The 113,112-nt window shown below is 62.1% G+C and carries 103 protein-coding genes, 2 tRNA genes and 3 pseudogenes (1 of these 108 cut by a window edge); 42 read left to right on the forward strand and 66 right to left on the reverse strand.

What is annotated here, in order from left to right:
- On the forward strand, window positions 1-966 hold the 3' portion of the coding sequence (locus tag ACW9IN_RS01915) for an arabinose transporter (protein WP_457364294.1). The gene continues 234 nt to the left of window position 1, outside the view; only the last 966 of its 1,200 coding nucleotides appear in the window; its start codon lies off the left edge, out of view; it ends in the stop codon at window positions 964-966.
- Here the strand turns inward: ACW9IN_RS01915 and ACW9IN_RS01920 are convergent.
- A complete protein-coding gene (locus tag ACW9IN_RS01920) occupies window positions 963-1,583 on the reverse strand; it encodes a LysE family translocator (protein ID WP_457364295.1) in 621 nt (206 codons plus the stop codon). The genes ACW9IN_RS01915 and ACW9IN_RS01920 overlap by 4 nt on opposite strands.
- 134 nt (window positions 1,584-1,717) lie before the next feature.
- Between ACW9IN_RS01920 and ACW9IN_RS01925 the strand changes: the two genes are divergently transcribed.
- Window positions 1,718-3,916, forward strand: coding sequence for an OsmC domain/YcaO domain-containing protein (locus ACW9IN_RS01925; RefSeq protein WP_457364296.1), 2,199 nt, complete (start codon window positions 1,718-1,720; stop codon window positions 3,914-3,916).
- A gap of 177 nt (window positions 3,917-4,093) precedes the next feature.
- Here ACW9IN_RS01925 and ACW9IN_RS01930 read toward each other — a convergent pair whose 3' ends face one another.
- Together ACW9IN_RS01930 and ACW9IN_RS01935 are read right to left on the reverse strand one after the other, a co-directional pair.
- On the reverse strand, window positions 4,094-5,260 hold the full coding sequence (locus ACW9IN_RS01930) for a cystathionine gamma-synthase (protein ID WP_457364297.1): 1,167 nt from the start codon (window positions 5,258-5,260) through the stop codon (window positions 4,094-4,096).
- Window positions 5,257-6,633 (reverse strand): pyridoxal-phosphate dependent enzyme, encoded by a 1,377-nt coding sequence (locus ACW9IN_RS01935; RefSeq protein WP_457364298.1) that lies wholly within the window; start codon window positions 6,631-6,633, stop codon window positions 5,257-5,259. The genes ACW9IN_RS01930 and ACW9IN_RS01935 overlap by 4 nt, the downstream gene beginning before the upstream one ends.
- A gap of 263 nt (window positions 6,634-6,896) precedes the next feature.
- Here ACW9IN_RS01935 and atzF point away from each other — a divergent pair, with 263 nt between their 5' ends.
- Complete coding sequence (gene atzF / locus ACW9IN_RS01940; RefSeq protein ID WP_457364299.1) at window positions 6,897-8,693, forward strand: allophanate hydrolase; 1,797 nt, start codon at window positions 6,897-6,899, stop codon at window positions 8,691-8,693.
- Between the two features lie 2 nt (window positions 8,694-8,695).
- The gene (locus ACW9IN_RS01945; RefSeq protein WP_457364300.1) at window positions 8,696-9,403 is read left to right on the forward strand and encodes a GntR family transcriptional regulator; all 708 of its coding nucleotides are present in this window, start codon (window positions 8,696-8,698) and stop codon (window positions 9,401-9,403) included.
- On the opposite strand, the gene dapA is transcribed toward ACW9IN_RS01945, so the two are convergent.
- The 8 genes from dapA to ACW9IN_RS01985 form a co-directional block, all read right to left on the reverse strand.
- Window positions 9,386-10,249, reverse strand: coding sequence for a 4-hydroxy-tetrahydrodipicolinate synthase (gene dapA, locus ACW9IN_RS01950; protein WP_457364301.1), 864 nt, complete (start codon window positions 10,247-10,249; stop codon window positions 9,386-9,388). The two genes, ACW9IN_RS01945 and dapA, sit on opposite strands and share 18 nt — an antisense overlap.
- 284 nt (window positions 10,250-10,533) lie before the next feature.
- Complete coding sequence (locus ACW9IN_RS01955; protein ID WP_457364302.1) at window positions 10,534-11,517, reverse strand: alpha/beta hydrolase; 984 nt, start codon at window positions 11,515-11,517, stop codon at window positions 10,534-10,536.
- Between the two features lie 6 nt (window positions 11,518-11,523).
- Entirely contained in the window at window positions 11,524-12,915 is a 1,392-nt protein-coding gene (locus ACW9IN_RS01960) for a hypothetical protein (RefSeq protein WP_457364303.1), read from the reverse strand.
- 120 nt (window positions 12,916-13,035) lie between these two features.
- The gene (locus ACW9IN_RS01965) at window positions 13,036-13,515 is read right to left on the reverse strand and encodes a VOC family protein (protein ID WP_457364304.1); all 480 of its coding nucleotides are present in this window, start codon (window positions 13,513-13,515) and stop codon (window positions 13,036-13,038) included.
- Between the two features lie 79 nt (window positions 13,516-13,594).
- Entirely contained in the window at window positions 13,595-14,077 is a 483-nt protein-coding gene (locus tag ACW9IN_RS01970) for a hypothetical protein (RefSeq protein WP_457364305.1), read from the reverse strand.
- Window positions 14,078-14,187: 110 nt separating this feature from the next.
- Entirely contained in the window at window positions 14,188-15,225 is a 1,038-nt protein-coding gene (locus tag ACW9IN_RS01975; RefSeq protein WP_457364306.1) for a helix-turn-helix domain-containing protein, read from the reverse strand.
- A 309-nt stretch (window positions 15,226-15,534) separates the two neighbouring features.
- Window positions 15,535-16,221, reverse strand: coding sequence for a hypothetical protein (locus ACW9IN_RS01980; protein WP_457364307.1), 687 nt, complete (start codon window positions 16,219-16,221; stop codon window positions 15,535-15,537).
- A gap of 145 nt (window positions 16,222-16,366) precedes the next feature.
- Entirely contained in the window at window positions 16,367-17,272 is a 906-nt protein-coding gene (locus tag ACW9IN_RS01985) for an AraC family transcriptional regulator (RefSeq protein WP_457364308.1), read from the reverse strand.
- A 99-nt stretch (window positions 17,273-17,371) separates the two neighbouring features.
- On the opposite strand from ACW9IN_RS01985, the gene ACW9IN_RS01990 reads away from it, so the two are divergent.
- Both ACW9IN_RS01990 and ACW9IN_RS01995 read left to right on the forward strand, forming a co-directional pair.
- A complete protein-coding gene (locus ACW9IN_RS01990) occupies window positions 17,372-18,112 on the forward strand; it encodes an SDR family oxidoreductase (protein WP_457364309.1) in 741 nt (246 codons plus the stop codon).
- 100 nt (window positions 18,113-18,212) lie between these two features.
- Window positions 18,213-18,926: an alpha/beta fold hydrolase gene (locus tag ACW9IN_RS01995; protein WP_457364310.1), complete on the forward strand. Its 714-nt coding sequence runs from the start codon at window positions 18,213-18,215 to the stop codon at window positions 18,924-18,926.
- On the opposite strand, the gene ACW9IN_RS02000 is transcribed toward ACW9IN_RS01995, so the two are convergent.
- Together ACW9IN_RS02000 and ACW9IN_RS02005 are read right to left on the reverse strand one after the other, a co-directional pair.
- A complete protein-coding gene (locus ACW9IN_RS02000) occupies window positions 18,913-19,794 on the reverse strand; it encodes an SDR family NAD(P)-dependent oxidoreductase (protein ID WP_457364311.1) in 882 nt (293 codons plus the stop codon). The two genes, ACW9IN_RS01995 and ACW9IN_RS02000, sit on opposite strands and share 14 nt — an antisense overlap.
- Window positions 19,795-19,828: 34 nt before the next feature.
- Window positions 19,829-20,890: an aldo/keto reductase gene (locus ACW9IN_RS02005; protein ID WP_457364312.1), complete on the reverse strand. Its 1,062-nt coding sequence runs from the start codon at window positions 20,888-20,890 to the stop codon at window positions 19,829-19,831.
- Between the two features lie 204 nt (window positions 20,891-21,094).
- Between ACW9IN_RS02005 and ACW9IN_RS02010 the strand changes: the two genes are divergently transcribed.
- Both ACW9IN_RS02010 and ACW9IN_RS02015 read left to right on the forward strand, forming a co-directional pair.
- A complete protein-coding gene (locus ACW9IN_RS02010) occupies window positions 21,095-22,003 on the forward strand; it encodes an AraC family transcriptional regulator (protein ID WP_457364313.1) in 909 nt (302 codons plus the stop codon).
- A 145-nt stretch (window positions 22,004-22,148) separates the two neighbouring features.
- Window positions 22,149-23,408, forward strand: a complete 1,260-nt coding sequence (locus tag ACW9IN_RS02015; RefSeq protein WP_457364314.1) for a serine hydrolase domain-containing protein — start codon at window positions 22,149-22,151, stop codon at window positions 23,406-23,408.
- Between the two features lie 68 nt (window positions 23,409-23,476).
- Here ACW9IN_RS02015 and gstA read toward each other — a convergent pair whose 3' ends face one another.
- The 7 genes from gstA to ACW9IN_RS02050 all read right to left on the reverse strand — a co-directional run bounded on the left by gstA (window position 23,477) and on the right by ACW9IN_RS02050 (window position 29,282).
- Window positions 23,477-24,088 (reverse strand): glutathione transferase GstA, encoded by a 612-nt coding sequence (gstA, locus tag ACW9IN_RS02020; protein WP_457364315.1) that lies wholly within the window; start codon window positions 24,086-24,088, stop codon window positions 23,477-23,479.
- 15 nt (window positions 24,089-24,103) lie between these two features.
- A complete protein-coding gene (gene yghU, locus ACW9IN_RS02025) occupies window positions 24,104-24,970 on the reverse strand; it encodes a glutathione-dependent disulfide-bond oxidoreductase (RefSeq protein ID WP_457364316.1) in 867 nt (288 codons plus the stop codon).
- A 19-nt stretch (window positions 24,971-24,989) separates the two neighbouring features.
- Window positions 24,990-25,910 carry a LysR family transcriptional regulator gene (locus ACW9IN_RS02030; RefSeq protein ID WP_457364317.1) on the reverse strand — a complete coding sequence of 307 codons (921 nt, stop codon included), beginning with the start codon at window positions 25,908-25,910 and terminating at the stop codon, window positions 24,990-24,992.
- Between the two features lie 219 nt (window positions 25,911-26,129).
- A complete protein-coding gene (locus ACW9IN_RS02035) occupies window positions 26,130-26,753 on the reverse strand; it encodes a DJ-1/PfpI family protein (protein ID WP_457364318.1) in 624 nt (207 codons plus the stop codon).
- A gap of 81 nt (window positions 26,754-26,834) precedes the next feature.
- Window positions 26,835-27,404, reverse strand: a complete 570-nt coding sequence (locus ACW9IN_RS02040) for a TetR/AcrR family transcriptional regulator (protein ID WP_457364319.1) — start codon at window positions 27,402-27,404, stop codon at window positions 26,835-26,837.
- Window positions 27,405-27,479: 75 nt separating this feature from the next.
- On the reverse strand, window positions 27,480-28,067 hold the full coding sequence (locus tag ACW9IN_RS02045) for a carboxymuconolactone decarboxylase family protein (RefSeq protein WP_457364320.1): 588 nt from the start codon (window positions 28,065-28,067) through the stop codon (window positions 27,480-27,482).
- A 300-nt stretch (window positions 28,068-28,367) separates the two neighbouring features.
- The gene (locus ACW9IN_RS02050) at window positions 28,368-29,282 is read right to left on the reverse strand and encodes a LysR family transcriptional regulator (RefSeq protein ID WP_457364321.1); all 915 of its coding nucleotides are present in this window, start codon (window positions 29,280-29,282) and stop codon (window positions 28,368-28,370) included.
- A 249-nt stretch (window positions 29,283-29,531) separates the two neighbouring features.
- Between ACW9IN_RS02050 and ACW9IN_RS02055 the strand changes: the two genes are divergently transcribed.
- Together ACW9IN_RS02055 and ACW9IN_RS02060 are read left to right on the forward strand one after the other, a co-directional pair.
- Window positions 29,532-30,518 carry an alpha/beta fold hydrolase gene (locus ACW9IN_RS02055; RefSeq protein WP_457364322.1) on the forward strand — a complete coding sequence of 329 codons (987 nt, stop codon included), beginning with the start codon at window positions 29,532-29,534 and terminating at the stop codon, window positions 30,516-30,518.
- A gap of 132 nt (window positions 30,519-30,650) precedes the next feature.
- Window positions 30,651-31,421: an alpha/beta fold hydrolase gene (locus ACW9IN_RS02060; protein ID WP_457364323.1), complete on the forward strand. Its 771-nt coding sequence runs from the start codon at window positions 30,651-30,653 to the stop codon at window positions 31,419-31,421.
- A gap of 52 nt (window positions 31,422-31,473) precedes the next feature.
- On the opposite strand, the gene ACW9IN_RS02065 is transcribed toward ACW9IN_RS02060, so the two are convergent.
- The 27 genes and pseudogenes from ACW9IN_RS02065 to ACW9IN_RS02195 all read right to left on the reverse strand — a co-directional run bounded on the left by ACW9IN_RS02065 (window position 31,474) and on the right by ACW9IN_RS02195 (window position 65,374).
- Window positions 31,474-31,947, reverse strand: a complete 474-nt coding sequence (locus ACW9IN_RS02065) for a cupin domain-containing protein (RefSeq protein WP_457364324.1) — start codon at window positions 31,945-31,947, stop codon at window positions 31,474-31,476.
- 94 nt (window positions 31,948-32,041) lie between these two features.
- On the reverse strand, window positions 32,042-32,920 hold the full coding sequence (locus tag ACW9IN_RS02070; protein ID WP_457364325.1) for a helix-turn-helix domain-containing protein: 879 nt from the start codon (window positions 32,918-32,920) through the stop codon (window positions 32,042-32,044).
- Between the two features lie 120 nt (window positions 32,921-33,040).
- Window positions 33,041-33,571: pseudogene (locus tag ACW9IN_RS02075) on the reverse strand (methyl-accepting chemotaxis protein); the annotation flags it as partial.
- Between the two features lie 1,145 nt (window positions 33,572-34,716).
- Window positions 34,717-36,882, reverse strand: a complete 2,166-nt coding sequence (locus ACW9IN_RS02080; RefSeq protein WP_457364326.1) for a TonB-dependent siderophore receptor — start codon at window positions 36,880-36,882, stop codon at window positions 34,717-34,719.
- A 354-nt stretch (window positions 36,883-37,236) separates the two neighbouring features.
- Complete coding sequence (locus ACW9IN_RS02085) at window positions 37,237-37,716, reverse strand: cytochrome P460 family protein (protein ID WP_457364327.1); 480 nt, start codon at window positions 37,714-37,716, stop codon at window positions 37,237-37,239.
- The gene (locus ACW9IN_RS02090) at window positions 37,716-38,750 is read right to left on the reverse strand and encodes an alpha/beta fold hydrolase (protein WP_457364328.1); all 1,035 of its coding nucleotides are present in this window, start codon (window positions 38,748-38,750) and stop codon (window positions 37,716-37,718) included. The genes ACW9IN_RS02085 and ACW9IN_RS02090 overlap by 1 nt, the downstream gene beginning before the upstream one ends.
- 132 nt (window positions 38,751-38,882) lie before the next feature.
- Window positions 38,883-41,417: an autotransporter family protein gene (locus tag ACW9IN_RS02095; protein ID WP_457364329.1), complete on the reverse strand. Its 2,535-nt coding sequence runs from the start codon at window positions 41,415-41,417 to the stop codon at window positions 38,883-38,885.
- Window positions 41,418-41,664: 247 nt separating this feature from the next.
- Entirely contained in the window at window positions 41,665-42,426 is a 762-nt protein-coding gene (locus ACW9IN_RS02100) for a PIG-L deacetylase family protein (protein WP_457364330.1), read from the reverse strand.
- Window positions 42,427-42,605: 179 nt separating this feature from the next.
- Window positions 42,606-43,265: a glycosyltransferase gene (locus ACW9IN_RS02105; RefSeq protein ID WP_457364331.1), complete on the reverse strand. Its 660-nt coding sequence runs from the start codon at window positions 43,263-43,265 to the stop codon at window positions 42,606-42,608.
- Window positions 43,262-43,861 carry an SAM-dependent methyltransferase gene (locus tag ACW9IN_RS02110; protein WP_457364332.1) on the reverse strand — a complete coding sequence of 200 codons (600 nt, stop codon included), beginning with the start codon at window positions 43,859-43,861 and terminating at the stop codon, window positions 43,262-43,264. Before ACW9IN_RS02110 ends, ACW9IN_RS02105 begins: the two co-directional genes overlap by 4 nt.
- Window positions 43,858-44,616: a PIG-L deacetylase family protein gene (locus ACW9IN_RS02115; protein WP_457364333.1), complete on the reverse strand. Its 759-nt coding sequence runs from the start codon at window positions 44,614-44,616 to the stop codon at window positions 43,858-43,860. The genes ACW9IN_RS02110 and ACW9IN_RS02115 overlap by 4 nt, the downstream gene beginning before the upstream one ends.
- Entirely contained in the window at window positions 44,613-45,611 is a 999-nt protein-coding gene (locus ACW9IN_RS02120; protein ID WP_457364334.1) for an acyl-CoA dehydrogenase, read from the reverse strand. Before ACW9IN_RS02120 ends, ACW9IN_RS02115 begins: the two co-directional genes overlap by 4 nt.
- A 1-nt stretch (window position 45,612) precedes the next feature.
- Window positions 45,613-47,772: a glycogen debranching protein GlgX gene (glgX, locus tag ACW9IN_RS02125; RefSeq protein WP_457364335.1), complete on the reverse strand. Its 2,160-nt coding sequence runs from the start codon at window positions 47,770-47,772 to the stop codon at window positions 45,613-45,615.
- Window positions 47,773-47,895: 123 nt separating this feature from the next.
- Window positions 47,896-48,150 carry a DUF2934 domain-containing protein gene (locus tag ACW9IN_RS02130; protein ID WP_457364336.1) on the reverse strand — a complete coding sequence of 85 codons (255 nt, stop codon included), beginning with the start codon at window positions 48,148-48,150 and terminating at the stop codon, window positions 47,896-47,898.
- 23 nt (window positions 48,151-48,173) lie between these two features.
- The gene (locus tag ACW9IN_RS02135; RefSeq protein ID WP_457364337.1) at window positions 48,174-50,936 is read right to left on the reverse strand and encodes a malto-oligosyltrehalose synthase; all 2,763 of its coding nucleotides are present in this window, start codon (window positions 50,934-50,936) and stop codon (window positions 48,174-48,176) included.
- A complete protein-coding gene (gene malQ, locus ACW9IN_RS02140) occupies window positions 50,933-53,017 on the reverse strand; it encodes a 4-alpha-glucanotransferase (protein WP_457364338.1) in 2,085 nt (694 codons plus the stop codon). Before malQ ends, ACW9IN_RS02135 begins: the two co-directional genes overlap by 4 nt.
- The gene (gene treZ / locus ACW9IN_RS02145) at window positions 53,014-54,759 is read right to left on the reverse strand and encodes a malto-oligosyltrehalose trehalohydrolase (RefSeq protein WP_457364339.1); all 1,746 of its coding nucleotides are present in this window, start codon (window positions 54,757-54,759) and stop codon (window positions 53,014-53,016) included. Before treZ ends, malQ begins: the two co-directional genes overlap by 4 nt.
- A 19-nt stretch (window positions 54,760-54,778) precedes the next feature.
- A complete protein-coding gene (gene glgA, locus ACW9IN_RS02150; protein WP_457364340.1) occupies window positions 54,779-56,335 on the reverse strand; it encodes a glycogen synthase GlgA in 1,557 nt (518 codons plus the stop codon).
- A 566-nt stretch (window positions 56,336-56,901) separates the two neighbouring features.
- Window positions 56,902-57,855 carry a D-2-hydroxyacid dehydrogenase family protein gene (locus ACW9IN_RS02155; RefSeq protein ID WP_457364341.1) on the reverse strand — a complete coding sequence of 318 codons (954 nt, stop codon included), beginning with the start codon at window positions 57,853-57,855 and terminating at the stop codon, window positions 56,902-56,904.
- A 26-nt stretch (window positions 57,856-57,881) separates the two neighbouring features.
- Window positions 57,882-58,886, reverse strand: coding sequence for an alpha/beta fold hydrolase (locus ACW9IN_RS02160; RefSeq protein WP_457364342.1), 1,005 nt, complete (start codon window positions 58,884-58,886; stop codon window positions 57,882-57,884).
- A gap of 56 nt (window positions 58,887-58,942) precedes the next feature.
- A complete protein-coding gene (locus ACW9IN_RS02165; protein WP_457364343.1) occupies window positions 58,943-59,380 on the reverse strand; it encodes a YqaA family protein in 438 nt (145 codons plus the stop codon).
- A gap of 3 nt (window positions 59,381-59,383) precedes the next feature.
- Window positions 59,384-59,830: a DUF411 domain-containing protein gene (locus ACW9IN_RS02170; RefSeq protein ID WP_457364344.1), complete on the reverse strand. Its 447-nt coding sequence runs from the start codon at window positions 59,828-59,830 to the stop codon at window positions 59,384-59,386.
- Between the two features lie 98 nt (window positions 59,831-59,928).
- The gene (locus ACW9IN_RS02175) at window positions 59,929-60,387 is read right to left on the reverse strand and encodes an SRPBCC family protein (RefSeq protein ID WP_457364345.1); all 459 of its coding nucleotides are present in this window, start codon (window positions 60,385-60,387) and stop codon (window positions 59,929-59,931) included.
- An 81-nt stretch (window positions 60,388-60,468) separates the two neighbouring features.
- Complete coding sequence (locus ACW9IN_RS02180; protein WP_457364482.1) at window positions 60,469-61,314, reverse strand: methyl-accepting chemotaxis protein; 846 nt, start codon at window positions 61,312-61,314, stop codon at window positions 60,469-60,471.
- 15 nt (window positions 61,315-61,329) lie between these two features.
- Window positions 61,330-62,463 (reverse strand): annotated as a pseudogene (locus tag ACW9IN_RS02185) (cache domain-containing protein); the annotation flags it as partial.
- Window positions 62,464-62,637: 174 nt separating this feature from the next.
- Entirely contained in the window at window positions 62,638-64,194 is a 1,557-nt protein-coding gene (locus tag ACW9IN_RS02190; RefSeq protein ID WP_457364346.1) for a M91 family zinc metallopeptidase, read from the reverse strand.
- Window positions 64,195-64,378: 184 nt separating this feature from the next.
- Window positions 64,379-65,374: an aldo/keto reductase gene (locus ACW9IN_RS02195; RefSeq protein WP_457364347.1), complete on the reverse strand. Its 996-nt coding sequence runs from the start codon at window positions 65,372-65,374 to the stop codon at window positions 64,379-64,381.
- Between the two features lie 119 nt (window positions 65,375-65,493).
- Here ACW9IN_RS02195 and ACW9IN_RS02200 point away from each other — a divergent pair, with 119 nt between their 5' ends.
- Window positions 65,494-66,405 carry a LysR family transcriptional regulator gene (locus ACW9IN_RS02200; protein WP_457364348.1) on the forward strand — a complete coding sequence of 304 codons (912 nt, stop codon included), beginning with the start codon at window positions 65,494-65,496 and terminating at the stop codon, window positions 66,403-66,405.
- Here ACW9IN_RS02200 and ACW9IN_RS02205 read toward each other — a convergent pair.
- On the reverse strand, window positions 66,402-67,307 hold the full coding sequence (locus tag ACW9IN_RS02205; RefSeq protein WP_457364349.1) for an AraC family transcriptional regulator: 906 nt from the start codon (window positions 67,305-67,307) through the stop codon (window positions 66,402-66,404). The genes ACW9IN_RS02200 and ACW9IN_RS02205 overlap by 4 nt on opposite strands.
- Window positions 67,308-67,409: 102 nt before the next feature.
- On the opposite strand from ACW9IN_RS02205, the gene ACW9IN_RS02210 reads away from it, so the two are divergent.
- From ACW9IN_RS02210 to ACW9IN_RS02235, 6 genes are all read left to right on the forward strand, one after another.
- Entirely contained in the window at window positions 67,410-67,970 is a 561-nt protein-coding gene (locus ACW9IN_RS02210) for a carboxymuconolactone decarboxylase family protein (RefSeq protein ID WP_457364350.1), read from the forward strand.
- Window positions 67,971-68,021: 51 nt separating this feature from the next.
- A complete protein-coding gene (locus ACW9IN_RS02215; RefSeq protein WP_457364351.1) occupies window positions 68,022-69,083 on the forward strand; it encodes an acyl-CoA dehydrogenase family protein in 1,062 nt (353 codons plus the stop codon).
- Window positions 69,080-69,883 carry an ABC transporter ATP-binding protein gene (locus ACW9IN_RS02220; RefSeq protein ID WP_457364352.1) on the forward strand — a complete coding sequence of 268 codons (804 nt, stop codon included), beginning with the start codon at window positions 69,080-69,082 and terminating at the stop codon, window positions 69,881-69,883. The genes ACW9IN_RS02215 and ACW9IN_RS02220 overlap by 4 nt, the downstream gene beginning before the upstream one ends.
- Complete coding sequence (locus ACW9IN_RS02225) at window positions 69,870-71,069, forward strand: ABC transporter substrate-binding protein (protein WP_457364353.1); 1,200 nt, start codon at window positions 69,870-69,872, stop codon at window positions 71,067-71,069. Before ACW9IN_RS02220 ends, ACW9IN_RS02225 begins: the two co-directional genes overlap by 14 nt.
- An 11-nt stretch (window positions 71,070-71,080) precedes the next feature.
- The gene (locus ACW9IN_RS02230; RefSeq protein WP_457364483.1) at window positions 71,081-71,827 is read left to right on the forward strand and encodes an ABC transporter permease; all 747 of its coding nucleotides are present in this window, start codon (window positions 71,081-71,083) and stop codon (window positions 71,825-71,827) included.
- A gap of 115 nt (window positions 71,828-71,942) precedes the next feature.
- A complete protein-coding gene (locus ACW9IN_RS02235) occupies window positions 71,943-72,131 on the forward strand; it encodes a hypothetical protein (RefSeq protein ID WP_105521727.1) in 189 nt (62 codons plus the stop codon).
- 25 nt (window positions 72,132-72,156) lie between these two features.
- On the opposite strand, the gene ACW9IN_RS02240 is transcribed toward ACW9IN_RS02235, so the two are convergent.
- On the reverse strand, window positions 72,157-72,540 hold the full coding sequence (locus ACW9IN_RS02240) for a fe2+ zn2+ uptake regulation protein (RefSeq protein WP_457364354.1): 384 nt from the start codon (window positions 72,538-72,540) through the stop codon (window positions 72,157-72,159).
- A 235-nt stretch (window positions 72,541-72,775) separates the two neighbouring features.
- On the opposite strand from ACW9IN_RS02240, the gene pvdQ reads away from it, so the two are divergent.
- Both pvdQ and ACW9IN_RS02250 read left to right on the forward strand, forming a co-directional pair.
- A complete protein-coding gene (pvdQ, locus tag ACW9IN_RS02245; protein WP_457364355.1) occupies window positions 72,776-75,064 on the forward strand; it encodes a bifunctional acylase PvdQ in 2,289 nt (762 codons plus the stop codon).
- Between the two features lie 211 nt (window positions 75,065-75,275).
- Window positions 75,276-75,349 (forward strand) — tRNA-Cys (locus ACW9IN_RS02250).
- 120 nt (window positions 75,350-75,469) lie between these two features.
- Here ACW9IN_RS02250 and ACW9IN_RS02255 read toward each other — a convergent pair.
- The 4 genes from ACW9IN_RS02255 to ACW9IN_RS02270 all read right to left on the reverse strand — a co-directional run bounded on the left by ACW9IN_RS02255 (window position 75,470) and on the right by ACW9IN_RS02270 (window position 81,142).
- The gene (locus tag ACW9IN_RS02255; protein WP_457364356.1) at window positions 75,470-76,723 is read right to left on the reverse strand and encodes an O-antigen ligase family protein; all 1,254 of its coding nucleotides are present in this window, start codon (window positions 76,721-76,723) and stop codon (window positions 75,470-75,472) included.
- Between the two features lie 333 nt (window positions 76,724-77,056).
- Window positions 77,057-78,475 carry an efflux transporter outer membrane subunit gene (locus tag ACW9IN_RS02260; RefSeq protein WP_457364357.1) on the reverse strand — a complete coding sequence of 473 codons (1,419 nt, stop codon included), beginning with the start codon at window positions 78,473-78,475 and terminating at the stop codon, window positions 77,057-77,059.
- Window positions 78,472-80,040, reverse strand: coding sequence for a DHA2 family efflux MFS transporter permease subunit (locus ACW9IN_RS02265; protein ID WP_457364358.1), 1,569 nt, complete (start codon window positions 80,038-80,040; stop codon window positions 78,472-78,474). Before ACW9IN_RS02265 ends, ACW9IN_RS02260 begins: the two co-directional genes overlap by 4 nt.
- Window positions 80,033-81,142 carry an HlyD family secretion protein gene (locus ACW9IN_RS02270; protein ID WP_457364359.1) on the reverse strand — a complete coding sequence of 370 codons (1,110 nt, stop codon included), beginning with the start codon at window positions 81,140-81,142 and terminating at the stop codon, window positions 80,033-80,035. The genes ACW9IN_RS02265 and ACW9IN_RS02270 overlap by 8 nt, the downstream gene beginning before the upstream one ends.
- A gap of 98 nt (window positions 81,143-81,240) precedes the next feature.
- Between ACW9IN_RS02270 and ACW9IN_RS02275 the strand changes: the two genes are divergently transcribed.
- The 7 genes from ACW9IN_RS02275 (at window position 81,241) to ACW9IN_RS02305 (ending at window position 87,317) form a co-directional block, all read left to right on the forward strand.
- Window positions 81,241-81,948, forward strand: a complete 708-nt coding sequence (locus ACW9IN_RS02275) for a CerR family C-terminal domain-containing protein (RefSeq protein WP_457364360.1) — start codon at window positions 81,241-81,243, stop codon at window positions 81,946-81,948.
- A gap of 174 nt (window positions 81,949-82,122) precedes the next feature.
- Complete coding sequence (locus ACW9IN_RS02280; protein ID WP_457364487.1) at window positions 82,123-82,587, forward strand: hypothetical protein; 465 nt, start codon at window positions 82,123-82,125, stop codon at window positions 82,585-82,587.
- A gap of 273 nt (window positions 82,588-82,860) precedes the next feature.
- Window positions 82,861-83,340 carry a hypothetical protein gene (locus ACW9IN_RS02285; RefSeq protein WP_457364361.1) on the forward strand — a complete coding sequence of 160 codons (480 nt, stop codon included), beginning with the start codon at window positions 82,861-82,863 and terminating at the stop codon, window positions 83,338-83,340.
- Window positions 83,341-83,435: 95 nt separating this feature from the next.
- The gene (locus ACW9IN_RS02290) at window positions 83,436-84,044 is read left to right on the forward strand and encodes a LysE family translocator (protein ID WP_457364362.1); all 609 of its coding nucleotides are present in this window, start codon (window positions 83,436-83,438) and stop codon (window positions 84,042-84,044) included.
- A 161-nt stretch (window positions 84,045-84,205) separates the two neighbouring features.
- On the forward strand, window positions 84,206-85,225 hold the full coding sequence (locus ACW9IN_RS02295) for a hypothetical protein (protein ID WP_457364363.1): 1,020 nt from the start codon (window positions 84,206-84,208) through the stop codon (window positions 85,223-85,225).
- A gap of 393 nt (window positions 85,226-85,618) precedes the next feature.
- Window positions 85,619-86,239: a LysE family transporter gene (locus ACW9IN_RS02300; protein WP_457364364.1), complete on the forward strand. Its 621-nt coding sequence runs from the start codon at window positions 85,619-85,621 to the stop codon at window positions 86,237-86,239.
- A 94-nt stretch (window positions 86,240-86,333) separates the two neighbouring features.
- Window positions 86,334-87,317, forward strand: a complete 984-nt coding sequence (locus ACW9IN_RS02305) for a GlxA family transcriptional regulator (protein WP_457364484.1) — start codon at window positions 86,334-86,336, stop codon at window positions 87,315-87,317.
- A gap of 217 nt (window positions 87,318-87,534) precedes the next feature.
- Here the strand turns inward: ACW9IN_RS02305 and ACW9IN_RS02310 are convergent, their stop codons facing one another.
- A complete protein-coding gene (locus tag ACW9IN_RS02310) occupies window positions 87,535-88,287 on the reverse strand; it encodes an SDR family NAD(P)-dependent oxidoreductase (protein ID WP_457364365.1) in 753 nt (250 codons plus the stop codon).
- A gap of 165 nt (window positions 88,288-88,452) precedes the next feature.
- On the opposite strand from ACW9IN_RS02310, the gene ACW9IN_RS02315 reads away from it, so the two are divergent.
- From ACW9IN_RS02315 to ACW9IN_RS02325, 3 genes are all read left to right on the forward strand, one after another.
- Window positions 88,453-89,352 carry a helix-turn-helix transcriptional regulator gene (locus ACW9IN_RS02315; RefSeq protein ID WP_457364366.1) on the forward strand — a complete coding sequence of 300 codons (900 nt, stop codon included), beginning with the start codon at window positions 88,453-88,455 and terminating at the stop codon, window positions 89,350-89,352.
- A 118-nt stretch (window positions 89,353-89,470) separates the two neighbouring features.
- Entirely contained in the window at window positions 89,471-91,537 is a 2,067-nt protein-coding gene (gene treS, locus ACW9IN_RS02320) for a maltose alpha-D-glucosyltransferase (protein ID WP_457364367.1), read from the forward strand.
- A gap of 102 nt (window positions 91,538-91,639) precedes the next feature.
- Window positions 91,640-92,512 carry a dioxygenase family protein gene (locus tag ACW9IN_RS02325; RefSeq protein WP_457364368.1) on the forward strand — a complete coding sequence of 291 codons (873 nt, stop codon included), beginning with the start codon at window positions 91,640-91,642 and terminating at the stop codon, window positions 92,510-92,512.
- A gap of 1 nt (window position 92,513) precedes the next feature.
- Here the strand turns inward: ACW9IN_RS02325 and ACW9IN_RS02330 are convergent, their stop codons facing one another.
- Window positions 92,514-93,407 carry a LysR family transcriptional regulator gene (locus tag ACW9IN_RS02330; RefSeq protein WP_457364369.1) on the reverse strand — a complete coding sequence of 298 codons (894 nt, stop codon included), beginning with the start codon at window positions 93,405-93,407 and terminating at the stop codon, window positions 92,514-92,516.
- 117 nt (window positions 93,408-93,524) lie between these two features.
- Between ACW9IN_RS02330 and ACW9IN_RS02335 the strand changes: the two genes are divergently transcribed.
- The gene (locus tag ACW9IN_RS02335) at window positions 93,525-93,917 is read left to right on the forward strand and encodes a tautomerase family protein (protein WP_457364370.1); all 393 of its coding nucleotides are present in this window, start codon (window positions 93,525-93,527) and stop codon (window positions 93,915-93,917) included.
- A gap of 145 nt (window positions 93,918-94,062) precedes the next feature.
- Window positions 94,063-94,278, forward strand: coding sequence for a hypothetical protein (locus tag ACW9IN_RS02340; RefSeq protein ID WP_457364371.1), 216 nt, complete (start codon window positions 94,063-94,065; stop codon window positions 94,276-94,278).
- 176 nt (window positions 94,279-94,454) lie between these two features.
- On the opposite strand, the gene ACW9IN_RS02345 is transcribed toward ACW9IN_RS02340, so the two are convergent.
- The 4 genes from ACW9IN_RS02345 to ACW9IN_RS02360 form a co-directional block, all read right to left on the reverse strand.
- Complete coding sequence (locus ACW9IN_RS02345) at window positions 94,455-94,784, reverse strand: antibiotic biosynthesis monooxygenase family protein (RefSeq protein WP_457364372.1); 330 nt, start codon at window positions 94,782-94,784, stop codon at window positions 94,455-94,457.
- Window positions 94,785-94,825: 41 nt separating this feature from the next.
- Entirely contained in the window at window positions 94,826-95,800 is a 975-nt protein-coding gene (locus tag ACW9IN_RS02350) for a zinc-dependent alcohol dehydrogenase family protein (protein ID WP_457364373.1), read from the reverse strand.
- Window positions 95,801-95,862: 62 nt separating this feature from the next.
- The gene (locus ACW9IN_RS02355; RefSeq protein WP_457364374.1) at window positions 95,863-96,165 is read right to left on the reverse strand and encodes an ArsR/SmtB family transcription factor; all 303 of its coding nucleotides are present in this window, start codon (window positions 96,163-96,165) and stop codon (window positions 95,863-95,865) included.
- A gap of 303 nt (window positions 96,166-96,468) precedes the next feature.
- A tRNA-Leu gene (locus ACW9IN_RS02360) sits at window positions 96,469-96,555 on the reverse strand.
- A gap of 224 nt (window positions 96,556-96,779) precedes the next feature.
- Between ACW9IN_RS02360 and ACW9IN_RS02365 the strand changes: the two genes are divergently transcribed.
- Window positions 96,780-97,256, forward strand: coding sequence for a hypothetical protein (locus ACW9IN_RS02365; RefSeq protein WP_457364375.1), 477 nt, complete (start codon window positions 96,780-96,782; stop codon window positions 97,254-97,256).
- A gap of 38 nt (window positions 97,257-97,294) precedes the next feature.
- On the opposite strand, the gene deoC is transcribed toward ACW9IN_RS02365, so the two are convergent.
- Window positions 97,295-97,975 (reverse strand): deoxyribose-phosphate aldolase, encoded by a 681-nt coding sequence (gene deoC / locus ACW9IN_RS02370; RefSeq protein ID WP_457364376.1) that lies wholly within the window; start codon window positions 97,973-97,975, stop codon window positions 97,295-97,297.
- A gap of 144 nt (window positions 97,976-98,119) precedes the next feature.
- Here deoC and deoR point away from each other — a divergent pair, with 144 nt between their 5' ends.
- The 8 genes from deoR (at window position 98,120) to ACW9IN_RS02410 (ending at window position 106,867) form a co-directional block, all read left to right on the forward strand.
- Entirely contained in the window at window positions 98,120-98,878 is a 759-nt protein-coding gene (gene deoR / locus ACW9IN_RS02375) for a DNA-binding transcriptional repressor DeoR (RefSeq protein ID WP_457364377.1), read from the forward strand.
- Between the two features lie 154 nt (window positions 98,879-99,032).
- Window positions 99,033-100,007 carry a substrate-binding domain-containing protein gene (locus ACW9IN_RS02380; protein WP_457364378.1) on the forward strand — a complete coding sequence of 325 codons (975 nt, stop codon included), beginning with the start codon at window positions 99,033-99,035 and terminating at the stop codon, window positions 100,005-100,007.
- 42 nt (window positions 100,008-100,049) lie between these two features.
- Window positions 100,050-101,066, forward strand: coding sequence for a galactitol-1-phosphate 5-dehydrogenase (locus ACW9IN_RS02385; protein WP_457364379.1), 1,017 nt, complete (start codon window positions 100,050-100,052; stop codon window positions 101,064-101,066).
- A 100-nt stretch (window positions 101,067-101,166) separates the two neighbouring features.
- Entirely contained in the window at window positions 101,167-102,687 is a 1,521-nt protein-coding gene (locus tag ACW9IN_RS02390; protein WP_457364380.1) for an FGGY-family carbohydrate kinase, read from the forward strand.
- Window positions 102,684-103,658, forward strand: coding sequence for a sugar-binding transcriptional regulator (locus ACW9IN_RS02395; RefSeq protein WP_457364381.1), 975 nt, complete (start codon window positions 102,684-102,686; stop codon window positions 103,656-103,658). The genes ACW9IN_RS02390 and ACW9IN_RS02395 overlap by 4 nt, the downstream gene beginning before the upstream one ends.
- Complete coding sequence (locus ACW9IN_RS02400; protein WP_457364382.1) at window positions 103,651-105,138, forward strand: sugar ABC transporter ATP-binding protein; 1,488 nt, start codon at window positions 103,651-103,653, stop codon at window positions 105,136-105,138. The genes ACW9IN_RS02395 and ACW9IN_RS02400 overlap by 8 nt, the downstream gene beginning before the upstream one ends.
- Before the next feature lie 19 nt (window positions 105,139-105,157).
- Entirely contained in the window at window positions 105,158-106,186 is a 1,029-nt protein-coding gene (locus ACW9IN_RS02405; protein ID WP_457364383.1) for an ABC transporter permease, read from the forward strand.
- A gap of 12 nt (window positions 106,187-106,198) precedes the next feature.
- Window positions 106,199-106,867 (forward strand): HAD-IA family hydrolase, encoded by a 669-nt coding sequence (locus tag ACW9IN_RS02410; RefSeq protein WP_457364384.1) that lies wholly within the window; start codon window positions 106,199-106,201, stop codon window positions 106,865-106,867.
- On the opposite strand, the gene ACW9IN_RS02415 is transcribed toward ACW9IN_RS02410, so the two are convergent.
- Window positions 106,864-107,145 carry a hypothetical protein gene (locus ACW9IN_RS02415; RefSeq protein ID WP_457364385.1) on the reverse strand — a complete coding sequence of 94 codons (282 nt, stop codon included), beginning with the start codon at window positions 107,143-107,145 and terminating at the stop codon, window positions 106,864-106,866. The genes ACW9IN_RS02410 and ACW9IN_RS02415 overlap by 4 nt on opposite strands.
- 196 nt (window positions 107,146-107,341) lie before the next feature.
- Between ACW9IN_RS02415 and ACW9IN_RS02420 the strand changes: the two genes are divergently transcribed.
- Entirely contained in the window at window positions 107,342-107,800 is a 459-nt protein-coding gene (locus ACW9IN_RS02420) for a GFA family protein (protein WP_457364386.1), read from the forward strand.
- A gap of 2 nt (window positions 107,801-107,802) precedes the next feature.
- On the opposite strand, the gene ACW9IN_RS02425 is transcribed toward ACW9IN_RS02420, so the two are convergent.
- Window positions 107,803-108,330, reverse strand: a complete 528-nt coding sequence (locus ACW9IN_RS02425; RefSeq protein ID WP_457364387.1) for a DinB family protein — start codon at window positions 108,328-108,330, stop codon at window positions 107,803-107,805.
- A gap of 126 nt (window positions 108,331-108,456) precedes the next feature.
- Between ACW9IN_RS02425 and ACW9IN_RS02430 the strand changes: the two genes are divergently transcribed.
- Complete coding sequence (locus tag ACW9IN_RS02430) at window positions 108,457-109,155, forward strand: tellurite resistance TerB family protein (RefSeq protein ID WP_457364388.1); 699 nt, start codon at window positions 108,457-108,459, stop codon at window positions 109,153-109,155.
- Here the strand turns inward: ACW9IN_RS02430 and ACW9IN_RS02435 are convergent.
- From ACW9IN_RS02435 to ACW9IN_RS02450, 4 genes and pseudogenes are all read right to left on the reverse strand, one after another.
- Window positions 109,149-109,340, reverse strand: a pseudogene (locus tag ACW9IN_RS02435) (hypothetical protein); the annotation flags it as partial. The gene ACW9IN_RS02430 and the pseudogene ACW9IN_RS02435 overlap by 7 nt on opposite strands.
- Before the next feature lie 18 nt (window positions 109,341-109,358).
- Window positions 109,359-109,706 carry an SLOG family protein gene (locus ACW9IN_RS02440; RefSeq protein ID WP_457364389.1) on the reverse strand — a complete coding sequence of 116 codons (348 nt, stop codon included), beginning with the start codon at window positions 109,704-109,706 and terminating at the stop codon, window positions 109,359-109,361.
- A 64-nt stretch (window positions 109,707-109,770) separates the two neighbouring features.
- Window positions 109,771-112,485: a magnesium-translocating P-type ATPase gene (gene mgtA / locus ACW9IN_RS02445; protein ID WP_457364390.1), complete on the reverse strand. Its 2,715-nt coding sequence runs from the start codon at window positions 112,483-112,485 to the stop codon at window positions 109,771-109,773.
- Between the two features lie 222 nt (window positions 112,486-112,707).
- Entirely contained in the window at window positions 112,708-113,001 is a 294-nt protein-coding gene (locus ACW9IN_RS02450) for a hypothetical protein (RefSeq protein WP_457364391.1), read from the reverse strand.
- Window positions 113,002-113,112 lie beyond the last annotated feature (111 nt).

Here is a 113,112-nt window from a genome sequence, read left to right on the forward strand (position 1 = left end):
CGCGGGCCCAAGCGCGCCATGTTGATCGGCCTGCTGGTGGCGGCCAGCTCGGGCTTTCTGTACTTGGCATCGCTGGCGTTCGTCAGCTCGCCGGTGCTGTCGGTGTGGATCCTGCTCGCCGGGCGCGTGGTGCTGGCGCTGGGTGAAAGCCTGATCATCACCGGCTCCATGGGTTGGGGCATGGGTCTGGTGGGACCGCAGAACGCCGGTAAGGTGATGGCCTGGATCGGCATCGCGATCTACGCCGCATTCGCCCTGGGCGCGCCCTTGGGTGTGCTGTTCAATCGGGAGTGGGGCTTCAGCGGGATCGCACTCGGTACCTTGGGCATTCCACTGTTGGCCCTGGCGATCGTAGCCGGTGCCAAGGGTGTTGCGCCGACCAGTCAGCGGCGCATGTCGTTCTATCGGGTGCTCGGCGCGGTCTGGTTGCCGGGCCTGGGGCTGGCGTTTTCCAGCATTGGCTTTGGGGTGATCACAGCGTTCATGGCGTTGTTGTTCGCGGCCAAGGACTGGGACAACGCATCGTTTGCCTTCACGGCCTTTGGCCTGGCGTTTATCGGGGCGCGGATTTTCTTTGGGCATCTGCCGGACAAAATGGGCGGGGCGATTGTCGCGCTGGTCTGTGTGCTGATCGAGGCGGCGGGGCAGTTATTGATCTGGGGCGCGGGTTCGCCATTGATGGCGTACGTGGGCGCGGCCTTGACCGGCTTCGGCTATTCGCTGGCGTTTCCCGGTTTTGGCGTGGAGGCGATCAAACGCGCGCCGCCGCAAACCCGTGGGTTGGCGATGGGCGCCTATGTGGCGTTCCTCGATATCGCGCTGGGCATCAGCAGCCCGCTGGCCGGTGCCTTGGCCGGCGCGGCGGGGGTGGAGTCGGTCTACCTGGCGGGTGCGGTGGCAGTGTTGCTGTCGGTGGGGGTGGCCTGGGTACTGCTGACCCGGGCGCCCCGGTTGCAGAGCGCCTAGCGTTTGCTCAGGGCCAGTCGTGCGGCGAACAGCACGAAGATCAGGCCGGTGGTGCGGTCCATCCACTGGATGACCTTCTCCTGGCGCAGGAACCCGGACAATGGCTGGGTCGCGCCGATCAGCGCCAGCGACCACACCAGGCCAAGCACCACGTGAATGCTCACCAGGCCGAAGGTCCAGGCGATCAGCGAATACCCCTGGGGAATGAACTGCGGCAGGAACGACACGTAGAAAATCCCCACCTTGGGGTTGAGCACGTTGCCGAGCATGCCCTTGAGGAACCAGTTGCCGCTGGGTTTTTCATCCGCTTGCAACGGTGACAACGAACGGCGCGGACGCAGCAGCATGTTCAGGCCGAGCCAGGCCAGATAGGCCGCGCCGCAGTACTTCAAGAGGTTGTAGGCCAGCTCCGACACCGCAAGCAACGCGCCCAGGCCAAAGGCCACCGCCGCACCCCAGACCAGGCAACCCGCGTTGATCCCCAAGGTGGCCTGCAACGCCTGGCGCTTGCCCTCCACAGTGGCGGTCCGCAGGACCAGCGCGGTATCCAGCCCGGGAGTGAGGGTGAGCAGGGTGGCGGCGAAGGTGAAGGCGAGGAGGTTGTCGGTGATGGACATGGGGCGTTGTCTGCAAGGAAAGGTAGGTGAAACTTAGCACCGATCGGCAGCCCGGTCGCAAAACCCTGAGACTTCCCGGCGAAAATCTTCATAATGGCGGCCATTTCGTTTAGCCCGTTATTCTGGTGTACCCCATGGAAATCAAGGTCAACTTTCTCGATAACCTGCGACTTGAAGCCAAGTTCGACGACTTCACGGTGATTGCCGACCAGCCTATCCGCTACAAGGGCGATGGCTCGGCGCCGGGGCCGTTCGACTATTTCCTGGCGTCGTCGGCATTGTGCGCGGCGTATTTCGTGAAGTTGTACTGCCAGACCCGCAACATTCCCACGGACAATATCCGGTTGTCGCAGAACAACATCGTCGACCCGGAGAACCGTTACAACCAGATTTTCAAGATCCAGGTGGAGTTGCCGGCGGACATTTCCGATAAGGACCGTCAAGGCATCCTGCGCTCCATCGACCGTTGCACCGTGAAGAAAGTGGTGCAGGCCGGTCCTGAATTCGTGATCGAAGAGGTGGAAAACCTCGACGCCGACGCCCAGGCGTTGCTGATGCCGAGCAGCACTTGCGAGGGCGGTACCTACATCGCCGGCAAGGACCTGCCGCTGGAGCAGACCATCGCCAATATGTCGGGCATCCTCGCCGGGCTGGGCATGAAGATCGAAATCGCCTCGTGGCGCAACATCGTGCCCAACGTCTGGTCGCTGCATATCCGCGATGCGCAGTCGCCGATGTGTTTCACCAACGGCAAGGGCGCGACCAAGGAAGGAGCACTGGCCTCGGCCTTGGGCGAGTTCATCGAGCGCCTCAACTGCAACTTCTTCTACAACGATCAATTCTGGGGCGAGGAACTGGCCAATGCGCCGTTCGTGCATTACCCGGACGAGCGCTGGTTCCAGCCGGGCCCCAACGACGAGCTGCCCGCTGAAATTCTCGATGCCTACTGCCGCAAGGTCTACGACCGCGAAGGCGAATTGCGCGGTTCGCACCTGTACGACACCAACTCGGGCAATGAAGCGCGCGGCATCGTTTCGCTGCCGTTCGTGCGCCAGTCGGACGGTGAGGTGGTGTATTTCCCGTCGAACCTGATCGAAAACCTCTACCTCAGCAACGGCATGAGTGCCGGCAACACCCTGGCCGAAGCCCAGGTGCAGTGCCTGTCGGAGATTTTCGAGCGGGCGGTCAAGCGTGAAATCATCGAAGGCGAATTCGCGTTGCCGGACGTGCCGGCCGAGGTACTGGCCAAGTACCCGGGCATCGTCGCCGGTATCGAGGGCCTGGAAGCCCAGGGTTTCCCGGTACTGGTCAAGGACGCCTCCCTGGGCGGCGAATTCCCGGTGATGTGCGTGACCTTGATGAACCCGCGCACCGGCGGGGTGTTTGCCTCGTTCGGTGCCCACCCGAGCTTCGAAGTGGCGCTGGAGCGCAGCCTCACCGAACTGCTGCAAGGTCGCAGCTTCGAAGGGCTCAACGACTTGCCGCAGCCGACGTTCGAAGCCCAGGCGGTGACCGAGCCGAACAACTTCGTCGAGCACTTCATCGACTCCAGCGGCGTGGTGTCGTGGCGCTTCTTCAGCGCCCAGTCGGACTATGAGTTCGTGGAGTGGGATTTCTCGGGGCAGGGTGAAGACTCCAATGCCGAAGAGGCCGCGACGCTGTTCGGCATTCTCGAAGGCATGGGCAAGGAGTCCTACATGGCGGTGTACGAGCATCTCGGCGCAACCGCTTGCCGCATCCTGGTGCCGGACTACTCGGAAATCTACCCGGTGGATGACCTGATCTGGGACAACACCAACAAAGCGCTGTTCTTCCGCGCCGATATCCTCAACCTGCACGCGCTCGATGAACAGGCCCTGCAAGCCTTGCTCGAGCGCCTGATCGAAAGCGAGCTGGACGACTACACCGACATCACTACGTTGATCGGCATCGAGTTTGACGACAACACCGTGTGGGGTCAGTTGACCATTCTGGAGCTGAAACTGCTGATCTTTCTGGCTTTGCAACAATATGAAGAAGCCAAGGAATGCGTGGAGATGTTCTTGCAGTACAACGACAACACCGTTGAGCGCGGGCTGTTCTACCAGGCGCTGAACGCGGTGTTGGAGATGGAGTTGGACGACGACCTGGAACTGGCGGATTACGAAGCCAACTTCCGCCGGATGTTCGGCAATGAGCGGATGGACGCCGTGATCGGCTCGGTTGACGGCAGCGTGCGTTTCTACGGCCTGACCCCGACCAGCCTGAAACTGGAAGGCCTGGATCGCCATCAGCGCCTGATCGAGAGCTACAAGAAACTGCATGCGGCTCGCGCCAACATAACTCCAGCCTGACTCCAGCGAGAACGCAGTGGCAGGTTTTGATGATTGTTCCCACGCTCCGCGTGGGAATGCCGCCCTAGACGCTCCGCGTCCGCCTTTGAATTCGTGACGCGGAGCGTCACAGGATGCTTTCCCACGCAGAGCGTGGGAACGATCGGTCACCACTGTGTTTCTCCAGAGAGACAGCCGCTAGATCCGTGCCAACGCCTGGGCCAAATCCGCGCGTAAATCTTCCACGTCTTCAACCCCCACCGACAGCCGTACCAGCCCGTCGCCGATGCCCAATTGCGCCCGCGTGGCCGGCGGGATGCTGGCGTGGGTCATGATGGCCGGGTGTTCGATCAGGCTTTCGACGCCCCCCAGGCTTTCGGCCAGGGCGAAGATCTTCACGTTTTCCAGGAAGCGCGTGGCGCCGGCAAGGTCGCTGTTGAGGTCGACCGAAATCATCCCGCCAAACCCACGCATCTGCCGACGCGCCAGTTCATGCTGCGGGTGCGAAGCCAGGCCCGGATAGTAGACGCGCGACACTTGCGGTTGTTTCTCCAGCCAGGTGGCCAGGTCCAGGGCGTTGCTGCAATGACGCTCCATGCGCAGGGCCAGGGTTTTTACCCCGCGCAACGTCAGGAAGGCGTCGAACGGCCCGGCGATGGCGCCCACCGAGTTCTGCAGAAACCCCAGGCGTTCCGCCAGTTCCGGGTTGTGGCCGACGATGGCGATACCGCCGATCACATCGGAGTGGCCGTTAAGGTATTTGGTGGTCGAATGCACCACCACATCAAAACCCAGTTCCAAGGGGCGCTGGATCCACGGGCTGGCGAAAGTGTTGTCGGCCACGCAAATGATGCCGCGATCACGGCAGATGCGGGCGATGGCGCCGAGGTCGGTGAGGCTCAGCAGCGGGTTGCTGGGGGTCTCGACCCAGACCATGCGCGTGTCGTCTTGCAGCGACGCTTCAAAGGCTTGCAGGTCGCTCAGGTCGACGAAGCTGAAGCGGTGCCCGGCGCTGCGCTGCCGCACCTTGTCGAACAGGCGGAAGGTGCCGCCATACAGGTCATTGCCGGACACGATATGGGCGCCCGCGTCCAGCAGCTCCAACACCGTGGAAATCGCCGCCAGCCCGGACGCAAAGGCGAACGCCTGGCTGCCGCCTTCCAGGTCGGCCACGCAGCGTTCCAGGGCGAAACGCGTCGGGTTGTGGGAGCGGCCGTAGTCAAAGCCCTTGTGCACGCCGGGGCTGTCTTGCAGGTAGGTGGAGTTGGCGTAGATCGGCGGCATCAGCGCGCCCGTGGTCGGGTCGGGGGATTGCCCGGCATGGATCACACGGGTGGCAAACGCGCTGTTATCGGACTGACTCATGCAAGGGATCTCCGTAGGTGGTTGAGCAGGTCGACGCGGGTGATCAGGCCATGGAAGCCCGACGCGTCGGCAATGATGGCGACCAGGCCGCGATCCAGTTCTGCCTGGAGTTCAGCCAGGCTGGCGCCGGGGGCCAGGGTGTGCAGGGTGTCGGTCATGGCACTGGCGACAATCATGGCGAAGTCCGCCGCATCGTGGTGCAGGCCGAGGAGGATGTCGGATTCATCGATCACCCCGACCAGCTCCTTGCCGTCCACCAGCACTGGTAATTGCGACACATCGGCCAGGCGCATGCGCTGGAAGGCGGTGAGCAACGTATCGTCGGGGCTCACGCTGATCACGCGGCCATCTTCGAAGCGCCGCGCGATCACGTCGCGCAGGTCGCCGTAGTGCTTGTACTGCAACAGCCCGGCTTCTTTCATCCATTGGTCGTTGTAGACCTTGGACAGGTAGCGCGTACCGGTGTCGCACACGAACGTGACCACACGCTTGGGCTCGGTCTGTTCGCGGCAGTAACGCAGCGCGGCGGCGAGCAGGGTGCCGGTGGACGAGCCGCCCAGGATGCCTTCGGCGCGCAGCAATTGGCGGGCGTGGTCGAAGCTTTCTTCATCGCTGATGGAGTAGGCATGGCGCACGCTGGAAAGGTCGGCAATGGAGGGGATGAAGTCTTCGCCGATGCCTTCCACCGCCCAGGAGCCGGGGGTTTCCAGCTGGCCGCTGCGGCTGTATTCGGCCATCACCGAACCGACCGGATCGGCCAGGACCATCTCCAACTCAGGCTGTACGCGCTTGAAGAAGCGGGTGAGGCCGGTGAGGGTGCCGGCAGAGCCGACGCCCACCACGATGGCGTCCACATCATGCTGTGTCTGCGCCCAGATTTCCGGAGCGGTGCTGGTTTCGTGGGCCAACGGGTTGGCCGGATTGTTGAACTGGTCGGCGAAGAATGAACCGGGAATGTCCTTGGCCAGGCGCGCGGCCACGTCCTGGTAATACTCGGGGTGGCCCTTGCCCACGTCGGAGCGGGTGATATGCACCTCGGCGCCCATGGCCTTCAGGTGCAACACTTTTTCCGTGGACATCTTGTCGGGCACCACCAGCACCACGCGGTAGCCCTTGGCCCGGCCGACCAGCGCCAGGCCCAGGCCGGTGTTGCCGGCGGTGGCTTCGATAATGGTGCCGCCGGGACGCAGGCGGCCATCCCGTTCGGCGGCATCGATCATGGCCAGGCCGATGCGGTCCTTGATGGAGCCGCCGGGGTTCTGGGATTCAAGCTTGAGAAACAAGGTGCAGGGGCCGGTATCGAAACGGCTGACACGAACCAGCGGCGTATTGCCGATCAGTTCGAGTACGGCGGGGCGGGAAAGCGTGGGCATGTCGTCACCTGGTTACGGAATGGGCACAGGGCGGGGCAGCGAATTTCACAGCATGGCTTGGAACATAGGCCGGTATCGCGCACCTCGCAACCGGTGGGTCCGATGAATGTCTTTTTTTGGCGCATGGGGCCGTCGCGGTGCGCCATCAGCGCGCAGGCTGTCGCCAGAAAGGGGGGCACAACCGCTCTGAGTCGGGGGTTCTGGAGGTTGGCCCGTGGTTTGCTAATGGTTATTCAAACTTGGATACAAGACAGGATTTCACGATGCACAACACAATCGGCTGGACCCTGGGTGAGTGGCAGGCGGCGTACCGCAGCGGCACGCTCACACCCGATAGTCTGTTGACTTTGGCCGTGGGCTATCCCGCCGACGACAGCGCCTGGATCAGCCGCGCGCAGCCCAGGCAGTTGGCTGAACAACTGACACGCCTGGCCGAACGACTGGCGGCGGTGGGCGGCGATTTCACCCGGCTGCCGCTGTATGGCGTGCCCTTTGCCATCAAGGACAATATCGATGCCGCCGGTTGGGAAACCACGGCAGCTTGTCCCGAATTTGCCTACGTGCCCGCGTCGGATGCCACCGTGTTGGCCAAGCTGTGCGACGCGGGGGCCATTCTGATGGGCAAGACCAACCTCGACCAGTTCGCCACGGGTCTGGTGGGCACACGCTCGCCCTACGGTGCGGTGGGCAACAGCTTCGACGCGGATTACGTCAGTGGCGGTTCCAGTTCCGGCTCGGCCTCGGTGGTGGCGCGCGGGCTGGTGGCGTTTGCCCTGGGCACCGACACCGCAGGCTCTGGACGGGTGCCGGCCGGGTTCAACAATATCGTGGGCCTGAAGCCGACCAAGGGGCGTTTCTCCAACACCGGCCTGGTGCCGGCGTGTCGCACGGTGGATTGTGTGTCGATTTTTGCCCTCACGGTGGACGATGCCGCGACCGTGGCGCAGGTGGTGGAGGGCTACGACGCCACGGATGCCTATTCGCGTGCCAACCCCTACACCGCGCCGGTGGCGGTGGGTGCCGCCTTTACGCTGGCGATCCCGTCGGTGCTGGAGTTCTTTGGCGACACGCAGACCCAGGCGGTGTTCGAACAGGCGGTCGAGCGCTTCAAGGCGTTGGGCGCGCAGATCACTCCGGTGGATTTCAGCCCGTTCAAGGCACTGGCCGACCAGTTGTACTTCGGGCCTTGGGTGGCCGAACGCACCGTGGCACTGGAACACATGCTGGAACACCAGCCCGGGGCGATCAACAAGGTGGTGCGCGGCATCGTTGACAGCGGCCGCCAGTACAGTGCCTGCGATGCCTACAAGGCCGAGTACCTGCGGGCCGAGTTGAGTCGACAGATCAACGACACGCTGAACGGTTTCGACGCGTTGCTGGTACCCACCTCGCCGACGATTCGCAGCCAGGCAGAGATGGCGCAGGAACCGGTGCGCTACAACTCGCAGTTCGGTTACTACACCAACTTCACCAACCTGGCGGACCTTTCGGCCCTGGCGCTACCCGCCGGGCTGCGCGCTGATGGCTTGCCCAGCGGCATCACCTTGCTCGCGCCGGCCTGGCACGACACGGCCCTGGCCCACTTGGGCAAGCGCTGGCAAGCCGGCCTCGACCTGCCCTTGGGCGCCACCGGACGAGCATTGCCGGCGCCGCAGGCTGCCCCGCAAGCCAGCGGCAGCGTGCGCGTGGCTGTGGTGGGCGCGCACCTTACCGGCATGCCGCTGAACTTCCAGCTGACCCAACGCAACGCGGTATGGGTGGAACAAACCCGCACCGCCGACACCTATCGCCTGTACGCCTTGCCGGGCACGGTGCCGCCCAAACCGGGGCTGGCCCGGGCGGAAAGCGGCGGCTCGATCATCGTCGAGCTATGGGACATGCCCATCGCCCGCCTCGGTGAGTTCGTCGCCGAAATTCCCGCACCATTGGGCATCGGTACGCTCACGCTGGCGGACGGGCGCAGCGTCAAAGGTTTCATCTGTGAGCCCTGGGCCCTGGCCGATGCCTTGGATATCACCGAGTTCGGCGGCTGGCGCGCCTATATCGCGAGCCGGAGTTGAGCATGCAACTGGTGTCTACACGCAAACAGCGGGAGCGCCCCGATAGCTTGGCGGAGCGGATCTACGCGCAACTCAAGGCGGATATCTTCGAGTTTCGCCTGCTGCCCGGTGACCGTTTCAGCGAAGGTGATGTGGCCGCACAAGTGAACGCCAGTCGCACGCCCGTGCGTCAGGCGTTGTACCGACTGGAGCGGGAAGGCTACCTGGAGGTGCATTTCCGCAGTGGCTGGCAGGTCAAACCCTTCGACTTCGACTATTTCGAGGAGCTGTATGACGTGCGCATCGTGCTCGAACTGGCCGCCGTCAGCTGCTTGTGCGAAGGCGGGGCGGTGGACCCTTCGTTGCTGGAGGAACTGAAGGCAATCTGGCTGGTGGAGACGGGCGAGCGCCTGAGCGATACCCAGGCGGTGTCGGCACTGGACGAGCGCTTTCACTGCGCCCTGGTGGAAGCCACCGGCAACCGTGAAATGGCGCGCATGCATCACGAGATCACCGAGAAAATCCGCATCATTCGCAGCCTCGACTTCACTCGGCCCGAGCGCATCGCTGCCACCTACGACGAGCACGGGCAGATCCTCACGGCAATCCTGCAACAGCGCAATGACCTGGCGCAGCCCCTGCTCAAGCGCCATATCGAACTCAGCAAACAGGCCGTGCGCCAGATCACCCTGCACCGGTTGCACCTGGCCCGATCAGTGGCCGGGGTTTGACACCGCCTGCAAGTGCGCCCGCAGGGTTGCGCTGGCCGGCTGCATCGGTGCGCGCAACGCGCTGCCGATCAAGCCTTGCTGGGCCAGCGCCGCTTTGACCGGCGCGGGGTTGGGCTCGATGAACATCGCGTGGATCAACGGCAACAAATCAAAAAACGTCGCCCGCGCCTCGGCGAGCTGGTTGTCGCGCACCTGTTGCCACAGCGTCACGAACCGTTCGGTGTGCACATGGGCCGATGCCGCGATGGCACCGCTGGCGCCCAGACACAGGGCGTTGAAGATCTGTATATCTTCGCCGCACAGCACCTGAACCTGGCCGCTGGCCAGCAGCGCGAGGGTGTTATTCAGGTTGCCACCGCAGTCCTTGATCGCAACGATACGTTCGTGGGCGACGATGTTCAGCAAGGTGGCCTGTTCGAAGGTCGCACCGGTGCGGTAGGGAATGTCGTAGAGAATGATCGGCACGCTGGAGGCGTCGGCCACCGCGCGGAAGAACGCTTCAAGGCCGGCCTGGGAGGGGCGAATGTAGCTCGGCGCGGGCACCAGCAGGCCGGCCACCGGGCGTTTGAGGACTTCGCTCTGGAACTGCAGCAGTTCGAGCTGGTTGTTGCCGGCCAGCCCCATCACCACGCGGTGGGCGGGCACCCATTGCAACACCGCATCAAGCACGGCCAGTTGCTCCTGGCGGTTGAGCGACGCGGCTTCGCCGGTGGTGGTGCACACCATGATGCCCGCGACGTGTTTTTCCAGCAGATGGCTGACCAGCCGGTGCAGGCCGATGAAGTCGATGGCGCCGTCGTGAAACGGTGTGACCACGGGAACCCAGATACCTTGAAACGATGACATGCGCTTTCTCCTGAAGGTAGACCGATCAAGTCACCGTCAGAAGGGCAGAGGGAATTGTGCAAAGGGGGAGAGGTCCGTCGCGCTCAATGTCCTGTCAGCTCATCTGACGGGACAGCGCGCCCCGGTCACATGAGCGACTGTTTCTTCGATTTGAGGGTGCGCGCCACGCAGCCTTGCGCCTTGGCAATCAAGCCAATGGCGCGAAGGTTAGCGAATGACGTTGCAGACATGAGCTGACACACCCTGAAGAAGACCTGCATCTTTATGGATTGTCAGCGGATGTGTCAACCCGCCAGCAGGTGTTCCCGTACAAAACTCACCACCTCGGCTTCCAGCTCCGCGTCTTCCGGCGCGCCCATGAAACCGCCATGGGGCATCGCTTCGAAGATGTGCAGCAGCGCCGGCACCCGTGCCTGGCGCAAGGCCCGGTGCAGGCGCACGGTGTTGGACAGGAACAGGTCTCGCGTGCCGCTTTGCAGGAAAGTCGGCACAAAGCCCTGGGTGAAATCACCGAACAGCGGCGACAGGTACGGGTGGGTCAGGTCGGCACCATTGGCATACAGCAGGTTGGCTGCCATCAGCGGGTTGGGCAGCATCACATCGACCGTACGGTTGACGTGGAAACTGTCGCCCGATTCGGTCAGGTCCACTTCCGGCGACAACAGCACCAGCGCCGCCGGCAGCGGCAAGCCTTCATCACGGGCACGCAGCACCATGGCCACCGCCAGATTGCCACCGGCCGAGCGGCCACCAATCACGATCTGCTGCGGGCGGTGATGTGCGAGCACATGCCGGTAGGTGGCCATGCAGTCGTCCAGCGCCGCCGGGTAAGGGTGTTCCGGCGGCATGCGATAGTCCACGCCGTAGCAACGCAGGCCATGCAGGTCGGCTTGCTTGCCGGCGGCGATGCGGCAGTTGTCACCGCCGCCGAACACCAGCGCACCACCGTGCAGGTCGATGTAGGCCAGGTTGTCGCCCACGGTTTCAGCGGGGGTGGCCACGTGCACGGTGGCGTTCTCCACCACGATGGTCGCCAGCGTCGCGCGCAGCGTGGCCGCCTGGGCGGCGCTGGCGGCTGCGTAATGCTGGGCGACAAGGGCTTGCAGGCGGCGCCAGCCGTCGTGGTCCTCGGGCGCGGGCAGGGGCTGCATCGCGTTCAAGGGCACGCCGTCGGCGCCGACCAGGCGCTTGAGCAGCGCCTGGGCCTGGGGGCTGATCGAGGACGGGACCGGCAGGGTCCGCGCTTCCAGGTGTACGCCGTCGATCATGGGCCGTTACTCGAAGCGATCGATGCGGGTGGTGGAGTAGAAGAACTCGTTCTTGTCCGTGCTCGACTCGTAGAAGTACGCGTAGTCAGTCAGGTAGTACAGGTGGCTGACGCGCTTGTACTCGTCGTTGTCATAGGTGCACGACAAGGCCTTGGCGCTGCCCAGCAATTGCGGGTTGAGCTCGCTGGCCTGCAGTTCGCGCTCGACGACGCAGCGGGTGGTCTGCGGTTTGCCGTAGCTGCCGACGATGCTGTTGAGGGTCGAACGGGTGCTCGAGTAGACCACGGTGTCACCCACCGGCAGGGCCTTCCAGTTGCCGCTGAAGCTCAATTGGGTGAGCGTCGAGCTTTCGGCCATGCCACCGGCACCAAAGGCGGATTTCGATACCAACTGCACCAGGTTGCGCCAGCTGATCGACTGCGACTCATAGCCCTGGCCACGGTTGGCCACGTTCAGTTGACCGCTTGGGGCATCCTGGGTGATGAAGTATTCGTTGCTCGAATCGCTGGTCTTGCCCTTGTAGGTCGAGGTGCCGCTGGTGCGCACGTATTTGAACGTGCGGGTCGGCTTGTCCAGGTTCAGTTGCTGAATGGCCGCCAGTATCTGCGGCTGCACCGAGTTCAATGCGATGGACACGGGGGCCTTCAGGCGCGGCTTGAAGGCCGGCAGCGCGGCGATCTTGTCAGGCGTGGCGCAGACGCTGTTGAACAGCAGCGTATAGTCGGCATTGGCGCCGGCCACCGGCTGCGGGGTCGGGAAGCTGTCGACGCGACCGTCGCTCACGCGGTTGGCCGCATCCATGTCATAACCGGCCAGGGCCTTGTAGGTACCGCCGTTGCAAGCCACGGCGAAGTACTCGCGTTTTTGCGCGTAGGGGGCGTTGTACGGCAGGTCGTTTAGCACCGACGGGTTATCGAAGGCCGCCCAGAAACGGGTTTCGCCATTCACGGTCTTGACGCTGTTGGCGTCGATCAGTACCCAGTTGTCACGCTCGTTGGTCTGGACCAGACGCCAGTCGGGTTTCGGCGTGTCGGCACAGGCGCGGACGAAGGTCTGGTTGGCGGCCAGGGTCGCGCGTAATTCATCGGACAGTTTGCGCGGTGCGCTGTAGCGTCCGGCACTCAGCGGGTATACGCGCTGGGCGCCATCCAGGTAGAGCAAATGCAGCGACGGTGATGAGCAGGCGGCTTCGAACTGCATGGTGCGGCGCACACCGGCGGTGGACTCCGGCATCAGCAATTCGAAACTCAGCGCGTCGCCTTCGCGCACGATGCTGTTCTCGACCAGGGGTTGGGAAAGGGTGCCGGCGAGCATGCGATCGACACTGGATTTCTGGGTGGCGCAGCCGGCCAGGGTGGCGATGCCACCGATGAGCAACAGGGAAGAAATAAAACGCACAGGGGCCTCGTTGAGTCCATTCAGGGATGTAAGGGTGACGGCAGCAGGGTGTGAATCTTTAAGGGTAACTGAATGAAATCGTCAGGGGGCATTCGGATTGAATGCCCCGGCGGGTGATTGTCAGCCCTTGACCGCCGCTTCGATGGCCGCGATATCGATTTTGCCCATGGTCATCATGGCGTCGAAGGCGCGTTTGGCGATGGCCGGGTCGGGATGGGTCACAGCTTCGGTGAGCACGCGCGGGGTGATCTGCCATGACAGCCCCCACTTGTCCTTGCACCAGCCGCAGGCACTGGCCTGGCCGCCATTGCTGACGATGGCGTTCCACAGACGGTCGGTCTCGGCCTGATCCTCGGTGGCCACCTGGAAGGAAAACGCTTCGGTGTGGGGGAACGCCGGGCCGCCGTTCAGCCCCAGGCAGGGAATGCCCATTACGCTGAATTCCACGGTGAGCACGTCGCCGAGTTTGCCCGAGGGATAGTCGCCGGGAGCCAGGTGCACGGCCTTTACGGCGCTGTCAGGGAAGGTCATGGCGTAGAAGGTCGCCGCCTCCAGGGCGGTGCCGTTGTACCAGAGGCACAGGGTGGTTTTGTCGGTCATTTTCGTGCTCCACGGGCGATGGGTGTGTGGAGTCTAGACGAAGCAGAAGGTGCGCCCGGCTTGCCCGCCGGGCGGTGGCTTACATGATGGTGTAGTCCCTGACCACGCCCTTGTTGAGGTGGATATTCAGGCGGCGGTTCTTTTGCTCGGGGGCGATGTTGTCGATGGCGGTGCGCCGTGTATCCAGGGCGTTGTCGTAGGTGTTGCCGGGAATATGGTTGGACACCAGCCCGAGCAAATGGCGCATCGACGCGTTCTGGGTGGTGGAGGGGGAGTAGTTCCAGGTCTCGGTGCCGTCCGCCGAAATCGACTGGTCTTGGGGCTCGCCGTAAAGCGCCTTGAGTTGCTCGGCGGTGGTCTTGCCGGAAATGATATGGGTGCGCACGTAAGTGGTGTCGAACAGTGAAATGTCCGGCCCGGCCTTGCCCTGGATCCCGGGCAGTGACAGGTTGTTGAGGCTGCTGAGCCCGTTGACGCCATTGACGCCGTTGGCACATCCCGACAGCAGGATGGCAGCCACAAGGGGTCCGATGACGTTGCGATTGAGTGCGCGCCTGGCCATGATTTTCTCCGTTTATTCAGGGCTGGATAACAGGGGCCAATCATAAAACGGCGAAAAAAACGCGGAAAAAATCTTCCTGTCCCAGCGTCTCAATGACTTGCCTGGGTGTCTCAGGCGGGCTGCATCTGCTCCAGAATGTTGCGCAGTGAAAACCCGGTATGCCGACCTGCCTGCGCGTGGGAGGGGGCCACCACCAAGGCTTCCCGGGCTTCCCGAGGCGAGTAGCCGAAGGCCTGTTTGAAGGCGCGGCTGAAGTGCGCATCGCTCTTGAATCCGAACTGAAAGGCCAGCCCGGACACCCGATGCCGCACCCCGGAATCCCCCTGAATCATCAACCGCGCCCGGTTCAGGCGGCGCTGCTGGATGTAGGCGGATACGCCGGTTTCCTGGCTGAACACCCGATACAGTTGCGCCCGCGAAATGCCCAGGTGTTTGCACAGGAACGTGGGTGACAAATCCGGATTGCGCAGATGCTGTTCGATCAAGTGGCGGGCGCGGTTGAACAGGGTGAAGTCGATCTCGTCGGCGGCGTTGTGCAGGTTGGCCACCGAGGGCGCAAGGGCCGCCGAGACCATGGCCAGCGTGGCCTGCTGGGCATGGGGGATTTCCTCGGCGCTCAGCCTGGGCAAACGGTATTGCAGGGCGCGCATGTGATCGGCCAGCAATTCGCTCAAGCCGCCTTGCAGCACTTGGCCGTGCAGGTCCTTGTGACCCAGGCTGGGGCTGAGCAGGTCGCGGGGGATGGTCAGGATGATCGTGTCGCCGGCGGTGATCAGGCAGTCCAGTTCACGGGCGAGGTCCAGCAGGTAAATCTGCGAATTGCCCGCCGCCAGCGTCGTGCGCCCGGCGGTGCCGTTGATGGTATGGGACAGGCCCAGGCACAGGTAGTAATGGTCCAGGCTGTCGCGGCGGATCATCTGGGTCGCACGCTTGACCCGGTACGGCACCGGCTCGCCGGCGCCGTCCCAGGCCCCGCAGCCCATCAACAGCGCACCCAGGTAGCCGGTGGCAAGGCGGTAGTTGAAGGCCGTGGACTCCAGCTCGCTGATCGTGATGTCGAAGATGGCGTTGACTTCTTCGCGCCACACTTCAAAGCGTTGTCGGGGCGGATAAGGCTGGGTGGTGAAGGTGTAAAGCGGGTTCTCCACGTGCGGCTCCCTGCGTGACAGCGATGGGTCGATTCAGCGCCGGTTGGAAATAGGCATTGACATTATTCGTAACATCTCTGCAACTTCATTGGCAACGGTCGCTTTTTCTCAACGGAAATCGCAGGCCCTCAGCAATAGTGCTGAGCACATATCGGCTATAGAAGCCCCTGAGTGGCCGAAGTGTCCGGCATGACCATCGAGGCCCACGAGGCGATGGAGAAACTGGGGCTCAAGCTTTAGCACCCGACAGCTGAACAGACTCGGCCCGGCACACGTCGATGCGTTGCCGGGCCGAGTCTGTACAGTCGCTTATTTCAGGGGCGCATTAAGAAAGGTGTCTGCACTTGAACCGTACTCCAGGATTTCATCGCGGCTCAATTTGATCCAGCCGGGCAGCGGGTAGTTTTGGAGGTTCAAGTCCTTCAGCCGGATGATGAAACCACCCTGGTAGTTTCTTCTGTCCAGAATGGTCGGGAAGGCAAAGGTTTGCACTTTGACCGACAGCCATTCCAATGCCTCTGCGGAAATCGACTCATCCGAAAGCGCCGCCAGGGCGTCCTGGTTGCGAATCTCGTCGCGACTGCCGCCATGCAGCCAGACCCGGGTACGGTCAAACGCGTCCATGCGATTCGGGTGGTACGGACCGGGGTCGGGGCGGAAAGGCACAAAGTAGAATTGCTCGGCAAGCGCCGCGTCATAGGCGTTTGCTGCCGCCTTGGCAATCAGGTCACAAGTGGCCTCGGGGTATTCGAACTCGGCTAACCGCTGCTTTGTGCGCGACGTGGAGAACTTGGCGATTTTGCCAGCACCCGATACAGCTTCTGCCAGGCGATCGAAATGGGCCTTGTGAGCTGCACAGGTGTTGAAGTTCAGCCCGTAGGCCAGTGACTCTTTGAGGTGGTTCAGGTTGACCGAGTGGTCTTTGCGTGCGGACTGCACAGCGGTATCGAAGGGAATTTCAGCGACGATCGTTTGGTTAAACATATTCATCTCCATGCTGACTCGAAAGATGAGCAATTACGAAGTCAGCATCGACGAACATGCTGGTTGGACTCAGGCCGGATGCAAGCGCTCATTTACTTGATGGTTGGCTGCCGTGGCACAAAAGTATGAGCAAGCATTACCAAAGTCAAGCAGGCATTCACGCCAAAGCGGCTTGCCGGGAATAGCGCCCAGGCGCCAGTCCGGTGTAGCGCGTAAAGGCCACGCTGAAGGCACTTACTGAGCTGTAGCCGATCCGTTGGGCAATATCGGTGAGGGACTCGGTGCCTTCGCGCAGCAGTTTTTTTGCCTGGGCCATTCGCCACGCCAGCAAGTACTCCATGGGCGCCATGCCGAGGGCTTGCCTGAAGCGCTCGAAGAAGGTCGAGCGCGAGAGGGCGGCCTCTTTGGCCAGGTGGGCCACGGTCCAGGCCTGGTTTGGTCGCTCGTGCATGCAGCGCAGCGCGACGGCCAGGCGTTCGTCGCCGAGCCCGCGCAGCAGGCCGGGTGGGGCGCCGGCGGTCGGGGTCGCGCGCAGGGCTTCGATGAACATCACTTCCAGCAGGTGCGCCAGGATCACGTCCCGCGCCGGGCGTTTGCCGCGTGCCTCTTCGGTGAGCAAATCCACCAGCATCGCCAGGCGGCGCTCGCCGCGCACATGGATCAACCGGGGCAGCAGCGAGACCAACAGTGCCGCATCCGGGGAGCCGAAGGTGCAATGGCCGATCAGCAGATGCACATCGACGGCGGCGTCCTGCGGACCGATGCGAATGTCCCGCGGGCGCACTTCGACCGGCACGGTGTCCGGGGCTTCGGCGGGCAGGGGCTGGACGCTCATCATTGCAAAGTCATAGGCCGCCGGGATCAGCACGAAGTCGCCGGCCTGCAAACCGACAGGCGGCTGCCCGGCGATGGAAAGCCGACACGCGCCGTCGAGAATCGCGTAATAAAACGGCTGGCCCTGCACCGAGCGACTGACCCGCCAGGCCCCGGCACCACTGACCACTTTGGCCAGCGAGGCACGGGGTTGCAGCAGCGTGACCACTTCGGCGAGCGGATCGAGCATGTCGGACTCCTGCGCATAATTGACGGACTGGCGATGATATTCAGTCCGGCTACGACAGCCTATCGTGGTGTTCCTGTCAATCATCGAGGCAAACGCCCCATGAACACTGTACTGATCACTGGCTGCTCTTCGGGTTTTGGTCTGGAGACGGCGCGGTATTTTCTCGAGCGCGACTGGAATGTCATCGCCACCATGCGCACCCCGAACGCAGGGTTGTTTGCTCTCTCCGAACGCCTGCGGGTGTTGCCTCTGGACGTGACGGATCCGCAGAGTATCCAAACCGTGATGAACGCTGCCGGACCGATCGATGTGCTGGTCAACAATGCCGGGATCGGCTTGCTCGGTGCCCTGGAAGGCATTTCCATGGACGCGGCCCGTGGCCTCTTCGAAACCAACACCTTCGGCACGATGGCCATGACGCAGGCCGTATTGCCGCAGTTTCGCGAGCGCCGCAAGGGCGTGGTCATCAACGTGACCTCCAGCGTGACGCTCAAGTCGCTGCCCCTGCTCAGCGTGTACACCGCGAGCAAGGCGGCGGTGAACGCGTTCACCGAGTCGGTGGCCCTGGAACTGGCGGCGTTCAATGTGCGCGTGAGGTTGGTATTGCCCGGTCGTGCGCCTGGCACCGACTTCGGCAAGAACGCCCAGCCGCGCATGCAAGGCTGCATTCCCGAGGCCTACGGCGACCTGGCCCAGCGCATCTTTGCCGAGTGGTCGCAGGACACGCTGGTCACCGAAGCACGGGATGTCGCTGAGGCGGTATGGCGCGCGGCGAATGACCTGGCCGCACCGATGCGCCTGGCGGCGGGGGCGGATGCGCTGGCGTTGGTGAAGGTGTAGGCGGGCAGAACACGTCGGGTGGTTCCACTGAGTTTGTCACGGAAGAGCGCGCGCGTTCATGCTAACGTGCTTGTGCGCGCTTCCCGGAACCCTGACACCCATGCATCCATTCCAACCCCCCACCGAATTCACCGTCCCCTTCGACGGCCACCTGCTTCGCGCCGACACGCTGACGGGGCGGCTCGATCCGCACCTGTTTTGCATCCACGGCGGCGGTACCCGTTGCCGTTCGGTGTTCGCCGAGCTGCGTCAGATGTTGCACGCGCAAGGGGTGGGGTCCACGGCCCTGGATTGCATCGGTCACGGGCAAACCGGGGGTGTGTTTGCCGATTCGTCCCTTTACCGCCGCGAGCAACAGGCGTTGTCGGTGATCCGCCACCGCGAGGTGCGGCCCAGTGCGCTGGTGGGGATCAGTATGGGCGCGTACAACGCCATCCGTCTGAGCGAAACGCTGAATGCTGGAACATTGATTTTGATCGTCCCCGGCATCTACACACCGGAGGCGTACCAAGTGCCGTTCGGTGGGCAATTTTCGGCAATCATTCGTCGCCACCGCAGCTGGAGCGACAGCGATGTGTGGGACATTCTCGGACGTTTCACCGGCAGGTTGCTGGTGATCGCCGGAGAACAGGATGCGGTCATTCCGCTGGAAATTCCCGAGCGGTTGGTCGAGGCCGCGACGTGCGCCCGCGACCGGGAACTGGTGATCGTCCCCGGGGCGGGTCACAGCGGTTTGTTGCCATTGGTCCTGCGGAACCCCGAGTGGCGTGCGGCGATCACCACCCGGGTGCTGTCCAGCGTTACGACACGTTGAGCAGGTGCTTGTAGCCCATGATCTCGAAGACCCGCGCGGTCTGGGCTTCGGTCACCGCGTTCACGGCCTCGGTGCCGTAGTCGGCGTAATCGACGACCGTGCGCATCGGTTTTTGCCCCTTCGGTAATGCGAGCACACGGGCAATTTCGTCCGCCACGCCCTGGACCGGCGCATCGGCGCCGCGCAGCAGGTCGCGCAGGCCGTCGCCAATGTGGTCGTAGTCATCCTTGAAGCGCTCGTAGTCCTTGGCGGTCGCCGCGTCTGCCGGATAGACCGCCGACTGGAAGTGAGCCGTGCCGTCGGGAAAGATGCCGGGCATGACGATCACGGTTTCGATGCCGAAACGGTTGACCTCGTAGGCCGTCACTTCGGCCAGGGAATCGAACGCATATTTGCCGGTGATGTAGGGGCCGACGAAGGGCGTCACGATGCGGGTGATCGTGCTGCCCACATACAGCAGCACGCCGCTGCCTTGCTGGCGCATCCGGGGCAGGGCGGCGCGGTTCAGGCGATGGGCGCCGACCACATTGGTGTTGAGGCTGCTGGCCAGTTGATCGGGGGTGAACGCTTCGTACACGCCGATAAACAGGTGCGCGGCGTTGTGAACCACGATGTCGAGCGTTGCGTGCTCGGCGAGCACGCGCCCGACAGCGGCCTGGCACGAGGCCTCGCTGTGAATGTCCAGGTCCACCACCCGGACATGGCCGCCCTGGGCCTTGGCATAACCTTCCAATGCGGCGCGACGGTCGGCGTTGCGCCCGTTCGGGTCACGTACGCCGGCGAACACCGCGTAGCCCTGGCGAATCAGCGTTTGGGCGGTCAGCAAGCCCATGCCTGAACCGGCGCCGGATATCAGTACAGTCTGCATCGTTATCGTCCTTTCAACGGTTGCCGGGCAAGGTTCAGGAGGTGTGGGCCGTCGCGGCGTCCCACAGGTCCACTGCGCCTAAACGGTCGGCGCCCTGGGTGTCGACCATCCAGCCTGGGTATTCGGCGGGCAGCTGGCTGACGGCGTCGAGCTGGCGCATGTCTTGCGGCGTGAGCTCCAGGTCAACGGCGGCGATATTGTCCGCAAGCTGGTCCAGGCGCTTGGCGCCGATCAGCACCGAGGTCACGGCAGGCTTGGCGAGCAGCCAGGCCAGGGCGACACGGGCCGGGCTGCACCCGTGCGCCTCGGCGATGGGGCGCAGTACGTCGATGACCTTCCAGCCGCGCTCCTTGTCGACGATGGGGAAGTCGAACCCGGAACGACGCGCACCTTCGGGTGACTGGTTTTCACGGCTGTATTTGCCGGAGAGCAGGCCGCCGGCCAATGGGCTCCAGATCAGCAAGCCCATTTTTTCAGCCTCCAGCAACGGCACCAGTTCACGTTCCAGGTCACGCCCGACCACCGAGTAATAGGCCTGGAGGCTTTCGAAGCGCGCGAGCCCCTGGCGAGCCGCAATGCCTTGCGCTGTCGCCAGGCGCCAGGCATGCCAGTTGGACACACCGATGTAACGCACCTTGCCCTGACGCACCAAGTCATCCAGGGCGCGCAGGGTTTCTTCGAGCGGGGTGAGGGTGTCGGTGGCGTGAATCTGATAAAGGTCGATATGGTCGGTGCCCAGGCGCTTCAGGCTGGCTTCGACGGCATCCATGATGTGTCCGCGGGACGCACCGACGTGGTTTTTGCCGGGGCCCATGCGGCCGGCAACCTTGGTCGCCAGCACATAATCTTCGCGGGCGACGCCCAGGTTGCGGAACGACTGGCCCAGGGTCTGTTCGCTTTCGCCCTGGGTGTAGATGTCGGCGGTGTCGAAGAAGTTGATCCCGGCTTCGAGGGACGCCTTGACCTGTTCGTCGGCGCCTTTCTGATCCACGGCGCCGATGTGCGCATAGATGCCGGCGCCACTGCTGAACGTCATCGTACCCAGGCACAGTTGCGAGACGATCAGGCCGGTATTACCCAGTTGCTTGTACTTCATCACGATCTCCTTCGGTCAATCAGACAAGGCAGTGACGACCGCTGGCCGCCGCTGTTTCGAGACCTATCGTCGACCTGGCGCGGCGGCGGTCGGTAGCATGCATGTCCCGGATGCTTGCACGATCCTCCAGAGACGCGGACAAGTGACTTCCCCAATGGGCCTAACCGTGAGAAAACGGACCCCTGCGCAGAACGGGAAACTTCCATGACCACACTGACGAGCCTTGCCCAGCTTATTTCACGCCAGACCGCCACTGACGGTACGTTCGAGACGGCGGTGCCCGGGGTGAAACTGATCCGCTGGTCGTCCCCCAGCGAGCCGATGCCGGTGGTGTTCGAACCGACGGTGTGCCTGGTGGCGCAGGGACGCAAGCAGGCGAGCGTCGGCAGCACCACCTATGTGTATGACCGTGCGCGGCACCTGATCGCCTCGGTGGCGCAGCCGGTCATGGGTTCGGTGATCCAGGCGACTGAGGCCGAGCCTTATCTGTGCCTGCAGATCGACCTGGATATACGCGAGATCGCCGAACTGGCCATGCGTCATCCCGTCGTTGGGGAGCTCGCCGGGCCTGCTTCCGGGTTGTTGCTCAACGACACCTCGCCGGCGCTGCTGGAGGCCGCTGCACGCCTGGTGGCGCTGTTGGAAACACCGGAGGATGTGCCGACGCTGGCACCCTTGATGCTGCGCGAAATCCATTACCGCCTGCTCAAGGGCCCCGGTGGCGGCATCCTGCGGCAAATGGTGCACGCCAATAGCCGACTCAATCAGATCGCGCGTTCGATTGTGTGGATTCGCCAGCACTTTCGCGAAGCCTGTCGAATCGAACAGGCCGCCGATGTCGCCGGGATGAGTCGCTCCAATTTCCACCTGCATTTTCGTTCGGTCACGTCCCTGAGCCCCCTGGAGTTTCGCACGCAGTTGCGTATGCAGGAGGCGCGCCGGCTGATGCTGGCGGAGGGGATCGACGCGGCCAGCGCCGGGTTCGAGGTGGGTTACAACAGCCCGTCCCAGTTCAACCGGGACTATGGCCGCCTGTTCGGTGTGCCGCCCGCCCGGGACGTGGGGCAACTGCGCGCTAACGGCCAATATGCCTGCGCGCAAGACCCCGACTGATCCACCCCATGGCCCGATCCCGCGCGAGATCGGGCCCGATCCCGTGCGCTCTAAAACACCCCACCGTGCATGCTGACCTCGGCACGTCAGCCGTGCTGATGTGCCGATGCGTTCAAGACCTGCAAACAATAATAATGAGGTGTTTATGCCGGTGTTTCTGCGTCATTCATTGCGCGGTGGGCGCAATGCCGTTCACCTGTGGGTGGGGGCTTCCACCCTCGCACTGTCGTTGAGCGCGTGTGCGGTCAACCCTGATGGCCCAAAGCCGTATCCCCATGCGCAGGAGCCGATTGGCGATGTGCAGGCCATCTACGACGGCAGGCTCAGCCAGGAACTGGCGATCACTACGTTCCGCAATACGGACCGCCTGTTCCCCGTGCGCACGATCAAGGCGGGCGGCCATCCGTTCCCGTTGCCGCGCAGCAGTCAACCGCTGGCTCCGGTGAGCTTCGACTACAAGGGCACGCGTTACAGCCTGGATGACTATGTGGCGACCAACCACGTGACCGGCCTGCTGGTGCTCAAGAACGGCCAAGTAGTCAATGAGCGTTTCGAAAAGGGCAACACCGCCCAGACCCGCTGGATGTCGATGTCGGTGGCCAAGTCGATCACATCCACCCTGGTGGGTGCGGCGTTGCAGGACGGCGCGATCAAGAGCCTCGACGACAAGGTCACCCGTTACCTGCCGGCGCTGACCGGCAGCGGTTATGACCAAGTCACCGTGCGCCAGATTTTGGCGATGCGCTCCGGGGTCAAGTGGAACGAGAAGTACACCGACCCGTCCTCGGACGAACGCCAGTTGATCAAGCTGCGCAGCGAGCAGGTGCCCGGTTCGTTGCTCAAGTTCATGGCCACGCTGTCGACCGCCGCGCCACCCGGCACGCGGACCAACTACAGCACCGGTGAAACCCAGGTGCTGGGACAACTGGTCAGCGCGGCGGTGGGCAAGCCCCTGACGCAATACCTGAGCGAGAAAATCTGGGCGCCCTATGGCATGCAGAGCGATGCCAAATGGTGGCTCGACGGTCTTGATGGCAATGAAGTCGGGGGCAGCGGCATCAGTGCGACCCTTGAGGATTACGCGCGCTTCGGCCAGTTCCTGCTCGGTGGCGGCAAGGCCGGTGGGCGGCAGGTGTTGCCGGAGGGCTGGATGCGCTTCGCCAGCGCCACCACCGGCACGGACGCGGCCTACGGTGACTTCGCGTCCATGTGGTGGCCAGGCTGGACCGAGGCGTCCAAAGCCGATAAAGCCTTTACTGCGGCGGGCACCTTTGGCCAGTACCTGTACATCAACCCGACCCGAAATATCGTGATCGTGGTGTGGCAGGCCCAGACCAAACCCACCGGTGGCGAGGTGATCGACGACATGGTCGCCTTCGATGCCATCGCCAAGGCCCTGCCTTAAGTAACGGCAAGGGGCGGGTGGCTCCAGGAGTGACCCGCCCCGCATCGTTTCTCATTGCATCGCCAGAGCTACTTGAGCAGCAGGCCTTCTGCGTCCAGGGCGGCACGCACGCTCGGGCGTTGCTCCATGGTGGCCATGAACCGCTGGATCGCCTGATAACGGGAAATATCAATGTTCACCCGGGGTGGCCAGCACAGCACGTTGTACAGATAGGCATCGGCTACCGAAAACTGCGTGCCCAGCACATATTCGTGACTGGCGAGGTGTTCGTCCACGTACTGGAAGCGTTCGTGCAGGTTGCCGGCGGCGAAGTTGGCCTTCGAGCGGGCATCGACGAAGGACGAAAACATCACGGCCATGCCCTTGTGCAGGTCGGTCGCCACGAAGTTAAGCCACTCCAGTGCGGTGTAGCGATCCCGCGAACCGAAAGGTGGCAACAACTGGAGTTGCGGGTGTTTGTCGGCGACCCATTGAAGGATGACGGCACCCTCGGTAATGACGTTGCCATCGGCCAGTTTCAGCGCCGGGACGAAACCCTTGGGGGTCACCTCAAAATAGTCACCTTCCACGGTTTGCTTGGTACTGAAGTCGACCTTGATCAGCTCGAAAGTCTGCTGGGCTTCGCGCAAGGCGATTTGTGGCGCCAGCCCGCAGGAGCCAGGTGCAAAATACAGTTTCATTGAAGCCTCTTGCTATCAGGACAGGGAGTCGAAGTCGGTGGCGGCGTGGCGTTCGAGCAGGAACTCGCCCGGGGTGTCGGACCGGCGATTGACCCTGCGGCCACGGGCCAGGGCAGGGCGTGCGCTGAGGGCGGCGTACCAGCGCAGCAAGTGCGGGTACTGTTCGACGTCGAGAAATTCGTGAGTTTTATAGACCCCGTACAGACTGCCGGGGTACCACGGCAGCACTGCCATGTCGGCAATGGTGTACTCATCGCCAGCGAGGAATTCATGGGTCGCCAGGTGCGTGTCCAGTACATGCAGTTGACGCTTGGTTTCCATGGCGTAACGGTCGATGGCGTACTCGATCTTGATCGGCGCGTAGGCGTAGAAATGCCCCAGGCCACCGCCCACGAACGGCGCCGACCCCATCTGCCACATCAACCAGTTGAACGTCTCGGTGCGCGCCCGGCGGGTGGTCGGCAGGAAGGCGCCAAAACGCTCCGCCAGGTACACCAGGATAGAGCCGCTTTCGAACACCGGGATGGACGGTGTGACGGAATAGTCGACCAGTGCAGGGATCTTGGAATTGGGGTTGATGCCCACAAACCCGCTGCCGAATTGATCACCCTTGAAAATGTCGACCAGCCAGGCGTCGTATTCGGCCTCCGAGTAGCCGGCGGCCAGCAACTCTTCCAGCAAAATGGTGATCTTCTGCCCGTTGGGCGTGCCCTGGGAGTAGAGCTGCAAAGGGTGCTTGCCCACCGGCAGTTTCTGTTCGAAGCGGGCGCCCGAAACCGGCTGGTTGATGCTGCCGAACTGGCCGCCGTAGGTGTTTTTCGGGGTCCAGACCTTGTCGGGCACATAGCCGGGAGGCTGGCTGTCGAGCGGGGTGTCTGTCATGGGAGGCTCCTTGGCGATGCTACGGTTGGACTGCTGGGCAGGGCGTGCAGAGTTCGGAACGCAAGAGCGGGTCGTCTTTAAGATGGTGGACCAGAAAGTCGACAAATGTGCGGATCTTGATCGAGGCGCTGTTGTTCTTGCGGATGATGATGTTGATCGCCAGCGGCGCGGGCTCATAGGCGTCCAGCACGCTTTCCAGGGTGCCTTGGGCGATGTCGTCCAGCACCTGATAGGACAGCGCTCGGGTGATACCGAACCCTTGCCGGGCAATCTCGATGGCGCTCTGGGTGGTACTCACGGAGATTCGCGGGTTGATGCGTTGCGTCAAGGCAATGCCTTTGTGCATCAGCTTCCATTCCTGCGCGCGCTGGCTGGAGAACGAGCAGATGGTATCGGCCTTGAGCAGGTGTTCGGGGCGTTCAGGGCGCCCGTGGGTGTCCAGGTAAGCGGGCGAGGCGCAGAGGATCTGCCTGGCCTTGCCGACGGTGATCGCGTGCTCGCTGTCACTGATGCGGTTGCCGATGCGAATGGCGACGTCGATGCCATCCTCCAGCATGTTGACGGGCCGGTCATGGAAAATGCTGGACAGGTTGACGTCCTTGAAGCGGGCCGTGTAGTGCCCCAGCAGTGGCGCGATGTAACGCTCACCGAACTGCACGGGCACCGTCAGCGTCAACAGGCCGGAGGGGGCGGCGGCGTAGATGCCCTCCAGGCCCTCGTCGGCTTCGCGCAGCCGTTCGAGGATATGACGGCAGTCTTTGAGGAAGTATTCGCCCACTTCGCTGAGGCTCATGCTGCGGGTGTTGCGCAGGATAAGGTGCACCCCGATTCTTTTTTCCAGGGAGGCCACCGCGCGGGTGACACTGGCCGGTGATATCTCCAGGCGGCGAGCGGCCGCCGAGAATCCGCCTTCCTCGACCACGGTTAAAAAAGTCTGCATTTCTTGAAAGCGATCCATGGTTAACCCCGGTTATGTTTCGTAACTTCCCTGTCCTCTAGGCTCTGTATGAACAGCCTTGATACTGCGTTGAAGCATTTTCTTTGATGTAAGGCGGGGCTTGAATAGGCCGGGTTGACAACACTGTATTTCGTTTTATGGAACGTTCGGATGGAATAAAAAAACACGATGCCTCTAAAGAGAACATCGTGTTTTAACCGGCTACATAACTTGAGGTGTCTCAAACCAGTGCTGGCTGGGCGTGTCGAAACGCATTCTTTTACGCACGTGCAGGCTGTTGTCCGCACTGCTCAGACGATCCAGCAACAGGAAGGCAACTTCCGAGGCGGTGCCGGGGCCACTGGAGGTAATGAACGGGCCATCTTCGACGACTGGCCGGTCGAAGAATTCGACGCCGGTGTCCACCAGTTGCTGCTTCCGCTTGCCACCAACCTGGTGGTAGACCGTGGCTTTCCTGCCTTCCAGCACGCCCGCCGTTCCCAGCGCAATCGATGACACGCACACGCTGGCAACGGGTTTGCCGGCATGGGCGAAGTGCCTGATTGCCGCGAGGTAAGGCTCGCTCAACGCCTCTTCATAGAACCCTGCGGGCTCGGAACCGCCGGGCAGTGCCAGTGCGTCGTAGTCGTCGAGGTTCAGTTCACCCAGCAGATTTGAAATACGCAGGTGCAAGCCAAACGTGGTGTGGATTTCCGGCCGCAGGCCGGCATGTACCAGGGTGAAGGGCGTGTCGCCCACCAGGTCCGCCCAACCGAAGACATCGGTAAACGCGGCAATTTCAAGCGGCTCTACGCCATTGGCCAACAGCATCAGGATACGTTTCATGGGAACTTCCTTAGTTGTCAAAAAGGTTATGTGACAGGCATACAACACCGTGCGGCCTTAGACGCCGCGGTGAATAACGCGTTATTGCGGTTGCAGAATGATCGTGGGCAGCCTGTCCAACATCCGGCTGAACACCGACAGGTCGGAAATACCCCGCGCCAGCACCAAGGCACCTTGTAATTCGATCAGGACTTGTTCGGCCCGATTGCGCGCTGCGGTCTCTGTCGCGCCCGAGGCTTTTGCCACGTGCATCAAACCTTCCAGCAACTGATGAAAGGTCTCGGCAATGGCCTGCCCGCAGGCTTTTGCCTGGTTGCGCGGTGGCGACAGCGTGTTCAGCAGGCACGATTCGGCGCCTTCCAGATAGACCTTGCGCATGGCCGAGGTGAACAATTCCATTTTGGTCGCCGCCGGCAGATCACCTTGCAGGACCGGGAACACCTGGCTCTCCAGGAACAGCCGGGTGTGTTTTAAAACGGCTTCGGCAATCTGTTCCTTGCCGAGGGGGAAACGGTGGTAAAGGCTGGATTTCGTCAGCCCCGTGGCAGACGACAGCATAGACATCGAGGCCCCTTCGAAACCGACGTCCTTGAACGCCTGACCGAGGCGTTCGATCAGCACGTCGTCTTCTACTTTGCGTGGTTTAGTCATGGCGCACGGGGTTCTCGCTCAACGGAACAGCAGCCGTGGCTTCGGGCGCAAGGCCCGAAACCACGGTGACTTCATTCAAACCACTTGTTTGAACGCGTGGCTGCCGCCGCGCGAGATTTTGCTTTGGTCGAACAGACGCAGGATCGGGAAGTCGACGTCGGTGCGTGCGACTTTCCAGAAGTAGTTGGTCATGAAGTTGAGTGTCAGGTGGCCGAACACTTCGGTGATGTCCTCGTCGTTCCAACCGGCGTCCTTCACTGCCTGGACTTCTTCGTCGGTGAGGTCACCCTTGTGGTTGACCAGTTGCAGCACGAATTGCAGCAGCGCGGTTTCCTTGGCGTTTACCGACTGGCCTTTGCGCGCCAGTTCAATGTCGTTCTCGGTGAGCTTTTGCAGCTTGGCGATGTAGGCCAGCAGTGAAATGCAGTATTCGCAACCGTTGGCTTCGCCAATGGCCAGGCCGATCTTGCGTGCCAGTTGTTTATCGAAACGCCCGTCGGTCAAGTTCTGGAACAGCGTGAGGTAGCTGTTCATGGTGGCCGGCGAGTTGGTCAGGGCACTCATGATCAGCGGGTTTTTACCAAACTTGCTTTCGGTCTTGGCAAAAATCTGTTGTTGTTCTTCAGTTGCAGTGGCGGGAGTCAATACGTTGATACGTGCCATTGGGAATGCCCTTTAAGTTGAAAGTTTGAATGTACCGAACGTTCGGTCCAATTAAAGTTATAGGGGCGGTTAATACAGCGTCAAGCGCACGGATTTTGAAATTGTCAGGCAAAATTATTATGGGTTTTGAAAGTATGGTTTTACTTTTTCATGCGTTGAAAGTGTTTGTGTTGCTGTGCAGTTAGTTGCTGTCTGGCGTAGCGTTGTTTTGGGGTGATTGTTTCGTGCAGCGTTTCAGTTGGGTTTGAAAAAAATAATGCGCGAAGCACGATTATTTTTTTATGACAGTTCGCCAAGTGTTCAACGATTCGTCGAAAACCGTGACAACGATTGCCGCAGGCGTGGCGTCGCGAACTCCAGGAAACGCCGCATCTTGAGCGGCATGTGAGGGTGTGCCGCGTACAGCAGATGCACCGGGAAGGGTTCCAGCTCGTAGTCTTCCAGCACCCGGCACAAGGTGCCCGAGTCGATCGCCTCAAGCGCCTGGTAATGGAGCAGCCGCGCCACACCGGTGCCGCGGATCGCCGCGTCGACCAGGGCCACTGCCGATGTCAGCAATCGCGGCGTCACCGCCAGCTCGATTGGCGAACCCTTGTGCGGGTCGATAAAGCGCCAGGCCGTGGTGATAGTGGGGCCGTAGGTCGAGATGCAGGACATGTTTTTCAGCGCCTCGGGTGTTTGTGGCACACCGTGTACCTCCAGCAGCCGCGGGCTTGCACACACCACGCCGCGCAGCGAACCGATCTGGCTGGCGATCATGCCGCTGTCCGGCAGGTGGCCGATGCGCACCACCAGATCGATCTGGTCGTCGAACAGGTCCACATTGCGGTCGCCCAGTACCAGCTTGATGTTGATGTCTGCAAAACGCTCCAGAAAATCGGACACGATGGGCAGCACGTGGAGCCGGCCAAACAGTTCCGGGGCGGAGATCACCAGGTCGCCACGGGGTGCGACGAACTCGCCGGCGGCGATGCGCTCGGCTTCGGCGAGCTGTTCCAGGATCGAACGCGCCGCCTGCGCGTAGCCGGCCCCGGCATCGGTCAGACCGATTTTGCGGGTGGTGCGCGTCAGTAACTGGGTGCCGATGCAGCGTTCAAGGTCCGCGATTTTGCGACTGACTGTTTGAACCGGAATCCGTAGTGCGCGCCCGGCGGCGGAAAAACTGCCGGTTTCGAGGGTGGTCAAGAACAATGTCATGGCTTCGATACGGTCCATCGGAAATAACCTGAAAGTTGAGGAGGAAAGTTGATGGGTTTGTTAGATGAAAAGATACGGTAGTTCAGCGGTCGATTGTTTCGTTATAGGAAAATAACCTTGAGTTGTATCTTCCCATTTTTGTTGAAGGTACTTCGCAAGATTACCCGATTATCACCTTGGGCGTGAGTGCGCATACTTGTTCGGCAGACCATGGGTAGTGCGCGAGCAATACTCCGAACTTTTATGCAGAACAGTCAGGTAAACCGTATGAGTCTTAACAAGTTGCTCGCCGCGATGTGTGCGTGCGCTGTAATTAACACTGGGTTTGGCATGATGACCGCGAACGCGGCGCCGGAGAAAAGCATGAGTGCGAAGATCGCTGGGTTTAACCAGGTGCATTACCGTTATGCCCAGGTCAAGGACGTCAAGGTCTTTTACCGTGAGGCGGGTGACCCCGCGAATCCCACCGTGCTGTTGCTGCATGGGTTTCCCACGTCGTCGTTCATGTACCGCAACCTGATCCCCATCCTCTCCCAGCGCTATCACGTAATTGCGCCGGACCTGCCGGGGTTCGGCCTGACCGAGAGCCCGCCGCAGGGTCAGTACACCTATTCGTTCGAGAACCTGTCGAACACTATCGACCAGTTCACCCAGGTGCTGGGCCTCAAGACTTACGCGTTGCAGGTCTTCGATTACGGCGCTCCGGTGGGCTGGCGCCTGGCGGTCAAGCATCCGGAGCGAATCACCGCGATCGTTTCCCAGAACGGCAACGCCTACGTCGAAGGGTTGAGTGACGGATGGGCGCCAGTGAAGAAGTATTGGCAAGAGCCGTCCCAGGCCAACCGCGATGCCTTGCGTGCAGTGTTGGATGTAGCCGCGATCAAGGATCAGTACCAGCACGGCACGCCGGATCCGAGTGTGATTGCCCCGGAAACCTACCTGATGGACGCGGCGCATGTCGGCCAGCCAGCCAACGCGGAAATCCAGCTGGACCTGTTCCGCGACTACAAGTCCAACGTCGATATGTACCCGCAGCTGCAACAGTACTTTCGCGATTACCAGCCGCGTTTGCTGGCGGTGTGGGGCAAGAACGACCCGATCTTCATTCCGCCGGGGGCCGAGGCGTTCAAGCGTGATCTGAAACACGCGGACGTGCGTTTCTTCGACACCGGGCACTTCGCACTGGAGACTCACCTGGACCAGATCGGCGCGGACATCGTGGAATTCCTCGACCACAACGTTAAACGCAAGTAACGCACCGTTCCACGCAGTGGAATAGTCAATTGCGAACCATGGATGTTCTGGCGTCCCAGGGAAGGGACGAGACTGCCCCGGCGACAATCTGCGATTTTCCTATTGATCAGTGTTTCTATTTACAGGACTTATATGAAAACGTTTTTTCCCGGTCTCGCCCTTGCCCTTGCCATCTGTTCCGGCGCTTTCGCTGCCACGTCTGATACCAAACCCACGATTGTCCTGATCCACGGCGCGTTTGCCGACTCGTCGAGTTGGAACGGCGTCACCCAAATCCTGCACAAGGACGGCTACGACGTGATCGCCGCCGCCAACCCGTTGCGTGGGCTGGCCAACGATTCACGCTCGGTGGTCGAGCTGATTCGCACCATCAAGCACCCGGTGGTGCTGGTGGGGCATTCCTACGGCGGCCCGGTGATCACCGAAGCGGCCAAAGGCAACTCGAATGTCAAAGGCCTGGTGTTCGTCGCCGCCGTCGCCCCGGAGAAGGGCGAAAGCGTGCACGACATCCTGGCCAGGTTCCCGGGCAGCACGCTGCCGACCTCGCTGGAGAAACCGGTCGAACTGTCTGACGGCAACAAAGACCTGTACATCCAGCAGGACAAGTTCCGCGACCAGGTCGCCGCCGACCTGCCAGAGGCCGCCACCCGTCTGGCCGCCATCGCCCAGCGGCCGATTACCGCCGCCGCCCTGAGCGACGCCGCCACCGAAGCGACCTGGAAAAAACTGCCGTCCTGGTTCGTGTTCGGCGACGCCGACAAGGCCATTCCACCCACCGCACTGGCATTCGTGGCCGAGCGCGCGCACTCGAAACAAACGGTGGTGGTCAAGGGCGCGTCCCACGCGGTCATGATCTCCAACCCGCAGGTTGTGGCTGACCTGATCGAAAAAGCCGCGCAGTAAAACGTTGAAAGCGGTCTTGTCGCTCAGGGTTTCAGGCTGAGTGGCAAGGCCGTTACCCCCTCAAAATCCGAATCCCATGCCGCTCCGCCAACGCCACCACGGCCTCCAACTGCGCCTCGGTCGGCGGCGCCACCTCTGGCACCACGCCATCAATGATCGGAATACCCGCTGCTGTGACGAATTCGTCAAACCCTCCAGGTGTGCCCATGACCACGGCGCGCACGGTGGTGTTGCCGAGGTTACGCAGGCGTTGCGGGACGTTGCGCGGTGCGAAGTAGCTTTCGCCGGCCCGCAGGGTGAACACTTCTTCGCCGATGGTGACTTCCAGTTCGCCTTCGTACAGGTGCATCGATTCGTCTTCGTGGATGTGCATGTGCAGGCCGGCATCGCAGCCGGGCGGCATCAAGCCTTCGACCATGCAGAATTGGCCGGCGGTTTCCTGGCTCGAGAGCAGGATTCTCAGTTGCACTCCGAAGAGCAGATAAGTGTCGGGATGGCGTTTGTGAACGGCCGGCTTGGTCAACATGGCGCTACCTTCAGCGTCGGGAAAGGAGCCGGGATTTGAGCATGGGCGGCCTGGCGTCTGCGTGTCTGTACGTGCGACGAGGGGCCTGATCCTGCTATTCGCAAGCGTGTCGGAAGGTACTCGGGGTGACGCCGGTCTGACGTTGAAAGGTGCGGGCGAAGTGTTGCGGGGTCTGGAAGCCACAGGCCAGGGCGACCTCCAGGATGGACAGCCGAGGCTTACGCAGCAAGGTCCTGGCTCTGTCGATACGGGCCTTGAGCACGTACTGGTGGGGCGGCAGGCCGAAGGTGGCCTGGAACAGCCGGGAAAAATGCGCGCGGCTGAAGCCGGCACACAGGGCGAGGTCGTGCAGGGAAAGACGCTGGTCCAGGTGCGTCTGAATGTAATCCTCGACCCGTTTGGCGCTGTAAGGCGGCAAGCCGCTGACCGGTTTGATGCCGGATGGGGCAAAGGCGTTGTAGCGGTTGACCAGGGTCGCGGCGATCGCATGCTCCATGGCGTCGACGAACAAGCGCCCCGAGGGGAAGCCTTCGCTTTGTTCCAGGTGCAGCGCCTGGAACAGCGCGCTCAGACGCTCATCGCGCACCCCGGGTGCCGGCAGCAGTTCGAATTGGCTCTTGCCGGCCTCGTCGGCGACGGCGCTCAGCGTTGCATCGCTCAAGCTGACGCTGATCAGATGGGCCGGTGCCAGCCAACGAATGTTTTCGTCTTGCCCGCGCAGGGAAAACGCCAGGGAGCGCGCCGCCACCGGAATCTGCCGTGTGGCGGAGTGATCGGTGTTGTGCAGCAGGCTGCTGGTGCGCAAGAACATCGTCAGCATTTGCGTGTCGAGCCGATGGGAGTGCCAGTGACCGGGCTCGATGCGGTGGGTTTCAACCGGCATGGCCGCAGGTGACGGCGTGCCGGTGGTGCTGGATCCAAACAGCGGTATGGAAGTGCCGTTGTGAATGGCCTGGATTTTTGCGTGAGCCATGGCCTGTGCCTTGTCGTGCATACCTGAGGATGGGCTGCTCGCGGGTGAGCAGCGGCATCAAAATCCACTATTGCAGAGCACAGTGCAATGGCCGGTCAGCGGATAATCAGCGCATGTCGCTCACGAGTTCGAGCCCTGGGGATGAAAGCGGCGCCCCAGCGCGTCCAGCCGTGTGGCGATCGGCGGCAGGCGTTCGCTGCTGCGGGCCAGGGTTTCCACGTCTTCGGCGGTGCCTTGCGCGATGCTCTGTACGGACTGCAAGCGGCCAACGATGTCCAGGTTGGCGGCGGACTGTTCGCGGGTGGTGGTGACGATGCGTCCGTTGAGTTGATCGATATGGGCGATGTCGTTGCCGACGGCCTTGAGCATTTCCACGGCCAGATGGCTGTCTTCCACACAACGTTCCACGCCCTGGCGGCTGTCGTGCATGGCGTCGACGGCCTTGCGGCTGCCTTGCTGGAGGCCCTCGATGATCTGGCGAATTTCCTGGGTGGAGAGGGCGGTACGCTGGGCCAGGTTGCGCACTTCGTCGGCCACCACGGCGAAGCCGCGACCTTGTTCGCCGGCGCGGGCGGCCTCGATGGCGGCGTTGAGGGCCAGCAGGTTGGTCTGTTCGGCAATGCTGCTGATGACTTCCAGCACCGAGCCGATTTGTTCGGCCTGTACCGCCAGCGATTGTACGGTCTCGTTGGTACCATTGAGGCGCGAGGCCAATTGGGTGATTTCGTGCTGGGCGCGGCCGACGCTTTCCTGGCCGCGCTGAATCTGCCGGCTGGCTTGCCCTGCGTGTTCGACCGCCTGTTCGACGTGCACGGTGATGTGGCCCATGGCGTCTTCCATGCGCTGCATCGAGCCGGTCATCTGGGTGATTTCTGCCAATTGATGCCGTGCGCCTTTTTCCAGGGTGCCGCTGGCGTGTGCCAGCTCGTGGCCCAGTTGGCCGAGGCCGTGGGAGTCGCGGGTGACGCCGTCGATCAGTTGGGTGAGTTGCGACAGGAAGTGGTCGAAACGTTGGGCCAACGACACATGCACCTTGCCTTCAGCCTGGGTGGTCTGCGCAGTGAACTGAGAAGTGACGGCGAGCATCTTTTCGAGCATTTCCTGGCTTTCCACCGCTTCGGCCTGGCTGTGCACGGCCAGGTAGAGCAGGGCGACGGTTTCCATCACCACGTAGAACGCATGAACGAAGATCATGCCCCAGCCGCCGTGATGCTCCATCACGAACACCGGGAAACCCTGATGCTGCAACGCATGGAACACCACGTGGTGCACGGCGATGGTCACGGCCGCCACCAGGATCGGCAGCCAGTCGCGGTAAAACGTGAGCACCGCGAGCAGGGCGAAAATGCCGAAGTGGGATTCGATCACGCCCTGTGCCTGGTTGATGTGCAGCGCCGCCATGACCATCAGCCCGGCACCGAGGGCGCAGCGCATCACGCGGGTACCGCCGATGGCACGGTAGAGCGCGGTCAGCACCAGGCTGGTGCCGCCGCCCACGAACACGGCCTGCAACAGGCTGTCGTGCCAGAACGCCAGGCCCAGGGAAAACGCGAACATCAGCCAGACCAGCGCCAGCATGATGCGGTCGGCTTTGCGGTAGTGCTCGAAGAAACGCGTAGAGGTGGGCATGCACACTGACTCCATGTGGTGTAGTCGACGCAGGACGAGGGCAGGGTGGAGCGAATCGGCGGTGTTCGATTTTTTATGGGATTCAGTGATGCTTGTTATCTATCGGCATCAGGGGGAGGGACTTGAGGAGCGGCTGCCCGGGCAGGCAGCCGTTGATCGGATCGCGGTCAGAAGCTGTATTTGGCCGTGAGCATCATGTTGCGCGGGTTGCCATAGGCGTCGCCGCCGTAGCTGACCGAGTTGGCGATGGAAGAGTAGTAGCGACGGTCGAAAATGTTGTTGGCGTTGAGCTGCAGGTCGAGGTGGTCGCTGACCTTGTAGCCAGCCATCAGGTCGGTGACGGCGTACGCGCCTTGTTTGAGGCGATAGCTGCTGCCATCCGCCAGCGTGAGGTCGTTGTACATGCGGCTCTGCCAGGAGATGTTGCCGCCGACCCGGAGTTTTTCCAGAGGACCCTGGAAGTTGTAGCGGGTGGTCAGCTTGAACAGGCGCTCGGGGGTGTCGGTGTCGAACTGTTTGTTGACGTTCTGCGGGTTGGCCTCGTCCTTGATGGTGTGGGTACGCGCATAGGTGTAGCCGCCGCCGACCTGCCAGTTTTCGGTCAGCGCGCCTTGCAGTTCGAAGTCGATGCCCTGGCTGCGAATCTCGCCCGAGCCTTCATAGCAGGAGGCCTGCGGGCAGTTTTGCACGAACACCTGCACGGCGCGGTTTTCCTGGTCGACGCGGAACAGGGCCAGACTCGCATTCAGCGCGCCACCCAGGTATTCGCCCTTGACGCCGACCTCGTAGTTTTTGCCGACGATGGGCTTGACCGGCGTACCGGCAGTGTCCTTTTCGCTTTGCGGCGTGAAGATATCGCTGTAGCTGAAGTAGACGGAGTGATGGTCGTCCAGCTCGTAGATCAGGCCGGCGTAGCGGGTAAGGTTGCGCGTGACTTTGTAGTCGGCCCCATTGTCGTCGCCGTGGGCGTCGTAGTCATACCAGTCCAGGCGCGCGCCGAGAATCAGCTTCAGCGGGTCGGCCAGGCTCAGGCGGGTAGTGAGGTACACACCATCCTGGGTGGTGACGGCGCGGTCGTTGCTGTTATGCACGAAATCCGGTTTGCCTGCGGTGAGCGGCCAGTTGGTGTCGTAGGGAGTGTAGTTGTGGGTGGTCATGTCATAGATGCGCCGGCTGGCGCCTACCACCAACTCATGGGTGCGTCCGAACGCCTCGAACGGGCCGCTGGCGAACGCGTCGATGCCGGCTTGCTTCTCATCGTAGGCGGCCTGGTAGACCGTGCGCGCCAGCGTGTTATTGACCCAGCGCGACTGGTAGGAGCCGGAGAACAGCGCGTTCTGTTCGGCGTAATTGGCGTTGACTTGCAGGCTCCAGTCGTTGGCCAGGCGTTGGCGCAGTTCGGCGAAGACCGTGTTGATCTCCTGGTCCTTGTTTTCCCAGTCGGTGCCCGGGTTGTAGGAACGTGACAGGTTCAGGTGGTGACCATCCTGGCCGACCATCGAGGAGCCCCAGAAGTAGTTGGTCTTGTCCTTCTGGTTCGAGAAACCGAGGGTCAGGGTAGTGTCCTCGCCCAGATCGGCTTCGGTGACGGCGTAGAACAGGCCGTGATAGTCCTCGGCGTGGTCGATGAAGCTGTTGGCATCGCGATAAGACGTGACCACACGGCCGCGCCAGGTGCCGCTGTCGTTGAGCGGGCTGGAGGCGTCGAGTTCGCCACGGTAGTCGTCCCAGCTGCCGGCGGCGCCGGTGAGGGTGACTTTCTGCTCGTCCAGCGGGCGCTTGCGGATCAGGTTGATGGCGGCCGACGGGTTGCCTGCGCCAGTGACCAGGCCGGTGGCGCCGCGCACCACTTCGACGCGGTCGAACATCGCCAGGTTCGGCTGGGCGCCGACCGACACGCCGTTGTAGCCGCTGGGAATGCCGTCGTACATGAGGTTGTCGATGTCGAAACCCCGTGATGTGTACGACTGCCGGCCAGGGCCGCTGGAGAAGTTCAGGAACAGACCCGGCGTGGCGTTGACGACGTCGTTGATACTGGTCATGGCCTGGTCGTCCATGCGTTGGCGTGTGATAACGGTCACGGCCTGCGGGGTTTCACGCATCGTCAGTGGCAGCTTGGTCGCGGTCTTCATCGCGCCGGTGGTGTAGGACTGCGTGCCTTCGGTGGTTTCGCCCAGTTGGCCTTCGCCCGAGATTTGCGTAGCGCCCAACTCCAGTGTGGCGGGTGGTGTTTCAGTGTCGGCGGCGAAGGCCGCTGTCGAGCTTGCCAGGCAGACCGCCAAAGCCATCAGACTGGGTGAAAAACCTTTGCCATTGCGTTGTTGCACAGACATGAAACTGACTCTCCCCGATACACCGTCCCTGGCGAATAATAAAGATGTTGATAATTATTCGCATCAGTGTGACGGATTGGATCCGGGAAAAAAAGCCTTTGCCAAGAATTGGTTAACGAATTTTTCACATTAAGAGAGCAGGCGTTTTGCCACTTTCAAAGACGAAACGCCGTCAATCCGGGGTCGCTACCCGTGATTGATCAATCCGGGAATCGTCAGGCGGCTGGTCGTTCTGACCTCGCGTCTTCCTGTAGCAGGGCAAGGATGGCGCGATCGGCCGGACACACGCCTGGCGCTGTGCGTGATGCCGGCCTGGTTTATCTGGTTGGGGATTGCCCACCAGCTGTCGCGCTTTCAGGGCGCTAGCTTGGTAAAGACGTAATCCCGGTCTTTCACCAGCGCCTGGTGGCAGGCGAAGCAGGTCTGATGCTGTGCCTCATCCGCCGGCTTGCCGTTGATGAAACGACCAAAGCCCCAGCCCCCGGTGGACGCGTATTTCTTCGAGTCCTTGACCATGAACTGCACCGTGGTGGCCGCGCCGGGGATCGACGCGGTCTTGAACTCCGGCGACTGTTCGTGTTTCCACGCCAGCTTGGCCAATACGGTGCCATCGGGGAAGGGCAGCTTGCCCTCCCGGTAGGCTTTGAGTGCAGCGCTGTTGCCCAGCACCACACGCAGCTCGTTCAGCGGGTCGGCCTCCTGGGCCGGCGCCACCAATTCCCATTGGCGGTAGCCGTCGGGGATGGTCACGCCATAGATCGGTGACGGGGCGCTGTCGGCGAAGGCACTGGCTGAACCCGCCAGGGCCAGTGCGGCTATGTAGAGGCGCTTCATCACAGATGGTCCGCGTCGATGACGGCTTTGGCAAACGCTTCGGGCGCTTCCTGCGGCAGGTTATGGCCAATGCCACCGTTGATCAGGCGGAATTCGTATTTGCCGGTAAACCGCTTGGCGTAGTCTTCGGGGGCCGGGTGGGGGGCGCCGTTGGCGTCGCCTTCCAGGGTAATGGTGGGCACGCCGATGGACGGGGCCTGGGCGAGCTTTTGCTCCAGCGGATCGTATTGGGTTTCGCCCTGTACCAGGCCGAGACGCCAGCGGTAGTTGAACACCGTGATAGCCACATGGTCGGGGTTGTCCAGGCCTTTGGCGCTGCGGTCGAAGGTAGCGTCGTCGAAGGCCCATTTGGGCGAGGCGAGTTGCCAGATCAGCTTGGCGAAATCATGGGTGTTTTTCTGGTAGCCCGCCGCACCACGCTCGGTCGCGAAGTAGAACTGGTACCACCATTGCAACTCGGCCTTGGGTGGCAACGGGTTTTTACCGGCGGCCTGGTTGCCGATCAGGTAACCGCTGACCGACACCAGCGCCTTGACCCGCTCCGGCCACAGTGCCGAGACGATATCCGCCGAACGTGCGCCCCAGTCGTAGCCGCCCAGCACGGCTTGCTTGATCTTCAGCGCGTCCATGAAGTCGATCACGTCGCTGGCCAGTGCCGCCGGTTGACCGTTGCGCAGGGTTTTATCCGACAGGAAACGTGTGTCGCCGTAGCCCCGGGCGTAAGGGATCAACACGCGATAGCCCTTGGCGGCCAGCAACGGCGCGACTTGCGCGTAACTGTCGATATCGTAGGGCCAGCCGTGCAGCAGAATCACCGCCGGACCGGTGGCCGGGCCGACTTCGGCGTAGGCCACGTCCAGCAAGCCGGCCTTGACGTGCTTGAGCGCACCGAAACCCGTCTGCGGGGCCGCGACGGCACGGGTTGGCGCTTCGGGCATTTCCGCGTGGGCCATGCCCATCACACCGAATTGCGACAGGGCCAGGGCCAGGAAAAGGGAGTGGCGGTTGAAGCGGCGATTCTTCTGAGTGTGCATGGCGAGCCTCCCGGGGCTTGATGTTTGCCTGGTGCTCAGTTGAACGCCCGGCTGTATCTGGCCTGTTTCAGGAAACCCGCCGAGTTAAAGACTGTGTATCGCAGGGCTCTCCGTACACACTGCGATACAAACCTAGAATTCGATTCTCACCCCCAGCGTTCCTTCGCGACCGCTGGAGCGGTTGCTGTCCAGATTGCGCTGGTAGCCCACTTCGCCATACAGGCTCACGCCTTCAGCGACCTGCACCCTGGCGCCGGTGCCGAGTTCAAGGGTGGTGGATTGCTGCTCGGTGTCGATCCGCGTGACATCGTTGTAGATCACGCTGTTTTCCCCGGCGCGGGTGTGCCATACGTTTGTCCGCACGTAGGGTTGCCACGGCATGCCGTAGAACGTGTAGTCACCGCGCAGGCGTACGCCCAGGCGCGTGGTGACGCGGGTGTCGGCGCTGTACTTGACGTCGGAAATTCCGTCGTTTTGGCTGTCCAGGCGGGTCTTGCCCACGATCAGTTGCGCCTGGGGCTCCACGATCCAGTTCGATGTGATCGGCAGTGGCCAGCCCACTTCGGCAGAGGCAGTGAGGTCACGCCCACGGGTCTTCATCTTCACGCCCCGGTCCGACTCGTTGTTGCCCGTGAAGCGGGTGCCCATCAGCACCAGGTCCACATACGCCTGGTTCGCACCGATCAGCGTCCAGTAAACCCCCAGGCTGTCGCCGCGCAGGGTGGTCTTGCCTGCGTCCATGTCCTGCCAGCCGCCGGTAAAGCCCTTGATGTTGCCTTTGAGCGTGCCATGGCCGACAAACACGCCGGCGCGCTGCGTGCCGCCGCTGTCGTGGGTATGGGCATACACATCGCTGCCCACCTGAAATCCCGTGAGCCTACTGTCCAGCGTCGGATTGACCGTCCCCGCAAAACGCTGCCGGCTGCTGTTGCCATAGACCCGGCCCCAGCCCGCCGGAATATTGCCTGCCTGTTGCCGGCTCTGGTCACCCATGCGTTCGTGATAGGTGCCCAGCAGGGCGCGCACCATCTGGTCGGCCGCGGGAAAGATCGCTGCGTAGATCGGCACTTCCTGGCGGTACAGAGGAATCGGTGTCAGCCCCGGGTTGAAGGGCAGCGGCGCCGCGCCGGGAGCTGGCAAGGGCACGGTCACTACGGGGCCGGGTGGTTGCACGGGCACCGTGGAGCGCAGGTAATAATTGTTTTCGGTACCCGCCGTCACGCCGCCCCTGAACAGGCGATAGTCAAATGCGCCGGCAGACACCGGCCCCGCGAGACTGAAGGCGCCGGCACTGCCGGTGGCACCGTTGAGTGCCTGAACTACCTGAATGCCATCTTGCAGTGTCGCCGCGCCCGCGCCGCCCAGGTTGGTCACGCTGATGGCCGTGGTGCCGCCGTAGGTGCCCTGGTTGATCACCAACTTGTCGCTGGGCGAGCCGTCGCCCCCCAGCGCACTTTGCAGTGAAAGGCGCCCGCCGTTGCCAGTGTAGTTGCCGTTGATGGTCAGGGTGTCGCCGGCACTGGAACTGCCAGTGAGCATATCGATCAAGCCGCTGTTGTTGACGGTCACCTGCTGGCCGGCGGCAAAGGCGCCGATGACCCCGGTGCTGACCAACAGTTTGCTGGTGCCATCCAACCCCAGCGTGCCAGTGCCGGTCGCGCTGTCACCCAGGGTGAGCGTGCCACCCAATGTCAGCTCTGACTGGTTGTCGAGCTGCAGGTTTTCCCAATTGGTCAGCAAGCCCGGATTGTCGACTTTGGTGTTGTCCAGCGTAAGTCGGTCGTTGTCCAGGCCGCCGTCCAGCAGTTGGGTGGCGTTCACTTGCGCAGCGCTCAGGCTCTGCAGCAGCGCCGTGTCGTCGCCTGCACCCATCAGCACGAAGGAATGCAGGTTGCCGCCGCTCCAGATGAACTGGTCATTGCCGAAGCTGAGCAGGATCTGCCCGTTGACCTCGCCGCCGGACACCGTCACTTGGTCGTCACCGCCGCTGACACTGATATTGCCGCCGACGAACGCTGTGCCCGAGATCAGAATGGTGTCGTTGCCAAAACCGGTCACCAGGTTGCCGATGATCCTGCCACCTGACATATCGAACAGGTTGTTGTCGAGCTTCATGTCAACGCGGCCGATGGTGCCGCCGGTCATGGTGGCCTGGTCGCCGTCTTCGAATGCCCCGGGGATGGTGCCGCCACTCATGTTGAAGGTGTCCAGGCCATCGCCCTGTGCCAGTGAGGCGACGGTGCCGCCACTCTGGGCATAGCTGTCGATGCCGCCGCCCTGGCTGATGGCGCCCACCTGGCCACCGGCGATCTGCACCACATCGGCGCCGGCGCCCTGGGTCACGGAACCGGTGACGCTGCCTTCGTTGATACGAAAGATATTCGCCCCGTCGCCCTGGCTGAGCGAGCCGTCGATGCCCGCACTCGGCCCGTTGATGTCCACCAGATCGTTACCCGCACCAAGCACCACATTGCCGGTAATCCGCCCGGTGGCGGTGATATTCAGGGTGTTGTTGCCAGCGGTGTCGGTAAAGCCCGGCGCCGTGGCGCTGTCGCAGGAGGAGGTGTCATCTGCGGCAGTGATGACGGGCGTGCAGGCTCCGTAGGAAGTCGTCGGCGAAACTGCCACGACCATCAGGTACAACCACGAAAGTGTCCGTATGCGCATGATCCGTCCTCGCTTGGGGGGAACGTTGTCCCGGCACCTGCAAAGGCAAGTGCGGGCCAGACCATGACAACGTGACGCGCGATACGGATCAGGGAGTGCGGGTTACCTGTTCGAAAACACCGGCCAATGCAAGGCGTTGGCATGGCTTTCTCGACTGCACCTCAACAGGCACAGCACTTTTTGCACCCTAGTCGTCCCTCGAGCAGAGCGCTACTGTCAGAACTAACAGGTAGGCACGAATAAAACCCTACGAAAAAACGATTTCGTAGGGTTCGCGCATGCGTTCGAGCAACACTTGCGCGAGCATCGGCGCCAGGCCGATGGCGGGATCGCCGACCAACTGGCTGGCGTAGGCGTGAGCCGCGTGCAGCTTGCGCGCAACGCTCCAGGTGTCGAGCCGCACCTTGCGCGCCCGCTGCCACGGAATCACCGAGGCTTCGCGCGCCGGCCAGTGCCAGGCCCAGATCGGCAGTTCGTAGAGGTGCGCACCGATCAGGGTGCAGGCATTCGCGCTGGCACGGCCCACCGCTTCGTGGTCGTCGTTGCCGTCCTTGCGCCAGGTGGTGAAGACCACGTCGCCCGGTTGCAGGTAGCGCGCGATGAACTGGCTCAACTGCGGTTCGCGCGCCGACAGGGCGTTGTCGCAGAAGCCGCCGCGAATCCACTTCAGGCTGTGCAGCGGCATGCCGAGGCGGCGCAGGGCTTCCACGCTTTCCTGGGGGCGTACCACGCTCAGGCGACTGGCCGGCCAGACATTCGAGCCCGGGTGGCTGGCGCTGCCGTCGGTGATGGAGATCAGTTGCAAGGGGTGTTCAAGGGTGCACAGCAGTTGCAGCAGACCGCCACAGGCCAGGACTTCGTCGCCGGGGTGGGGGGCGATGATCACGACCCGCGCGCCAGGAGGCACCAGCGAGGTAATGGGGATGGGGGGAATCTGCGCCAATTGCGGGGCCGTGTTCCAGATTTGCACCGGGCCGCGGCGGCCTTCCTTCAGGGAGGCAGGTTTCATGGGGGTCACATCCTTGTCGAGTGAGGCGGGGTCGTACGCCATGGCGGGGACGACTCTCTTTTACCCACGACAGACTCCGCCGTCGTGGCTGCATGACACTCCAACCCTTGGACTGCCAGCAAGGCGTCCTCAGCATAGACAAGGATTCGATTCTTTTACATCGTGAAACATCGATTTTTTTACGTAGCGCACACCAGGCCCTTCAAATAATCGCCAAACCCGCCCTGCGCGCGAGCGTCGAGCCGGGCGCTGGTGATCACTTGCGGGGCATGACTCCAGGCGATATTCGCGCCTGAGCGCTCCAGGTCCCGCACCAGTTGCACATCTTCATGGCACGCCAGTGGTTCGAAACCACCCGAGCGTACATAGGCACTGGCGCTGACCCCCAGATTGGCTCCATGCACATGCCGATGGCCATCCCGCGCCTCATAACCTTGGTGATAGCGAATCTGCGCCGCCGCATCGAACCCTTCGCTCCAGGTATCGACGGTGACCGTGCCGCACACCGCATCCACCTCCAGGGCCAGCTGTGCCACCAACCAGTCGGGTGCGACGCGGCTGTCGGCATCGGTGCAGGAGATCCAGCGTGCCCCCAGGTTTAACAGATGCCGCGCACCAACCCCACGCACGTGCCCGACGTTGCGTGCCTGCACTTCCAGGCACTGCACTTGATAGCCTTGGGCAATACGGGCGCTGCCATCGCTGCAACTGTCCAGCACCACCAGGATCTGCACGGCCTCACCCTTCAGGGCCGGATGCCCGGCGGCGACCATCGCCGCGTCCAGGCACGCCTCCAGCAGCAGCTCTTCGTTATGGGCCGGGATCAGCACACCGATCATCGCAATTCCTCGAGGGTGGCAACCGAGGTGCCGTCGCGGCTCCACAGGTCGAGCAGAAAGTCGCTTTCATGGTGGCGAACCAGCGAATGCAGGGGCAGGCGCTCTTCCAGGAGGGCATGCACCTGTTCGCCCGTTTGCGGACAACCCTCGATAGGCGGGCGCCAATGGCAGGCGAGCAACTGGCCGCCGTCAGTCAGGGACGCGACGGCCTGCTCGATCAGGCGGCAGAGGTCCTGCGTGTCGAGGTAGTAGCACAGCTCACTCAAGACGATCAGTTCGAAGCGTTCGGTGGGCCATTGTTCGGGCAGGCGGGATTGGCGTACCTGCGCATGGGGAAATCCCCCTAAACGACTGCGCGCCAGGTCGACTGCCGCCGCTGCGGTGTCGCAGCACAGCAGACTGTCGCAACGCGGCGCCAGTTCAGCGCTCAATTCACCATTGGCGCAGCCAGGTTCGAAAATCGAGGCGTAGCGCGGGCGAGTCAAGGCAGCCAGGGTCAGTGCACGCTTACGACGCTCGTACCAGCGCTGGCGAAAAGCCCAGGGATCGTCGTTACCGGCAAACATCCGATCAAAGTAAGGCGTTGCCACACTCATACGAAAACCACCTCAAAGGGTTGCAGCAAGCGCTCCACCACATAGGGCGCCAATACCGGCGGCAAACCGATCTGCGGGTCGCCCTCCAGTTGGCTGGCAAACGCGTGAATCGCGTGACGCTTGCGGGCCACGGACTCGCACGTCAGCGGAATTTTACGGGCGCGGTGCCAAGGTACCTGGGCGTCTTCAGGCGTGGCCCAATGCCAGGTCCACACCGGCAGTTCATACAAGGCGGCACCCGTGTTCGAGGCCGCCTGGGCGCTGGCGCGACCGACCGCTTCATGGTCGCAATGACCGTCTTCACGCCAGGTGGTGAACACCACGTCATTGGGTTTGAGATAACGCTGAATGAACCCGCTCAGTTGCGCCTCACGGGCGGCGACCTTGCCGTCGGTGAAACCGGCGCGCAGCCATTTCAGGCTGTGCAACGGCACACCCAGTCGGTGCAGGGCCTGCGCCGACTCCTGGGGGCGGACCACGCTCAGGCGTTCCACCGGCCAGCGCCGCGAGCCCGGATGGCTGGCGCTGCCGTCCGTCACAGAGATCAACTGGATCGGCCGATCCAGCGCCGCCAGGCCTTGCAGCAAGCCACCGCAGCCCAGCACTTCATCGTCCGGGTGCGGGGCGATGATCACCGCGCGATGGCCTTCGGGCACCAATTGCTCGACGCTGACCTCGGGCAGCTCGGCCAACCGCGTCGAACCTTGCCAGTGATGCAGCGGCGTGCCCTGACCAACGATCGGGTTGGGTCTCATAGTTGCCACCTCCCTGTGGGGTCGCCGGCCACCTGTTCGCCCAGGGCGGCCAGGTCGCGTTCGGCGTGACTTTGACGCATGTACACCGGCAGGTCCGCCATCAACTGTGCGAAGTGCGGGTCCTTGCAATAAGGCCCGGCACCGACGGCGCGGCCCACATGGCGCATCACCTGTTCCACGGTGTCCTCAATGGATGCCCGGGCCTGTTGCGCCAGTTGCCTGGCATCGGCGCGGGGGTCGCGGTCGATCTGCTCCGCGCAGGCCCGCAGCACACAAGCGGCGCTGTTGAGGGCACTGTCGACCGCACCCAAGTGGGCGAGGGCGTGAGGTTCCGGGCGTTTGCCGCACTGCTCGCGCAGCGCTTCGCCCAGGCGTTGCGCGGCGCCGTACCAGCACGCGGCGATGCCCACACCGCCGTGCCAGAAGCCGGCGCGGCTGAGGTAGTCGCCCGGGCCGCCCACTGCGATGGCGTAGGCCCCGCTGAACACGATTTCGACACTGCCGGTGGCCGCCATGCCGACCGCATTCCAGCCCTCATCGGTGACGCTGACGCCCGGTTGCTGCATCTGCACGGCAACCAGCTGTTGGCGGTCCTGTTCATCCCAGGCGGTCAACAGCCCATGGCTGACCACTGCAGCGCCGGAGCACCAGGCCTTGCGCCCCTCCAGCGTCAATCGCGGGCCGTCACTGTGCACGCGCACCTTGGCGTTCGGCGGTTCGGCGGCCCACATCCCCCAGGTGCTGCCCAGAGGCGGCAGCGGGCTGTGCAGTTCGGCGATGATCGCTAGGGCATCGGTATGCCCTTCGAACAACTTGCACAGCCGCAGGTCGTGCCCGGCCACTTGCGCCAGCCGGCTGAAGCGTTCCAATGTCTGGCCGCCGCCGGGCAGCGGCAGTTGGTCCAGGCCTTCTTCCTGAAGCGCCCTCAGCGCGGCCCCCAGGGCCTGCGTGTCCGCATACCCCCGGAAGCCCTGAAGGAATCCATGAAGTGCCATGTCACACCTCTTCCTCGTATTGCAGCTCGAACAACAATAGCGAACGGCCGGTCACGGCGTACTCGTGATCGAACTCGAAGCGTTCCTGGCCGCGCACCGAAGGCTGGTTGGTGTCGACCATACAGGTCCAGAAGCCGCCTTCCGGTACCGGTGGCAGGCGGAAGTTGACCAGGTCGTGATGGGCATTCACCACCAGCAGCAGGGTCGCGTCCGCACCGGGGCGACGGATGCCGGTTTCCTGGGCCCGGCCATCCATCAGCATGCCCAGGCAGCGGCCATGGCTGTCCTGCCATTGCTCGGTGCTCATTTCATTGCCGTCCGGCGCCAGCCAGGTGACGTCCTTCACGCCGATGTCTTCGTTATAGTCGCCCACCAGGAAACGACCACGGCGCAGGATCGGGTAGGTCAGGCGCAACTTGATCAGGCGCTTGACGAACTTGAGCAGCGACTTGCCATCATCGTCCAGGTCCCAGTTGACCCAGCCAATCTCGCTGTCCTGGCAGTACGCGTTGTTGTTGCCGTGCTGGGTGCGCGCGAATTCGTCGCCGGCGACGATCATCGGCGTGCCCTGGGCCAGCAGCAGCGTGGCGAAGAAATTGCGCATCTGGCGCAGGCGCAGGGCATTGATGTCCGGATCGTCGGTGGGGCCTTCGACACCATGGTTCCAGGACAGATTGTTGTTGCTGCCGTCCTGGTTGTTTTCGTCGTTGGCCTCGTTGTGCTTGTCGTTGTACGACACCAGGTCGTGCAGGGTGAAACCGTCGTGGGCGGTGATGAAATTCACCGAGCTGTAAGGCCGGCGCCCGCGATGGTTGAACATCTCGCCCGAGGCGGTCATGCGCCCGGCAAAATCGGCCAGCTGGCCGTCATCGCCTTTCCAGAAGGCGCGCACGGTGTCGCGAAAGCGGTCGTTCCATTCCACCCAACCCGGTGGGAAGTTGCCCACCTGATAGCCGCCGGGGCCGCAGTCCCAGGGTTCGGCGATCAGTTTGAGCTGGCGCAGCACCGGGTCCTGGCGGCAGGCCACGAGGAAACTGTGGCGCTCGTCGAAACCGTCGCGGTAGCGCCCCAGAATGGTGGCCAGGTCGAAGCGGAAACCGTCCACGTGCATCTCGTTGGCCCAGTAGCGCAGGGAGTCGGTGACCATTTGCAGCACGCAGGGATGGCTCAGGTCCAGGGTGTTGCCGGTGCCGGAGTCGTTGATATAGAAGCGCTTGTCATCGGGCATCAGCCGGTAGTACGAGGCGTTGTCGATGCCGCGCATGGACAGGGTCGGGCCTCGCTCGTTGCCTTCGGCGGTGTGGTTGTAGACCACGTCCAGAATCACTTCGAGCTTCTGCTCGTGCAGGTGCGCGACCATCTCCTTGAACTCGGCGATCTTGCCGCTGGCCAGGTAGCGCGGGTCTGGTGCGAAAAACGCGATGCTGTTGTAGCCCCAATAATTGGTCATGCCTTTTTGCAGCAGATGCTGGTCGTTGACGAACGCGTGCACCGGCAGCAATTCCACCGACGACACCCCCAACTGGCGCACATGCTTGAGCACGTCATCCACCATCAGGCCGGCGCAGGTGCCGCGCACCGCTTCGGGCACCGACGGGTGACGCATGCTGAAGCCGCGCAGGTGGGTTTCGTAAATGATCGTGCGGTCCCACGGCACACGTACCGGCTGGTCGTTGCCCCAGGTGTGGGCGGGGTCGATCACCTTGCACTTGGGTACGAAGGGGGCGCTGTCGCGTTCGTCGAAACTGAGGTCGTCATCGGGGTGGCCGATGGTGTAGCCGAACAACGCTTCGGACCACTTCAGCGCGCCCACCAGTTGTTTGGCGTAGGGGTCGATCAGCAATTTGTGGTGGTTGAAGCGATGACCGTTGGCCGGGTCATACGGACCGTACACGCGATAGCCGTAGATCAGCCCGGGATGGGCGTCGGGCAGGTAGCCGTGGAAGGTCTCGTCGGTATATTCGGGTAGCTCGATGCGTTCCAGCTCCACTTCACCGGTGTCATCGAACAGGCACAATTCCACCTTGGTGGCATTGGCCGAAAACAGTGCAAAGTTGACGCCCAGGCCGTCCCACGTGGCGCCAAGGGGGAAGGGCAAGCCTTCACGAATCCGCGACGGCTCGGTTTCGGGCGTCGCCTGGCCTTTATCGGGTTGGCTCATTGAATTGCTCCTGCAGGGTGTTTTTTGGGCCGAACGCAACCGCGCCGGCTGTGCGCCAGGCAAATCTCAAGTTCGGAGTGTGGTTTCCTGTGGGAGCTGGCTTGCTCCCACAGGGGATAGCCGTCAGCCCGCTGGCTTGGGCGGCGCCTTGGGCTTCTTGGGCGCGGCAGCTTTCGCAGCTGCGGGCTTGGTTTTGGGCGCAGCCTTCGGCGCGGTTTTCGGCTTGGCGGCCGCCTTGGGCTTGCTCGGCGTCAGGGCTTCGGCTTCCGCCAACTTGCGCGCCATCTCCCAGTGCCGCGTGTCCTGTCCATGGGGCTTGCCTTCAGACTCCCAGATCTGATGCGCCAATTCGCGTATGCGTTTGTCTTCAGTGCTCATCACAATGCTCCTCGCAGAAAATTTCAGCTTTGTCGATCATCAGAATTGGTGAAGACATTGACCGGGAGCTCCCCCAGGGCAGTGCTGATCAGCAGCTCCTTGTCTGGTGTGACTGCACCGGTATGAAAAAGTCCCTTCCAGTTTCGGGTCGGGGCGGCGAGCGGTAATTTCACCCGCGTATCGCCCCAAACCCGCGCATTGATCAGCGGGTGCACCGCGTTTTCCAGCAGGTGATGGGGCCAACGCGGCACCAGCACCAGCACCCATTGACCCGCCCATTCGCGGCTGAATGCCACCACCCGATCCGCCTGCGCGCCCACGACCTCCAGCGGCGTGTAGGTGCCGCTGTGGAACAGCTCGGGCCAGGCGTTGCGCAAGGCCAGGGCTTGGGCAATCACGGCTTGTTTGAGGCGTCCGTCGCGCCAATGGAACAGCAACCCGCCGAGGTCCGGCGGGGCGGCCAAGGCCTGTTGGCGCGCGATGAAATCCACCGGACGACGGTTGTCCGGATCGACGAGGCTGAAGTCCCAGAACTCGTCGCCCTGGTACAGGTCCGGCACGCCAGGCACGGTGATGCGAAGCAAGGATTGCGCCAGCCCGTTCACCGCACCAGCCGGGGCGATAACCTGAACAGCTGCGTTCAGGGCATCGCGCAAGGGCTGGCCGGCGTCACTGAGCAGCAGGCGCTTGAGGAAGCTTTCCACACCCTGCTCATAGGCGTCATTCGGTGCACTCCAACTGCTCTGTAGCTTGGCCTCGCGCAAGGCTTTTTGTTGCCATTGCCACAGGCGCTGTGCGTAGGCCTCGAGCGCCGCGTTATCCGTGAGGTCGAGGTCCAGCGGCCAACTGCCGAGCAACGCCTGGTAAAGGATCAGCTCATCGCCCGCTGACGGCGCCTCGGCGGCGTCACGCAACGGGGCGGCGAGTTCGCGCCAGTGGGCGACCTGCGTGGCATACCAGCCTGCGCATTCGCTCAGCACCGCCAGACGCGCGCGGGTGTCCTCGCCGCGTTTGTGGTCATGGGTAGCGGTGGCCAGCAGGTTGTCGGGGAAGGCCCGCAGGCGTTGTTGGTTGACGGCATGGAAATCCGCCAACGACGCACTGAACTGTTCGGTGCTGAAGCCCACGTCGTTGCGCGACAACAGCACCGCCGAGCGATAGAACGCGGTGTCTTCCACGGCCTTGGCGGCGGCGGGCGAGGTCAGTTGCTGGAAGCGCACACAGGCGTGCTTGAGGATCTTGCGTTCACGGCCCACCGGGCGATTGCGCCAGGGCTGGCCGCCGAGCCAGTTTTGCAGGTGTTCCAGCACCGGCCAGTCGCCTTCGCCCAGGGTGCTGCGCGCGCCGTCCATGGCCTGCTGGAACACCCGGTCGTCGGCGGCGCTGCGGCCCCGGGCACTGATGTAGGTGCGGTACACCGGAAAGTGCACGATCAGTTCCTGCAACGCCCGGCGGATGGCACCCAGGGTCAGGTCGCGGGTCATCACGTCGTCACGGGCCACTTGCAACAGGGCCTGGGCCACGCTTTCGAAGTCGCCGCCGAGGGAACCGTTGAGGATCTGCTGACGCGCCAGCCGCGCCTCGTCGATAAAGGCCGGCGGGCGTTCGCTGTGATGCGCCCAGAGTTTGGCGAGGGTTTCGGCGCCCGCCGGATCATGTTGCAGCAAGGACACCTGGTCCATGAATTCGTAGCCGGTGGTGCCATTTACCTGCCAGTCTTCGCGCAGGGTTTCGCCTTGGCCGAGGATCTTTTCCACGAAGATCGGCAAGTGCCGTCCGGGCGCCAGTGAATCCACCCGGCGGCGCAGTTTGCGGCAATACCCCCGAGGGTCGGCCAGGCCGTCGATATGGTCGATGCGCAAGCCATCCACCAGGCCGTCACTGATCAATTGGAAGATCTTGCCGTGGGTGGCTTCGAACACGGCGCTGCGCTCCACGCGCAGGCCGCCCAGCTCGTTCACATCGAAGAAGCGCCGCCAGTTGATGTCGTCTGCGGCGGTGCGCCAGCTGGCCAGGCGATAGGTCTGTTGTTCCAACAGTGGGTGCAGGCGCTCGAAGCCTTCGGGCTGGCGCCCGTCGAATGCGTTCAAGCGTTGCTCGATCAATGGCAATACGTTGCCAGCCTGCTCGGCCAGCGCGCGCTTGAGCGGCACGGCGGCGGCGTGGGCGTCGTCCTGATCGGCCAGGGCGCTGAAACGCTCGGCCAGCGGCTTGAGCGGTTCGTCGGTGCCGAGTATGGCCGCGTAGTCCCGTGGGCAGATCGGGAAGCGGTGTTCGTAGTGCTGCGCATAAAACTCGCCCTGGGCCGCATCGAAGCGCAGCGCCAGGGTGCCGGTTTGCAGGGCTTCGCCGTAATCGCTGCCGAGGAACGGCATCAGCAGTTGCCCCTTGAGCAGCGGGTCGGGGGAGTGCCACTGAATGTCGAAGAATTCGCTGTAGGGGCTCAAGCGGCCCCATTCCAGCAGGTCGAGCCACCACGGGTTATCCGCGCCGCCCACGGCCATATGGTTGGACACGATGTCGAGGATCAGCCCCATGTCGTGTTCGCGCAGCGTGGTCACCAAACGCCGCAACGCGGCCTCGCCACCCAGTTCCGGGTTGACGCGGGTGGGGTCGACCACATCATAGCCGTGCATGGAACCGGCCCGCGCGCTGAGCAAGGGCGAGGCATAGAGATGGCTGATGCCCAACTGCGCGAAGTACGGCACCAGCGGCACTGCATCATCCAGGGTGAAGCCTTTGTGAAATTGCAGGCGTTGGGTGGCGCGTAGCGGCAAGGCCTTCATCGGTCACGCTCGTAGGCCTGGTTGCGCGCCACGGCCAGTAGCTCCAGGCGGCGGGCGGCGTTGTCGTTGTCGAGCAGGGCACTGGCTTCCCCCGGCAGGCGTCGCCGCCAGTTGGGGTGTGTGTCGAGGGTGCCGGGCAGGTTGGCTTGTTCTTCGATGCCCAGTGCGTCTTCCAAGGGCAGCAATACCAACGGTGCGCGGGTGTGGCCGAGGTAGCGCACACTGGCGTCGAGCACGTGGTCGGTTTCGTTGCGGATCTCGTCGACGAAGTTCTGCGGGTCCTGGCTCAACGCCTGGCGCAGGGCCTGGCGTTCGCGCAGGCGGTGTTCGCTCCATTGTTCGACGGTAGGTGCGTCGATCAGGCTCAGTTGAATGTTCCACTCGATATCACGGCTGTGCCACCAGCCGTTGAGCGTGGGCAAGTCATGGGTGCTGGTGGTGGCCAGGGCGTTGTCCGGCCAGTCGAGGATCGGCTTGAACTGGCCATCGTGGTTTTGCTCGAACAGCAGCACGCGCATACCCAGAATCGAGCGACCGCTGAGTTTTTCGCGCAGGCCGTCGGGCACGGTGCCCAGGTCTTCACCCAGTACGATGGCCTGGTGCCGATGGGATTCCAGGGCCAGCAGACGCAGCAGGTCATCCACCGGGTAATACAGGTAGGCGCCTTCCCGGGGCGAGGCGCCCAGGGGAATCACCCACAGGCGTTGCAGGCCCATCACATGGTCGATACGCAGACCGCCGGCATGGGCAAAGTTGGCGCGCAGCATCTCGATAAACGCGCGGAAGCCGTTGCGTTTCAAGCCTTCAGGGGAGAACGCGGAAATGCCCCAGCCTTGACCGGCGCGGTTGAGAATATCCGGCGGCGCGCCGACGGTGAGGTCGGCGAGCAGTTCGTCCTGCCGGCTCCAGGCCTGGCTGCCACCACCGTCGGCACCCACCGCCAGGTCGGCGATCAGCCCGACGCCCATGCCACTGCCGCGCGCCGCTTGCTGGGCGCGCTCCAGGCTGCGGGCAACCAGCCATTGGGCGAAGGCGAAGTAGCCGATTTCATCCGCGTACTCCTCGGCGAATTGCGCCAGCGCGGGGCTCTGTGGGGTCCGCCATTCCTGGGGCCAATGACGCCAGTCGAGGTCTTCGCCGGCCTCGGCACGCACCGCTTGCACGGCTTCGAAGCGGCAGTGGTTCTCCAGGGCTTCGCCGCCGGCCTGGCGGAAGCTCAGAAAGTCGGCATGCTGCGGATGCCGGCCGTGGCGGAAGTCTTCATACAAGGCGCGCAGCAAACGTTGCTTGGCGCTGGCGGCGGCGGGCCAGTCGATCAGGTTGTCCTGTTCCAGGGCATGCAGCGTCTCTGCCAGGCCGCTGGCCTCGATGGCGTTGCGCACTTCGCGCTCACCGAGGATGCAGGCCGGTGACGCGTAAAGGCTGTTGAGGAACAGTCGGCTCGACGGCGAATAGGGGCTGTAGCGCCCGGTGTCGGCACTGAACATTGCGTGCATCGGGCTGATCGCCAGGGCATCGGCGCCGCGTTCGGCGGCAGCGCGGGCCAGGTGTTCCAGGGCCAGGGTGTCGCCGAAACCGCCGTCGCCCAGACGCCGCAGTGCATAGAGCTGGGCGCTGAGGCCCCAGGCGCGGGCAGGGCGGCTGTTGACCGCTTCGGCCACGCTGTAGCAATGGGCCGGGGCCACGGCCAGGGTGAAGGTCTGCCCGTTGATGTGCACCTGGTGATAACCCAGGGCGATCACTCCGGGCAGCACGGCGTCGCCATCCAGGCGCAGGTCCAGGGTATCGCCGTCTTCCAGGCTGACGCGGCACAGGGTGTCGTGCTCGAAGTAACGAGCCAGGTCGAGGCCTTCGCCGCTGTCGATGGTGAGCAAGGGCGGCAGGTGCTTGTCTTGCTGTATCTGTTCCAGCGCCAGCAGGCTGGCGTCGATTTCGGCATCGGTGTCGGCCGGGTGACCCAGGCCTTTGAGAACGGCGCGCAGGGCGTCGGGTTTCACTCGTTGCGGGCGGCCGTTTGCGTCGATCCAATCGACGGCCAGACCCGCGCGGCTGGCGAGGATTTCCAGGTTCGCTTCGCTCAAGGGTGCTCTCCAACAGGGAATAGAGTGACGCGCGCGCCAAACGGCGCCAGTTGTGCGTCTTGATGGGCGGGCGTTTCGTACAGGCGCTGGCCGCAGGCGGGATGCTCCAGGGCGGTTGCGCCCAGGTTCAAGTCGATCTGCAACAGGCTGCCGTCGCCCAGTCGCCAACGTGCGCTGACGGCACCCGGTGCCAGCACCTGCGCGCCCAAGGCCACGCAGCCGGGCAGGTGCGGCAGGATATGGCGATGGCGCAAGCTCAGCAGGTGACGGTAGAACTGCGCGTGTTCCGGGTGGCTGAACGTCGGTGTGGATTGTTCGAAGGTTGCGGCGGCGTTGGGGTCTGGAATGCGCTTGCGTCGCTCAGGGTCCTTGAATGCAGCGAAGTCGGCGAATTCGTTGCGCCGGCCTTCGCGCACCGCTTCGGCCAGCTCGCCATGGTGGTCGGTGAAAAACAGGAACGGCTCGCTGGCGTTGACTTCATCGCCCATGAATAGCAGCGGAATCATGGGTGACAGCAACAGCAGCGTGGTCGCTGCCTTGAGTGCTTCGGGCGTGCAGAGCTGATGCAAGCGTTCGCCCAATGCTCGGTTGCCGATCTGGTCGTGGTTCTGCAAAAACAGCACGAAAGCGCTGGGCGGAAGGTGGGCGCTGGGTTCGCCGCGTGCATGGCCATGCCGGGTGGCTTCGCCCTGGTAGATGAAGCCTTCCCCCAGGCAGCGCGCGAGCTTGGCGGTGGTGTCTTCGGCGAAGTCGCGGTAGTAGGCGTCGGTCTCTCCGGTGAGCAGCACGTGCAGGGCGTTGTGGCCGTCGTCATTCCATTGCGCGTCGAAGTGGTGCTCCAGCAGGTGCGCCTGGTTGAATTCGTTTTCCAGCACCAGCCACACGTGTCGGTCAATGTCCGCCTGTTGGCGCACCCGTTCGGCCAGTTCCTGCAGAAACCCGGGGTTGTCGATGGCGTGCACGGCGTCCAGACGCAGGCCATCGAAGCGGTATTCGAGCAGCCACATCAGCGCGTTATCGAGAAAAAAATCGCGCACTTCCCGGCGGCCGAAATCGATCCCGGCGCCCCAGGGCGTGTGCACGTCTTCGCGGAAAAAGCCCTTGGCGTACTGGCCGAGGTAATTGCCATCCGGGCCGAAGTGGTTGTAGACCACGTCGAGGATCACGGCCAGGCCGTGTTCGTGGGCGCAGTCGATCAAATGCTTGAGTTGTTCGGGCGTGCCGTAGGACGCCTGGGGCGCATAAGGCAGCACCCCGTCGTAGCCCCAATTGCGCTCGCCGGGGAATTGCGCCAAGGGCATCAGTTCAATGGCGGTTACCCCCAGCTCGGCCAGGCGTGGCAAGTGGCGCTCCACGCCGGCATAGCCGCCCAGCGCACCGACATGCAGCTCGTAGATCACCGCTTCGTGCCAGGGGCGACCTTGCCAATGCGTATGCCGCCATTGGTAGGCCAGTGGATCGACCACCAGGCTCCAGCCATGCACATCCGACGCCTGGGCCCGAGACGCCGGGTCGGGTACATCCTTTTCCCCGTCGATATTGAAGCGGTAGCGCGTGCCCGCCGGGCAGGGTATTTCCGTTTCGAACCAGCCATCCGCCTGGGGCAGCATGGCGATGGACTTGCCGTCTTCCAGCTCGACGCTGACATAAAATGCGTCTGGCGCCCACAGAGCGAATCGCGTGTGTTGCGCGTCCAGCATGATTGCGCCGTGGGGCCAGGTTTCCAGAGTCCGTGACGGCATCTGCAGAGACCTCCCTTGGTTATTTCGTCGGTTTCCCCAGTGCCTTGGCCACCAGTTGTTCGTAGAGTTCGGCGTAGGGTTCCACCGCCTGGCACCAGTTGAACGGTTGAGTCATGGCGCGCGAACGCATGGCGTTGAGCAGGCCCGGGTAGGCGAAGACCTTGAACGCGCGGCTCAGGGCTTCTTCGAAGCTTTCCACGGTGGACTCGTTGAACAGGAAACCGGTGACGCCGTTTTCAATGGTGTCCGCCAGCCCGCCGGTGTTGCGCGCCACCGGCAGCGAACCGAAACGCTGGGCGTACATCTGGCTCAGGCCGCAGGGTTCATATCGCGATGGCATCAGCAGGAAATCACTGCCGGCGAACATGCGGCGTGCGTCGGTTTCGTTGAAGCCGATTCGTACGCCGACCCGGCCCGGGAAGCGCAGGGCCAGTTCGCGCATGGCTTGTTCTTCTTCCGGCTCGCCGCGACCGATAACCGCGATCTGGCCGCCATGCTCGACGATAAAGCTGGCCACGGCTTCGGTGAGGTCCAGGCCCTTCTGGTAGACCAGCCGCGACACCACCGCAAACAGCGGGCCGGTGGAGTCGTCCAGGCCGAACAGTTCGCGCACGTGGGCCGCGTTGACCGCCTTGCCGGCCCAGTCGCCGATATTGAAGTTGTGCATCAGGTGCGTATCGGTGGAGGTTTCCCAGCTTTCATCGATGCCGTTGGGGATGCCACTGAGCAAGCCTTGTTGGGTCTTGCTGGCGAGAAATCCATCCAGGCCGCAGCCGAATTCGGGGGTGGTGATTTCCTGGGCGTAGGTCGCGCTCACGGTGGTGATATGGCTGGAATACGCCATGCCGGCCTTGAGGAACGACATCTTGCCGTAGAACTCCATGCCCTCCTGTTGCAGCGCATGGGGCGGAATGCCCAGCTCTGGCGTGGAAGCCAGGCTGACCACGCCCTGGTAGGCCAGGTTATGGATGGTGAACAGCGTCGGCGTGCGTGAACCACGCCAGTGCATATAGGCCGGAGCCAGGCCGGCGGGCCAATCGTGGGCGTGCACCAGGTCCGGGCACCAGTGAATCTGGGCGAGGTTGGCGGCCATGTCGGCGGCGGCCAGGCCCAGGCGGGCGAAGCGAATATGGTTGTCCGGCCAGTCGCGGCCGTTGTTGGCGCCGTAGGGCGTGCCTTCGCGCTCATAGAGCTCGGGGCAGATCAGCACGTAAATGACCAGGCCATCCTTGAGGTCCATGCGCCCGATCTTGCACGGTGGCAATGCGGCATGACCGCCCAGCTCACCGATGATATGGATCGGGTTGTCGCTCTCCATCACCTGCGGGTAGCCGGGGATCAACACGCGCACATCATGCAGGTGCGCCATGGCACGGGGCAGGGCGGCGGACACGTCACCCAGGCCGCCGGTCTTGATCAGGTCGGCGAATTCCGAAGTGACAAACAACACTTTCTTGCGATTGGGGTTCTGACTCACGATCGGCCGCATAGTGGTGGGCAGGTCGGCCAACGATGTCGGCCCCCCTGCTGGTTGACTGAAACGCTCTCCCTGAGTATCTACTGCGGCACTGATCATAATGCACTCCCATCTGTTGGTCGGCTAATGGCCCGCTGCCACCAGCTCCGATTGGCCGCATCCTGCGGCCAGGCGCACAAGCGCTTTACAAACTGGCAAGGCGTATGCCAGTTGCACGGTCGGCGTAAAAAGATTGGATGGACGGGCATGGGGTGTGAACCGCGTGCGCTCGCCTTACCTGAAACTGGACCTACGGCAGAGTTGGAAAGTTTCGATTTTTTGCGGGGTTTTTGTTTTGGAACGGACCCATCGGTCATGAGTCTAGGACAGATCCCAGAGCCTGTAGGGGTTCTGGGAAAATTTTGTAGGACAAAAAACTTTTAAGCCTATGCCCAACTGGAAGGGGTGGGGGGGTACAGGTTGTAGTGAGCGGGCTGCTTTTTGTGGTGAGCAGGCTTGTCGAATGCGCAGCAGCCCCAATAAAAACGCCGCATCCCTTCAGACAGAATGCGGCGCCTGGTTTCAGGGCCGCTTCGCGCCCCGGCGCAGGACAAGCCTGCTCACTACAGTGAGTATTTCAAACCGTGGGCTTGCCACATCGGTGCGGCTTGCCCTCGATTGGTGCGTCAGCCCAGCACCCGAATAGGCGCCGCATTGGCCCAGGCATGAATGTCTTCGATCATCTGCACATAGAACTGCCGGTAGTTCTGTTCGCTGACGTAGCCCACATGGGGCGTGGCCAGTACATTCGGCAGGCGACGGAACGGGTGGTCCACCGGCAGTGGCTCTTCGGCGTACACGTCCAGCGCCGCGCCGGCCAGGCTGCCACTTTCCAGGGCATGGATCAGCGCCTGTTCGTCGACGATCGGTCCGCGTGCGGTATTCACCAGGCGTGCGGTGGGTTTCATCCAGCCCAGGGCTTGGGCGTCCACCAGGCCACGGCTACGTTCGCTGAGCACCAGGTGCACGGTGAGGATGTCGGCCTGCTCGAACAGGTCGCGCTTGCTGACCCAGGTCACGCCTGACTCCGCTGCGCGCTCCGGGGTGAGGTTTTCACTCCACGCGATCACGTGCATGCCGAACGCCTGGGCGAATTTGGCCACCTTCTGGCCGATGCTGCCCAGCCCGAGAATGCCCAGGGTCTTGCCATGCAGGTCGCCCCCCAGGCCGATTTGCCAGTGGCCGGCGCGCAGGGAGTTGGCCTCGGCCACCAGGTTGCGGGTGGACGCCATGATCAACGCCCAAGTCAGTTCCGGCGCTGCGTGCTTGTAGCTGTCGGTGCCGCAGACCTGGATGCCCAGCGCCTTGGCCGCTTGAATGTCGATGGCGGCGTTGCGCATGCCTCCGGTAACCAGCAATTTGAGCCGGGGCAAGCCTTGCAGCAGAGCCTTGTCAAAGGTGGAGCGCTCGCGCATCACGCAGATCACCTCGAACCCCTGCAAACGCTCGATCATCGTGGCGGTGTCCGCCGGGTAATCGTGCAGGAAATGCACCTGGCCCACGGCCGCAAGGCTCGACCAGTCCACTACGTCACTGGCCACATTCTGCCAATCATCAATGACTGCGATCTGTACCGACATTCACGAGTGCCTCGAAAAGGGTTGGATTAAAGGGCATTCAAGCCCTGCAACAGTGCGGCATGAAACCGGACCGGTTCTTCCATCTGCGGTGCATGCCCCAGGCCCGGGAATTCCACCAGGGTCGCGTGGGGGATCAGCTTGGCCGCTTGCTTGCCCAGTTCTGCGTAGCGACCGATCTTCGCCTTGACCGCCGGCGGGGCGATATCGCTGCCAATGGCAGTGGTGTCGGCGGTGCCGATCAACAACAGAGTGGGCATCCGCAGGTCCTTGAATTCGTAATAGACCGGCTGGGTAAAGATCATGTCGTAAATCAATGCCGAGTTCCATGCGACCTGAGTATGCCCCGGGCCTTGGTTGAGGCCGGCGAGCATGTCGACCCAACGCTCGTACTCGGGCTTCCAGCGGCCTGCGTAGTAGGTGTTGAGTTCGTACCGGCGGATGCCCTCGGCGCTGAGTTTCAGCTCGCGCTCATACCACTGGTCAACGCTGCGGTACGGCACGCCCAGGGCTTTCCAGTCTTCCAGGCCGATGGGGTTGACCAGCCCCAGCTGTTCGGTTTGCGTGGGGTAGAGCAGCGCATATCGGGTGGCCAGCATGCCGCCAGTGGAGTGGCCGATGATCGTGGCTTTATGGATGTCGAGTTTTTCCAGCAATTGGTGGGTGTTGATTGCCAGTTGCTGGAAGCTGTACTGATAGTGGTCCGGCTTGCTGGAGGTGCAGAAACCGATCTGGTCCGGTGCGATCACCCGGTAGCCGGCTTCGCTCAGGGCCTTGATCGAGTCCTCCCAGGTGGCGCCGCAAAAGTTCTTGCCGTGCATCAGCACCACGTTGCGCCCATTGGGTTGGCCCTTGGCGGGGACGTCCATGTAGCCCATCTGCAAGGCTTTGCCCTGGGACTCGAAATGGAAGTGTTCGACCGGGTAGGGGTAGGTGAAACCTTGCAGTTCAGGGCCGTAGGTGGGGCTGTCGGCAAAGGCGGGAACGGTGGCCAGCAGCAGGCTGGAAAGGCAGAGCGAGCGGATCAGCGGCATGGGGACGGCTCCGAAAACGAGTGCCCGGATGCTGTTGCCGGTGGATTAAGTGGGGATTAAGTCGGCACCCACTGCAAGGTCAGCGCGGCCAGCACGCCATAGCGCAGCCCCTTGGCCAGCGTCACCAGCAGCAGAAAACGCCACCAGGGCTCACGCATCACGCCCGCGACCAAGGTCAGCGGGTCGCCGATGATCGGCACCCAACTGAGCAGTAACGTCCAGTGCCCCCAGCGCGCGTAATGCCGGCGCGCCTTGTCCAGTTGCTTGTCGTTGACCGGAAACCAGCGTCGATCCTTGAAGTGTTCGATCCAGCGTCCCAGCCAGCCGTTCACCACGGAGCCCAGCACATTGCCCAGGGTGGCGACACCCAGCAGCAGCCACAGGGAATACTGGCCATTGAGCAGCAGCCCGACCAGCACGGCTTCCGATTGCAGCGGCAGCAGCGTCGCGGCACCAAACGCCGCGACGAACAGCCCCAGATAGCCCGCCAGCACTGATCAGTGCGCCGGGTAGTCGGCCACGACCACATTGCGACCGTCGCGGCTCAGACCGATGACCTGATAGGCATCGCTGCGGCCATCCACTTCCATACCCGGCGAGCCGAGGGGCATGCCGGGAGCGGCGACGCCGAGCAGGTCGTCACGCTTGCGCAGGGCCATGACCTGGTCAGCGGGCACGTGGCCTTCGACGAACTTGCCGCCGATCACGGCGGTATGGCACGAGGCCAGGCGCGGTGTCACCCCCAGGCGTTGCTTGACGGCGCTCATATCGGTTTCGACGTGGTCATTGACCTTGAAGCCGTTGTTTTCCAGATGGCTGATCCACTTTTTGCAGCAGCCGCAATTGGCGTCGCGGTACACGTCAATGGGGACCAGGTCGGCGGCCTGGACGAGGGAGGTGGTGAACAAGGCAGACAGCAAGACCAGGCGCAATGGGGTTTTCATGGTGAGGCTCGCGGGTGGGAGAACGTCGTCAGAATGAGGCGATCATGACGACGTCATCGCAGGCAAGCCAGTTCATACCGGTGCGGAGTGTTTCCAAATTATACGAAAGGCGGGTTTTCCAGGCGGTGCTTGAGCTGGTCCAGGGCGATGGTCGAGAGCTCGATCATGCGCTCGTGCAAAGTGACCAGTTGCAACTCGGTTTCGTAGGTGAGTACGCGTTTGAACAGCGTGCCGCCGCGAAAGGGTTGCAGGAAATAGTGGATGGAGCCGTCGACGGCCAGGGAGGTGAATACGGTCTTGAACTCCCCGGGGCGCCGGGCGATCTGCACGCGATAGCTCATGGGCACGCGCACGCCCAGCAGGTCGATGAACTCGGTGAAGCGGGTGCCGGCGGGGAGAGAGCCGGTGGTGCCGGTGTCGGCGCTGAGGGAAGTGGGGTGCCATTCGTGCCAGCGGTCTGGCTGGGTCACATACTCATACACCGCGTCGATGGGGGCCTGGATAAACCGTTCCTGACTGATCCGCTCCAAGCGGACCGATTGCTCGGCAGCGCGCATGGCACACCTCCTGTGTGACGACTGAGAACTGTCAGAATAGTCCCACTCCCGCGCTTTGCACGGGAGTGTCCATGCATTTTATCAACGGACTTTGAAGCGGCTCATCAAGGCAATCACCCGACCATTGGCCTCCAGCAGGCTCTGGGTGTTGGTTTGCGTGGCATGACCGCTTTGCACCAGCTCTTCGACCATCTGTCGGATCTGCACCATGCTGCGGTTGATCTCCTCGGTGACCGCGCTCTGTTGTTCGGCCGCCGTGGCGATCTGGGTGCTGAGACTGTTGATATGGTTGACCGAGCCGGCCATCTCATCCAGGCCGCTGTTGACCCGTGCCGTGGCGTCCGCCGCCGACTGGCAACTGGCCTGGGTGTTTTCCATGGCGGCCACCGACGAACTCACGCCGCTGGTCAAGCGCGTGAGCATGTCGTTGATCTGCGAGGTGCTGGCCTGAGTGCGCGCGGCCAGGGCGCGGACTTCGTCGGCCACCACCGCAAACCCGCGCCCTTGCTCACCGGCACGAGCCGCCTCGATGGCGGCATTGAGTGCCAACAGGTTGGTCTGGCCGGCAATCGCACCAATCACGCCGAGGGTTTCGGTGATGCGCGCGGCGTCCTGGCGCATGTTGTCCACCGTGTGGGTGGCGCTGGACACCTCGCCGATCAACGCGCTGACGCTGCTGGAGGCCTCGCCCACCACCACGCGCGAGCGATCGGCATGCTCGTTGGCGCGCTGGGTGAAGGCCGCGGTTTCGGCGGCGTTCTGTGCGACGGTGTCGGCGGTGGCGCTCATTTCGGTGATCGCCGTGACCGTCTGATCGGTCTCCGAAGCATGGCGCACCAGAATCTGGTTGGTCTGCGCCGAAGTGTGCTGCAACTGCGCAAGGCCCGAGGACATGGCGCCGGTGGCCTGGGTCACTTCACCAATCATGTTTTGCAGGTAGACGATAAAGCGGTTCACCGAGTGGCCGATGGCACCCAGTTCGTCTTCGGCCCGAATGGTGATGCGGCGCGTCAGGTCGGCATCGCCGGTGGACAAGGCATCGATATTGGTTTTCAGCATCCGCATGCGTTGCACCAGTTGGCGGATCGCATAGGCGGCCAGCAGCACCAGCAACACCACCATGGGGATTTGCAGCAGCGCGAGGCTGCCGAGCACATCATCGCGCTGGGCGGTGATCAGCGAGGTGGGCAGGGCGGTGGCCAGGAACCACGGCGTGCCTTCGATAGGGCGCATGTAGAAGGTGCTGGCCACGCCACCGTTGTCGAACTCGCTGCGTTGCAACGCCTGGTCACGATGGGCGAGGGCCGCGCTGACCTGGGCGGCGAACGCCGAGGTGCCGGTCAGTTCGCTGATGTTTTTCAGCACGACCGGGCCGCTGATGCGTGTGCTGTTGCTGATGATCTTGCCGTCGCCTTCGACGATCAGCAGTTGACCGCCGATGTCTTTTTCCTTGCTGGCCACCAGGTCATTGAAGAAGCCCAGGGTCACATCGATGGTGGCGACGCCATAGGGCACGCCGTCGCGCTGGATGGCCATGGCGCAGTTGGTGCGCGGCTCCTGGCTGGCGTCGTCCTTGTAGGCCGCCGCCCAGGCGCACTGGCCTCGGGGCGCGGCGAGGCCGCCCTTGTACCAGCTCTGGTCGTAATAATTGGGGGCGGGGTCGCTGTTCCAGAAAGTGTTGACCACCAGCTTGCCCGAGGCGTCGCGGTGCCAGAAGGTGCTGTGCTTGTTGCGCCCCGGCGTGCGCTGATCGGGCAGCGGCCAGATACCGCCGCCAAACACCTTCAGTTCGCCATACTGGTCGACCAGGCCGGGCAGGACCTTGTCGATGGCATCGCTGTCCAGCAGCGGCACGGTCTGGGTGATGCTGCGTTGCTGGGCCTGAACCTTGTTCAGTTCGCCCTTGATCTGGTCGGCCACTTCGGCGACACGGTTGAGCACCACCTGTTCCTCGGTGTGACGCAGCGTGGGCGCGACCAACTGGCCGATGCCGACCACGGTCAACACGAACAACACCAGGACGAACAGCACCAGAAACAGGGTATAGCGGGCTTGGATGGAGCGCAGTGGGGGCATGGCAGTCGTCCTTACGAAGCGTTTGTTGTCGACGCGGCTTTATTGGAGCTTCGTAGGGCTATCGGCTTGGGAGGGAGGAGCTTTAGGTACGATCGTGCAAAGTGGGTGGTGGGGTGCAGCGAGTCCTGCCCGCTGACTCGCTGCGTTTATTTGCGGCGCTACCGTGGGCAGGTATCAGGCTGGAGTTCCTTGAGCACCATTTTCCAACACGTAGTGTCGCCTCAAGGGTTTGCCCATTTCTTCACGCAAGGCGTTTTCGGTGAACGGTTTCGGATTGACCGTGGTCAGCGGCGTTGAGGGGTCGTTGTCGAAGTCAAAAGGTTCTGCATCGTTTGGAAGGCCAATGACTTGGTATTCCTCATTCAAAACAGGCCAGGACTCGCCATCTGCATGTGTTTCAATGATCTCGCCCGAGAGGCTGGTGCCGGTGCCACCATTGTAGGCATGGGCGATCTCATGAAAGAGGATGGTGACAGGCATAAATGTGTTGGTCTGTTCGGGGTTTTCGAGAATCGAGTGAGGGTCGATATAAATCTTGCCACGGTCGGCACGGGAGCCGGGGATACCATCCTTGATTTCTCCATATATGGAATTATCGGCATGTTCGAGTTCCTCAGGCGTCAGGCGCTCTATTGCGGTACTACCAAATACGTAGGCTCCACCGCCATAGCCAACTTGGAGGATCTCTACTTTGGCACCATTTTCCTTGGCGATGTCATCCATCCCGGCAAGGGTTTGCTGGCCAATGGGGGAACTGCGGAAAAACTCGAAGTCGTCTGCCATACGATTCTTGAAGTTTTCGTCGCCGGTCACTGTAAATCCCTGGTGGCCTGCGTTGCTTGGTTTCACTTCGGTGAATGCCGAACCTCGAGTACGGTCAAAACGGTCATTCGCGCCAGCGTAGATGCGGTCATCAGCCTTGTTCCTGAAAATAGTGTCCTGACCACTGCCGGTGTAGAAGGTGGTGCGCGCGAAACCCACCAACAGATCATCATCTTTGCCGCCGTGCAATACCGTATGCCCGGTGCCGGCATACAATCGGTCTTTGCCTTCACCACCGTCCAGGTAGCTTTGTTTACTCGCAGTGCAAACCCCCGCATAGAGGCGGTCATTGCCTTTGCCTCCGTAGATTGCGACATGCCCACTGCCACCGATGATGGTGTCGTCGCCGTCTTCACCCTCGGCGTAACCAAGCCCGCTACCGAGGCGAATCACATCGTTGCCGCGTTCGCCGAAGACCTTGGTCGGGCCGCCTCCGGCTTGAACGAAGTCATCGCCGTCTCCGGCAACAACGGTCACTCGTATCTTGACGTCATCGTCGATGAATACCTTGTCGTTACCGCCGTTGGTTTCAAGTCGAAGCTCCAGATTCGGATTTTTTGCCTCATCTTTATCGACCAGGTGCGACTCGCCGTTAATGATGAGTTGCAACTTGTCTCCAGACCAGTTTCGTACGTGGATGGTGTCCGCTCTCTCGCCGGTTTTCACCACAAGTCCACCTCCCAATAGTTCGTGTTTTCCGGGGGACGATGGCTCCCACACAAGTTCCCGATAAATTTTGAGGTCGCCCTTTTCGTACAGCGTGTGATTTCTGACACTGACTTCTCCAGGGTTCGGGTTAGTGGGCAGATCTGCGGGCGGATCATAAATCGACACTTCTGGCTTTTCAGGCGCCGCCGCCGGCTGGGCATGATTGGGTGTTGCAGGCGAGTGACCGAGGGCTTGGAGCATTGATCTATCCTTCACGTTTGGGGTGAGACCTGACTGCATCTCAGGGTTGCCATTACGTGGATATACGCTGGGAAACGTTCCCGGTAACCCAATGCTCCGTGTTTCAAGCCAGTGCTTGTGCGCTGCAACAAGCCCTCGGAAGCCCCCGGCTGTTGCACAGTGACCTTATTCAGTTCGCCCCTGATCAGATATTCAGCATCGCCATGACCGCTTCCGGATAGCGCGAGCCGGCTGTGGCTTCCAGCGGAAAGATCGCTTCCAGTGTCGCCAGCTCGTTCGGGCTGAGTCGGACCGAAACCGCTGCCACATTTTCCTCCAGGTATTTGCGTTGCTTGGTGCCGGGGATCGGGATGATGAAATCACCCTGTGCCAGCACCCAGGCCAGGGCCAGTTGCCCGGCGCTGATGCCCTTGTCGGCGGCCAACCGCTGTACCTGTTTGACCAGCTCAAGGTTTTTGCCGAAGTTCTCCCCTTGAAAACGCGGGCTGGAGCGACGGTAATCATCGGCACCGAAGTCGTCCGGGCTTTGCAGTGCACCGGTCAGAAACCCGCGGCCCAGTGGACTGTAGGGCACGAAGGCGACGCCCAGGCGCTGGCAGGCGGCGAGGCAGCCGTTGTGTTCCTGATCTCGGCTCCATAGGGAGTATTCGCTTTGCAGGGCGCTGATCGGATGTACTTTGTGCGCGCGCTCCAGGGTCGCGGCGGAGGCTTCGCTCAAGCCCAGGTAACGCACCTTGCCTTGTTGCACCAAGTCGGCCATGGCTCCGACGGTTTCTTCGATTGGCACATTCGGGTCGATGCGGTGCTGGTAATACAGGTCCAGGGTGTCGACGCCCAGGCGTTGCAGGGTGCCGTCGATAGCGGTGCGGATGTACTCGGGGCGGCCGTTCACGCCGCGCAACGCGGGGTTGGCCGGGTCGCGCAGAATGCCGAACTTGCTGGCCAGGAGCACCTGGTCGCGCTTGCCGGCAATGGCTTTGCCGATCAATCGTTCGTTGGTGTGCGGGCCATAAATGTCGGCGGTGTCGAGCAAGGTGACGCCCAGCTCCAGCGCGCGGTGCAGGGTTGCGGTGGCTTCCCGGGTGTCGCCGCCGGGGGTGTAGAAATCGCTCATGCCCATACAGCCGAGGCCGATGGCTGATACGAGGGGACCGTGGGTACCGAGTTGGCGGGTGTGCATGGGTTCAGCTCCTTGGGTGAGTAGGGCTGCATTGTTACGCTCGACAAAATCGAGATAAACCGGCTAAAAGTGCTATCAGCATTCGTAATATCTAAATAATCAGGCCGGGGAGTCGTCATTTGGACCGTTTTAACGCGATGCGCGTGTTCACCCGGATCGTCGAGTTGCGAGGCTTTGCCAAGGCCGCCGACAGCCTGCAATTGCCCCGTGCTTCGGTGACCGTGCTGATCAAGCAACTCGAAGCGCATCTGGGGGTGCAACTGTTGCAACGCACCACGCGGCAAGTCAGCCCGACCCTGGATGGCGCAGCGTACTACCAGCGGTGCGTGCAGTTGCTGGCGGACCTGGAGGAAACCGAGGCGGTGTTTTCCACCCGCCGCCAGAACCCCAGCGGTACCTTGAGCGTGAATATGCCCTCGGGCATCGGACGCTTGATCGTGATCCCGGCATTGCCTGCCTTTGCGGCGCGTTATCCCCAGATCGAGCTGGAAATCGGCCTGAACGACCATCCGGTGGACTTGATCCGTGACGGCGTGGACTGCGTGCTGCGCGGTGGCCTGGCCCTGGACGAATCGTTGGTGGCACGGCCCCTGGCGATGATGGACCAACTGACCCTGGCCAGTCCCGAATACCTGGCGCGCAAGGGTGTTCCGGGCTCAGTGGGTGACCTGGTTGAGCATCAGATGGTGGAATACGTTTCCAGTGTCAGCGGTAAACGCTTTGGCCTGGAGTTCCAGGTAGACAGCCAGTTACATAGCGTAAATTTGAAAAAGGGCTTGGCGGTGAACAGCTCCGATGGGTATTTCGCCGCGTGCGAAGCGGGGTTCGGTTTGATTCAGGCGCCGCATTATCACGCCATGCGCCAACTGGCTGCCGGCACGCTGGTGGAGGTGTTGCCTCAGGTGGCGGTGCCCAAAATGGCGCTCTCGGCGCTGTACCCACCGCACCGTCAGTTGTCCCGACGCGTGCGAGTATTCGTGGACTGGCTGGTGGAACTCTGTGCCGAGCCCACCACCGGGTTGCAGCGCTAGCCCTGCGCCTTGCGATACGCCCCCGGCTGTTGCCCGGTGACCTTGTGGAATGCCCGGGTAAACGCCGCCACCGATTGATAACCCACCGCCAAAGACACCTCCGCCACGGTCTGGTTGCCCTTGAACAGCTGGCAGGCGTGGCGCATGCGCATCATCAACAGCACCTGCCCCGGCGATTGCCCGCACAGTTCGTTGAAGCGCTTGAAGAATGCCGAGCGCGACAGGCCGGTGCTGGCCGCCATGCTTTCCAGGGGCCAGGCGTCGGCGGGGCGGGCGATCAATTGCTCCAGCAAGCCCGCGAACGCCGGCTGGCGGCCGAGTGCAGCAAGCCCGCCGAGCTCGGCGTTATCTCGCACCTGTTGACGCAATACATACAGAAACAACAAATGACACAAACGTTCGAGCAGGGCGGGTGAGGGCGTCGGGGCAAGCTCGCACTCTTGCAGGATCAGTTCGAACAGGTTGCGCGCCGCGGTGAGCGACGGGTCGCCCGCGCGCAAGATGATCCAGGCGGGCAGGGTGTCGACGATCATCGCCGAGAGTCCGGACTGGAAGTGGAAAAAACCGCAGACCAGCCCCACGCCGTCGCTGGCGGTGCTGTCCAGCGGCAGCATCGGGCGGCGCGGGCATTCCTGTGCACCTTCTGCGGTGGGTTCTCCGGAGAGCCGATAAGCCAGGTCGCGCAACAGAAATACCGCGTCGCCATTGTCCAGGCGGTGCGGCGTGGTGTCGCCTTCGAGGTGCAGCCAGCATTGGCCCTGGACCACCAGATGGAAACTTGCGCTCGCCAGGCCGTGGGTACTCGCGTGCCAATCGCCGCAATAGCGGCCGACATGAAAGAGATTGGTGTTGAACTCGAGGCTATCTAATAACCAATCGACAAGTGCACTGGACGAATTCATCTAACGGAAAGACTCAAGAGCAAGTAATCGCTACTTTAGCCTATTGAGACGATTTTTTATAACCAACAGACTGGAGGCACGAACCCATCAGGAGACCACTCCATGTCCCGCGTACCTTTGCTCACCCCTGAGACCGCACCCGAAGCCGCCAAACCTTTCCTGGAAAACGCTCAAAAAGCCTCGGGTTTCATTCCCAACCTGCTGGCGGTGCTGGCCAATGCGCCCGCAGCGCTGGAAACCTACATCACCGTGTCGGGCCTTAACGCCAAATCGGAACTGAGCCTGGCCGACCGTGAGGTGGTGCAGTTGATTGCCGCCACCACCCATGGCTGCGATTTCTGCGTGGCCGGCCACACCGCCGTGGCGCGCAACAAGGCCAAGCTGCCCGAAGAGGTGATCGAGGCGCTGCGCCAGCGCGGCGAATTGCCCAATGCCCGTTATGAGACACTCGCCGCCTTCACCCGTGAAGTGATCGCCACCCGTGGCGATGTCAGCGATGCAGGTTTTGAAGCCTTCCGCGCGGCTGGTTACACCGACGGCCAGGCCCTGGAAGTTATTTTGGGCGTGAGCCTGGCAACCCTGTGCAACTTCGCTAACGTGTTTGCCCGTACCCCGCTGAACCCGGAGCTGGCGCAATACCGTTGGGAAAAGCCGGCAAGCTGAAGGCGCGTACGCGTTTGTGAAGGTCTACCGCTGTAAAAAGGAGAAACACTCATGCTTGACCCTATCTTGAGCCGTTGGCTCGATGTTCAAGCGCAGGCCCTGGACGTGGGCAGTTGCGATCCACAGGATGTGTTACCCCGCCTGGCCGAAGCCAATGTGCTACGCATTGGCGTGCCCACTCGGCTTGGCGGGCTGGGCGGTGATGTCACGGGGGCGGTGGAAGCCATCGCCAATGTCGCCAGCCATTCCCTGGCGGCGGCGTTTGTCTGCTGGGGCCAGCGTTCCTTTATCGAATACCTGCTGCAAAGTCCCAACGCGCGGCTGCGTGAGCAACTGATGCCGGACTTGCTCAACGGCACCCTGGCCGGTGCCACCGGGCTGTCGAATGCGATGAAGTTTCTGTCGGGGATCGAGAGCCTGCAAATCAGCGCCGAGCCTACGGCGGATGGCTGGACGCTCAACGGTCGCCTGCATTGGGTGACCAACCTGCGCAAGAATGGCTTTGTGGCGGCGGCGGCCATCGAGCATGCCGCCGGTGGCGCGCCGTTTATCCTGGCGATCCCGGATTCGGTGGCCGGTCTGCAACGCTCCCGTGACCTGGAACTGCTCGGCCTGCAATCAAGCAACACCGCAGCGTTGGGGCTGGAAGGCGTGGAACTGAGTCGCGACTGGTTGCTGCATGACGATGCGCGCAAATTCTTGCCGGCAGTACGCCCAGCGTTCCTGGGGTTGCAGTGCGGTATGTCGATCGGCCTGGCCCGGCGCTCCCTGGCGGAAGTCGCCAACCACCTGGGCGCCAGCCGCACCGTGCTGCGCGAAGAGCTGGAAGCCCTGCGCGTGACCCTTGATCATTTGGTCACCGAGCTCAAGAAAGGCCTGCTCGCCGAGCGCTTCGCCGCCGAGCCGGTGCCGTTGTTCAAGCTGCGCATCGCCCTGGCCGAAACGGCGGCCAGCGCCGTGCAACTCGAATTGCAGGCCAGCGGCGGCAAAGCGTATCTCACGGCCCATGGCAGCGGTTTTGCGCGGCGCTGGCGCGAGTCGGCGTTTGTGCCGATCGTGACGCCCAGCCTGGTGCAATTGCGCACCGAACTGCAACGTCAGGCCGGCCTGTGAGTGCGGCGGTATTGAGCGCCCGGGGCGTTTGCCTGGGGTACGCCAGCGGGCCAGTGTTGCAGGGCTTTGACCTCCAATTGCAGCCGGGTGAAGTGGTGTCGATCCTCGGCCCCAGCGGCGTAGGCAAGTCCAGCCTGTTGCGGGTGCTCGCCGGTTTGCAGGCCCCCCAGGGCGGCAGCGTGCAGGCCCTCGGCGAACCCTTGCACGGGCCGCATCCGCGGGTAGCGGTGGCGTTCCAGGACCCCAGCCTGTTGCCGTGGCTGAACCTGGAGAAAAACGTCGCATTCGGCCTGGACTTCGCCCGACAACCGCACCTGAGCAGCAACGAGCGTCGGCGCCGTGTCGACCATGCCATTTCGGCGGTGGGCCTGGAACATGCGCGTCAGCAGTTTCCGGCGCAACTGTCCGGCGGCATGGCCCAGCGCACCGCGTTGGCCCGCTGTCTGGCGCGCCAGCCGCAAGTGCTGCTGTTGGACGAACCCTTCGGTGCCCTCGATGAAGTGACCCGTGCCGACATGCAACACCTGTTGCTCAAGGTCAACCGCGAGCAGGGTTCGGCAGCGGTGCTGATCACCCATGACATCGACGAAGCGCTGCTGTTGTCCGACCGCATTCTGCTACTGGGCAACCGCCCGGCGCGGACCCTCGGCGAATGGCACATCGACCTGGCGCACCCGCGCGAAGAACAGGTGGAAGCCATTGGCGCGCTGCGTATCGACATTCTCAAAACCCTACGGCAGGCGAGCCGCCCTCAACCCAACCCTCTTGATCTGCTGGAGCCTGCCCATGTGCCTGGATGACCTGACCCACTCGCGCCGCGACTTTCTCAAACTCTCGGCGGTGCTCAGTGCCGCCGGTGCCCTCCCGTTGTTGAGCAGCCTGCAGGCCCGCGCAGCCAGCGAGCCGGATGCACCGGTACGCATCGGCTACCTGCCGATCACCGACGCCACGCCCTTGCTGGTGGCGCACAACAATGGCCTGTTCGAAGCCGAGGGCATCAAGGCTGAACGTCCGGTACTGCTGCGCAGTTGGGCGCAAGTGATCGAGGCGTTCATTTCCGGCCAGGTCAACGTCATTCACCTGTTGTCGCCGATGACCGTGTGGGCGCGCTATGGCAGCAAGGTGCCGGCCAAGGTAGTGGCCTGGAACCATGTGGGCGGCTCGGGGCTGACGGTGGCACCGGGCATTACCGACGTGAAACAGTTGGGCGGCAAGTCGGTGGCGATTCCGTTCTGGTATTCGATCCATAACGTGGTGGTGCAACAGCTGTTTCGCGACAACGGCCTGACGCCGGTGGCCCGCGCGACGGGCAGCGAGATTGCGCCCAATGAAGTCAACCTGATCGTGCTGCCGCCGTCGGACATGCCGCCAGCCTTGGCCAGCAAGCGCATCGACGGGTATATCGTCGCCGAGCCGTTCAATGCCTTGGCGGAGAACCTCAAGGTCGGTCGTGTGCAACGCTTTACCGGCGATGTCTGGCGCAATCATGCGTGCTGCGTGGTGTTCATGCATGAACACGACCTGGCCAATCGTCCGGAGTGGTCGCAGAAGGTGGTCAATGCCATCGTCAAGGCCCAGGTGTGGACCCGTGATAATCGCGAAGAGGCAGTCAAACTGCTGTCCAAGGACGGCCCGAACCGCTACACCCCACATGCCGAGCCGGTGTTGAGCAAAGTGCTGGCGCCGGTGGCGGCCGATCGTGCGGCGTACCTGGCCGATGGGGCGATCCAGCACGCCAACTGGGACGAGCACCGCATCGACTTTCAGCCTTATCCGTTCCCCAGTTACACCGAAGAGCTGGTGCGCCGTTTGAAAGACACGCTGATCGAGGGCGACAAGAAATTCCTCGCCGACCTCGACCCGGCGTTCGTCGCCAAGGACCTGGTGGATGACCGCTTCGTGCGCAATGCCATCCAGGCGGTGGGCGGCATGAAAACCTTCGGTTTGCCGGACGGCTTTGAGCGGCACGAGGAGATTGGCGTTTGAATAACAGCAAAATCCCGGGCGCTGTGCTGGGACTGGGCGGTCTGGCCGCGCTGGTGGTGCTCTGGTGGCTGGGAGTGAAGATATTCGGGGCGGCCGACGGCTTGTCGGCGCGCTTTTCCGTAGCGGCCACCTTCAGCAGTCTGTGGGAGTTACTGGGGCGAGGTGAGTTGTACCTGCACGTGGCGGTGAGCCTCAAGCGCATCTTCGTCGGCTTGTTTCTGGCGTTGCTGGTGGGCGTGCCGCTGGGGCTGCTGGTGGGCAGTTCGCGCAATCTGGAGGCGGCGACTACGCCGGCGTTCCAGTTTTTGCGGATGATCTCGCCGCTGTCCTGGATGCCGATCGTGGTGATGCTGATGGGGGTAGGGGACCAGCCGATCTACTTCCTGCTGGCCTTTGCTGCCGTGTGGCCGATCATGCTCAACACCGCCGCTGGCGTTCGGCAACTCGACCCGCGCTGGCTGCAACTGAGCAAAAGCCTGAGCGCGACGCGTTGGGAAACTCTGCGGCGGGTGGTCATTCCCGGTGTGGTGGGGCATGTGTTGACGGGTGTGCGCTTGGCCATCGGTATTCTGTGGATCGTACTGGTGCCGTGCGAAATGCTGGGTGTCAGTGCCGGGCTTGGCTATTACATCCTCGACACCCGGGATCGCCTGGCCTATTCGGAACTGATGGCGATGGTATTGCTGATCGGGCTGCTGGGGTTCGCGCTGGATGCGTTCGCCCGCTGGCTGCATCAACGTTGGGTGCATGGCGGTTGATTGGCCGGGCCAGAGTTTCCTGTACCATGGGCGCCTGTCGGATCCGTTCGCCGTTGTACGCAGGGCGGGTCCGGCGCTTGGCACCGGCTATATTTTTCAGGTTCAGGAACCCGTCATGACACAAAAGCAACGTTTGAAGTATTCGATTCTGATCGCCCTGGCCGTACTGGCCTCGATGTTTGGCCTGTCCTACCTGCAGAACATCGGCGTGATCAGTGAGAAGACGTTCCAGACCATCGCCATTGCAATCGCTGTGGTCGTGGTGGTGATCAACGGCATCATGCGCCGCAAGGTCAAGCTCTGAATGTGAGGCAATGAGCCTGGCGTTATCAGTCAGGCCGACCTTCGAGTACCTTGGCAGCCTCTTCATGGAGGCTGTAGCTTTTATCCGCGTTGAGGGTGATCACGCCTTCGCTGCACAGACGCTTCAGCACTTCGCGCACGCTGAGAAACGACAACGGGATGCCCAGCTCCATCAAATGGCTGTGCACGCCGCGCACGCCCAGGGTGCGCTGGTTGTCGGCTGCGGTGAGCAAGGCGTCGATGACCTTCAGCCGAATCAGGCTGGTGCGTAGCCCGAAACATTTGAGCAAGTGACGAATACGCTGGTTGCCCTGCTGTTCGGGCGCTTTGCCGAACGCACGGGCGCCGCCGCTGAAATTGGCGTCGGCAGTGGCTGAATGTCCATCCGTGGGCAGTTGCGGGTTGTACATGCAAAAAACTCCTTATCAGAGCCTGATCAGGAAAATGATGGCGCTCTTAGTAATAAGACGAACGAGCGAGCAAAATCATGAACGGATGTGTGTAGAAATTTTGTCGATGCCCATGTTGCGTCCCGTTGAACACCTTAAATAAACGGCGGCCCGCGCTAAATTAATCCCGGTTGTGTGCGTTCTTACGGTGGGGTAACTGCCCTGTGAGGGTGTTCAATTTGACTGTGGAGTCTGCGTGATTATTTCCAAGCGGTTGTCCGGTGTGTGCATGGCGGGTGTGATGCTGGGGCTGAGCCTGGCCGCCTCGGCACGGGAACAGGTGACACAGGCGTCGGCGGACATCCGTCGCACCAGCTTCGGCGTGCCCCATATCCGTGCCAGCGACGAGCGCGGCCTGGGTTACGGCATCGGTTATGCCTACGCCCAGGACAACCTGTGCCTGCTGGCCAATGAAGTGGTCACGGTGAATGGCCAGCGCGCCCAGTTCTTCGGCCCGGAGCAAGCGACCCTCGAAGAACGCAACAACCTGGCCAGCGATGTGTTCTTCACCTGGCTCAACTCACCCCAGGCCGTTGCGGCGTTCTGGAAAGCGCAAAGCCCGCAGATCCGGCAGCGCATCGAAGGCTATGTCGCCGGTTACAACCGATACCTGAAAGAGCAGGGCGCGCCCGTGCAGTGCCAGGCAGCCTGGGTGCGGCCGCTGGTGGCTGAAGACCTGGTGAAGTTGACCCGTCGCTTGTTGGTGGAAGGCGGTGTTGGTCAATTCGCCGAGGCACTGGTGGGCGCGGCACCGCCGCAGGCGACGGCCAGCGTGCAGCCCGATGCCAAGGCTTTTGCCCTGGCGACGGCCCAACAGCAACGCTTCAGCCTGGATCGCGGCAGCAATGCAGTGGCCGTGGGCCGTGACCGTTCGTTCAATGGCCGCGGCATGCTGCTGGCCAACCCGCATTTTCCGTGGGTGGGCGGGATGCGTTTCTATCAGATGCACCTGACCATTCCTGGCCAGTTGGATGTGATGGGGGCTGCGCTGCCGGGCCTGCCGGTGGTGAACATCGGTTTCAACCAGCATGTGGCCTGGACCCATACGGTCGATACGTCCAAGCACTTCACGTTGTACCGTCTGACGCTGGACCCCAAGGATTCGACGCGTTACCTGCTGGACGGCAAATCCATCCCTCTGGACAAGACCACCCTGACGGTGCAGGTCAAACAGGCCGATGGCAGTCTCAAGGCGCAACCGCACACGGTTTACAGTTCGCAGTTTGGCCCGGTGGTGCAATGGCCCGGCAAGCTGGACTGGGACAATCACTACGCCTTCAGCCTGCGTGACGCCAACCTGGGTAACGACCGTGTGCTGCAACAGTGGTACGCGATGAACCGTGCCGGCAGCCTCAAAGAGCTGCAAACCTCGGTGCACACCTTGCAAGGTATCCCGTGGGTCAACACCCTGGCCGCCGATGACCAGGGCCAAAGCCTGTACATGAACCTGTCGGTGGTGCCCAACGTCAGCGCGGCCAAACTGGCTCAATGCAGCGATCCGCGTGCGGGCCTGCAATTGATCCTGCTGGACGGTGCCCATGGCGCCTGCGCCTGGGACGTTGACGCGCGCGCGGCCCAGGCCGGTATTTTTGCCGCAGACCAACTGCCGCAACTGGAACGCACCGACTACGTCCAGCACTCCAACGACTCGGCGTGGCTGGCCAACCCCAAGGCGCCGCTCACAGGTTTTTCACCGCTGATCAGCCAGGACAAAATCGGCCTGGGGCCGCGCGCGCGGTTTGCCCTACAGCGCCTGCAATCCCTGGAAAAGCAGCCGATCACAGTGGCCGATCTGCAAAACATGGTGATGGACAACGAGGTGTACCTGGCGAGCCAGGTCATGCCTGATCTGCTGGAATTCTGCGCCAAGCACCTCGGTACTGACGCGAGTACTTTGCAACCACTGTGCACCAGCCTGAAAGACTGGGACCAGCGCGCGAACCTCGACAGCGGCCTGGGCCTGGTGCACTTCACCGACCTGGTGGAACAACTGCAGGCCATCCCCGATGCCTGGCGCGTCGCCTTCGACCCGACGCAACCCCTGACCACTCCGCGTGGCCTGGCCATCGAGCGTGAGCCGGTGGCCAAGGCGCTGCGCAACGCCATGCTGGCGTCGAGTGCCGAGGTGGCCAAACTCGGCCTGACGGCGGACAGCCACTGGGGCGATGTGCAGGTGTCCGGCCAGACGCCGATCCATGGCGGCCCTCAGCAACTGGGGATCTACAACGCGATGCAAAGCGTGCCCCGGGCCGACGGCAAGCGTGAAGTGGTCAGCGGCAGCAGCTACCTGCAAATCGTCACCTTCGACGAAAAAGGCCCCCATGCCCTGGGCGTGCTGGCGTTTTCCTTGTCGAGCAATCCGGCTTCCCCGCACTTCAAGGACCAGACCGAAGCGTTCTCCCGGAAAACACTCAGCCCGTTGCCCTTTACCGAAGCCCAGATCAAGGCCGATCCCCAGTACCAAGAGCAACGGATCCAGGAGTAGGCCGACCACGCAACTCCTTGATGGCAAACCGAAATATTTTTGAAATCAAGGGGTTGCACGGGTTGGCAAATACGTACATAATGGCGCCCATCGAACGCATCGAAGCATTAAAAACTTCAATGTATTCAATGAGTTAGAGTAGAGGCAGGGTTTCAAGCCCACTCAAGTTTTTACGCGGTGAGTGCTGATTGTAAAAGCACTGATCGTTTGAGGCCGAGTAGCAAAATGGTTATGCAGCGGATTGCAAATCCGCCTACGCCGGTTCGATTCCGACCTCGGCCTCCACTCTTGAAAACCCCGTAGATTAACGTCTACGGGGTTTTTTATTGCTCTGGATTCAGGGGCGTTCTGCAATAACGATAGGCCTGAGCGTTCGACTCTTTGGTGAAAATTGCGCGCCGGCCATCATGAAACAGCATGCAATGAGTTGGAGTGGGGCGCCTTCATTATCCGACTTCTGCTGGACACCATCCCCAGCGTGATAGCCACCAAAGGATAAGCAAAATACTTTCCGTATAGCAGTAGAACGGAGGTAGCGGCGAGCATGCCGATGCACAGCGCGACGTCTTTTGATTTTTGACGTTTCAGCAAGGATTGCCGTGTGAAATAAACCAGCGGAATGGCCAGCATCAGGCAGAAATAGATAAAGCCGAATAAACCCAGGTCCTGCCACGCGGACAATATATTGTGTATATACAAGCCAGGTTCATAGTTTCCGTAGGCGCCCAATAGAGGGTTTTCGATTATTTTTGATAAGCCTTCTTGTGCAATCTGATCCCTGACAATGGATGAGTTGTCTTCGGCCAGGTTGGCCAGTCTCAATGTTCTATTGTTCGAACTCTCATCGCTGAACGTGAGGACTGCGGTAATCGTTACTGCTGTGGCGATGGTAACGAGTAGTGCTTCCAGTATTCTGCGGTTGGACAGCGATGACTCAAAAGTGGTGAAAAATATCAGGATGGCAACGAATTCGCTTCGCGCGCCGTTAAGATACAGGCATGAGGCGGCAATGATGAATAAAATATATCTTTGTATTCTGGAGGTTGATTTTGCAATGGCCAAAATCATGGGGGGCATATAAGCCAGTGCAATAGTCTGGTAATTAGCCACCGATAACGGGTTTTCGGAGTGCGCGCTTAAGTCAAAGGCACCGTCGTTGGACTGATAAATGATGACGGCGCTCATCGCAAGACCCAGTGATGTAATGGTCTTTTTATAGCTGTTATCGAAGGCGTTGATGTTTTTGAAAATAAAGTAGCAGGCTGCAAGGTTTACGAACAGCAGAAGGTTGTTCTGCGCGTTTTCTGTGTGCGGGCCGATGAGGTAGTGATAAGCAGAGACACCGCCAAAGAGCATCATGAAAAACAGGAAAGTGATGTTTCTTTTTTCTATTGATTGTTTACTTAACAGAGTGAGTGTTGCATGCGTCATAAGTACTGCTGTCGCCAATGCTCCGACGATGCTTATGTACCCATTCAGAAATGGCGAGATGTAGTTAAGGCCAATGGCCGTATGATAAAAAAATGCGCCTGGAAACAATAGTAACAAAAATACAATTGACAATCTTTCGATGCTGGGCGCGGAGGCATCCTTATGGGTTAAGAAAAAAATTATGCCATAAGAGTCTCGCTTGGGGCGAAGCGGGAGCCGGGCGGTCATGAATCGGCGCTGATGCTCACGCCGTCATTTGGGAGGGAGCCGGGCCAGAGAGATACTCTCGCAGGCCGGTAAATACCGACCATGCCGACACGCTGCTCACGACTTTTCATACAGACCCTAGTTTTTGAAGGCGTCAACGGCTGCGCAATAAGGACCTTTTTCAAAACGCGGTTATTGGAAAGAAAGCGTCTGATAGGGCTTCTTCTCAAGGGGCAGCGTTATGTTTTTTTGAGTGGAGTCGGTGACGATGGGTATGCCATCCCTCATGCTCATCTGGCGCGGTGCCTGGCGGAGGGCGGTCAGCCGATTGCCAGGGGAGTGTAAGCGCGGATGTCACAATGTCCACCCCAAGCCCAGCGCCTTGTGCAGCGACGCAAAATCCTTCAGCAACTCCGCGTCCCCCGAAATCCGGCTCTCCTGTGCCTGGTAGCGCGTGCGCTCCGCATCCAGCCAATCCAGCGTGCTGGCAGTACCCGCGCGATAGCGTTGGCGTGTCAGGTCGGCTGCGCGCACGGCGGACGATTCCACGTTGCGCAGCAGTACCACGTTCTGGCGTTGATGCCCGTAGCGCGCCAGTGCCACGTCTGCGTCACGCAATGCACTCAGCACCACGCTTTTATACTGGGCGAGGGCCTCGTCGCGGCCCGCTTCGGCGCCTTTGACGCTGGCCGACACACGCCCGAAGTCCAGGGCGTTCCAGGTCAGCCTGGGCAGGATCAGCCAGGTGCCGTTGTCCTTGCGGGTCAGGTGGCCGGGGTCGCCGGCGGAGAATGACAAGTCACCCATGAAGTTGAGTTTGGGAAACCAGTCGGCGGTTTTCTCGCCGATCTGGGCGTTGCTGGCGGCGAGCTTGCGTTCGGCGACGCGGATGTCGGGGCGGGCCTTGAGCAAGGTGGCGGGATTGGCCAAAGGTACCTCGGCAGGAATACTCGGCAGGGCTTTGGTGCTGGCCAGGCGGTTGTCCAGTTCGCCGGGTTCCAGACCGCACAGCAGGCTCAGTTGGTCGAGGGATTCAACGATGGCTGCTTGCAGTGGCATGCGCTGGGCCTGGGTGTTTTCGGCCTGGGTCAACACTTGCTCCAGTTGCAGCTGTGAGGCCACTCCGCGATTGCGGCGTTGGCGGGTAAGGTCAAGGGCCTGGTTCTCGATATCGACGCTGGCGTCCACCAGGGCCAGCCGAGCCTGCTGGTCGCGCAGGTCGGTGTAGGCTTGCACGACTTCGGCGGCCAGTTGCACTTGGGCATCGGCCAGTTGGGCTTGCGAAGCATCGGCTTCGGCCTGCGCCGCTTCGACGGCCCGGCGGGTGCCGCCGAACAGGTCGGCCTCCCAACTGGCGTCGAAGCCTGCAAGGTAGAGGTTCAAGGGGCCGCGTCCGCCACCGCCGCTGCCACCCAGCGCCGACGTGTCGGGCGAGCGCAGTTTCAACAGTGCCGCGTCGCCGGTCACCTTGGGCATCGCGTCTGCCCGGGCCCCGCTGAGGCTGGCGCGTGACTGCTTCACGCGGGCCTGGGCGGTGGCGATGTCAGGGCTATTTTGCAGAGCCTGGCTGACCAGCGCGTCCAGCTGTTTATCACCCAGGGCGTGCCACCACTGAGCGACGGCAGGTGTGCCGACGGCACTGTCGGCATGGGGCAGGTGACCGGCTGCCAGGGTTTTTGGCGCAACGTCGGGGGCGCCGTGGTAGTCCGGGCCGACGGTGCAGGCGGTCAGCAAGCCGACGGACAGGAGCAGGGGGAGGGAGCGAGCAATCATGGCTGTACCGTGCGCTTTTTCAGAATGAAGATCAGGGGCAGGCACGCAAGCATCGCGAGGCCCAGCAAGTAGAACGCGTCGTTGTAGGCCATCACCGAGGCTTGCCGCGCGATGTCGCTGGCCAATTGGGTGAGCGTCTGCAACTGCGCAGTGGAGGCATCGCCGGTTTGCGCCAGGTAGCTGGCGGTGTTGCTGGTCATGTGGTCCTGGGCCAGTTGGCTGTTGGCCAGGATGCCTTCGCGCAAACGGTCGTCATGGAAGTGGCTGCGGCGGTCCATCAGCACACCCAGCAACGCCAGGCCGATGGTGCCGCCCAGGTTGCGCGACATGTTGTAGAGCCCCGCCGCATCACCGGCATCCTTGGTCTCGACCGAACGCATGGAGAACTGGCTGAGGGGCATCATCACCAGGATCTGCCCGAAGCCGCGCAGCAGTTGGGACCAGACAAAGTCATGGCCGACGCTGTCGGCGGTGAGTCGAGTGTCGACAAAACAACTGCCCCAATACAGCAGCAGGCCCAGGCCGACCATCCAGCGCAGGTCGTAGCGCCCGAGCATGCGCGGCAGGATCGGCATCAACAGAAATGCCGGTACGCCCGCCAGCAACATGATCGAGCCCGACTGTTCGGCGTTGTAGCCGGAGAGCAGGCCCAGGAACTGCGGCACCAGGTACGCCGTGCCATACAACCCGGCGCCGACGGTGGTGGCGATCAACAACACGCCGCCAAAACTTTTATTGAGCAACAACGGCAGGCGCAGGATCGGCGTGCTGGAACGGAACTGGCCGACCGCAATCAGGAAAAAACCCATCAGGGTAGTCACGCTCAGCCAGGTGATCAGCAGCGAGTCGAACCAGTGTTCGCGCTGACCTTCCTCAAGCACCACCGTCAGCGAACTCAGGCCCATGGCCAATCCCAGAATGCCCAGCCAGTCAGCACTGATGAAGCGTTGCAGGTTCATGCGCTCGGTGGGCAGGCCGGTGATCAGCAAGGTGATCAACGCAATGCTGATGGGCAGGTTGAGGAAGAAACACCAACGCCAGTTGATGTTTTCCGTGAGCCAGCCGCCGATAACCGGGCCCAGCAGCGGACCGAGGATCACCGTCATGCCGAACATCGTTGTACCAATCGCCAGTTGGTGCGGGGGCAGGCGCGTGCGCACGATGGTCTGTGCGGTGGGGATCATGGCGCCGCCGGCAAAGCCCTGGCCGATACGCCCGGCGATCATCGCGCCAAGGCTGGAGGACAGGCCGCAGAACATTGAGAACAGGGTAAACATCAAGGCCGTGCCGATCAGGAACCGACGCAGGCCGAACACACGGGTCAGCCAGGCGGCGAGGGGGATCATGACGATTTCCGACATCAGGTACCCGGTGGCGATCCAAGTGCCTTCGGTGCCGGTGGCGCCGATCTGGCCCTGGATCTGCGGCAGCGCCGAGTTGGTGATCGACACGTCAAGGGTGGCCAGCAAGGCCCCCAGTGCCCCGGCGGCGACGGCGATCCAGTCGGTCAGCGAGGCATTGCGCGGTTTCTCGGCGGCCACCTCGGCCATCAGCGCTTCAGCCATGGTGGGCGTCCGCGTCGTGGGTGCGGGTGTCCACTTCCACGGTCGCCGACAGGCCCGGCATCAAGGCCGTGCACACCTCATCCGGCACGTCCAGGGCAATGCGCACCGGCACGCGTTGTACGATTTTAGTGAAGTTGCCGGTGGCGTTGGACGGCGGCAGCAAGGCGAATTGCGCGCCGGTGCCCGGTGAAAGGCTGTCGATATGGCCTTGCAGCGTGCGTCCGGGCAGTGCGTCCACATGCACGCTGACCGACTGCCCGGCGCGCATCTCGCCGATCTGGGTTTCCTTGTAGTTGGCCGTGAGGTAAATGGCGCTGAGCGGCACCACGGTCAACAGGCGTGTGCCCGGTTGCACGTATTGGCCGACGCGTACGCCGCGGTCGGCGATACGGCCATCCAGCGGGCTGCGGATCACTGCGTCATCGACGTCCAGCTGGCTTTGCGCTTCGCTGGCACGGGCCACGCCGAGCTGCGCCTGGGCCTGCTTGAGCTGGGCCTGGAGCGTGCCGTAGCGGGTCTGGCTGGAGCGCAACGCGGCCTGTTTGGCGGCCACGGTACTGCGGGCCTGCGCCAATTGGTTGTTCAACTGCGCCAGGCGTTCTTCCGGCTCTGCGCCCGAACGGGCCAGCGGCGCGTAGCGGGCGACTTCAGTCTGGGCATGGCGTGCGTCGGCCTCGGCGCCTTGCAGTTGTGCACGGGCTTCGGCGATGGTCGAGTCCTGCTGCACCAGGTCGGCCTGGGCCTTGGCAAAGTCCGCTTCGCGGGCGGCAATGGTCGCCGAGGCTTCGTCACTCACGGCCTGGTATTTGCGCGCATCGAGTCGCACCAGGATGTCACCGCGCTTCACGTTCTGGTTGTCGGCCACCAGCACTTCGGCCACGTAACCGTTGATCTTCGGTGCCACGCTGATGCTGTCGGCCTGCAGGTAGGCGTCGTCGGTGGTTTCGATGAAGCGCCCGGTGAGCCACCACCAAGCGGCCCACGACACACCGATCAGCAGCGCCACGCCGGCGAGGCTCAGCAGGATCCGTCGCGCCTTGCCGCGCTGGCCGTTGACGGTGTCTTCAGGCATGACCTGAGGGGAAGGAGGGGCAGCGGACATCGGGTCACTCCGGATTTATATCGGGTGGTATAAATTCCAATCTTCGCGAATTTTTGTCAACTGGTATATTTTGGTCCGATATTCGAAGGGAGTTGCCCATGGCACGACACAAACCAGCCGCCGAAGGGGGCTACCAACGGGGCGAGGAAACCCGCGCACGCATTGTCGAAGCTGCCGTCGCGGTGTTCGGCGAACGTGGCTACGACGGCGCATCCACCCGGGATATCGCCACCGCCGCCGGGGTGAATGCACCGGCGATCCAGTACTACTTCGACGGCAAGGAAGGGGTGTACCTGGAGTGCGTCGAACACTTGATCAGGTTGCTATGGGGCAAAATGGCCCCCAGCGTGGAAGCTGCCGAAGCCGCCCTGGCCGATGCCGAATCCGGCGACCCGGCACTGATCGAGGTGTCGCTGGGCATTCTCGGCACCGTGGTCTCGACCATCCAGGACAGCCCCCAGACCAGCGCGTGGCGCGCGTTCCTCGACCGGCATCAGGCCGGCCTGTGTCCGGAAAGCGCAACAATGGCGTTCGAAGAGCGCTTCAAGCTGCGCATTGGCCGGGTGATCCGCCAGTTGATCGCACGGCTGGCCGGCTTTGCCGTCGAGGACGATCGCACAGTGATTCACTCGATGGCGCTGTTTACCCAGGGCCTGGCGTTTCGCGTGCAGAAACCCAAGCTGCTCACGGCCCTCAAGTGGAGCGAAATCAATCAGAAGGAAATGGAACAGGTGCGCGATGTGGTGTTGATGCAGGCGCGCTTTACGCTGGAAGGGCTGGTGCGCCAGCGTGGCAAGCAGTCTTGATCAATGCTCTGCGTGAGTGCTCCGGCGGGCTGTCTCGGCATTTGGTCGCGACATTGGCGGTCCTTGTGAATTGTTGTGAAGGAGGTGATTAATGGCCACTGGCCCATGCTACCGTCCGTGACGGGCTATCGTCAGCTCGACGATTTCATTCGTTTCATTGAGGGAGCAGCGCCGATGTCTACTACTGTAACGCCCACTGGTGGCGGGTCGAACACTCCAAAAACCTCACCTTCGGTGTTCGACGACAAGTTGAACATCTCCAAGTCCAGCAAGGTCATCGCCGACTATATGCGCCAGAATGGCAAGTCGGCGATCACCAAGCAGGAACTGACGCAACTGGCCAACAATGCGTCGGGCAAGGTGCCGAAGGATGTGTCCGACGCGGCCAAGTACATGGAACGTCATCCGGATGTATTCACCGCCATCGAAACCCATGACGTGGCGGGTGCCGACAACCTGTCCGGCGTGTGGAACTTCGATTGGGCGGCCAACGGTGGGCTGAAAGGCACATCCACCGAAGCCATTGCCAAGATGCAGGACACTTTCGACCTGGCCATCGCCAAGTCGGCGCAGATCACCGAAATTTCCACGGCCAAGAAAGCCGAGCTGGATTCGACCAAGCAACGTCCGCAGAACTGAGCCGTTCCCGCCTCACACGGCTCCCGGGGCAAAACCGGGAGTCGTCTGCTCATGCGATTGATCCTGAAGTTTCTCTTCAAAGCGCTTGTGGCTTGGGCGCCTTTTTTGCACCCATCCCGCGCCCTAAGCTGGCCCCTCGAACCCCAACGAGGACATGCCATGCCACTTTATCTCCGTCGGGCCGCAGGGGCCTGCTTCAAAATACTTGCACTCAGCCTTTCAGTCGCGTGGCTGGGATGCAGCCATGCCGCCACGGCGAAAGCAATCGCGCCTTTGGCCCAGTACGAACAACAGGCTCGTCAGTTCCAGCCGCTAAACGGCCTGGCCGCGACCAACAGCAATGACATCCGCCAGTTCATCTATGAATGGTTCACCCATTTCGAACACGCCTCCAATGCCGACTACTTTCTCGCCCATCTGGATGACCAGCACCTGTCGGCGGTGTTCCTCGGCATGGCGCCGCTGACCAGCCACGCCGCGTTCGCCGACTGGTACAACAACCTGCTGGCCCAGACACTGTGGAATTTCCATGACGTGTCGGCCATCGAGATCAAGCAGACCGCCGCACAGTCCTATCACGTCAGCTTCGTGGTCGACTGGTACGGGGAAGTGCGCGCCGACAGTGCGCAACGGGCCGGATGGCAGAGCCGCAGTGACAGCCGCATCTACCATCGCAAGTTGCGCCAGGACTGGACGGTCAGGACGGGCGGCCCACTGGTGATCGAACAACTCACCGTCAGCGTCGTCCCTTGAAAGTGTATCCCTCGATCCGAGCATGGCTGTACGGGGCAGCCGGCCTCGCAAGCCATTAATGTCACTGGCATGCCTCTTCGCCCGGATACCGCGCCATGTTCATGTCCACCAGCCTATTGTCGGCCTTTGTGCTATTTGCCTTCGTGTCGTCGATCACACCCGGGCCGAACAACACGATGTTGCTGGCTTCGGGCGTGAACTTCGGCTTCCGTCGTTCGATGCCTCATGCATTGGGGATCAGCATCGGTTTCATGGTGCTGGTGATCGCCGTGGGCCTGGGGTTGGGCGAAGTGTTCAAGGTATTCCCGTGGGCGTACACGCTGCTGCGTTACGTCGGTGCGGCTTATCTGCTCTATCTGGCCTGGAAAATTGCCACGGCCGGCGGCATGTCCGAGGGTGGCGACGCGCAAGTCCGGCCCATGACCTTCCTCGGCGCGGCGGCCTTCCAGTGGGTGAACCCCAAGGCGTGGATCATGGCGCTGGGTGCCATCACCACCTACACGCCGGCCGAAGGTTATGTGGCCAACGTGCTGCTGATTGCCCTGGTGTTTGCAGTGGTCAACTTGCCCAGTGTGTGCATCTGGGTCGGTTGTGGCAGCGGTTTGCGCAATGTGTTGCGCGAACCGCGCTGGCTACGCCTGTTCAATGGCTCGATGGCCGGCCTGTTGGTGCTGTCGCTGTACCCGATGTTGTTCGCGGGGTGAGGGAACGCCTATAGCCGCTTGCCCCCATTGACGGCTTTTGAGCGGCTATTGCATGCTCGCCGCTGCATGTCAGCCCTGCTACTGGATGTTGCGGCACGAAGCGATTGAACGGGTTCCTGGTTCGAGGGATCGCTTCAACACTCTCATTCGAGACCCTCAGCGTGAAGCGTCCTTTATTCCATTGCCTTGCCCTCGCGGTGCTTGCGAGTACCTCCGTTGCCGCGCACGCCGACACCCAAGTCGGTATTCGCGCCATCGAAACCGCCTACCATCAACTGCTCACTGAACTGGACCACAGCCGTGGCGCCCGTCCGGATGCAGATACCCGTCAGCGCATCATCCAGGCATCCCAGGCGTTTCAGGCCGCGATGCAGCGCGATGGCGGTGCCCGCGACAACCTGAACACCGACGTGAAAAACATCGTCAATTCCCTGAGCGACGGCAGCTACAGTGCCGATGGCAGCATTCGCGCCCTGCAACGAGACGCCAAGGGCAGCGTGATCGACGCCGGGCCCTGGGCGCCGGCGTTGGCTGGCAGCCCGATCCGCCAACCCATCGGCACCCACTTGAACCAGACCAGCGAAGGCGACTGCGTGGGCATTTCGGTGGTCAAGGCGTTTTCCAACACCCGCACCGGTGCCGACATCCTGCAACGCGGCGTGACCCTGAATACCGACGGCAGCTTCAACGTCAGCCTGCCGGGGGCGCCGGGTACGGTGTTCCATTTGCAGGCGGGTGATCTGGACCAATACGGCAAGGGCGATGCGCCGGCGGCGGCGGTGGTGGGGGCGATGTTCCAGTATTTCCACCTGGACCCGGCAAAAGGTGCGCTGCCCACCAACAAAGTCATGGAGTTGCTGGCGGGGCAGTACGGTGATCACCTGCGCCTGGCCGATGCCCATAGCTCGCCTGACGACATCACCCGCTTCCTGCTGAGCAATGCCGGCGCAGTCGGCACGCGGGCGGCCATCGTGTTCGGCGGCAAACCGGCGCGCAATGGGGATTGGTCCAAGGGCGATGGGCATGCCTTTGCCATTCTCCATATCGACCCGGCGAGCGGACTGCTCAGTTACACCAACCCGTGGAACGAGGGCGTCCAGGTGCGCACCATCGCCATCAAGGAGCTGGCGATGCAGGCGGCGGGCACCTCGGCGGATTTTGAAATGGTGACGTTCCGCTAGGCTCAGACCGGCGAAATGGTCGCCAGCAGGCCGATACCGATGGTCAGCGCCAAAAAGCCGAACAGGAAAATTGCCATCTTGGTCATGGGACCTCCGGAGGGAAGGGCGGCAGGCACCTGCCTGTCGCGCCCGACAGGGATGTCGGGCGTGCGTTGATTGTCGGCGTCGAGGCGTTTTTGGTACAGATTCAGATAGTGAAGAAAAAACCGTATCAGATGCGCCGCCTCTCAGTAGGTTGAGGGGCTGGAGAGCAGCGGTTTTTTGAATATCAGGGAATAAAACCCAGGATTGCGCTGTTTTGTTCGATACAGCAACGCAATGGCGCTGAAACATCTTGTTCAGCTTTTATTGCGCGTTTTAGACTCGATCCACCTTTCCCTGTGAGGCATTCCCATGTTCGGCGTAACTGATTACGGCTCCTTTGTGCTGGCGTTCATCCTTCTGCTGTTGATCCCGGGGCCGGGCAACCTGGCGTTGATCACCTCCACCAGCAAAGGCGGACTGCGCGCCGGCATCGCGGCCACGTTTGGTGCGATCCTGGGCGATCAGGTATTGATGTGGCTGGCGGTGGCCGGCGTTGCGGCCATCCTGCAATCCCACCCGGCGGCCTTCCATGCCGTGCAGTGGCTGGGTGCGGCCTACCTGATGTGGCTGGGCGCGAGCCTGTTGCTCGCCAAGCCGGGCGCCGCGTTGGTACTGGAGATCAAGCCTCGCCATTACCTGCGCCAGAGCGCAACGATCGCCTTGCTCAACCCCAAGACCATTGTGTTCTACATGGCGTTCTTCCCGCTGTTCATCGATCCGACCAGCAACCCGGGCTTTTCGACCTTTGCGTTCATGGGCGCAACCGTTGCCAGCCTGACCCTGATCTACGGCACGATCGTGGTGCTGCTGACCGGCTTTTTCGCCAGTCGCCTGCGCGCCAATGCCACGGCTTCGCGGGTGATGCAAAAGCTTGCGGGCATGTTTCTGGTCGGTTTCGGCCTGAAGCTGGCGGCGTTGCGCGCCGCCTGAGACAGCCGCTGCATTTGCCCCTAAGATGGCGCCCACTGCATCAACAACAAGAGTGGGCCAACCCTCGATGGAAAGACGTCAATTCAGCGGCGGCATGCAAGGCAAGAACCTGCGCTACCTCAACGATGCGCCCTGGCAGCCGACACCGGTCACCCGCGTCGGCTTCCTGTTGCTCGAACACTTCTCGCTTCCGGCCTTCACCCAGACCCTCGACACTCTGGTCACCGCCAACCTGCTGCGTCCCGAATTGTTCAAGTCCCGCACGTTCGGCTGGGACGATGGCGAAGTCATCAGCGATCTGGGGCTGGTCATCCGCCCGGACGCGCGCCTCGACGCAGCGGCGCTGCAAACCCTGGAACTGCTGGTGATCTGCGGTGGTTTCCGTACCGAGCTCAAGGCCAGCGAAGATTTCATCCATCTGCTGCGCACCGCCGCCGAACACGGCATCCATCTTGCCGGGTTGTGGAACGGCTCCTGGTTCCTTGGGCGCTCCGGTCTGTTGCAGGGCTACCGTTGCGCGATCCACCCGGAACATCGCCCGGCCCTGGCGGAAGTGTCCAAGGCCACCCACGTCACCAGCGAACCCTATGTGATCGACCGCGACCGCTTGACTGCGTCCAGCCCCTCCGGCGCCTTCCATATGGCTCTGGACTGGATCAAAGGCCTGCACGGCAAGGCGCTGGTCGAAGGCATCGAAGACATTCTGGCCTTCGAAGAGTCTCGCTACCGCCGCGTCAAACCTACCGAAAACATCAGCGTCAGCGCGCCCTTGCGCGAAGTGGTGAAACTGATGGACGCCAACCTCGAAGAGCCGCTGGAACTGGACCAGTTGGCGGTCTACGCCGGCCGCTCACGCCGCCAGCTGGAGCGGCTGTTCAAGGAACAACTGGGCACCACGCCGCAACGCTACTACATGGAACTGCGCGTCACCGAAGCTCGCCGCCTGTTGCAGCACACCGAACTGTCGCAGGTGGAAGTGCTGGTGGCCTGCGGGTTTGTCTCGCCAAGCCACTTCAGCAAGTGCTACAGCTCGTATTTCGGATACCGCCCCTCCAAGGAAAAGCGGTTGGTCAAGTAGCTCCAGGTTGCGGGAGTTGTGTCAGGTGCAGAGGTACTTGCTGTGCCACCGTCTTCGCAGGCAAGCCAGCTCCCACATTAGAGCTCTATTGTTGGGGAGAAAGCGTCTGGCGCGCCGGCCCTGTTGGCAGAGCTCTTTCAGCCACAGCGAATCGCCTGTGGGAGCTGGCCTGCCTGCGAAAGCGGTAGCGCAGGCGCTGAAAAGATCGCCTGTCCGCTTAGCCGGCAACCACGCTCATACCGCCATCCGCCATGACCACTGAACCGACCATGTAAGACGCCCTGTTCGAGGCGAGAAATGCCACGACTTCAGCGATTTCTTCCGGCTGTGCGGCGCGTTTGATCGGCGCGGTCTCGCCGTGTTGTGCCAGGAAACTCGGCCCGTCGGCGACGACGCTGTCGAGGATATGGGTGACCACATCCCCGGAGCCCACCGCGTTGACGCGAATGCCGTGCTCGATGACTTCCAGCGCGAGTGTCCGTGTAAGCTGCACCAGCGCCCCCTTGGACGCGGTGTAGGCGGCAATGGTGGGAAACGCCTGGTACGCCGCGTAGGACGCAATGTTCACGATGGCGCCCGTACCGTTGGGAATCATGGCTTTGATGGCTTCGCGCGAATGCAGGAATGCGGCGGTCACGTTGACGTTCTGCACGCGCTCCCAGTCTTCCCGGGTCATGTCGATCACCGGTTTGTTGATGATGATCCCGGCGTTGTTCACCAGTACATCCAGCCGCCCGAAGTGTTCGATGGCTTTGGCCACCGCCTGTTCGGCGACGCCGTCCCGGGTGATGTCCGCCACAAGGGGGACCAGCCCGGGACGAGCCAGTTGCTCGACTGTCGGATTTTTGTCTTCGGCGATGACGCTTGCACCTCGTTCATGCATCAGCAGCGCAACCGCGCGGCCAATACCGCTGGCGGCGCCGGTGACGAGTACGACTTTTCCGGCGAAGTCTTGAGGGATGGTATTCATTGAAACAGCACTCCTGATCGAATTAAGGCACCCAGGCCGACAGGCATTGGATGAGGGCCTACTATCCGCTGTTGGCCCATTCGAATCTGGAGGGTGTTTGTCGAAACTATTGTGATCTTGCTTTTTATTGCTACCGTTAACGCCCATATACACGTTGGCCACTTGATGAAACCACTTGAACGAATCGCTGCGCAGTCGATGCCGCATTACCTGGCGCCCAGTCCCGTTGAAGCGCCTGCGCATTGGTTGCATCCGGATGTCCAGATGCAGGTATTCACCCATGCCAGCACTGCCCACGCCATCATGGTGCCGGCGGTGGCCGAACCACTGTTGGTGCTGGTGCTTTGCGGAGGTGCACGGGTGCAGGAACGCGAGTTGGGGCAGGGGTGGAGCGACAGTGACGTCGGTGTCGACGATTTTTTCCTGACCCAGGCTGAGCGACCTTACGAAATGCGTTGGCAAACCCGGGGCGAAGCGACGTTCCAGGTGGTGCACCTGTACCTGAGCCAACGTCTGCTGGACCAGGCGGCGGCTGATCTTCAACAGCATGGTCAACGTATACGCCTGGTCGAGCTGTCCGGGGCCAGGGATGCTCACGTGGCGTGCCTGGTGCGCTGCATCCACCAGGAGCTGGCCGGGCACCGCACGCCCAGCAATCTTTCTGCCACCGGCCTGGCCCAGGCTTTGGCGGTGCATCTGGTACGGCACTATCGTGAGCATGGCACACAGGCCAAGCCGCGAAATGCCTTGCCCGCATATCAACTGCGACGGGTGATTCAACGGATGGAGCAAGCGTTGGACCTCGACCTGAGTCTGGACGACTTCGCCGAAGAAGCAGGGTTGAGCCGCTTCTACTTCAGCCGCCTGTTCCACCAGGCGACCGGTCATTCGCCGTCGCAGTTCTTTATTCGGCTGCGCATGGCCAGGGCCCGTGAGCTCTTGTCGAGCACCTCCCAGAGCATCATCCAGATCGCCCTGGAGGTGGGTTACAACAGCCCGGCGCATTTCGCCCAGGTGTTCCGGCGTCACACCGGCATGACGCCGCGCGAGTACCGACAACAGTAGGCGTCGCCTCATGCGTGGTGGCAGATTCGATGCAACGAATGGCCACGGGGCGCCTCATATGCTTACCACCGGCTGAATCTGCCGGTTGGACTCACTCACGACGACGGGTATCGAGCTTATGACGGCGGCGGACAAGGACCATGTGAACTGGCTGGTGGAACAATCGATGCTGCACGCGGCGCGGCAGCGGGCCCGGCTTTATTCGGGGCAGGGTCGCTTGTGGCAGCAGCCTTACGCACAGACCCGGCCCCGTGATGCCAGTGCCTTGTCCTCGGTGTGGTTCACCGCATATCCCGCGTCGATCATCACCCGCGACGGCGGCACGGTGCTTGAAGCCCTGGGGGACGAAAGCCTGTGGCACGCGCTGTCGAAAATCGGTATCCAGGGCATTCACAATGGTCCGCTGAAAAAGTCCGGAGGCCTGTCCGGCACGCGGCACACGCCGACCATCGATGGCAATTTCGACCGCATCAGCTTCGACATCGACCCGCAACTCGGCACCGAAGCACAGTTGCAGGCCATGACCCGCATGGCTGCGGCGCATAACGCAGTGATCATTGACGATGTGATCCCGTCGCACACCGGCAAGGGGGCGGACTTTCGCCTGGCCGAGATGGCTTATGAGGATTACCCGGGCCTGTACCACATGGTGGAGATCCGCGAGGAAGACTGGCCGCTCCTGCCCGAGGTGGCCGAGGGGCGCGATGCGCAGAACCTCAGCCCGTTGCAGGTTGATGCCCTGCGCGACAAGCATTACATCGTCGGCCAACTGCAACGGGTGATCTTCTTCGAGCCCGGGGTGAAGGAGACCGACTGGAGCGCCACGCCCGTGGTGGTCGGTGTGGACGGCAAGCCGCGGCGCTGGGTGTACCTGCATTACTTCAAGGAGGGCCAGCCGTCGCTCAATTGGCTCGACCCGTCCTTCGCCGCGCAGCAGATGATCATTGGCGATGCGCTGCATGCCATCGACGTGATGGGCGCCAAGATCCTGCGTCTGGACGCCAACGGTTTTCTCGGCGTGGAACGCAAGCTGGAAGGCTCGGCCTGGTCGGAGAGCCACCCGTTGTCGATCACTGGCAACCAACTGCTGGGCGGGGCGATCCGCAAGGCGGGCGGGTTCAGCTTCCAGGAGCTGAACCTGACCGTCGACGATATCGCCGCCATGTCCCACGGCGGCGCCGACCTGTCCTATGACTTCATCACCCGGCCCGCCTACCAACACGCCTTGCTGATGGGCGACACCGAGTTCCTTCGCCTCATGCTGCGCCAGATGCACAGCCTGGGCATCGACCCCGGCTCGTTGATCCATGCCCTGCAAAACCATGACGAGTTGACCCTGGAACTCGTGCATTTCTGGACGCTGCATGCCCATGACACCTTCCTGTATCAGGGGCAGACGTTCCCCGGCAATATCCTGCGCGAGCATATCCGCGAGCAGATGTACGAACGCCTGGCCGGCGAACACGCGCCGTATAACCTCAAGTTCGTCACCAATGGCGTGGCCTGCACCACCGTCAGCTTGATCACGGCAGCGCTGGGCATTCGCGAGCTGGAGGCGATCAGCGCGGCGGACATCCAGCAGATTCGCCAGATTCATTTGCTGTTGGTGATGTACAACGCGATGCAGCCCGGGGTATTTGCCCTGTCCGGCTGGGACTTGGTAGGCGCGCTGCCGCTGGCCGCCGATGAGGTGGCGCACCTGATGACCGACGGCGATACGCGCTGGATTCATCGTGGCGCCTACGACCTGGTGGACCTCAACCCGGACGCCGAGCTGTCGGCCGGGCAGATGCCGCGCGCAAACACGCTGTATGGCAGTTTGAACAGCCAGTTGCAGGACCCGGCGTCCTTCGCTTCGCAGTTACAGAAAATCCTCGCCGTACGCCGCGCCTACGACATTGCCGCAAGCCGCCAGATCCAGGTGCCGGACGTGGACCACCCAGGGCTGCTGGTGATGGTCCACGAACTGCCTGCCGGCAAAGGCACGCAGATCACCGCCTTGAATTTCGGCGCCACGCCGCTCACCGAAACCCTGCACTTGCCCGACGTTGCGCCAGGTCCGGTGGTGGACATCATCAACGAGCGGGTCGAAGGCGACCTGACGCCCGAGGGCGAGTTCACCATCACGCTGGACGCCTACGAAGGGCTGGCGCTGCGCGTGGTCAGCAGTTCGCCGATGCTCTAGTGGAATAAACCGGCATACCGGGGTGTTTCTGGAATAACCCATAAAACAACAAGGGTTCTCCGGAGTATCCGCCCCGGAGCGCTGATGTGCCGGAGCCTGCCCATGTCCCATCCCGACCGTGTTTTCGAATCGCTGATTACTCAACAAGCCGTCGACAGTTTCAACGACGCGCCAGACGTCCGCTTCAAGCAAGTGATGCAGAGCCTGGTTCGCCACCTGCACGCGTTCGCCAGTGAGGTGGAGCTGACCGAGCAGGAGTGGTTCGAAGCCATCGGTTTTCTGACCGAAACGGGTCAGCTGTGCGATGGGGCGGTGCGTCAGGAATTCATTCTGCTGTCGGACACCCTGGGCCTGTCGATGCTGGTGGACGCGGTCAACCACCGGCAGAGTGCCAAGGCCACGCAAACCACGGTGTTCGGACCGTTCTACATTGACGGCATGCCGGAGCGTGTCTTTGGCGAAAACATGGCCCTTACGCCCGGCGAATCCACCTTGATACACGGGCGCGTGCTGGACACCGAAGGTAAACCCTTGGCCAATGCACTGCTGGATGTGTGGCAGACCGCCGGCAATGGCATGTACTCAGGGCAGGACGTCGATCAGCCGTTCGGCAACCTGCGCGGACGTTATCGTACCGATGAGCAGGGCAACTATGCGATTCGCACGATCCTGCCGGTGTGCTACCCGATCCCGGACGACGGCACTGTCGGGCGCATGCTGCATGCCGCCAACCGTCACATCTGGCGGCCCGGGCATGTGCATTTCATGCTGGAAGCGCCGGGTTATCGCAAGTTGGTGACCCACCTGTTCACTGAGGGGGACCCGTACCTGGCGTCCGATGCGGTGTTTGGCGTCAAGGCGTCGTTGCAGGTGGCCTATGCGCCACAGACGGCCCATGACGAGCTGTCCGCGAGGCTTGGCATGGCGCTGCCGTTCAAGCGTGCGCATTACGACTTTGTGCTGGAGCGTGAGTGATTCAGGCTGACAACCCTTGCGCGATGGTCTCGGCCAGCCACTGATTGGCCCGTCGCAAATTGCCGGGGTGGGGCGATTGGGTCATCCACACGCCCAAGGTCAACTGAAAGTCGCTGAGCTCGACGATGCTCAGTTCATCCGCATAGGCAGTGCCGGGCAATAGCGTGCGGGGGATCAGGCCCAATCCCAGCCCGGCGGCCACCATGCGCATCTGCACGCCGGCGCCGTGGGTGTCGACGGCGAGCTTCAAGCGTTGGCCGCGACTGCCCATGGCCGCTTCCAGCGCCGCGCGGTAGCCGCAGCCTTTGGGGTTCAACACCCATTCCAGGGAGGCTAATTGGTGGATGTCACTGGCGGCGCGGACCAGGGGATGGTGCTTGCTTTGCACCACCAGAATATCGAGCGTGGTGAGCAAGTGGCTGTCCAGGCCGGCGGGCGGGCGGTTGGCCGCCGGCAGCATCAATGTGGCCGCATCCAGTTCGCCCGCGAGCATCTGTTGCTCAAGCGTCGAGCTCCAGTCGGTGACGATCTGCATCTCCAGGCCGGGCAGTTCGGTGCGGATCCGCGTGACCACCTCCAGCACCACCGCATCCGCGACGATCTGCGTCAAACCCACCCGATAGCGACCGCTGGGCAAGGCGTTTTCCTGGGGAATACTCAGCAGATGGTCGGCGTCGCGCAGCAGATCCACGGCTTTTTCATAGATGCGCCAGCCCATGGCATTGGGCAAAGGCGGGCGAGTGGAGCGGTCGAACAAGGCCTCACCCAGGGTTTCTTCCAAGTGCTGGATGCGCCGGGATACGGCGGATTGCGTTAGGCACAAAGTCTGCGCAGCGCGGGTCAGCGACGTACTCTCGACGACAGTCACGAACGCTTTCAAATCCTGAAATAGCATGCTTACTACTCATCATGATTTGGAAAATTATGCGCTTGATGAATCAACAGGTCGAGACTAGCGTAATCACCACGGGCCGCCGCCGTGGATAGGCCGTTTACCCTTGAGATGATTGCCATGCCTTTAGTTCGAATCGACCTCGCCGCCGACACTTCCGCTGAAACCGCTGCGGCGATCAGCGATGTGGTGTATGCCGCCATGACCAGCGTGGCCAATGTGCCGGAGCACGACAAATTCCAGATCATCAACCGCCATGCCCGGGATGAGTTGGTGTATCCCGCCGCCGGCTACCTCGGCGTGACCTATACGCCGCGCATTGTGTTTATCCAGGTGACCTGGAACGCCGGCCGCACGGTTGAAGTGAAAAAGGCGTTCTACCGGTTCATCGCCGAGGGCATCCACGCGAAAACCGGCCTGCGCAAGGAAGATGTGTGGATCAGCCTGGTGGACGTGAAGCGCGAGGACTGGTCGTTCGGCAACGGTGAGATGCAGTACGCGCCGACGGAATGATGTGGTGGTTTTGGGAGGTGCCCCGGCAATTGCCGGGGTGTTCAAGCTCTTAATAGGCGTCCTCAAAATACTCACAATTCTTTACTTCTCACGAACCACTGCAAGGCTAACCTTTTCAGCATGTGGCGGCTTATGCCGCCTTTGAATGATCGAGGAAAAGATGATGCTGGATTTGCAAGGGCGCACATTGCGTAACAGTGACGAGACACTGGCACGGGTTCTTGAACAAAAAAGGGCGGTTGACGAGATGCTGGACAAAGGATCGGCGGCGGCCCGCGACAGTCATAATCGTAAATATGCCGCTATCTTCGACGCGATCATCGCCTCGCATGGAGACGGTGCACCGTCTGCCAAGTCCTAGGCAGTTGCTGGAAAGTTATTGCGAGACAAAAAGATAAGGGCGACCGCCCACTAGCATTCGATCTGACCAGTCGCACGTATGTCTAATGAGTGATAGTCCCCATCCACGACCGGCAGCTAACGACTCAAAGCTGCCGGTCAGCTCCTGCGTAAATCGGCCAAAAGCAGTCAGCCTCACTATTCTACGAAACCGGCAACTACCTGTTCGCCAGCAGAAAAAGCAGCTCCTTCAATGTGGTAGACCCTCGGTTCTTCCGAAAAATATTCTTCCAGGCCTGCCATGAATATCCGATGGTCTTCACTCTCTTCGAAGCCCGGCGTGTGATCTTCAAGCGAAGCCCAACGCACTATCAAATTAAACCGCTCGGGGCTTTCAATTCCTTGCGCGAACAAGTGTCCGCCGTAACCCTTCGCACGGGTGAGCAATGGAGCGACTTCGGCAAATGCACGTCTGAAATTTTCAATGCGTTCTTTGTGGACGGGGAGCAGAGCGATTTCATAAATCATGGTGTTCCTCTCATATGACTTGAACAGTTAAAAGTACGAACCTACGAAATAAGCGATGGCTCGACTGCAATCGCGATTTTTCCTTGAATGCCGTTGTTGGGCTTTTCCAGCCGGGCATGGGCGAGCGCCATGTCGGCAAGCGAATAGACAGCGCCGACGTGTGGCCGCAGCTGACCGCGCTCTACCAATGCGCTCAGCTCATCCAGTTTGCCCCGGTTCTGTCTGGTGAAAACGAAGTGATAACTCGCGTTCTTGCCCCATGCCTGAACAAGGTTCTGCGGCTGAGCAATGTCCACAATCGAGACCACGCGGCCGAGTTGAGCGAGCACATCAGGGCTGCGCGTCAACGTGTTGCCGCCGATGGTGTCGAACACCACATCGACTCCGCGGCCATGCGTTTCCCGATTGATGACATCGACGTAATCCTCCTTTTCGTAGTCGATAACCACATCGGCCCCCATGCTTCGTGCGAACTCGAAGTGTGCTTCGCGCACGGTCGTGAAGACCCGCGCTCCAATGGCCTTGGCGATCTGGATCGCGATATGACCTACGCCTCCCGCGCCGCCGTGGATCAGGATGCTTTCTCCCACTCTGAGCACTGCACGACCGGTCAATGCTTCCCACACCGTCCCGCCAACCAGGGTCAGACTTGCCGCTTCGAGATGGCTCAGCGATGGCGGTTTCTTCCCGATAATGCTTTCGGCTGCAACCTGGTATTCGGCGTAACTGCCTGGCCCTTCAAATATCTGCGGGGTGTACCAGACTTCGTCGCCCGGAGCGAAGGACGTCACCCCAGGCCCGACTTCTTCGACAACCCCCGAGACGTCGTGTCCGGTAATGGCCGGTAGTTGCACCAGGTCGGAATAGTCGCCACGTCGAACCTGATAATCCAAGGGGTTGATGGAGGTCGCGTGTACCCGCACCAGGACTTGTCCCGCACCCGGCACTGGCTTGGGCACGTCGCAGAGTTCGAACGATTCCGGGCCGCCAAATGACTTAAGCATCAACGCTTTCATTGTGAATCCTCATATCGATAAAAAGGGATATCGAGATATTTCGATATCATGCGGTAAAAAAATTACAGATCTGTCCCTATGATCTTGGCAAGCGCACTGATGGTGGCTTCATTGCGCTTGTAGTAGGTCCACTGACCGATGCGCCTGACTTCTACCAGGCCTACCCGTTGCAGCGTTGCAAGATAACCAGACACCGTTGACTGCGACAGCCCGATGCCTTCCTGAATACTACTGACGCAGACCCCCACCGTGAGAACGTCTCCTTCATCCTGTGGAGGAAAGTTCTTAACGGGATCCTTCAGGCCTTTGAGGATTTCAAGGCGTGTAGGGTTGGAGAGGGCTTTGAATATTTCGAGTAATTCCATGAGCGCAGGATATCGAGATTTACCGATATGTCAATGCAAGAGTCAAAAGAGGATGAAACAGGCAAGGTAACGATTTCCTGCCGGGGCTTTTTGGCGATATGTTGAAGGCGTCTGTCGCCGATTTGACTGACCGCTTTTGGCCGGAACACGGCCATACGATTTGTCTCACGAGTCACGGTGTATTGATGGTTTGTGTTCGGTCGGCAGAACGCCAGAGAGGGAATTGCGGAACAGATCCAGAAATTGCGGAACACAAAAGATAAGGGCCTGCATGAAGTTCATCATGCAAGCCCTTGATATCTATGGTGCCCGAAGCCGGAATCGAACCGGCACGCCCTTTCGAGCGGGGGATTTTAAGTCCCATGCGTCTACCAGTTTCGCCATTCGGGCGGTAGCGCGGTGCAGCAGGGTTGGGAATATATAGATCCAGGCTCTGTGGCGCAAGGTCATGAAGCCCTTTCTTCTCTTTGGAAGCGTACGAAAAAGCTCGATAGATCAGTGATCTACGCCGGCTTTGCAGAGTCAATCGGCCTATTCCCGCAACTTGGGAACAAGTTTCGAAAATGACAGTCATAGCGATATGCCATCCCGGCTGTCTGGAAAGGAATCAAGTGATGCTCAGTGTTCGCACGTCGTCCTGGAAGCTTGTTGCAAGTGTTGTGGGTGTATTGGCGGCCAGCGCGGTAACGGCTGTGCAGGCGCAGGAGGTGGTGCAATGGGGCCGGTACAGTGCTGATCGAGGTGATCGCCTGACGGCGGCGTCGCGGGTCAAGGGAGACGAGTATGTGTTGCAGACATCGGGTATTTCGGTAGGGGATATCGAGACGCTGCAAACCGCACAAAAGCGTCAAGACGAGACGCTGGAAAGCCTCAAGTCCCGGCTGGACGCTCAGACCCGAACGCTTGATGAATTCAGGCGCAAGGAGGGTTCCAGTTCAAGCAGCAGTGACAGTCAACTGGCGGACCTGAAGCGCACCGTTGCCGATCAGAAAAGCACGATCGATCGGCTCAAGAGCGATATCAGCGACCAGAAACGCAGTTATGACGACCTCAAGCGCACCGTTGACAACCTGAGCAGCAAAGTGAAATGAGCCAATGAGCCCAGCAACCCCGCTGGGCTTTTTCATGCTCAATAGGCGCCGGCCACCGCAGTGTGCCCGCTGACAATCGCGATCCCGGAGCTGCTGCCCAGGCGCGTGGCACCGGCCTCGATCATCGCTTGGGCGGTGGCCAGGTCGCGCACGCCGCCTGAGGCTTTCACGCCGATCTCTGGCCCGACCACTTCGCGCATCAGGCGCACATCCGCCAGGGTGGCGCCGCCGTGGCCAAAACCGGTGGAGGTTTTGACGAAGGCGACGTTCAAGGCGCGGCAGATCACGCAGGCCTGGGTCTTCTGGGTGTCGTCGAGCAAGCCGGTTTCCAGGATCACCTTCAGCGGCACCTCCCCACAGGCCTTGAGGACCTGAGCGATATCGTCACGCACCTGGTCGAGCAGGCCGTCCTTCAGCCAGCCGATGTTCAGCACCATGTCGATCTCCCGCGCGCCAGCCTGGATCGCCAGCTGCGCTTCATGTGCCTTGGCGGCGCTCAAGCCGGCGCCCAGCGGAAACCCGACCACGGCGCACACCAGTGGCGAGGTACCGCGCAGGCATTCAACCGCCAGCGGCACATTGGCGCTGTTGACGCACACGGACTTGAAGCCATGCTCGCGGGCTTCGTCGCAGAGTTTGCGAATGCTCGCCTGGGAAGCATCGGCGGCGAGGAGTGTGTGGTCGATATAGGCGGCGAGGGGTGCGTTATCTTGGGGCATGAGGGGCGTCCTGTGGGGAAGAGGGTGCTGGGAAAAGCCTGTTTGTGTTAAGTTGAAGGCATTAAATGTGAAATAAATAACATTGTAAATGAATTTTGTGAGCCTTGTTGTCAGCCGGCCACATACAACCTGGGTGAAAGCGCAGTGGATTCAAAGAAAAACGCACGATTCAAAGCCATGCATCAGGCCTTGCAGGGTGAGGTAGCGGTGCACCTGCGAGACATGGCCGCCTTGCTGGGCGTATCGGAAATGACCCTGCGCCGTGACTTGGTGGACAGCCCCCAGGGCCTGCGCCTGTTGGGCGGCCATGTGACCCGCAGCGGTGCGCCGGAGCCGGACTATCAGGTCGCCGAGCAAGACCAGCGCAACGTCACCGAGAAGCGTCAGATCGGCCTGCTCGCCGCCAGCCTGGTGCGTCCGGGCGACACGATTTTCATCGATTGCGGCACCACCACGCCGTTTATCATCGACGCATTGCCCGACGATCTTGAGTTCACCGCGCTGTGCAATTCCCTCAACGTGCTGCTCAAGCTCCAGCAAAAGCCGGGCTGCACCGTGATTCTGTGCGGCGGCATGCTCGACCGGCGCAACCTGGTGTTCGAAAGCCGTGCCGAGGCCGGGATCATCGATGGCATTCGCGTGGCCTGGGCGTTCATCTCGGCGGCCGGGGTCAGCGCGAGCCAGGGCGTGACCTGTTTCAACCTCAACGAAGTGGACGTCAAACGCCGGGTCATGGCCCGCGCGCAGACCTGTGTGCTGGTGGCCGATCACACCAAGTTCGGCCAGGTACGCGCGGCGCATTTTGCCGAGCTGACGGATTTCCAGCGGGTCATCAGTGATGCAGGCCTGTCGCCAGCACAGCGCCAGGTGATCCATGAAGCGGGGGCTGTTCTGGTGGTGTGATTTTTATACCGTATGTTTGGATTTTAACAAAATTGCCTTGACACCTCCGGGCGCAAGGCATAGTTTTTCAAATGTGATCGCTGTTCACATTTGTGAGTGCGGCCTCCTTGAAGGCCGTGCCCGAATCCAGACAACAATAAAAATAGGAATCACCATGCTACAGATCGCCCGTAAACCTGTTCAGGTGCTGTCCCTCGCACTGGCTGTCACGGCCTCGGTACTGGCGCTCAATGCCCAGGCCAAGGATCTGAAGATCGGTTTCAGCCAGGTCACCCTCCAGTCTCCGTTCTATGTGCAATTGCGCGACGGCGCCAAAACCGCTGCCGCCAAGGACGGCGACGAGTTGATTTTCCTCGACGCCAATGGCGATATCAGCAAGCAGAACAACGATATCCAGGACCTGCTGACCCGCAAGGTCGACGTCCTCATCATCAATGCGGTGAACCCGGACGCCGTCGGTGCCTCCCTCGAAGCGGCCAAGCGTGCCAAGGTGCCGGTGATCGCCGTCGACCGCGCCATCAACGCGCCGGTCGCTGCCACCATCGGCCGCAACAATGCCGAGATGGGCGAGCTGTCCGGCAAAGCGCTGGTGGCCGCGCTGAAACAACAAGGCGTGGTCGGCGGCAAGATCATCGAGATCCAGGGCGATGCCGGTGGCGTGGTGATGCAGGAGCGGCGCAAAGGCTTCCACACTGCCTTGGCCGGCACCGACTTCAAGATCATCGAAGGTCCCTACAGCGAATACATGCGCGCCAACGCAGTCACGGCGATGCAAGACCTGCTGCAAGCTCATCCGGACGTCAAGGCGGTGATCGCCCATAACGATGACATGGCCATGGGCGCGCTCCAGGTGCTCAACGAGCGTGGCAAGAAAACCGTACTGGTGGCAGGCGTCGATGGCCTGTCGGAAGCCATCAATGCGATTCAGAACGGCGACCAATACGTGGCCACCGCCCTCAATGATCCACGTTATCTGGGCGAAGTCGCCATCGAAGCCGCGCGTGGCCTCATCACCGGCAAGACCATCCCAGCCTTCGTCGACGCGGGCACCCAAGTCGTGACCAAGGCCAATGCGGCCCAGGTCAAGCACGACGCCACCTTCGGCGAATACCGTCCCGGCGCGCTCTGAGGCGCCGCACTTTCCATTGCTTACCAACCAGGGGATTTCACTGTGAAAGCTGCCGTCATGTACAAACCGGGTGATATCCGGGTCGAAGACGTTCCAAAACCTGCGGTCAAGGCCGGCCACGCGCTGGTGCGCGTAGCCGCGTGTGGTGTCTGTGGTTCGGATATCCCGCGCATGCTGAGCAAGGGCGCCCATGTGATGCCGCTGATCTGCGGCCATGAATTCGCCGGTTTTATCGAAGAGATCGGCAGCGGCGTCGAGGGCTATGCCATCGGCGAACTGGTGACGGTGCCGCCAATGATTCCGGACGTGACCAGCGACCAATACGCCCGTGGTTTCCCGTCACGCTCGGAACAGTACGACTACTTCGGCAGCCGCCGCGACGGTGCCTATGCCGAGTACGTCAATGTGCCGTTGAGCAACCTGATCAAAGTGCCCGAAGGCATGGACCCGATTGCCGCGTCCCTGGTGGACCCGGCGGCCATTGCCCTGCACGCCATCTGGAAAGCCGACTTCAAGGCCGGGCAGAGCGGGGCGGTGGTGGGTTGCGGGCCGATCGGCCTGTTTGTGATCCAGTGGCTGCGCATCATGGGCGCCAAGGACATCGTGGCCATCGACATCGCCGAAGAAAAACTCGCCATGGCCCGCCAGGCTGGCGCGACCCACACCCTGCTCAGCGGTGCCGCGGATGGTGACCTGCCGCGCTGCCAGCTGGTGATTGAAGCGGCGGGCCATCCCAGCTCGATCAACCAGGCGGTGCAACTGACGAAGGCCGGCGGCCACGTGGTGTTTATCGGTATTCCCACCGGTGAAGTGCCAATCAGCACCGCCACCTTTTCGCACTTTCTGCGCCAGGAAATTTCCCTGCATGGCGCGTGGAACTCGTTCTCGGCACCGTTCCCGGGGGATGAGTGGACCGCGTCCATCGACAAACTCGCCTCCGGTGAATTGCAGTGGCAGTTCATGATCACCCACGACCTGCCGCTGGATGAGCTGCCGTCGATGTTCGAGCGTTACGCGGACCGCAGTGAAGTGGCCGCCAAGGTCATTTTCCGGCCTTGAGCCAACGGCATACGCTGTGATTCGCCCAGCCCTGCGACGCGCGCCGTTGCAGGGTTAAAAACAAAAAGCGTCGGCGGCACAAGACGCAGGAGGATGACCGATGACGTTGTTGTTGGGACTGGATTTCGGAACAGGTGGGGTGCGCGCCGGGTTGTATGACCTGCACAGCCACAAACTGGTGCAGGTGGCCGAAGCCCCCTACGCCACGCAATACCCGCAGTTGGGCTGGGCCGAGCAGGCGCCGGCGGACTGGTGGTCGGCGCTGGGCAAGGCCTGCCGGCAGTTGATGAGCCAGGCCGGTCACCCCAAGGTGGCGGCAGTGAGTGTCGCGACGACGGCGTCCACGGTAGTGGCCGCCCAGGCGGATGGCCAGCCCCTGGCTCCGGCGCTGTTATGGATGGATTGCCGCGCTGCCGTTGAGTCGGCGCGCACTGCACAGATCCACCATCCGATGATGAACCAGGGCGGTGACGCCGTAGAGTGGCTGGTGCCCAAGGCGATGTGGCTGGCCGAGCACGAACCCGAGGTGTACCGGCGTGCGGCGCGCATTTGTGAGGCGGTGGACTGGATCAACTTCCAACTGACAGGGCGCTGGGTCGCTTCCCAGTTGAACGCCAGTTGCAAGTGGAACTACGACACCCTGCAACAACGCTTTCCGGTGGAGCTGTATGCCGAACTGGGCATTCCTGAACTGGCGGAAAAACTGCCTCCGGAAGTGATCAAGGTGGGCGGGCGAATCGGTGCGTTGACCGCCGACGCCGCCAGCCACCTGGGCCTGGGCCGTGACACGCTGGTGGCCCAGGGCGGCATCGATGCCCACATGGCCATGCTCAGCGCCGGCACCACCGGCGCGGGCGAATTGCTGTTTATCGGTGGCACCTCCGTGGTGCAGTTGATGCACACGCCCAAACGTATTGATGTGCCCGGTATCTGGGGGCCTTACCCCGATGCCTTGCTGGACGGCCAGTGGTTGATGGAAGGCGGGCAAGTCTCTGCCGGCTCGATCCTTAACTGGCTCGCACAAAAGATGTTTGGCCTCGACGATGCCGGTCACCAACAACTGATCCGCCAGGCCGCGGCCTTGCAGCCGGGCTCTACCGGTCTGCTGGTGCTGGATTACTGGATGGGCAACCGCACGCCGTATCGCTCGCCGGACATGCGCGGCGCGATCATGGGGCTGTCGCTCAATCACGACCGCCATGACCTGTACCGCGCTTCGGTGGAAGCCATTGCCCTGGGCTCGGCGAACATCTTTCACACCTGGCGCGCCGAAGGTATCGAGATCACTCGCGTAGTCGCCGCCGGAGGCTTCCAGAAAAACCCGTTGTGGTTGCAGGCCACCGTCGATGCCACGGGCGTGCCTTTTGAAATGGTGCCCCACGACAACCTCACCCTGATCGGCACCGCCGCAGCAGCCGCCTGTGCCCTCGGCGAGTTCAGCGATTTGCAGCAAGCGGCCACGGACTTCACCACCGTGGGCCGGCTGATCGAGCCCGACCCGTATGCCCATGAGCAGTACATCGAATTGCTGGGCCGTTATCGCGCCGCCACCGACAGCGTGGCGCCCATCAGTTGCAAGCCGCCGGCGAATCGCGTCCTGGGTGTGAGGCCGGCCGCATGAGCGCCGAATCGCTGTCACCCAGGCTCAGCGGGGATTCCCAGCGCGATGACCTGATGGTGCAGGTCGCCAAGCTCTACTACGACCTGGAAAAGACCCAGAGTGAAATTTCCACCGAGACCGGCCTGACCCGCTGGCAAGTCAGCCGCCTGCTGCGTGAAGCCCGTGATTGTGGGGTGGTGCGCATCGACATCGTCGCCCATTCGGCCCGCGTACCGGCGGTGGAAGTGGCCCTGCAACGCCGTTACGGGCTGCGCGAAGCCCTGGTGCTGGAGGTGGATGACGAGGACGCCCTGAACGTAGTGACCCAGGCCGCCGCGCGTTACCTGTGCAACCTGCAACCGATGCCGGCGCTGATTGGTGTGTCCTGGGGCCGGACCCTGACCAAAATGGCCCAGTGGCTGGTGCCGCGCTGGAACGAGGGCGTCAACGTGGTGTTGCTCAATGGCGCGATCAACACGCGCTCGGTCGGTGAGCCGAGCCATAACGTGGCAGAGCGTTTCGCCCAGGCGGCGCGTGGTCAGGCCACGTTGCTGCCGGTACCGGCGATTCTCGGGCATGCCCACACCCGCGAAGCGCTGGAACAAGACCCGGTGATCGCCCAGGTCATGCGCCTGGGTGAACAGGCGCCGGTCGCCTGTTTCAGCCTGGGGGAGCTGTCGGACCATTCGGTGTTGATGGAATCGGGTTACATCGACCTGCCGCTGCTCAGGGAGCTGGAGCGCCTGGGCGCAGTGGGCGACATCATGGGCCGTTTCATCGGCATGGACGGCGAACCGGTGCTGCCCGAACTGGATGCGCGCACGCTGGGCCTGCGCCTGTCGGCGTTGCGCGAAAAAGCCTGGTCGATGGCCGTGTGCGTCGGCGCCCACAAACACCGCATCGTGCGGGCTGCGGTCAAGGCCGGTTACGTCAATGTGCTCGCCACCGACGCCGGTACTGCCCGTTATCTGCTGGAGCAGGATCATGAATGAGTTGGCCCTGGAGATTCGCCACGTCAGCAAGCGTTTCCCGCCCAATGTCATCGCCCTGACCGATGCCTCCCTCGAGGTGCGGCCGGGCGAGGTGCACTGCCTGCTCGGCGCCAATGGCGCGGGCAAGAGCACGTTATTGAAGATCGTCGCCGGGGCCCACCGGCCTGATGCGGGCGACCTGTCCATCGCCGGTGAACCCATCGAACTGAAGAACCCGCAACAGGCGCGCCAGGCCGGTATCGCGATGATCTACCAGGAACTGGATTTGATCCCGCAAATGACTGTCGAGGAAAATCTGATGCTCGGCTACGCGCCCAGGCGCTTTGGCATGATCGACCGTGGCCGGCGTAGCGCCTTGGCCAAGGCCGCGCTGTCGCGTGTCGGCGCGAATTTTTCCAGCACCGACCGGGTCGGCACCTTGTCGATTGCCAATCAGCAACTGGCGGCGATTGCCCGGGCGTTGACCTGTGACGCCAAGGTGGTGGTGATGGATGAGCCGTCCGCTGCCCTGAATGAAACCGAACTCAAGCAAGTGTTCCAGGTAATCCGCGAGATCACCGCCGCCGGCGTCGCGGTGTTGTATGTGAGCCATCGGCTGAATGAAATTCGCGAGATCGGCGACCGGGTCACGGTGCTGCGGGCCGGGCGCACCCTGCAAACCCACGAGTTGGCACACATCGACGATCAGGCGCTGATTGCGGCGGTGGTCGGCGAGCATCGTGACCTGCTGGAGCGCAGCCCGCGCCAGCCGCCGCGCGGGACGCTGGCCCTGAACATTCGGCACTTGTCGGGTGCGCAAGGGCTGGATGTGCGTGAGTTGCAGGTGCGCCAAGGGGAAATCGTCGGCCTGGCCGGCCTCAATGGTGCGGGGCGCAGCAGTTTGCTCAAGGCGCTGTTTGGCGTGGGGCGCACCGACAGCGATGTCGAGCTGTTTGGCGAGCCTTATCGTCCGTTGACGTCTCGCCAGGCCATCCGGCAGGGCGTCGGCCTGGTCCCGGAAAACCGCAAGACCGAAGGCCTGGTGCTCGACGCGCCGATCTACCGCAATGCCTGTCTGGTGCACACGCGGCACCTGCGCTGGTTTTCCCATCGCCAGGCCAAGGACCGCGCCGGCCCGGTGCTCAAGCGCCTGCAAACCAAGCTCGACAACCTGGAGCAGCCCGTGCGGCAACTGTCTGGCGGCAATCAGCAGAAAGTGGTGATGGCCAAGTGGGTGATCGACGGCGCACGCCTGTTGCTGCTCGATGAGCCCAGCCGGGGCCTGGACGTGGGCGCCAAGGCCGACCTGTACGCCCTGGCCCGCAGCCTCGCGCAGGAAGGCGCGGCGGTGCTGGTGGCCAGCAGCGAACTGGACGAGTTGTACGTCAACTGTGACCGGATCTGGGTGATGCACGAAGGGCGCAACGCAGTGTGTTTCGACCCGCTGCACGCCACGCGTGACCAGATCGACCAAGCCATCCTTGTGGGTCGGCATCCTTAAAGAACAAGAGTGTAGAACCATGACTATCGCCAGCAATCCGACCCCGGTCTTCGACAAGCCCGTGAGCCTCACGACCCACCGCCGCCGCGCGGTGCTGGACTGGGTGATGCGCTACAACTTCGTGTTTATCTTTCTGTTCGCCGTGGTGGTGGCCACGTTTCTGTCCGATGACTTCCTCACCTTCGGCAACATCGCCAACCTGTTCCAGCAAGGCGCGATCGTGGGGATTGTCGCCATCGGCATGACCTTCGTGATTCTCACTGCCAATATCGATCTGTCGGTCGGCAGCCTGTGCGCATTCGGCGGCATCCTGGTGGCGGTACTCTTGCAAAACCAGGTCAGCGGCTGGCTGGCAGTGCCGGCGACGTTGCTGGTGGGCCTGGCAATCGGCACCTTGATGGGCAGCTTGACGGTGTTTGGCAAGGTGCCGAGTTTTATCATCACGCTGGCCGGGCTGGTGTCGTTGCGCGGTGCGACATTCCTGGCATCCGATGGCGCGCCGATTGGCGGCCTGCCTGCCGGTTTCACCGGTTTTGGCTCGTCGATGCTCGACATCCTGCCCAGCGCCGGTATCGCGTTTCCGGTGTTGGGGCTGATCTTTATCCTGATCACCGCCATTGCCTGGCTGGTGCTGCGCTACACGGTGTTCGGCGAGTACGTGCTGGCCACCGGCGGCAACCTCGAGGCAGCGCGCTTGTCCGGTGTGCCGGTGCGCGCGGTGACCATTGCGGTGTTTGCCATTTGCGGCGGGCTGGCGGCGTTTGCCGGGTTGTTGATGACCTCGCGCCTGCATGTCGGTCAACCGACCGCTGCCCAGGGCCTGGAGCTGGACGCGATCGCCGCCGTGGTGCTGGGTGGCACCAGCCTGTTCGGTGGGCGCGGCAGCGTGGTGGGCACCGCGGTGGCGGTGATGCTGCTGCAGGTGTTGCGCAATATCTTCAATTTGCTCGGGCTGGGTTCGTTCTATCAGATGGCGATCACGGGCGTGATCATCGTGCTGGCGATTTTGCTCAATCGCCTGATCGACCATTACGCGGGCCGTACCTGAGGACAACCACAGATGAACGTTCCATCTATCAAAGCCGTGATTTTCGACATGGACGGGCTGCTGCTCGACACCGAGGGCGTTTATACCGAGGTCACGCAGTTGATTTCCGATCGGTACAACGGTCGCACCTTCGATTGGCAGTTCAAGCAAAACACCATTGGCCTGGGCGCCCATGACCTAGCGAGCTATATCGTGCGCTCGCTGGAGCTGCCCATCAGCCCCGAAGATTTTCTGGCGTTGCGCACGCCGCTGATGAATGAGCGCTTTCCCTATGCGGACGCCATGGCGGGCGCCGAAGCGCTGGTGCGGCATTTGTCGGCCTGCGGCATCCCCATCGCGGTGGGGACCAGCTCTTCACGGCATTACTTTGACCTGAAGATCACGCGGCACCGCGAATGGTTCGCGCTGTTCGACGCCATCGTCACGGCTGATGACCCCGAAGTGGGCGCCGCCAAGCCAGCACCGGATATCTTTTTGGTGGCGGCGCGGCGTCTGGGTGTCGACCCGGCGCACTGCCTGGTCTTTGAAGACTCGCCGTTCGGCATTACAGCTGCCAAAGCTGCCGGAATGCAAGCCATCGCCATCCCGGACCCGGCAATGCCGGAAGACAAGTTCCGGCACGCCGATGGGCGTCTGCTCAGCCTGGAAGCGTTCGACGCAGCGGCTTGGGGCCTGGTCTAAACGAACGGCTGCCCGCTGAAACCCCGTGGCAGGCGCTGCAAGCCGGGCAGGTCGGTCAGACGCTGGGTCCAGGCGCTGCGCCAATCGTCGGCGGTGTGGGTCTTGGCCTTGCGTGCGGCGCGGCGTGCGGCGTTGCGCTGGTTGCGACGGGCTTCTTTATACGCGTCGGTATTGCGGCAGGTGCGGCATTTGACCCGATTCAACTCAGTGCTGGAGGGCAGATTGTTACCGTGATGGCCGCAGGCCAGATGCCCGGCGACTTTGAAGTGAATGACCATGTGAGCGTCTCCTTCAAGGGGGTACGTGTACCGGTAGACCCACGGCGCACGCGGGGAGGGCGGGGTTGTCTGAAACCTCGGCACCTGAAGTTACGACCTCACGCGCAGCGCAGCGTTCGGTTGGGGTTTCAAGCCTGTTCAAGGCCTGCCGCCAACGTTACCCTGCCACGCACCCAATCATGAAAAGGAAGCAATGATGAGCGTCGAAACCCTGCTGCAAGAGGGCGGTTGCCGCTGTAACCGCGTGCGCTTCAGTGTCAGCCTGCCGCCGGTAATCACCATGGCGTGCCATTGCACCGGCTGCCAGAAAATGACCGCCTGCGCGTTTTCCCTGAGCGCGCTGATCCCCGCCGGCGGTTTCACGGTCACCCAGGGGTGCCCAGTGATCGGCGGCCTGCACGGCGTGGACCGCCACTACTTCTGCCCCCATTGCATGAGCTGGTTGTTCAGCCGCCCCCACGGCATCGACGAATTCGTCAACGTGCGCGCAACCTTGTTGGATAACGCCAGCGACTATGTGCCCTTCATGGAAACCTGGACCCGCGAAAAACTGCCTTGGGCCGTCACGGCAGCGGTCGAAAGCTTCGAGCAACTACCCGAGCCCCAGGACTTTCCGCGTCTGATGCGGGCTTACGCCGAGTTCAGCGCGCGCTGACGTCAATCGATCAACGCCAGCAGGTCGGTGTCACCCACATCCGCCCCGGCCTGGGACAACAGGGTGGTGACCTGGCCACGGTGATGGGTCTGGTGATTGAAGAAGTGCACCAGCAGGCTGAAGAACGGTTTGTCGGCCGCGATGCCGCGCATGTTGTGGTAATGCAGGCGGTGGTCGAGGTCGGCTTCGGTCAGAGTGGGCACCCAGTCGAGGATCAGTTGGTCCAGCCAGGCGCGATGGGACGTCAGTTCGCGAATATCAGCGAAGGCCAGTTGCTTGAGGTTCGTGGGGGTTGTTATCGCCGTCAGAGGTTCCAGTGCTGAATAGTGGGCCGGATGCTGTGCGAAGCGCTTGAGCCACACGGTGTCAGCCAGGGCCAGGTGGTTGAGGGTGCCGAGTATCGAGCCGAAGAAGGCCTGGCGGTCCTGTGCCAGCTCTGCGTCCGTCAAGCTGCCGGCGGCCTGATAGACCTTGCGGTTCATCCACTGGTTGTAGCTCGCCATCAGCGTGAGGTGTTCGATCCGGTTCACGGGGCTGTTCTCTGGAAGACGGTGTGCAGGCCATGATAAGCCGTGCCCGCCCGGCGGTCATGGTGTTCTGACGGTGGCGGGCTATGGTTGATGAACGTCCCTGTTGCACCCCGGGAGGGTGACGCCATGAACACCAGTGATCTATTGGAACAACTGCTGCGCGCCGGGCAGCAGGGTGGCTCGGCCCCCGGCGGTGGCCTGGGCGGGCTGCTGGGCGGTTTGTTGAAGGGGGCCGGTAACGGCAATGCTACTTCCGGTGGTGGTCTGGGTGGTTTGCTGGGCGGCCTCGGTGGCTTGCTGGGCGGTGCGCCGACGGGGGGAACCGCGCAAGGACGTTCCGGCGGCATGAACTACGCCGCGCTGGCATCCCTCGGGATGGCAGCCTTCCAGGCGTACCAGGCGTGGCAACGTCAGCAGGCGAGTACCTCGCAGCAGGCTTTCCAGACGGTCGACCAACTCGATGGCCCGGCTGCCGAAGCCCATAGCCATGCCGTGTTGCGCGCGCTGATAGCGGCAGCCAAGGCCGATGGCCGTATCGATGAGAAAGAACAGGAACTGATTTCCAGTGAGCTGGGCCGGCATACCGATGACCCGCAGCTACAGCAATGGCTGGATGCGGAAGTGGCCAAGCCATTGGATGCGGCAGACTTCGCCGAATTCGCCCAGGACCCCGCCATGGCCGCCGAGGTGTACCTGGCCAGTGTGATGCTGGTGGACGATCAGCAGGACGCCGAACGCAACTACCTGGACGACCTGGCGGGGCAGTTGCAGATCGACCCGCAATTGCAACTGCACCTGGAGCAGCAGGCCCGTCAGACTGCGTAGAGCTTGGACAGCACGCTGATGAGCAGAATGACGCTCAACGTCAGGCCGACAAAAATCAGGTTGCGCCGCAGCGCTCGCCGTTTGGCCGGCGGCAACAGCAACAGGGTGTGGCGCGCACCGCGATAGTGGCGGGCACGGTATTTGGCGAACCCGTCCGGGCGTTGTGGGGTGTGTTTTTTGTGCATGATGCACCTCGCTTGTGTTCAGCTTTCTACGCTCAGTACTGAAATACCGTTGGTTCTGGCCTGACCGACCAGCTCCGAGGTGTCATCACCGCCCGGTAGGGCGATGATCACGTCGGGGCGGCTGTCGGCCAGCATGAAGTGGTTGCGTTGGCGCTCGGCCTGTTTGCCATGGCGTTGCCAGTTGGGCGGGTAGCGCACCACGTCGATGCCCAACTCGCGGGCCCAGTCCTCGATGGCACTGCCGAGAAACTGGTTGCCGCCATGGATCAATACCCGCACCGGGCGCAGGCGGTGGTAAGCGTCCAGCACCTGGCGGGACTTTTGGGTGTCGGCGTAATGACGACCTGCACAGATCAAGACGCGCATAGGGTGTTTCCTTGTGTTGCACGGTGGCGGTCGGGCGACTGCCACCGTTTAAACGGCGGGGAGATCAGTACCACTGCTTGAAGCGGCGGATGTAGATCGTCTTCATCAGTTGGGCCACGCAGCAGTAGCTCAGCAAGGTGCCGACCAGCCACGGGAAGTACGCCAATGGCAGCGGTTGCAGCCCCACCAGGGCGCCCAGCGGCGAGAACGGTACGTAGATCCCCAGCACGATCACCACACAGGTCATCATCAACACCGGCCAGGCGGCGGTGCTCTGGAAGAATGGCACCTTGCGCGTGCGCAACATATGCACCACCAGGGTTTGCGAGAGCAGCCCCTCAATGAACCAGCCCGACTGGAACAGCGTCTGCACTTCCACACTGTTGGCCGCGAACACGAACCACATCAGCGCAAAGGTGGTGATGTCGAAGATCGACGAAGTCGGCCCGATCCAGATCATGAAGCGACCGATGTTTTTCGCATCCCACTTGCGTGGCTTGGCCAGGTATTCCTTGTCCATCTTGTCCCACGGCAAGGCCAGCTGGGAGATGTCGTACATCAGGTTCTGCAACAGCAGGTGGATCGACAGCATCGGCAGGAACGGGATGAACGCACTGGCCACCAGCACCGAGAACACGTTGCCGAAGTTGGAGCTGGCGGTCATGTTCAGGTACTTCATGATATTGCCGAAGGTTTCGCGGCCTTTGAGCACACCTTCTTCCAGCACCATCAGGCTCTTTTCCAACAGGATGATGTCGGCCGATTCCTTGGCGATATCGGTGCCGCTGTCCACCGAGATGCCCACGTCGGCATCCCGCAACGCCGGTGCGTCGTTGATACCGTCACCGAGGAACCCCACGGTGTGACCATTGGCTTGCAGCGCCTTGAGCACGCGGGATTTCTGTAGCGGCGTCAGTTTGGCGAACACGGTACGTTCTTCCACACGGCGTGCCAGCGTAGCGTCGTCCATGGCCTCGATTTCAGCACCCAGCAGGGGCTGGCCGGGTTCCAGGCCGACCTGGCGGCAGATCTTGCTGGTGACTACGGCGTTGTCGCCGGTCAGCACTTTTACCGCCACGCCAATCTGTTGCAGTGCGGCAATCGCCGGGCCGGCGGTTTCTTTCGGCGGGTCGAGGAACGTCAGGAAGCCGTGGATGACCAGATTACGCTCGTCGGCGGTAGTGTACTGCTGGCGCGCCAGGGATTTGGGAATGTGGCGAGTCGCAACCACCAACACACGGAAACCGTCTTCGTTGTAGTCGTTGGCAATCGCCAGCAATTCTTCGCGGCGACGCTCGTCCAGCGGTACAGCGGCACCCGACTCCATGACATGGGTGGAAATGCTCAGCATCTCTTCCACGGCGCCTTTGCACACCAGTAGTTGGTCTTCGGCGGCGTCCTTGACCACGATCGACAGGCGACGGCGTACGAAGTCGAACGGCAATTCATCGACCTTGCTGTAGGCGAACGGCACCTTGAACTTGGGGTTCTGCTCGGAGAACTCCACCACCGCCTGGTCCATCAGGTTCTTCATGCCGCTTTGGTGGTGGCTGTTGAGCCAGGCCAGGGACAGCACGGCATCATCGCGCTGGCCGAAGGCGTTGACGTGGTGTTCGAGGATGATCTTGTCCTGGGTCAGGGTGCCGGTCTTGTCGGTGCACAGCACGTCCATCGAGCCGAAGTTCTGGATCGCGTTGAGGCGCTTGACCACCACTTTGCGCTTGGCCATGGCCGTGGCGCCCTTGGCCAGGTTGGCGCTGACGATCATCGGCAGCATTTCCGGGGTGAGACCCACCGCCACCGCCAGAGCGAACAGGAACGCGTCACCCCAGTCGCCTTTGGAGAAGCCGTTGAGCAGGAACACGATCGGCACCATCACCAGCATGAAGCGGATCAGCAGCCAGCTGACGCTGTTCACCCCACGGTCGAACGCGGTTTGTACCCGGGAGCCGACAATCGCCTTGGCCAGGGAGCCGAAGTAGGTCCGTGGCCCGGTAGCCACCACCACGGCCTTGGCCCGGCCGCTGACCACGTTGGTGCCCATGAAGCAGATGTTGGGCAGGTCCAGCAGGTTGTTTTGGTCAGCCGCCAGGGGCGTTGCGGATTTTTGCGTGACGTCACCGAGGGTGTCGTACTTTTCCACCGGCAAGGCTTCGCCGGTCAGCACGGCCTGGCTGATAAACAGGTCGCGGGATTCGATCAGGCGAATATCCGCCGGGATCATGTCGCCGGCAGACAGTTGCACGATGTCGCCGGCCACCAGGTCGCGCATCGGCACTTCCCGCAGGGTTGGCTGGGCGCCCACCTGTTCACGGCGCAATACCGTGGCGGTGGTGCGCACCATGGCCTTCAGGGCTTCGGCGGACTTGGCCGAACGGTGTTCCTGCCAGAAACGCAACAGGCTGCTGAGCAGCACCATGGTCATGATGATGATGACTTTGGTGGGATCGGCGTCTTCACCTTCCTGCATCGGCAGCCAGCAGTCAGTGAAGAAGCTGATGCCGCCCAGGGTCAGCAACACGTAGATGAACGGGTTGTTGAGTGCCTGCAGGAACTGGATCAGCGCATGTGGCGGCTTGTCATGGGCGACTTCGTTGTGACCTTCCCGTTGCAGGCGCGCGGCGGCGTCCAACTCGGTCAGGCCATCCTGGGTGGCGCGGACATTGGCCAGGGTGGCCGACAGGCCGTTCCGGGCTTCGCGGGCGGCACGCATCGACAGTCTGGTGTCGGCGTCGGTGCCATTTTTCTTGTGCAGCGGCGGGTTTTTTACGGCGCTCATTGTCTGTACTCCTGTCGCCCATTTTCGACAAAACATACCCGTTACTTACCTGACTGCAGGCGAGCGAAAGCATGCCGAGTCGCTAACTTCGCGATCGGTTTCAATAATGTATTGGTATGGCTTTTGCTGGAGCGTTAGTTAACTAACGCGCAGCGAACTACAACTGGAATAGTTCATGGAGAACTCCAGGTTATTCAGTGAAAGTTGCTGTTTCCAGCAGGTTCAGGCTGCGCGAGCGCTCAGGTACAGATCGAGCATCAGGCTGGCCTGGGCCACGCGGGAAACCCGGGGTCTCTGCGGGTCTTGAGTGTCGGCGTGATCCCAGTGCTGCACCAGCTGGCCGCTTTCAGGGCAGATACGCCAGTGCGCCCGCGGTGGAGCCGGACGCACTTGAGGGGAGGGTGTGGCAGTAAAGGCCGCGCGGGCCGGGGCAAAGCCTGCGGGTGCGCGGCACAGCCGGGCGCGCAGGGCAGCGACCAGCAGGGGTACATCGAAAACAAAGGTTTGGAAGGTCATAACACACCTCGGGACCGGACAGGCGACCGGCGAGGCAGTTACGTGGAGCATCGAGCTCTAGCGCAGCTTACCGGACCGGGCAGGCGAGTCCTGTCATATTCTGGGTTTGGC

This window comes from Pseudomonas sp. SDO5271_S396, from assembly GCF_054071795.1.

Coding starts and splice junctions, on each gene's coding strand:
- ACW9IN_RS01920 (WP_457364295.1), bottom strand. CDS start 1,583: ATGTCCATCACCGACAACCTCCTCGCCTTCACCTTCGCCGCCACCCTG.
- ACW9IN_RS01925 (WP_457364296.1), top strand. CDS start 1,718: ATGGAAATCAAGGTCAACTTTCTCGATAACCTGCGACTTGAAGCCAAG.
- ACW9IN_RS01930 (WP_457364297.1), bottom strand. CDS start 5,260: ATGAGTCAGTCCGATAACAGCGCGTTTGCCACCCGTGTGATCCATGCC.
- ACW9IN_RS01935 (WP_457364298.1), bottom strand. CDS start 6,633: ATGCCCACGCTTTCCCGCCCCGCCGTACTCGAACTGATCGGCAATACG.
- atzF (WP_457364299.1), top strand. CDS start 6,897: ATGCACAACACAATCGGCTGGACCCTGGGTGAGTGGCAGGCGGCGTAC.
- ACW9IN_RS01945 (WP_457364300.1), top strand. CDS start 8,696: ATGCAACTGGTGTCTACACGCAAACAGCGGGAGCGCCCCGATAGCTTG.
- dapA (WP_457364301.1), bottom strand. CDS start 10,249: ATGTCATCGTTTCAAGGTATCTGGGTTCCCGTGGTCACACCGTTTCAC.
- ACW9IN_RS01955 (WP_457364302.1), bottom strand. CDS start 11,517: ATGATCGACGGCGTACACCTGGAAGCGCGGACCCTGCCGGTCCCGTCC.
- ACW9IN_RS01965 (WP_457364304.1), bottom strand. CDS start 13,515: ATGACCGACAAAACCACCCTGTGCCTCTGGTACAACGGCACCGCCCTG.
- ACW9IN_RS01970 (WP_457364305.1), bottom strand. CDS start 14,077: ATGGCCAGGCGCGCACTCAATCGCAACGTCATCGGACCCCTTGTGGCT.
- ACW9IN_RS01980 (WP_457364307.1), bottom strand. CDS start 16,221: ATGGAGATGAATATGTTTAACCAAACGATCGTCGCTGAAATTCCCTTC.
- ACW9IN_RS01985 (WP_457364308.1), bottom strand. CDS start 17,272: ATGCTCGATCCGCTCGCCGAAGTGGTCACGCTGCTGCAACCCCGTGCC.
- ACW9IN_RS01990 (WP_457364309.1), top strand. CDS start 17,372: ATGAACACTGTACTGATCACTGGCTGCTCTTCGGGTTTTGGTCTGGAG.
- ACW9IN_RS01995 (WP_457364310.1), top strand. CDS start 18,213: ATGCATCCATTCCAACCCCCCACCGAATTCACCGTCCCCTTCGACGGC.
- ACW9IN_RS02000 (WP_457364311.1), bottom strand. CDS start 19,794: ATGCAGACTGTACTGATATCCGGCGCCGGTTCAGGCATGGGCTTGCTG.
- ACW9IN_RS02005 (WP_457364312.1), bottom strand. CDS start 20,890: ATGAAGTACAAGCAACTGGGTAATACCGGCCTGATCGTCTCGCAACTG.
- ACW9IN_RS02010 (WP_457364313.1), top strand. CDS start 21,095: ATGACCACACTGACGAGCCTTGCCCAGCTTATTTCACGCCAGACCGCC.
- ACW9IN_RS02015 (WP_457364314.1), top strand. CDS start 22,149: ATGCCGGTGTTTCTGCGTCATTCATTGCGCGGTGGGCGCAATGCCGTT.
- gstA (WP_457364315.1), bottom strand. CDS start 24,088: ATGAAACTGTATTTTGCACCTGGCTCCTGCGGGCTGGCGCCACAAATC.
- yghU (WP_457364316.1), bottom strand. CDS start 24,970: ATGACAGACACCCCGCTCGACAGCCAGCCTCCCGGCTATGTGCCCGAC.
- ACW9IN_RS02030 (WP_457364317.1), bottom strand. CDS start 25,910: ATGCAGACTTTTTTAACCGTGGTCGAGGAAGGCGGATTCTCGGCGGCC.
- ACW9IN_RS02035 (WP_457364318.1), bottom strand. CDS start 26,753: ATGAAACGTATCCTGATGCTGTTGGCCAATGGCGTAGAGCCGCTTGAA.
- ACW9IN_RS02040 (WP_457364319.1), bottom strand. CDS start 27,404: ATGACTAAACCACGCAAAGTAGAAGACGACGTGCTGATCGAACGCCTC.
- ACW9IN_RS02045 (WP_457364320.1), bottom strand. CDS start 28,067: ATGGCACGTATCAACGTATTGACTCCCGCCACTGCAACTGAAGAACAA.
- ACW9IN_RS02050 (WP_457364321.1), bottom strand. CDS start 29,282: ATGGACCGTATCGAAGCCATGACATTGTTCTTGACCACCCTCGAAACC.
- ACW9IN_RS02055 (WP_457364322.1), top strand. CDS start 29,532: ATGAGTCTTAACAAGTTGCTCGCCGCGATGTGTGCGTGCGCTGTAATT.
- ACW9IN_RS02060 (WP_457364323.1), top strand. CDS start 30,651: ATGAAAACGTTTTTTCCCGGTCTCGCCCTTGCCCTTGCCATCTGTTCC.
- ACW9IN_RS02065 (WP_457364324.1), bottom strand. CDS start 31,947: ATGTTGACCAAGCCGGCCGTTCACAAACGCCATCCCGACACTTATCTG.
- ACW9IN_RS02070 (WP_457364325.1), bottom strand. CDS start 32,920: ATGGCTCACGCAAAAATCCAGGCCATTCACAACGGCACTTCCATACCG.
- ACW9IN_RS02080 (WP_457364326.1), bottom strand. CDS start 36,882: ATGTCTGTGCAACAACGCAATGGCAAAGGTTTTTCACCCAGTCTGATG.
- ACW9IN_RS02085 (WP_457364327.1), bottom strand. CDS start 37,716: ATGAAGCGCCTCTACATAGCCGCACTGGCCCTGGCGGGTTCAGCCAGT.
- ACW9IN_RS02090 (WP_457364328.1), bottom strand. CDS start 38,750: ATGCACACTCAGAAGAATCGCCGCTTCAACCGCCACTCCCTTTTCCTG.
- ACW9IN_RS02095 (WP_457364329.1), bottom strand. CDS start 41,417: ATGCGCATACGGACACTTTCGTGGTTGTACCTGATGGTCGTGGCAGTT.
- ACW9IN_RS02100 (WP_457364330.1), bottom strand. CDS start 42,426: ATGAAACCTGCCTCCCTGAAGGAAGGCCGCCGCGGCCCGGTGCAAATC.
- ACW9IN_RS02105 (WP_457364331.1), bottom strand. CDS start 43,265: ATGATCGGTGTGCTGATCCCGGCCCATAACGAAGAGCTGCTGCTGGAG.
- ACW9IN_RS02110 (WP_457364332.1), bottom strand. CDS start 43,861: ATGAGTGTGGCAACGCCTTACTTTGATCGGATGTTTGCCGGTAACGAC.
- ACW9IN_RS02115 (WP_457364333.1), bottom strand. CDS start 44,616: ATGAGACCCAACCCGATCGTTGGTCAGGGCACGCCGCTGCATCACTGG.
- ACW9IN_RS02120 (WP_457364334.1), bottom strand. CDS start 45,611: ATGGCACTTCATGGATTCCTTCAGGGCTTCCGGGGGTATGCGGACACG.
- glgX (WP_457364335.1), bottom strand. CDS start 47,772: ATGAGCCAACCCGATAAAGGCCAGGCGACGCCCGAAACCGAGCCGTCG.
- ACW9IN_RS02130 (WP_457364336.1), bottom strand. CDS start 48,150: ATGAGCACTGAAGACAAACGCATACGCGAATTGGCGCATCAGATCTGG.
- ACW9IN_RS02135 (WP_457364337.1), bottom strand. CDS start 50,936: ATGAAGGCCTTGCCGCTACGCGCCACCCAACGCCTGCAATTTCACAAA.
- treZ (WP_457364339.1), bottom strand. CDS start 54,759: ATGCCGTCACGGACTCTGGAAACCTGGCCCCACGGCGCAATCATGCTG.
- glgA (WP_457364340.1), bottom strand. CDS start 56,335: ATGATCAGTGCCGCAGTAGATACTCAGGGAGAGCGTTTCAGTCAACCA.
- ACW9IN_RS02155 (WP_457364341.1), bottom strand. CDS start 57,855: ATGTCGGTACAGATCGCAGTCATTGATGATTGGCAGAATGTGGCCAGT.
- ACW9IN_RS02160 (WP_457364342.1), bottom strand. CDS start 58,886: ATGCCGCTGATCCGCTCGCTCTGCCTTTCCAGCCTGCTGCTGGCCACC.
- ACW9IN_RS02170 (WP_457364344.1), bottom strand. CDS start 59,830: ATGAAAACCCCATTGCGCCTGGTCTTGCTGTCTGCCTTGTTCACCACC.
- ACW9IN_RS02175 (WP_457364345.1), bottom strand. CDS start 60,387: ATGCGCGCTGCCGAGCAATCGGTCCGCTTGGAGCGGATCAGTCAGGAA.
- ACW9IN_RS02180 (WP_457364482.1), bottom strand. CDS start 61,314: ATGATTGGTGAAGTGACCCAGGCCACCGGCGCCATGTCCTCGGGCCTT.
- ACW9IN_RS02190 (WP_457364346.1), bottom strand. CDS start 64,194: ATGCTCCAAGCCCTCGGTCACTCGCCTGCAACACCCAATCATGCCCAG.
- ACW9IN_RS02195 (WP_457364347.1), bottom strand. CDS start 65,374: ATGCACACCCGCCAACTCGGTACCCACGGTCCCCTCGTATCAGCCATC.
- ACW9IN_RS02205 (WP_457364349.1), bottom strand. CDS start 67,307: ATGAATTCGTCCAGTGCACTTGTCGATTGGTTATTAGATAGCCTCGAG.
- ACW9IN_RS02210 (WP_457364350.1), top strand. CDS start 67,410: ATGTCCCGCGTACCTTTGCTCACCCCTGAGACCGCACCCGAAGCCGCC.
- ACW9IN_RS02215 (WP_457364351.1), top strand. CDS start 68,022: ATGCTTGACCCTATCTTGAGCCGTTGGCTCGATGTTCAAGCGCAGGCC.
- ACW9IN_RS02225 (WP_457364353.1), top strand. CDS start 69,870: ATGTGCCTGGATGACCTGACCCACTCGCGCCGCGACTTTCTCAAACTC.
- ACW9IN_RS02235 (WP_105521727.1), top strand. CDS start 71,943: ATGACACAAAAGCAACGTTTGAAGTATTCGATTCTGATCGCCCTGGCC.
- ACW9IN_RS02240 (WP_457364354.1), bottom strand. CDS start 72,540: ATGTACAACCCGCAACTGCCCACGGATGGACATTCAGCCACTGCCGAC.
- ACW9IN_RS02255 (WP_457364356.1), bottom strand. CDS start 76,723: ATGACCGCCCGGCTCCCGCTTCGCCCCAAGCGAGACTCTTATGGCATA.
- ACW9IN_RS02260 (WP_457364357.1), bottom strand. CDS start 78,475: ATGATTGCTCGCTCCCTCCCCCTGCTCCTGTCCGTCGGCTTGCTGACC.
- ACW9IN_RS02265 (WP_457364358.1), bottom strand. CDS start 80,040: ATGGCTGAAGCGCTGATGGCCGAGGTGGCCGCCGAGAAACCGCGCAAT.
- ACW9IN_RS02270 (WP_457364359.1), bottom strand. CDS start 81,142: ATGTCCGCTGCCCCTCCTTCCCCTCAGGTCATGCCTGAAGACACCGTC.
- ACW9IN_RS02275 (WP_457364360.1), top strand. CDS start 81,241: ATGGCACGACACAAACCAGCCGCCGAAGGGGGCTACCAACGGGGCGAG.
- ACW9IN_RS02280 (WP_457364487.1), top strand. CDS start 82,123: ATGTCTACTACTGTAACGCCCACTGGTGGCGGGTCGAACACTCCAAAA.
- ACW9IN_RS02290 (WP_457364362.1), top strand. CDS start 83,436: ATGTTCATGTCCACCAGCCTATTGTCGGCCTTTGTGCTATTTGCCTTC.
- ACW9IN_RS02300 (WP_457364364.1), top strand. CDS start 85,619: ATGTTCGGCGTAACTGATTACGGCTCCTTTGTGCTGGCGTTCATCCTT.
- ACW9IN_RS02305 (WP_457364484.1), top strand. CDS start 86,334: ATGCAAGGCAAGAACCTGCGCTACCTCAACGATGCGCCCTGGCAGCCG.
- ACW9IN_RS02310 (WP_457364365.1), bottom strand. CDS start 88,287: ATGAATACCATCCCTCAAGACTTCGCCGGAAAAGTCGTACTCGTCACC.
- ACW9IN_RS02315 (WP_457364366.1), top strand. CDS start 88,453: ATGAAACCACTTGAACGAATCGCTGCGCAGTCGATGCCGCATTACCTG.
- treS (WP_457364367.1), top strand. CDS start 89,471: ATGACGGCGGCGGACAAGGACCATGTGAACTGGCTGGTGGAACAATCG.
- ACW9IN_RS02325 (WP_457364368.1), top strand. CDS start 91,640: ATGTCCCATCCCGACCGTGTTTTCGAATCGCTGATTACTCAACAAGCC.
- ACW9IN_RS02330 (WP_457364369.1), bottom strand. CDS start 93,407: ATGCTATTTCAGGATTTGAAAGCGTTCGTGACTGTCGTCGAGAGTACG.
- ACW9IN_RS02335 (WP_457364370.1), top strand. CDS start 93,525: ATGCCTTTAGTTCGAATCGACCTCGCCGCCGACACTTCCGCTGAAACC.
- ACW9IN_RS02340 (WP_457364371.1), top strand. CDS start 94,063: ATGATCGAGGAAAAGATGATGCTGGATTTGCAAGGGCGCACATTGCGT.
- ACW9IN_RS02345 (WP_457364372.1), bottom strand. CDS start 94,784: ATGATTTATGAAATCGCTCTGCTCCCCGTCCACAAAGAACGCATTGAA.
- ACW9IN_RS02350 (WP_457364373.1), bottom strand. CDS start 95,800: ATGAAAGCGTTGATGCTTAAGTCATTTGGCGGCCCGGAATCGTTCGAA.
- ACW9IN_RS02355 (WP_457364374.1), bottom strand. CDS start 96,165: ATGGAATTACTCGAAATATTCAAAGCCCTCTCCAACCCTACACGCCTT.
- ACW9IN_RS02365 (WP_457364375.1), top strand. CDS start 96,780: ATGCTCAGTGTTCGCACGTCGTCCTGGAAGCTTGTTGCAAGTGTTGTG.
- deoC (WP_457364376.1), bottom strand. CDS start 97,975: ATGCCCCAAGATAACGCACCCCTCGCCGCCTATATCGACCACACACTC.
- ACW9IN_RS02380 (WP_457364378.1), top strand. CDS start 99,033: ATGCTACAGATCGCCCGTAAACCTGTTCAGGTGCTGTCCCTCGCACTG.
- ACW9IN_RS02390 (WP_457364380.1), top strand. CDS start 101,167: ATGACGTTGTTGTTGGGACTGGATTTCGGAACAGGTGGGGTGCGCGCC.
- ACW9IN_RS02395 (WP_457364381.1), top strand. CDS start 102,684: ATGAGCGCCGAATCGCTGTCACCCAGGCTCAGCGGGGATTCCCAGCGC.
- ACW9IN_RS02400 (WP_457364382.1), top strand. CDS start 103,651: ATGAATGAGTTGGCCCTGGAGATTCGCCACGTCAGCAAGCGTTTCCCG.
- ACW9IN_RS02405 (WP_457364383.1), top strand. CDS start 105,158: ATGACTATCGCCAGCAATCCGACCCCGGTCTTCGACAAGCCCGTGAGC.
- ACW9IN_RS02410 (WP_457364384.1), top strand. CDS start 106,199: ATGAACGTTCCATCTATCAAAGCCGTGATTTTCGACATGGACGGGCTG.
- ACW9IN_RS02415 (WP_457364385.1), bottom strand. CDS start 107,145: ATGGTCATTCACTTCAAAGTCGCCGGGCATCTGGCCTGCGGCCATCAC.
- ACW9IN_RS02420 (WP_457364386.1), top strand. CDS start 107,342: ATGAGCGTCGAAACCCTGCTGCAAGAGGGCGGTTGCCGCTGTAACCGC.
- ACW9IN_RS02430 (WP_457364388.1), top strand. CDS start 108,457: ATGAACACCAGTGATCTATTGGAACAACTGCTGCGCGCCGGGCAGCAG.
- ACW9IN_RS02440 (WP_457364389.1), bottom strand. CDS start 109,706: ATGCGCGTCTTGATCTGTGCAGGTCGTCATTACGCCGACACCCAAAAG.
- mgtA (WP_457364390.1), bottom strand. CDS start 112,485: ATGAGCGCCGTAAAAAACCCGCCGCTGCACAAGAAAAATGGCACCGAC.
- ACW9IN_RS02450 (WP_457364391.1), bottom strand. CDS start 113,001: ATGACCTTCCAAACCTTTGTTTTCGATGTACCCCTGCTGGTCGCTGCC.